Annotated in this window: 93 protein-coding genes, 4 tRNA genes, 2 other RNA genes and 1 pseudogene; 23 read left to right on the top strand and 77 right to left on the bottom strand. The window is 64.7% G+C overall.

All coding sequences use genetic code 11. The features are described from left to right. Positions 1-294: 294 nt before the first annotated feature. Complete coding sequence (locus J7396_RS02000; RefSeq protein ID WP_209260881.1) at positions 295-2,823, bottom strand: excinuclease ABC subunit UvrA; 2,529 nt, start codon at positions 2,821-2,823, stop codon at positions 295-297. 234 nt (positions 2,824-3,057) lie between these two features. Then, a complete protein-coding gene (locus tag J7396_RS01995) occupies positions 3,058-3,696 on the bottom strand; it encodes an HD domain-containing protein (RefSeq protein ID WP_008574119.1) in 639 nt (212 codons plus the stop codon). Between the two features lie 148 nt (positions 3,697-3,844). Here J7396_RS01995 and J7396_RS01990 point away from each other — a divergent pair, with 148 nt between their 5' ends. After that, positions 3,845-4,591: an EAL domain-containing protein gene (locus tag J7396_RS01990; RefSeq protein ID WP_209260880.1), complete on the top strand. Its 747-nt coding sequence runs from the start codon at positions 3,845-3,847 to the stop codon at positions 4,589-4,591. A 203-nt stretch (positions 4,592-4,794) separates the two neighbouring features. Here J7396_RS01990 and J7396_RS01985 read toward each other — a convergent pair whose 3' ends face one another. The 3 genes from J7396_RS01985 to J7396_RS01975 all read right to left on the bottom strand — a co-directional run bounded on the left by J7396_RS01985 (position 4,795) and on the right by J7396_RS01975 (position 7,785). Then, entirely contained in the window at positions 4,795-5,100 is a 306-nt protein-coding gene (locus J7396_RS01985; RefSeq protein WP_008574123.1) for a UBP-type zinc finger domain-containing protein, read from the bottom strand. After that, the gene (locus tag J7396_RS01980; RefSeq protein WP_109292026.1) at positions 5,097-6,806 is read right to left on the bottom strand and encodes an FAD-dependent oxidoreductase; all 1,710 of its coding nucleotides are present in this window, start codon (positions 6,804-6,806) and stop codon (positions 5,097-5,099) included. Before J7396_RS01980 ends, J7396_RS01985 begins: the two co-directional genes overlap by 4 nt. 349 nt (positions 6,807-7,155) lie before the next feature. Further along, entirely contained in the window at positions 7,156-7,785 is a 630-nt protein-coding gene (locus J7396_RS01975; RefSeq protein WP_209260879.1) for an alpha-ketoglutarate-dependent dioxygenase AlkB, read from the bottom strand. Between the two features lie 161 nt (positions 7,786-7,946). On the opposite strand from J7396_RS01975, the gene J7396_RS01970 reads away from it, so the two are divergent. Further along, positions 7,947-8,927, top strand: a complete 981-nt coding sequence (locus J7396_RS01970; RefSeq protein WP_209260878.1) for an SDR family oxidoreductase — start codon at positions 7,947-7,949, stop codon at positions 8,925-8,927. Between the two features lie 213 nt (positions 8,928-9,140). Here the strand turns inward: J7396_RS01970 and J7396_RS01965 are convergent. Then, positions 9,141-9,217: non-coding RNA, sX9 sRNA (locus J7396_RS01965), on the bottom strand. A gap of 127 nt (positions 9,218-9,344) precedes the next feature. Here J7396_RS01965 and J7396_RS01960 point away from each other — a divergent pair. The 3 genes from J7396_RS01960 to J7396_RS01950 all read left to right on the top strand — a co-directional run bounded on the left by J7396_RS01960 (position 9,345) and on the right by J7396_RS01950 (position 14,831). Beyond that, positions 9,345-11,699, top strand: a complete 2,355-nt coding sequence (locus J7396_RS01960; RefSeq protein ID WP_008574133.1) for a GH92 family glycosyl hydrolase — start codon at positions 9,345-9,347, stop codon at positions 11,697-11,699. 427 nt (positions 11,700-12,126) lie between these two features. Beyond that, positions 12,127-13,029 carry an SDR family oxidoreductase gene (locus J7396_RS01955; RefSeq protein ID WP_029818864.1) on the top strand — a complete coding sequence of 301 codons (903 nt, stop codon included), beginning with the start codon at positions 12,127-12,129 and terminating at the stop codon, positions 13,027-13,029. Then, positions 13,026-14,831: a glycoside hydrolase family 15 protein gene (locus tag J7396_RS01950; RefSeq protein WP_209260877.1), complete on the top strand. Its 1,806-nt coding sequence runs from the start codon at positions 13,026-13,028 to the stop codon at positions 14,829-14,831. The genes J7396_RS01955 and J7396_RS01950 overlap by 4 nt, the downstream gene beginning before the upstream one ends. Before the next feature lie 129 nt (positions 14,832-14,960). Here J7396_RS01950 and J7396_RS01945 read toward each other — a convergent pair whose 3' ends face one another. From J7396_RS01945 to J7396_RS01935, 3 genes are all read right to left on the bottom strand, one after another. Beyond that, positions 14,961-16,439: a glycoside hydrolase family 30 protein gene (locus J7396_RS01945; protein ID WP_031421508.1), complete on the bottom strand. Its 1,479-nt coding sequence runs from the start codon at positions 16,437-16,439 to the stop codon at positions 14,961-14,963. Between the two features lie 322 nt (positions 16,440-16,761). Beyond that, positions 16,762-17,631 (bottom strand): NAD(P)H-hydrate dehydratase, encoded by an 870-nt coding sequence (locus J7396_RS01940; RefSeq protein ID WP_122272187.1) that lies wholly within the window; start codon positions 17,629-17,631, stop codon positions 16,762-16,764. Next, on the bottom strand, positions 17,631-18,419 hold the full coding sequence (locus J7396_RS01935; protein WP_209260876.1) for a histidine phosphatase family protein: 789 nt from the start codon (positions 18,417-18,419) through the stop codon (positions 17,631-17,633). The genes J7396_RS01940 and J7396_RS01935 overlap by 1 nt, the downstream gene beginning before the upstream one ends. 207 nt (positions 18,420-18,626) lie before the next feature. Between J7396_RS01935 and J7396_RS01930 the strand changes: the two genes are divergently transcribed. After that, the gene (locus tag J7396_RS01930) at positions 18,627-19,256 is read left to right on the top strand and encodes a TetR/AcrR family transcriptional regulator (protein ID WP_008574141.1); all 630 of its coding nucleotides are present in this window, start codon (positions 18,627-18,629) and stop codon (positions 19,254-19,256) included. Positions 19,257-19,319: 63 nt separating this feature from the next. Here J7396_RS01930 and xopAV read toward each other — a convergent pair whose 3' ends face one another. Continuing rightward, positions 19,320-20,096, bottom strand: coding sequence for a type III secretion system effector XopAV (xopAV, locus tag J7396_RS01925; protein ID WP_209260875.1), 777 nt, complete (start codon positions 20,094-20,096; stop codon positions 19,320-19,322). Positions 20,097-20,496: 400 nt separating this feature from the next. Here xopAV and J7396_RS01920 point away from each other — a divergent pair, with 400 nt between their 5' ends. Next, a complete protein-coding gene (locus tag J7396_RS01920; RefSeq protein WP_209260874.1) occupies positions 20,497-22,071 on the top strand; it encodes a serine/threonine-protein kinase in 1,575 nt (524 codons plus the stop codon). A 247-nt stretch (positions 22,072-22,318) separates the two neighbouring features. Here the strand turns inward: J7396_RS01920 and J7396_RS01915 are convergent, their stop codons facing one another. From J7396_RS01915 to J7396_RS01850, 14 genes are all read right to left on the bottom strand, one after another. Then, on the bottom strand, positions 22,319-22,585 hold the full coding sequence (locus J7396_RS01915; RefSeq protein ID WP_209260873.1) for a hypothetical protein: 267 nt from the start codon (positions 22,583-22,585) through the stop codon (positions 22,319-22,321). Positions 22,586-22,708: 123 nt separating this feature from the next. Next, positions 22,709-25,888 carry a type I restriction endonuclease subunit R gene (locus tag J7396_RS01910; protein ID WP_209260872.1) on the bottom strand — a complete coding sequence of 1,060 codons (3,180 nt, stop codon included), beginning with the start codon at positions 25,886-25,888 and terminating at the stop codon, positions 22,709-22,711. Beyond that, on the bottom strand, positions 25,888-27,384 hold the full coding sequence (locus J7396_RS01905; protein WP_209260871.1) for a restriction endonuclease subunit S: 1,497 nt from the start codon (positions 27,382-27,384) through the stop codon (positions 25,888-25,890). Before J7396_RS01905 ends, J7396_RS01910 begins: the two co-directional genes overlap by 1 nt. Beyond that, positions 27,377-27,811, bottom strand: coding sequence for a nucleotidyltransferase substrate binding protein (locus J7396_RS01900; RefSeq protein WP_209260870.1), 435 nt, complete (start codon positions 27,809-27,811; stop codon positions 27,377-27,379). The genes J7396_RS01905 and J7396_RS01900 overlap by 8 nt, the downstream gene beginning before the upstream one ends. A 10-nt stretch (positions 27,812-27,821) precedes the next feature. Next, positions 27,822-29,636 (bottom strand): class I SAM-dependent DNA methyltransferase, encoded by a 1,815-nt coding sequence (locus tag J7396_RS01895; RefSeq protein WP_343237459.1) that lies wholly within the window; start codon positions 29,634-29,636, stop codon positions 27,822-27,824. 17 nt (positions 29,637-29,653) lie between these two features. Continuing rightward, positions 29,654-30,646, bottom strand: coding sequence for a restriction endonuclease (locus J7396_RS01890; RefSeq protein WP_040964891.1), 993 nt, complete (start codon positions 30,644-30,646; stop codon positions 29,654-29,656). Positions 30,647-30,699: 53 nt separating this feature from the next. Next, positions 30,700-31,008 carry a type II toxin-antitoxin system RelE/ParE family toxin gene (locus tag J7396_RS01885; protein WP_007963395.1) on the bottom strand — a complete coding sequence of 103 codons (309 nt, stop codon included), beginning with the start codon at positions 31,006-31,008 and terminating at the stop codon, positions 30,700-30,702. A gap of 6 nt (positions 31,009-31,014) precedes the next feature. After that, positions 31,015-31,278, bottom strand: coding sequence for a YlcI/YnfO family protein (locus J7396_RS01880; RefSeq protein WP_127165496.1), 264 nt, complete (start codon positions 31,276-31,278; stop codon positions 31,015-31,017). 95 nt (positions 31,279-31,373) lie between these two features. Further along, the gene (locus J7396_RS01875; protein ID WP_244669466.1) at positions 31,374-32,060 is read right to left on the bottom strand and encodes a hypothetical protein; all 687 of its coding nucleotides are present in this window, start codon (positions 32,058-32,060) and stop codon (positions 31,374-31,376) included. Then, positions 32,050-32,580, bottom strand: coding sequence for a hypothetical protein (locus J7396_RS01870; protein WP_078517286.1), 531 nt, complete (start codon positions 32,578-32,580; stop codon positions 32,050-32,052). The genes J7396_RS01875 and J7396_RS01870 overlap by 11 nt, the downstream gene beginning before the upstream one ends. Before the next feature lie 129 nt (positions 32,581-32,709). Then, the gene (locus J7396_RS01865) at positions 32,710-34,374 is read right to left on the bottom strand and encodes an XVIPCD domain-containing protein (RefSeq protein WP_327464020.1); all 1,665 of its coding nucleotides are present in this window, start codon (positions 34,372-34,374) and stop codon (positions 32,710-32,712) included. Positions 34,375-34,394: 20 nt separating this feature from the next. Then, positions 34,395-35,309 (bottom strand): hypothetical protein, encoded by a 915-nt coding sequence (locus J7396_RS01860; protein ID WP_223293159.1) that lies wholly within the window; start codon positions 35,307-35,309, stop codon positions 34,395-34,397. 167 nt (positions 35,310-35,476) lie between these two features. Continuing rightward, positions 35,477-36,394 (bottom strand): hypothetical protein, encoded by a 918-nt coding sequence (locus tag J7396_RS01855; RefSeq protein WP_343237458.1) that lies wholly within the window; start codon positions 36,392-36,394, stop codon positions 35,477-35,479. Between the two features lie 508 nt (positions 36,395-36,902). After that, positions 36,903-37,493, bottom strand: coding sequence for a TetR/AcrR family transcriptional regulator (locus J7396_RS01850; RefSeq protein ID WP_209260868.1), 591 nt, complete (start codon positions 37,491-37,493; stop codon positions 36,903-36,905). A gap of 71 nt (positions 37,494-37,564) precedes the next feature. Between J7396_RS01850 and bdcA the strand changes: the two genes are divergently transcribed. Together bdcA and J7396_RS01840 are read left to right on the top strand one after the other, a co-directional pair. After that, positions 37,565-38,278 carry an SDR family oxidoreductase gene (gene bdcA, locus J7396_RS01845; protein WP_209260867.1) on the top strand — a complete coding sequence of 238 codons (714 nt, stop codon included), beginning with the start codon at positions 37,565-37,567 and terminating at the stop codon, positions 38,276-38,278. A gap of 142 nt (positions 38,279-38,420) precedes the next feature. Then, the gene (locus tag J7396_RS01840; protein WP_209261016.1) at positions 38,421-38,744 is read left to right on the top strand and encodes a hypothetical protein; all 324 of its coding nucleotides are present in this window, start codon (positions 38,421-38,423) and stop codon (positions 38,742-38,744) included. A gap of 256 nt (positions 38,745-39,000) precedes the next feature. Here J7396_RS01840 and J7396_RS01835 read toward each other — a convergent pair whose 3' ends face one another. From J7396_RS01835 to J7396_RS01805, 7 genes are all read right to left on the bottom strand, one after another. Beyond that, positions 39,001-41,673 carry a M1 family metallopeptidase gene (locus J7396_RS01835; RefSeq protein ID WP_209260866.1) on the bottom strand — a complete coding sequence of 891 codons (2,673 nt, stop codon included), beginning with the start codon at positions 41,671-41,673 and terminating at the stop codon, positions 39,001-39,003. 375 nt (positions 41,674-42,048) lie between these two features. Then, positions 42,049-43,341, bottom strand: a complete 1,293-nt coding sequence (locus J7396_RS01830; RefSeq protein WP_005913957.1) for an adenylosuccinate synthase — start codon at positions 43,339-43,341, stop codon at positions 42,049-42,051. A 523-nt stretch (positions 43,342-43,864) separates the two neighbouring features. Continuing rightward, the gene (locus J7396_RS01825) at positions 43,865-44,728 is read right to left on the bottom strand and encodes a protease modulator HflC (RefSeq protein ID WP_008578171.1); all 864 of its coding nucleotides are present in this window, start codon (positions 44,726-44,728) and stop codon (positions 43,865-43,867) included. After that, positions 44,728-45,855, bottom strand: a complete 1,128-nt coding sequence (gene hflK / locus J7396_RS01820) for an FtsH protease activity modulator HflK (protein WP_011346658.1) — start codon at positions 45,853-45,855, stop codon at positions 44,728-44,730. The genes J7396_RS01825 and hflK overlap by 1 nt, the downstream gene beginning before the upstream one ends. A 679-nt stretch (positions 45,856-46,534) precedes the next feature. Then, positions 46,535-46,921 (bottom strand): twitching motility response regulator PilH, encoded by a 387-nt coding sequence (pilH, locus tag J7396_RS01815; protein ID WP_008578169.1) that lies wholly within the window; start codon positions 46,919-46,921, stop codon positions 46,535-46,537. Positions 46,922-47,414: 493 nt separating this feature from the next. Further along, on the bottom strand, positions 47,415-48,320 hold the full coding sequence (locus J7396_RS01810; protein WP_127165237.1) for a DnaJ C-terminal domain-containing protein: 906 nt from the start codon (positions 48,318-48,320) through the stop codon (positions 47,415-47,417). 412 nt (positions 48,321-48,732) lie between these two features. Then, a complete protein-coding gene (locus J7396_RS01805; protein WP_008571577.1) occupies positions 48,733-49,209 on the bottom strand; it encodes an Hsp20/alpha crystallin family protein in 477 nt (158 codons plus the stop codon). 162 nt (positions 49,210-49,371) lie between these two features. On the opposite strand from J7396_RS01805, the gene J7396_RS01800 reads away from it, so the two are divergent. Both J7396_RS01800 and J7396_RS01795 read left to right on the top strand, forming a co-directional pair. Beyond that, positions 49,372-49,854, top strand: coding sequence for a peroxiredoxin (locus J7396_RS01800; protein ID WP_008571578.1), 483 nt, complete (start codon positions 49,372-49,374; stop codon positions 49,852-49,854). Between the two features lie 41 nt (positions 49,855-49,895). Continuing rightward, positions 49,896-50,456 carry a ferritin-like domain-containing protein gene (locus J7396_RS01795; protein ID WP_008571580.1) on the top strand — a complete coding sequence of 187 codons (561 nt, stop codon included), beginning with the start codon at positions 49,896-49,898 and terminating at the stop codon, positions 50,454-50,456. A gap of 348 nt (positions 50,457-50,804) precedes the next feature. Here the strand turns inward: J7396_RS01795 and pbpC are convergent, their stop codons facing one another. The 11 genes from pbpC to prpB all read right to left on the bottom strand — a co-directional run bounded on the left by pbpC (position 50,805) and on the right by prpB (position 74,061). Next, the gene (gene pbpC, locus J7396_RS01790; RefSeq protein ID WP_209261000.1) at positions 50,805-53,195 is read right to left on the bottom strand and encodes a penicillin-binding protein 1C; all 2,391 of its coding nucleotides are present in this window, start codon (positions 53,193-53,195) and stop codon (positions 50,805-50,807) included. A gap of 422 nt (positions 53,196-53,617) precedes the next feature. Then, entirely contained in the window at positions 53,618-54,565 is a 948-nt protein-coding gene (locus J7396_RS01785) for a glycerophosphodiester phosphodiesterase family protein (RefSeq protein ID WP_184422143.1), read from the bottom strand. 142 nt (positions 54,566-54,707) lie between these two features. Continuing rightward, entirely contained in the window at positions 54,708-57,710 is a 3,003-nt protein-coding gene (locus J7396_RS01780; protein ID WP_209260865.1) for a TonB-dependent receptor, read from the bottom strand. 326 nt (positions 57,711-58,036) lie between these two features. Then, positions 58,037-62,938: an alpha-2-macroglobulin gene (locus J7396_RS01775; RefSeq protein ID WP_209260864.1), complete on the bottom strand. Its 4,902-nt coding sequence runs from the start codon at positions 62,936-62,938 to the stop codon at positions 58,037-58,039. 555 nt (positions 62,939-63,493) lie between these two features. After that, a complete protein-coding gene (locus tag J7396_RS01770) occupies positions 63,494-64,492 on the bottom strand; it encodes a nucleoside hydrolase (RefSeq protein WP_033478517.1) in 999 nt (332 codons plus the stop codon). Positions 64,493-64,568: 76 nt separating this feature from the next. Further along, complete coding sequence (locus tag J7396_RS01765) at positions 64,569-66,785, bottom strand: TonB-dependent receptor (protein WP_039432333.1); 2,217 nt, start codon at positions 66,783-66,785, stop codon at positions 64,569-64,571. Positions 66,786-67,300: 515 nt separating this feature from the next. After that, positions 67,301-68,500, bottom strand: coding sequence for a 2-methylaconitate cis-trans isomerase PrpF (prpF, locus tag J7396_RS01760; RefSeq protein ID WP_209260863.1), 1,200 nt, complete (start codon positions 68,498-68,500; stop codon positions 67,301-67,303). Positions 68,501-68,613: 113 nt separating this feature from the next. Further along, the gene (locus tag J7396_RS01755) at positions 68,614-69,171 is read right to left on the bottom strand and encodes a hypothetical protein (protein WP_209260862.1); all 558 of its coding nucleotides are present in this window, start codon (positions 69,169-69,171) and stop codon (positions 68,614-68,616) included. 9 nt (positions 69,172-69,180) lie between these two features. Further along, positions 69,181-71,775 (bottom strand): Fe/S-dependent 2-methylisocitrate dehydratase AcnD, encoded by a 2,595-nt coding sequence (acnD, locus tag J7396_RS01750; protein ID WP_209260861.1) that lies wholly within the window; start codon positions 71,773-71,775, stop codon positions 69,181-69,183. Between the two features lie 160 nt (positions 71,776-71,935). After that, positions 71,936-73,090, bottom strand: a complete 1,155-nt coding sequence (gene prpC, locus J7396_RS01745) for a 2-methylcitrate synthase (RefSeq protein WP_014089551.1) — start codon at positions 73,088-73,090, stop codon at positions 71,936-71,938. Positions 73,091-73,164: 74 nt separating this feature from the next. Continuing rightward, the gene (gene prpB / locus J7396_RS01740) at positions 73,165-74,061 is read right to left on the bottom strand and encodes a methylisocitrate lyase (protein WP_209260860.1); all 897 of its coding nucleotides are present in this window, start codon (positions 74,059-74,061) and stop codon (positions 73,165-73,167) included. A 127-nt stretch (positions 74,062-74,188) separates the two neighbouring features. On the opposite strand from prpB, the gene prpR reads away from it, so the two are divergent. After that, the gene (prpR, locus tag J7396_RS01735; RefSeq protein WP_136733064.1) at positions 74,189-75,808 is read left to right on the top strand and encodes a propionate catabolism operon regulatory protein PrpR; all 1,620 of its coding nucleotides are present in this window, start codon (positions 74,189-74,191) and stop codon (positions 75,806-75,808) included. Between the two features lie 227 nt (positions 75,809-76,035). Here the strand turns inward: prpR and J7396_RS01730 are convergent, their stop codons facing one another. From J7396_RS01730 to J7396_RS01660, 15 genes and pseudogenes are all read right to left on the bottom strand, one after another. Then, on the bottom strand, positions 76,036-76,362 hold the full coding sequence (locus J7396_RS01730; RefSeq protein ID WP_209260859.1) for a hypothetical protein: 327 nt from the start codon (positions 76,360-76,362) through the stop codon (positions 76,036-76,038). 203 nt (positions 76,363-76,565) lie between these two features. After that, positions 76,566-77,127: pseudogene (locus tag J7396_RS01725) on the bottom strand (hypothetical protein). A 72-nt stretch (positions 77,128-77,199) separates the two neighbouring features. Continuing rightward, a tRNA-Val gene (locus J7396_RS01720) sits at positions 77,200-77,274 on the bottom strand. A gap of 164 nt (positions 77,275-77,438) precedes the next feature. After that, entirely contained in the window at positions 77,439-77,792 is a 354-nt protein-coding gene (locus tag J7396_RS01715) for a PilZ domain-containing protein (RefSeq protein WP_003483889.1), read from the bottom strand. Continuing rightward, a complete protein-coding gene (locus tag J7396_RS01710; protein ID WP_209260858.1) occupies positions 77,789-78,748 on the bottom strand; it encodes a DNA polymerase III subunit delta' in 960 nt (319 codons plus the stop codon). Before J7396_RS01710 ends, J7396_RS01715 begins: the two co-directional genes overlap by 4 nt. Next, the gene (mltG, locus tag J7396_RS01705) at positions 78,745-79,818 is read right to left on the bottom strand and encodes an endolytic transglycosylase MltG (protein ID WP_039416293.1); all 1,074 of its coding nucleotides are present in this window, start codon (positions 79,816-79,818) and stop codon (positions 78,745-78,747) included. Before mltG ends, J7396_RS01710 begins: the two co-directional genes overlap by 4 nt. A gap of 60 nt (positions 79,819-79,878) precedes the next feature. Next, on the bottom strand, positions 79,879-81,234 hold the full coding sequence (locus J7396_RS01700; protein WP_209260857.1) for an aminodeoxychorismate synthase component I: 1,356 nt from the start codon (positions 81,232-81,234) through the stop codon (positions 79,879-79,881). A gap of 165 nt (positions 81,235-81,399) precedes the next feature. Next, positions 81,400-82,635: a beta-ketoacyl-ACP synthase II gene (fabF, locus tag J7396_RS01695; protein WP_011346636.1), complete on the bottom strand. Its 1,236-nt coding sequence runs from the start codon at positions 82,633-82,635 to the stop codon at positions 81,400-81,402. A 141-nt stretch (positions 82,636-82,776) separates the two neighbouring features. Then, the gene (acpP, locus tag J7396_RS01690; RefSeq protein ID WP_002814322.1) at positions 82,777-83,016 is read right to left on the bottom strand and encodes an acyl carrier protein; all 240 of its coding nucleotides are present in this window, start codon (positions 83,014-83,016) and stop codon (positions 82,777-82,779) included. A gap of 204 nt (positions 83,017-83,220) precedes the next feature. Then, positions 83,221-83,964, bottom strand: coding sequence for a 3-oxoacyl-ACP reductase FabG (gene fabG, locus J7396_RS01685; protein WP_008571604.1), 744 nt, complete (start codon positions 83,962-83,964; stop codon positions 83,221-83,223). A gap of 82 nt (positions 83,965-84,046) precedes the next feature. Then, positions 84,047-84,991, bottom strand: a complete 945-nt coding sequence (gene fabD / locus J7396_RS01680; RefSeq protein WP_209260856.1) for an ACP S-malonyltransferase — start codon at positions 84,989-84,991, stop codon at positions 84,047-84,049. 287 nt (positions 84,992-85,278) lie between these two features. Then, positions 85,279-85,719, bottom strand: coding sequence for an MEKHLA domain-containing protein (locus J7396_RS01675; RefSeq protein ID WP_029818826.1), 441 nt, complete (start codon positions 85,717-85,719; stop codon positions 85,279-85,281). 247 nt (positions 85,720-85,966) lie between these two features. After that, entirely contained in the window at positions 85,967-86,944 is a 978-nt protein-coding gene (locus J7396_RS01670; protein ID WP_031421440.1) for a beta-ketoacyl-ACP synthase III, read from the bottom strand. 90 nt (positions 86,945-87,034) lie between these two features. Next, the gene (gene rpmF, locus J7396_RS01665; RefSeq protein WP_003483870.1) at positions 87,035-87,229 is read right to left on the bottom strand and encodes a 50S ribosomal protein L32; all 195 of its coding nucleotides are present in this window, start codon (positions 87,227-87,229) and stop codon (positions 87,035-87,037) included. Between the two features lie 97 nt (positions 87,230-87,326). After that, complete coding sequence (locus J7396_RS01660; RefSeq protein WP_014089545.1) at positions 87,327-87,836, bottom strand: YceD family protein; 510 nt, start codon at positions 87,834-87,836, stop codon at positions 87,327-87,329. Between the two features lie 111 nt (positions 87,837-87,947). On the opposite strand from J7396_RS01660, the gene J7396_RS01655 reads away from it, so the two are divergent. Then, positions 87,948-88,523, top strand: coding sequence for a Maf family nucleotide pyrophosphatase (locus J7396_RS01655; RefSeq protein WP_029818824.1), 576 nt, complete (start codon positions 87,948-87,950; stop codon positions 88,521-88,523). A gap of 104 nt (positions 88,524-88,627) precedes the next feature. Here J7396_RS01655 and J7396_RS01650 read toward each other — a convergent pair whose 3' ends face one another. Together J7396_RS01650 and J7396_RS01645 are read right to left on the bottom strand one after the other, a co-directional pair. Beyond that, on the bottom strand, positions 88,628-90,445 hold the full coding sequence (locus tag J7396_RS01650) for a hypothetical protein (RefSeq protein WP_209260855.1): 1,818 nt from the start codon (positions 90,443-90,445) through the stop codon (positions 88,628-88,630). A gap of 124 nt (positions 90,446-90,569) precedes the next feature. Continuing rightward, positions 90,570-92,441, bottom strand: coding sequence for a glycosyltransferase family 39 protein (locus J7396_RS01645; RefSeq protein WP_209260854.1), 1,872 nt, complete (start codon positions 92,439-92,441; stop codon positions 90,570-90,572). 37 nt (positions 92,442-92,478) lie between these two features. Here J7396_RS01645 and J7396_RS01640 point away from each other — a divergent pair, with 37 nt between their 5' ends. The 4 genes from J7396_RS01640 to J7396_RS01625 are packed head-to-tail and all read left to right on the top strand — an operon-like array spanning position 92,479 to position 96,868. Then, entirely contained in the window at positions 92,479-93,432 is a 954-nt protein-coding gene (locus J7396_RS01640; protein ID WP_031421433.1) for a MoxR family ATPase, read from the top strand. Between the two features lie 4 nt (positions 93,433-93,436). Further along, positions 93,437-94,393, top strand: a complete 957-nt coding sequence (locus tag J7396_RS01635) for a DUF58 domain-containing protein (RefSeq protein WP_014089540.1) — start codon at positions 93,437-93,439, stop codon at positions 94,391-94,393. Continuing rightward, positions 94,386-96,338 carry a DUF3488 and transglutaminase-like domain-containing protein gene (locus tag J7396_RS01630; protein ID WP_014089539.1) on the top strand — a complete coding sequence of 651 codons (1,953 nt, stop codon included), beginning with the start codon at positions 94,386-94,388 and terminating at the stop codon, positions 96,336-96,338. Before J7396_RS01635 ends, J7396_RS01630 begins: the two co-directional genes overlap by 8 nt. Continuing rightward, entirely contained in the window at positions 96,335-96,868 is a 534-nt protein-coding gene (locus tag J7396_RS01625; RefSeq protein ID WP_007968994.1) for a Slp family lipoprotein, read from the top strand. The genes J7396_RS01630 and J7396_RS01625 overlap by 4 nt, the downstream gene beginning before the upstream one ends. 117 nt (positions 96,869-96,985) lie before the next feature. Here J7396_RS01625 and J7396_RS01620 read toward each other — a convergent pair whose 3' ends face one another. The 4 genes from J7396_RS01620 to dnaX all read right to left on the bottom strand — a co-directional run bounded on the left by J7396_RS01620 (position 96,986) and on the right by dnaX (position 100,515). After that, entirely contained in the window at positions 96,986-97,336 is a 351-nt protein-coding gene (locus J7396_RS01620) for a histidine triad nucleotide-binding protein (protein ID WP_008571618.1), read from the bottom strand. Between the two features lie 105 nt (positions 97,337-97,441). Beyond that, on the bottom strand, positions 97,442-98,035 hold the full coding sequence (gene recR, locus J7396_RS01615; protein ID WP_008571619.1) for a recombination mediator RecR: 594 nt from the start codon (positions 98,033-98,035) through the stop codon (positions 97,442-97,444). Positions 98,036-98,136: 101 nt separating this feature from the next. Further along, positions 98,137-98,457 carry a YbaB/EbfC family nucleoid-associated protein gene (locus tag J7396_RS01610; RefSeq protein WP_011346622.1) on the bottom strand — a complete coding sequence of 107 codons (321 nt, stop codon included), beginning with the start codon at positions 98,455-98,457 and terminating at the stop codon, positions 98,137-98,139. Between the two features lie 6 nt (positions 98,458-98,463). Further along, positions 98,464-100,515, bottom strand: a complete 2,052-nt coding sequence (dnaX, locus tag J7396_RS01605) for a DNA polymerase III subunit gamma/tau (protein WP_014089536.1) — start codon at positions 100,513-100,515, stop codon at positions 98,464-98,466. A 135-nt stretch (positions 100,516-100,650) separates the two neighbouring features. Between dnaX and J7396_RS01600 the strand changes: the two genes are divergently transcribed. Together J7396_RS01600 and ffs are read left to right on the top strand one after the other, a co-directional pair. Then, positions 100,651-100,743: transfer RNA gene (locus J7396_RS01600), tRNA-Ser, on the top strand. A gap of 75 nt (positions 100,744-100,818) precedes the next feature. Beyond that, an RNA gene (gene ffs, locus J7396_RS01595) (signal recognition particle sRNA small type) lies at positions 100,819-100,915 on the top strand. 385 nt (positions 100,916-101,300) lie between these two features. Here the strand turns inward: ffs and J7396_RS01590 are convergent. From J7396_RS01590 to J7396_RS01560, 7 genes are read right to left on the bottom strand one after another with little or no spacing between them, the layout of a single operon-like run. Next, on the bottom strand, positions 101,301-101,747 hold the full coding sequence (locus J7396_RS01590) for a molybdenum cofactor biosynthesis protein MoaE (RefSeq protein WP_209260853.1): 447 nt from the start codon (positions 101,745-101,747) through the stop codon (positions 101,301-101,303). After that, the gene (gene moaD, locus J7396_RS01585) at positions 101,744-101,989 is read right to left on the bottom strand and encodes a molybdopterin converting factor subunit 1 (RefSeq protein WP_008571288.1); all 246 of its coding nucleotides are present in this window, start codon (positions 101,987-101,989) and stop codon (positions 101,744-101,746) included. The genes J7396_RS01590 and moaD overlap by 4 nt, the downstream gene beginning before the upstream one ends. Further along, entirely contained in the window at positions 101,986-102,483 is a 498-nt protein-coding gene (gene moaC, locus J7396_RS01580) for a cyclic pyranopterin monophosphate synthase MoaC (protein ID WP_209260852.1), read from the bottom strand. Before moaC ends, moaD begins: the two co-directional genes overlap by 4 nt. 24 nt (positions 102,484-102,507) lie before the next feature. Continuing rightward, positions 102,508-102,888, bottom strand: coding sequence for a nuclear transport factor 2 family protein (locus J7396_RS01575; protein ID WP_209260851.1), 381 nt, complete (start codon positions 102,886-102,888; stop codon positions 102,508-102,510). After that, positions 102,885-103,916 carry a GTP 3',8-cyclase MoaA gene (gene moaA, locus J7396_RS01570; protein WP_029818809.1) on the bottom strand — a complete coding sequence of 344 codons (1,032 nt, stop codon included), beginning with the start codon at positions 103,914-103,916 and terminating at the stop codon, positions 102,885-102,887. Before moaA ends, J7396_RS01575 begins: the two co-directional genes overlap by 4 nt. Continuing rightward, positions 103,916-104,665 (bottom strand): MBL fold metallo-hydrolase, encoded by a 750-nt coding sequence (locus J7396_RS01565; RefSeq protein ID WP_029818808.1) that lies wholly within the window; start codon positions 104,663-104,665, stop codon positions 103,916-103,918. Before J7396_RS01565 ends, moaA begins: the two co-directional genes overlap by 1 nt. After that, positions 104,665-105,414 carry a 3-deoxy-D-manno-octulosonic acid kinase gene (locus J7396_RS01560; protein WP_011346602.1) on the bottom strand — a complete coding sequence of 250 codons (750 nt, stop codon included), beginning with the start codon at positions 105,412-105,414 and terminating at the stop codon, positions 104,665-104,667. Before J7396_RS01560 ends, J7396_RS01565 begins: the two co-directional genes overlap by 1 nt. 20 nt (positions 105,415-105,434) lie before the next feature. Here J7396_RS01560 and J7396_RS01555 point away from each other — a divergent pair, with 20 nt between their 5' ends. After that, complete coding sequence (locus J7396_RS01555; protein WP_031421417.1) at positions 105,435-106,484, top strand: glycosyltransferase family 9 protein; 1,050 nt, start codon at positions 105,435-105,437, stop codon at positions 106,482-106,484. A 211-nt stretch (positions 106,485-106,695) separates the two neighbouring features. Here J7396_RS01555 and J7396_RS01550 read toward each other — a convergent pair whose 3' ends face one another. Together J7396_RS01550 and J7396_RS01545 are read right to left on the bottom strand one after the other, a co-directional pair. Next, entirely contained in the window at positions 106,696-107,100 is a 405-nt protein-coding gene (locus J7396_RS01550; RefSeq protein WP_014089517.1) for a DUF6165 family protein, read from the bottom strand. Between the two features lie 256 nt (positions 107,101-107,356). After that, positions 107,357-107,447, bottom strand: a tRNA-Ser gene (locus J7396_RS01545). A gap of 196 nt (positions 107,448-107,643) precedes the next feature. Between J7396_RS01545 and J7396_RS01540 the strand changes: the two genes are divergently transcribed. Then, a complete protein-coding gene (locus J7396_RS01540; protein WP_003483822.1) occupies positions 107,644-108,348 on the top strand; it encodes a PP2C family serine/threonine-protein phosphatase in 705 nt (234 codons plus the stop codon). A 41-nt stretch (positions 108,349-108,389) separates the two neighbouring features. Here J7396_RS01540 and dnaQ read toward each other — a convergent pair whose 3' ends face one another. Genes dnaQ through J7396_RS01525 form a run of 3 tightly spaced genes read right to left on the bottom strand, consistent with a single transcriptional unit; the run spans position 108,390 to position 110,269 of the window. Then, complete coding sequence (gene dnaQ / locus J7396_RS01535; RefSeq protein WP_209260850.1) at positions 108,390-109,124, bottom strand: DNA polymerase III subunit epsilon; 735 nt, start codon at positions 109,122-109,124, stop codon at positions 108,390-108,392. A gap of 8 nt (positions 109,125-109,132) precedes the next feature. Next, positions 109,133-109,585 (bottom strand): ribonuclease HI, encoded by a 453-nt coding sequence (rnhA, locus tag J7396_RS01530; protein WP_008571574.1) that lies wholly within the window; start codon positions 109,583-109,585, stop codon positions 109,133-109,135. Between the two features lie 27 nt (positions 109,586-109,612). Further along, entirely contained in the window at positions 109,613-110,269 is a 657-nt protein-coding gene (locus J7396_RS01525) for a hypothetical protein (RefSeq protein ID WP_003483816.1), read from the bottom strand. 12 nt (positions 110,270-110,281) lie between these two features. On the opposite strand from J7396_RS01525, the gene gloB reads away from it, so the two are divergent. Then, on the top strand, positions 110,282-111,049 hold the full coding sequence (gene gloB, locus J7396_RS01520; protein WP_029818805.1) for a hydroxyacylglutathione hydrolase: 768 nt from the start codon (positions 110,282-110,284) through the stop codon (positions 111,047-111,049). Beyond that, positions 111,046-112,224, top strand: a complete 1,179-nt coding sequence (locus tag J7396_RS01515; RefSeq protein ID WP_209260849.1) for a lytic transglycosylase domain-containing protein — start codon at positions 111,046-111,048, stop codon at positions 112,222-112,224. The genes gloB and J7396_RS01515 overlap by 4 nt, the downstream gene beginning before the upstream one ends. A gap of 682 nt (positions 112,225-112,906) precedes the next feature. On the opposite strand, the gene J7396_RS01510 is transcribed toward J7396_RS01515, so the two are convergent. Then, positions 112,907-114,877, bottom strand: coding sequence for a peptidyl-prolyl cis-trans isomerase (locus J7396_RS01510; protein ID WP_209260848.1), 1,971 nt, complete (start codon positions 114,875-114,877; stop codon positions 112,907-112,909). A 277-nt stretch (positions 114,878-115,154) separates the two neighbouring features. Beyond that, positions 115,155-115,231: transfer RNA gene (locus J7396_RS01505), tRNA-Asp, on the bottom strand. Positions 115,232-115,343 lie beyond the last annotated feature (112 nt).

The following is a 115,343-nucleotide window of genomic DNA, read 5'->3' as shown; positions in this document are numbered from 1 at the left end:
GGCCGTGCGATAGCGCGGCAAATGCGACGCATGCCACTTGCAACCCTGTCATGCGCAGCGTCCTCTGCCTTATGTGTCGATACCGCTCGTACGCACCTGCACAAGCGGTCGTGATCGACAGGCAGGTATGCGGGTGATCAGCCTGGGCAGGCAGCGGCAAGTTGACCGCGATGCCAGATACATCCCGCAACGCATCACAGCTTTCCGGCATCATCCGTTAGCGTCGTCCGTAGGCTCACGGGGGATCGCAGGCATGGCATTTCGTACGATGCGGCGCGGGCTGACCTGTTGGTTCTATTGTCCGCGCAACACCTGCGCCAGAAACGGTGCGGTGCGGCTGCCACGATGGCGCGCCACGACATCCGGCGCTCCGGTCACCACGACGTTGCCGCCCGCACCGCCCGCGCCCGGCCCCATATCCAGCACCCAGTCGCTGCTGGCGGCCACGCGCATATCGTGTTCGACCACGATCACGGTGTTGCCTGCATCGACCAGCCCTTGCAACTGGGCCATCAAGGTATCCACGTCGGACGGATGCAGGCCGGTGGTGGGCTCGTCCAGCACGTAGACGGTGTCGCGCCTTTGGGCGCGTTGCAGTTCGGTCGCCAGCTTGATGCGCTGCGCTTCGCCACCGGACAGTTCGGTGGCCGGCTGGCCAAGACGCAGATAGCCCAGCCCCACTTCGCGCAACACCTGCAACGGGCGCAACACGCTGGCATCGTCGGCAAAGAAGATGGCTGCCTGATCCACCGTCATTTCCAGCACCTGCGCGATGTTGCGGCCGCGTAGCGCGATCTCCAACGTCTTGGCGTTATAGCGCGCGCCGTGGCAGGTGGGACACGGTGCGTAGACGCTGGGCATGAACAGCAATTCCACATACACCGAGCCTTCGCCCTCGCAGGTGGCACAGCGGCCCTTGGCGACGTTGAAGGAGAACTGCCCCGGGTCGTAGCGGCGCCGGCGCGCGGCGGGCGTGGCCGCAAACAGCTTGCGCACCGGGTCGAACAGGCCGGTGTAGGTAGCCAGATTGGAGCGCGGAGTACGGCCGATGGGTTTTTGATCCACGCGCACCAGGCGGCGCACCTGATCGAGCCCTGCAACAATCGCACCCTCCGACGGCACCTGCGTGCCGCGCTCCAGTGGATCCAGTGCTTCTTCGTCCTCTGCCTGCGCCTGCCCCAGATGGGCGGCCAGCAGTTCCACCAGCGCCTGACTCACCAACGACGATTTGCCCGAGCCGGACACACCGGTCACGGTAGTGAACACACCTAACGGCAGGTCCACATCCAGCGCGCGGACGTTGTTGCGGGTGATGCCGCGCAGCTGCAACCAACCGCGTGCCGCGCGCGCCTGGCGATGCACCTGCGGCGGCGTGCCGAACAGATAGCGCCGTGTGGAAGAGGCCTGCACCTGCTCCAATCCCGCGGGCGGCCCGCTGTAGAGCACCTGCCCGCCCTGCACGCCGGCTGCCGGGCCGACATCCACGATCCAGTCTGCATGGCGGATCACGTCCACTTCGTGTTCGACCACGAAGACCGAATTTCCGGCCGCCTTGAGTTGATCCAACGCACCCAGCAGTGCCTGCGCATCGGCGGGATGCAAGCCGGCCGATGGTTCGTCCATCACGTACACCACGCCGAACAACTGCGAGCGGATCTGCGTAGCCAGCCGCAGCCGTTGCAACTCGCCCGGCGACAAGGTGGGCGTGCTGCGCTCCAGGCTGAGGTAGCCCAGACCCAGCGCCTGTACGACGGCGATACGCGCGCGCAGATCCGCGGCGATGCGTTGCGCGGCGATCGCTTGTTCCGGATGTTGGCGCGCATCTTTACGCGTACCTTTGGATGGGGCGGCTTCGGCGGCGGGGCGCAGCAGCTCGGCCACCTCGTCCAGCGGGCGCCGCGACAGCTCCCCGATATCCAGCCCGGCAAAGGTGACCGACAAGGCCTCGCGGCGCAGGCGTTTGCCATCGCACTGTGGGCATTGCGTGCTGAGCAAATACTGCGCCACGCGCTTTTTCATCTGCGCGCTCTGGGTGGTGGCAAAGGTGTGCAGCACATAACGCCGCGCACTGGTAAAGGTGCCCATGTAGCTGGGCTCTTCCTTGCGCTTGAGCGCGCGTTTGACCTCGGCCAGGTCGTAACCGGCGTATACCGGCACCACCGGCTGTTCGTCGGTGAACAAAATCCAGTCGCGGGTCTTCTTCGGCAGCGTGTGCCATGGCACATCCACATCGATGCCCAGCGTGGTGAGGATGTCGCGCTGGTTCTGCCCATGCCATGCGCCCGGCCAGGCGGCGACCGCACGCTCGCGAATGCTCAGGCTGCGGTCCAGCACCATGGTCGCTTCGGTGGCGTCATAGATGCGCCCCAGGCCGTGACAGGTCGGGCATGCCCCCGCAGGCGTGTTCGGCGAAAAACCGTCGGCGTAGATGATCTCCTGCCCCGGCGGGTACTGGCCGGCACGCGAATACAGCATGCGCAATGAGTTGGAGATGGTGGTGACGCTGCCCACCGACGAGCGTGCACTCGGCGCGCCGCGCGCCTGCTGCAAGGCCACTGCCGGTGGCAGGCCATCGATGGAATCCACCTCCGGCACGCCTACCTGGTCGATCAGCCGCCGCGCATACGGCGAGATCGAATCCAGATAGCGCCGCTGCGCCTCGGCAAAGATGGTGCCGAACGCCAACGACGACTTGCCCGAGCCGGAAACGCCGGTGAACACCACCAGCGCATCGCGGGGGATATCCACATCCACGTTCTTGAGATTGTGCTCGCGCGCGCCGCGCACGCGCACCAGGCCAGTGGAAGACGTCGCGTTTGACATGACTACCGAAACCAGAGATCGACAAGACGCCAGCCTAGCGTGCGCGCCATGCAGCCGGTGTCAGCGATGGTGATCGAGCGCAGGCAACACCTGAGGTGCCAGGCGCTGCAGGGCGCACGCGGTGGCTGACGAGGCACGGGACGCATTCGTCAGATGGAGGGCAGACAGGGCGCAGCAACACATCTGCGCGTCGTACCTGCCGCTGCCGGACGTACCGCCGTCTCCCAGCGGCGCTCAGCCCAGCGCATGTGCCGGCGTCACCTGCTCACCGGTGTCGGCCAGGGCATGCATGCGCGTCACCACGCCACTGAACAACCGCGCGGTGGCGGCATTGCGTGTACGGAAGACCTCTTCCAGCGCGGCGTAATACCACAGCGTGCCTTCGCGCCCGGCAGTGAACACATCGAAGATGCCCTGACCGACGGCAGGATTTTCCAGGTCCTGCACGATGCTGCGCGCGTTATAGAGTTTGTCGCAGCCGGACACCAGCAGCGCGCGCTCGGGCGTCTTGCGCAGGTGCGCAAGATAGGCCTGCTTGCGCTCGCGCCAATCGCGTTTGCGTGCGCGCTCGCTGTTGTCCACCTCGGCCTTGTCTTCGGCAGTGGCATCGGTGCAAGCCATCACGATATCGGCCACCGCATCGCCGAACTGCGCACGGATCGAGGCCTCGTGCCCGCCACCGCAATCTTCCACCACATCGTGCAACAGGCCGGCGATGGCTTGTTCCTCATCGCCGCCGCATTCCAGCACCAGCGTCGAGACGCCCAGCAAATGACTCAGGTAGGGCACCTGCGTGCCCTTGCGCACCTGCCCGGCGTGAGCGATGCGCGCGTAGTCCACGGCCAGGGCGTAGCGTTCGGTGAGAGCGGTCATGGGGCATCCGATGCGAGCGATGCGCCTAGTATCGCCGAGCCCGACTGCCGACAGGTGAGGATGCTGCCATGAGCGATTCAGGCTCAATCCCACGCGATTGCGGCCGATAGGTCTAGGCTGCACCTACGCCGTTCGATGACCTGACGCCATGACCACGCTTCCTGTCTGCAATGCCTGCCGCGACGGCCAGGACTTCCCCACCGCGATCACCATGGCCTTCCAGCCCATCGTGGACGTGTCCACCCGCAGCATCTACGCAGGCGAGGCGCTGGTGCGCGGCATCAACGGCGAGTCGGCCGGCAGCATCCTGGCCGCAGTGGATGAGCGCAATCGCTACGCATTCGACCAGGCCTGCCGCATCAAGGCCATCGAATGCGCTGCGCAGATTGGCTTGCCGGCGCTGCTGTCGATCAACTTCATGCCCAACGCGGTCTATAACCCCGAGCATTGCCTGCGCGCCACGCTGTCGGCCACCTCGCAATATGGTTGGCCGCTCAACGCCATCATCTTCGAGGTCAGCGAACAGGAACATCTCGCCGACCCGGCGCATCTGCTCGGCATCCTGCGCACCTATCAAGCGCGCGGCATGAAAACGGCCATCGACGACTTCGGCGCCGGCTACGCCGGGCTCGGCCTGCTGGCCGAGTTCCAGCCGGATCTGCTCAAGCTGGACATCGCCCTGGTCCGCGGGATCGACACCGACCGCAGCCGCCAGGCCATCGTGCGCCACGTGACGCGCATGTGCGAAGAACTCGGCATCGCCGTCATTGCCGAAGGCATCGAACAACCCGATCAATACCGCGCCCTGCGCGACCTGGGCATCCACCTGCAGCAAGGCTATCTGTTCGCCAGACCGCAGATCGGCGAGCTGCCGAAGGTGCATTGGCCGCAGTAAGCTCACGCTTGTGCGTATGAACTAAGCAACTCAGCGCACCTAGCAGCAGGCGCCACTCGCCGTAACAGACCCACAACATCCGAACACAGCGGCAATGAAACGTGCGGAAGCCGCTCTTACGATTCCCTAATCCCGACTCCCGATTCCCGATTCCCGGCCGCCTCGCAAGCCAGCAGCGACCGCCGAACACCACGCGGCGCCGCTCACACATACCGCGGAATCGGCCCCAGCTGCGGCGTCTGATCCGGCAGCTCCACTTCCACTTCGTCCACATAGCACCAGCCCCAGCCTTCAGGCGGGTCGTAGCCTTCGATGATGGGGTGGCCGGTGGCGTGGTGATGCGCGGTGGCGTGGCGGTGGGGCGAATCGTCGCAACACCCGACATGGCCGCAGCTGCGGCACAGGCGCAGATGCACCCAGACGCCGTCGATGGCCAGGCACTCCTCGCAGCCACGCGCACTGGGGGTGACTGCATGGATTTGATCAGTATGGCGGCAGTGCTGGCTCATGCGCTGGTCGACTCCTGGGTGGCGCTGGCAAGTTCGGAGACCGGCACCGGGTTGGCCTGATGGGCGAGGTACTGATGGATCTGCGCGACCACGGCGGCGCCCTCGCCCACTGCGGCCGCCACGCGCTTGACCGAACCCGCACGCACGTCGCCGATGGCGAACACGCCAGGGCGATTGGTTTCCAGCGGCAGGCACGCCGGTACGCCGTCGCCACGCGCGGTGCCGGTCATGACAAAGCCGCGTTTGTCGGTGTCCACGCAGTCCTGCAGCCAACCGGTGTTGGGATCTGCCCCGACGAACAGGAACAGGTGCCGCAACGCCACGCGCGCGGTTGCACCGTCCTTGCGGGTGCGCAACACCGCGGCCTGCAGGCCGCGCTCGGGGTCGCCTTCCAGCGCGGCCACTTCGGTGCCGGTGTGCAGCTGCACGTTCGGCAACGCGGCGATGCGCTCGATGAGGTATTGCGACATCGAGCTCTCCAGCCCATCGCCCCGAATGATCAGGTGCAGTTCCTTGACCCGCGGCGCCAGGAACGCCACCGCCTGCCCTGCAGAATTGCCGCCGCCCACCAGCGCCACCACGCCGCCTTCGCACAGGCGCGCCTCCACCGGCGAGGCCCAGTACGAGACACCGTGGCCTTCGAAGCGATCCAGGCCATCGATCTCCGGGCGCCGGTAACGCGCGCCCGAGGCGATTACCACCGTGCTGGCCAGCAGCTGTTTGCCATCGGCAAGATCCAGCTTCAGCGCGCCATCGTCGCGGCCGCATTCCAGCGTGGCCGCTTCGATCGGAATCGCCAGTTCCGCGCCGAATTTCAGCGCCTGGTTGTAGGCGCGCCCGGCCAGCGCCTGCCCGGAAATGCCGGTGGGAAAGCCAAGATAATTTTCGATACGCGCCGAGGCACCGGCCTGCCCGCCGATGGCGCGTTGGTCCAGTACCAGCACCGACAAGCCTTCGGATGCGGCATACACCGCCGTCGCCAGGCCGGCAGGGCCGGCGCCGACAATCGCCACGTCGTAGCGTTTGTCCGGGTCGATGTCCGGCGTCATGCCCAGGCAATGCGCAGCTTCGGCATCGCTGGGCTGGCGCAGCACGCGCCCGCTCGGGCACACCATCACCGGTAGGTCGTGCTCCTGGATACCCAGGCGCTCCACCAACGCGCGGCCTTCGTCGTCGGAGACATCCATCACCGTGTTGGGGTAGCCGTTGCGGGTCAAAAAGCCCTGCAAACGGGTCAGATGCGGATCGTCAGGCTCGCCGATCAGCACCGAACCCGACGCATCGCCCTCGATCAGCCCAACGCGGCGCAGGATCAAGGCACGCATCACCACTTCGCCCACTTCGGCCGAACTGATCATCAGCGCGCGCAGATGCGCAGTATCGAATGGCAGCGCCAGGCAGCCGTCCGGCCCGGCACGTCCAGCCGCCAGCGACGCGCGCCCGGCCAGCTGACTCACCTCGCCGGTGAACTGGCCGGGCGTGTGCCGGGTGATCGGCTTTTCGTTGCCCAGTCCGTCGCGGCGCACCACTTCGATGGCGCCCTCCAGCACCACCCACACCGGCGCATGGGCATCGCCGACCTCGAACACGGGGTCGCCCGCGTCGAACCGTTGCGCCGGCCCGCTGGCAAAGCGCCGGGTGATCGACAACTGGCCCGCGTCCAGCTCGGGAAACATCTGATGGTGGCGGGTCTGGTCCAAAGACATGCAGGGGCGACGCGGCTGGGGGATCACATGCAAGCATGGGCAGTGGTGATGGCAATGGCAATCACCCGAAATGGTCACTGATGGCCACGACAGCGCGCAGACGCCAGGCACGCGTAGGCGAGCGAGCGCTGCTGCCGGTCAGGCGCACGCAGCTGCTGTAAAGACCGCATACGCCCAGCATGCGGGACATCCAGCACGAAAATAACCTAGCGAGCAGTCCTCAGGCCGGGGGCGAACCGCACATGGCAAACGCAATGCGGTGCATCCGGCACGAAGCAACGGCCGTGCGTCCCTGGCAGCAGTACAGGCGGTTTGCAAGCTGCCAATCAATCGAGCCCAAGCCTGTGCCTTACGATCGCACAGGCTCCCAGTGTGGCCCATGTTGCCCGGCCGCCATGCGCTGGGCCGGGCGCACGCGAAACACCACACTGATGCGCTCGCCCACCGCGCGCGCGGTCTTGGCAATGCCGTGCGCGTGCGTGTGTTGCGAGGCGTGACTCATCGCCAGCAGGCTCCCCGGCGCCAGCTCCAGCGCAACCGCCCGCGTGCTGCCGTCCTTGGCGCGCAGTTGCATCCGGCGCGGTGCACCCAGCGACAGCAGCGCGATCGGGTGCGGTGCCACCAGCGTGTGCAATGCGTCGTGATGCATTGCCACGCTGTCGCGCCCATCGCGGTACAGATTCAAACCTACCGCGTTGTATGGCGCCGGGAGCACCGCCTGCACCGCATCGAGCAAGCACTGCAGCGGCAATCCCGCAGGCCATGCATCATCCAACCGATACGAGGCCAGCAGGCGCGGTACGTCCACGACCCGCTCGTACATTTCGCGGCGCTGGCTGCGCCAATCGGCGCCATCGCGCAATGCGTCGAACGCCTCCTGCGCAAGTGCGGGCGGCAACAGCTGCGGCCAATAGCGCACGCCGCCTTGCTGGTCGTGCAGCACCTGCAGCGGTGCGATGGGAGCGTTGAACAGATCCATCAGCGCGATATGCGGGCGCCTGCCGCCGATTTCAGCGCCACGCTGTCATCACGCGTGGCGCCAGCCCGACCAGTTCAGCTTCACGCTACGGTACGCAAAGCGGCGCACCGTGTTCACGCACGACGATCAAGCATGCCTGCTCGTTTTCGTGGAGACATCGCATGCATCGCACCCCTCCTGCCCACGTGGTGATTTCCGGCGCGTCCAGCGGCATCGGCCAAGCCACTGCAGAAGCATTCGCCGAACAAGGCGCCCGCCTGGTGTTGGCTGCACGCGGCCAAGAAGCCCTCAATGCGGTTGCCGAACGCTGCCGTGCGCGCGGTGCCGAAGTCTTGGTGGTGCCCACCGACGTCAAACAGGCCGAACAGGTCAAGGCACTGGCCACCAGCGCGCAGAGTTTTCTGGGCCGCATCGACCTGTGGTTCGGCAATGTCGGGGTGGGCACGGTCGGCAAATTCCACGAGGCACCGATGGAAGCAAGCGCGGCCGTCATCCACGCCAATCTGCTCGGTCGCATGCACGACGCCCATGCCGCCATCCCCATCTTCGTCGAACAAGGCCACGGCATCTTCGTCAACATGATCTCTTCGGGCGGCTTTGCATCCACGCCGTTTGCAGCGGCGTACGGCGCCAGCAAATTCGGCCAGCGCGGCTTTTCCGAAGCGTTACGCGCCGAGCTGAGCGACTACCCGCATATCCACGTGTGCGATGTGTACCCGTACTTCGTCGACACGCCAGGCCTGACCCATGGCGCCAATTACGTGGGCCGCCGCATCAGCGGGCCGCCGTTGATGCTGGACACCCGCACCGTCGCGGCAGCTGTCGTGCGCCTGCTGGACCGGCCACGCAACACGGTGGTGTTGGGCACCGCCGTCCATGCGATGCGCCTAGGTCATGCGCTGGCACCGCAGACCCTGGCGCGCGCCATGTACCGTATTTTCAAGCGGTATTTTGCGCAAGCACCACAGGTGGCGCGATCCAGCGGCAATGTGTTCGCAGCGCCCGGCATTGCCGGCGGCATCGACGGTGGCTACCGGCGGCGCCCCACGTTGCGGGCACGCTCTGCGCGCGACAAGATGTTGATCGGTGCGGCCGCTGCAGCAGTCACGGGTTTGGCAGTGCTGGCTTTACGACGCAAGTGAGTCGCTGAAGTCTGCAATGCCGTGCCGACAATTGCGCGTTTGCCGGCGATTTCCAGACGCTGCGGCAACGCGGGAAAGTAGACCAGCCTCAATGCGACACCACGGCAGCAAGCGTGTGAGCCGCCGTGCATGCCGATCGGCCACACATCGTGACGCCGTGAGTGCTCAGCGAACCCAACCATGGTCGCGAGGGCCATCGCACCCTCCAAGAGCGGCTAACAAAACGTAGCGCGCAGCCGTCGGGTGGGCGCGGACGGTGCGCTCATCACCGCAGTGTGCGCGTGGTACATGCCGATTCCGGGCACCGGCCGCGCCCGCCTGGCGGCTACGCAATGGCTTTTGTTAGCGGCTCCAGGGTGTAGCGCGCCCACGCAGCTGTGCTACGGTCCGGCGCTGCATCCGCCTGGAGCAATCTGCATGTCGCCTCGCTTGATCGCCCCGCGTCGGGCCCGTTGGCTGGCAGTGCTTGCCGCTGTCGTCGCAGTTTTCGGCAACGCTGCGCCGCGCACGCCTGCAGCTGCCTTCGACGCGGTAGACCCGTTCATCGGCACCGGCGGCGAAGGCCATACCTATCCTGGCGCCACGGTGCCATTCGGTATGGTGCAGCTGAGCCCGGATACGCAAATCAAGCCGCGCAAGGACGCCTACGGCTGGGCGGCCGGCTACCGGCACAGCGACACCACCATCGTCGGGTTCTCGCACACGCATTTTTCCGGTTCCGGGCATTCGGATCTGGGCGACATCCTGCTGATGCCGCAAGCTGGCGCCATCAAGTTGGAACGCGGCGATGCCAGCAAGCCGGGCAGCGGCTATACCGCGCAGTTCGACCACACCAGCGAACAGGCGCAGCCCGGCTATTACGCAGTGACCCTGAAGGACCGCAACATCCGCGCCGAACTCACTGCCAGCGCGCGTGTGGGCGTGCACCGCTACCAGTTTCCGAAAGGCACGCCGGCGCATGTGCTGGTCGACCTGCGCACCAGCCTGTACGACTACCCCGGCAAGGTGCAGTGGTCGCGGCTGCGGGTGCGCAGCGATGGCACGGTGACCGGCTTTCGCGAAACGCGCGGTTGGGCGCCCGGCCGGCAGCTGTATTTCGCCATGCGCTTCTCGCGCCCGCTCACTGCCACGCAACTCCACGACACCGAACAGGACATCCCCTACAAGGGGTTCCCACCGCCGGGCGAAAAGAATCCTGCACAGCGCGCGCAGATTGAAGGCCGGCAACTGGTCGGCGTATTCGATGTCACCAACGACGGCACGCCGCTGGTGGTGAAGGTGGCGCTCTCGCCAGTCAGCGAGGCCGGTGCCATCGCCAACCTCGATGCCGAAATGCCCGGCTTCGATTTCGATCGCGTACGCGCCGATGCACGCGCGCAATGGACGCAGGCGCTGTCGGCGATCGATGCACAAGGCACCACGCAACAGCGCACCCAGCTCTACACCGCGCTGTATCACACCCTGCTGGGGCCAACGCTGTTCATGGACAGCGACGGCCGCTACCGCGGGCCAGACAATGCGGTGCATCAAGCAACTGGCTGGACCAACTATTCCACCTTCTCGCTGTGGGACACCTACCGCGCCCTGCATCCGCTGCTCACCCTGGTGCAGCCGGCACAACGCAGCAGCGACGTGGTCAATTCGCTGCTCGCCTCGCGTCGCCAAAGCGCCTACGGCATCCTGCCGGTATGGGCATTCCACGGCCTGGAAACCTGGTGCATGATCGGCTACCACGCCGTCGCGGTGATTGCCGACGCGTATATGAAAGGCATCGGCGGCTTCGACGCAGAGGAAGCCTTGCAGGCCATGGTCGCCAGCGCCAACTACGGCCCGTACGATGGCATTGCGCAATACCGTGAGCTGGGCTACGTGCCCATCGACGAAGAAGGCGAAGCCGCATCCAAGACGCTGGAATACGCCTTCGACGACTGGACCATCGCGCGCATGGCCGACAAGCTCGGCAAACCCGCCATCGCCGCAGAATTCAGCCAGCGCGCCGGCAACTGGAAGCATGCCTTCGACCCGGCCACCGGCTACATGCGCGCACGCACCCGCGCCGGCACCTTCCGCGAGCCGTTCGACCCGTCTGCCAGTGGCTACGGCAGCGACTACACCGAAGGCAACGCGTGGCAATACTCCTGGTACGTGCCGCAGGACGTGGCCGGGCTGGCTGCCGCGCATGGCGGCGACGACACATTGCTTGCCCGGCTGGATGCGGTGTTCGATGCCAAGGTGGACCCGAAGATCTTTGAGCACATGGAAGACATCACCGGCCTGATCGGCTGGTACGCGCACGGCAACGAACCCAGCCACCACGTTGCCTATCTGTATGCGTACGCAGGCCAACCGTGGCGCACGCAGGCGCGCCTGACCCAGATCATGCGCAGCCAGTATCACGCAGGGCCCGAGGGCCTGGCCGGCAACGACGACCTCGGCCAGATGTCGGCCTGGTACGTGTTCACCACGCTGGGTTTCTACCCGGTGGCGCCCGGCAGCAATCAATACATCATCGGCCGCCCGTTCCTGCCGCGCGCTACGCTCAACCTGCCCAATGGGAAGCGTTTCGCGATCATCGCCGAGGGCTTGAGCGATGCACGCAGCTACGTCGGCAGCGTCACGCTCAACGGCACACCGTTGACCCACGCTTACGTGACACACGAACAAATCCAGGCTGGCGGTGAATTGCGTTTCCGCATGCAGGCGAAACCGAATCAGCAGTGGGCCACCGACCCAGCGCAGCGGCCGTATTCGATGTCGGCGCAGCTGCAATGATCCAACGCAATTGCAAGGTAGCGGCCGGATGATCCTGTAGCGATGCAACCGCAGCAGATGCGGTGTCTGCGCGGCCACGAGCTGATGTTCGCTAGGTCGGTAGCGGCATTCGCAGTGGCACTCGGTTTCTGACTCGGTAACAGATCCGCATGCGCAAGCCGCACGCAGCGCGTTCCACCACCGCTGCCATGTCGCCAGCAGTGCCAGCGCCGTCGATTCCTGCATGACGCACGCGCTTGTCTGCCGCCGGTTTCTGAATGCGACGTTTTCAATGCCGAGGTGATCGCACGGCGTGCACCGCCGTCACGCATTCACATGATGCACAACTTTCGTTCACTGATACGCATCGCCTCGCTTTCCACACTGCCGGTCATCGGTACGCACGACGACTGCGTGCCTGCCCTTCCCCCAATGCAGGAGAGTGTGCATGTCCGGCACCAAGAATCAGTACGAAATGCAGAACCCGTTGACCCAGTTCCCGCAGCCGCAATTTCCGCACCAAACCCAGCAGGCACCGGGCACCATCCACGAACTGCAGCCCAAGGCAGACCATGGCGAGCACAGCTACAAGGGCTTCGGTCGTCTGCAGGGCCGCAAGGCCCTGATCACCGGCGCAGACTCCGGCATCGGGCGCGCCACCGCCATTGCCTTTGCACGCGAAGGTGCGGATATCGTGCTCAATTACCTGCCTGAAGAAGAACAGGACGCAGCCGAAGTGGTGCAGCTGATCCAGGCAGAAGGGCGCAAAGCCATCAGCGTTCCGGGTGACCTCAAGAACGAGGCGTTTTGCACCGAACTGGTGGACCGTGCAGTGAAAGAGCTCGGCGGGCTGGATGTCCTGGTCAATATCGCGGGCAAACAGACCGCCGTGAAAGACATCGCAGACATCACGACCGAGCAGTTCGACGCCACCTACAAGACCAACGTCTATGCGATGTTCTGGCTATGCAAGGCCGCCATCCCGCATTTGCCGCCGGGCGCATCCATCATCAACACCGGCTCGATCCAGTCGTACCAGCCCTCGCCGACGCTGCTCGACTACGCCTCCACCAAGGCGGCCATCGTCAACTTCACCAAGGGCCTGGCGCAGCAAGTTGCCGAGAAGGGGATCCGCGTCAACGCAGTCGCGCCCGGACCGGTGTGGACGCCGCTGCAGCCCAGCGGTGGTCAGCCGCCGGAAAAGATTCCCGATTTCGGCTCGGAGACGCCGCTCAAGCGCGCCGGCCAGCCGGTAGAAATGGCGCCGCTGTATGTGATTCTGGCATCGCAGGAATCGAGCTACGTCACCGGCGAAGTGTTCGGTGCCACCGGCGGCCTGCTGTTGTCTTGAGCCGTCCCGGCGCCGAGTTTCAGCGTGATGCCACCGGCACCTTGCCAATCGCCGCTTATGCGGCGATTGGCGACGGGCGCTCGGTGGCGTTATGCGGTGCCGATGGCAGCATCGATTGGTGGTGCGTGCCGAAGATGGACTCGCCGCCGTTGTTCGATCGCCTGTTGGATGCAGGCGAAGGCGGCTATTTTGCCCTCACGCCGCAACAGCTGCAGCAGGTACAGCGCCGATACCGTGATGGCAGCAATATTCTCGAAACGACCTTCAGCACCGCAACCGGCAGCGCACGTCTGACCGAGTCGCTCAACAGCGGCGAAGCCGGCCGGCTGCCGTGGTCGGAACTTGCGCGACGCATCGAAGGTCTCGAAGGCCGCGTTGTCTTCGACCTGATCTACCGCCCCGGTACACGTGCCGGAGAAGCCACTCCCTGGCAAAGCGAGACGCCGAACGGCCGTGTGCATCACGTCGGCCCGCTCATGACCATGCTGCGCTACGACACGGAGGCAGCGCAGATGGTGCACTGCGACGACCGCGGCGTGCACGCCACGCTGGCGATCCGCGCAGGCGACACACAGGTCGTTGCGTTGCTGGCCGCCGAAGAAGATGCGCTCCCGGTGCCCGCGCTGGAAGACATCGGTGGGCGCATCGAGCGCAGCGACCAGGAGTGGCGCGAGTGGAGCGGCAACCTGTCTTACGCCAATAGTTACCACGATGCGGTCGTGCGCTCTGCGCTGGCGCTCAAGTTCCTGTGGTTTTCGCCTACCGGCGCCATCGCCGCTGCGGTCACCACGTCATTGCCGGAGCAGATTGGCGCAAATGGCAATTGGGATTATCGCTATGCCTGGGTCCGCGATGCCGCCTACACCACCAAGGCCTTCCTGCGCGTGGGCGCATTGGCCGATGCCAAGGCCGCGTTTAGCTGGTTGATGCGCACCATCCGCCAGCATCGGCCTGGCGTGCGCCCCTGCTACACCCTGGATGGCGCGTTGGTGCCGGACGAACGCGAGATCGACATTCCCGGTTATTGCAATACGCGCCCGGTGCGGGTTGGCAACACCGCCAACAACCAGCTGCAGCTGTGCCTGTACGGCGATATCTTCGAAATGGCCGCGCGCTTTCTTGATGCCGGGCACATCCTGGACCAGGAAACCGCACGCCAGTTGTTCGAGCTCGGCAACGAATGCGCCAACACCTGGATGCGCAAGGACGCCGGCTTCTGGGAACTGGAAACCGCCGAGCATTACACCATGTCCAAAGTGGAATGCTGGCTGGCGCTACGCCGCGCCAGCGAGCTGGCCAAGGCCGGCCATCTCTCCACCGCGATGCTGCCACGCTGGGAACGCGAACAGGCGCGGATTCTCGAGTGGATCGACATGCACTGCTGGTCCGACGCCAAGCAGGCTTACACCTTCTACGCGGGCACCGACGACCTGGACGCAAGCCTGCTGTTGGCCTCGCGCTTTGGGCTGGGCGGGCCGCGCCGCCAGCGCATGATCGCCACCCGCGATGCCATTGCCTCAGAACTTGGCAGCGACGCATTGCTGCACCGCTACAGCGGCATGCAACAACGCGAAGGCGCATTTATTGCCTGCTCGTTCTGGCTGGTGGAAGCCTATGGCCTGCTCGGCGAGCGTGCTGAAGCCAGGCGCTTGTTCGAACAGTTGCTGGAACAGCTGGGCAACGATGTCGCGCTGATGCCGCAGATGCTGGACACGAGCACGGGCGCCGCGCTGGGCAACGTCCCGCAAGGCTTGAGCCACCTTGCGCTGATCCACGCGGCGCTGGCCGTGGATGGCGAATAAGCGAAGCGCAGCATCTGTCGCCTTCACCAGGCTGTTATCGCCGCAAACTCCTTCTCCCATCGGCAGAAGGAGCACGCTCGGTGGATGCAGCTGCGCCAGAACGCAGCTCAACCAAGTGCGTCGATTCGTTTACTGCGCCAGTACCACGGTCTGGATCGCATGCGCCGGAATCTCCAACGTGCTGGATGCCTCGCCCACATACAGGTTGTAAGCAATCGCAGCGTCGCTGGCATTCATGACCACCATGGCCAGGCTGCCATCGGTGTTGAGAAACGCGGTGGTTGCCAGATTGCTACGGCTGCTGGCTGCGCTGACCCGTCGTGCACCCGGCCGGATGAATTTGGAAAAGTGGCCGATGTACCAATAGCTCGGCGTGTAGATCACCTCGCCCGTGCGCGTATCGGCATGCACCGGCGCAAAGCAATAGTTGCCCACGTGGTTCGGCCCACCGTGTTGGTCGAGCAGAATGTTCCAGTCCGTCCAGCCCACTGCGCCATGATTGAGGTCGTTGATGATGGCCGTGCCGTAGCGCTCGCCATTGGGCCAGTACTGCAACTTGGCCGGGTCGAACTTTTCCACCGCCGCTTCGGTCAACAGCAAGTGCTTGTCCGGGTACGCCTGCGCCACTGCCGCCACGTTCTCCACCATCGGCTCGAATCCGGCCCAGGTTTCATACCAATGAAAGCCCATGCCCCACGCATATTTTGCCGCCTCCGGATCGTCGAAGATCACATGCGCGCGGTGCACCATCATGTCGCGGTTGTGGTCCCACACGATGATCTTGCGATCGCCGTAGCCGGCGCTGGCCATGGTGGGCCCGAGATGATGCTTCAAGAAGTCGCGTTCTTCCTCGGCCGAAAACAGCATCGACTCCCAGGTCTGCACCGCCATCGGCTCGTTCTGCAGGCTGATGCCCCAGATCGGGATGCCCGCTTTTTCGTATGCCGCGATAAAGCGCGTGTAGTAGCTTGCCCAGGCCTGCGCGTACTCGGGCAATAGCTTGCCGCCCTTGAGCATGGTCTTGCTGTCTTTCATGAAGGCCGGCGCACTCCATGGGCTGGCAAATGTGGTGAGCTTGCCGCCGGCCGCCGCAATCGCCTGGCGCAACATCGGGATGCGGTACTTGGCATCGTGCTTGACCGAAAAACTCTTCAGCGCCGCATCGCCCTCCTTGATGTAGGTGTAGCTGCCTCTACTGAAATCCGAGCTATGGATGGTGGTGCGCGCCAGCGTGTAGCCGATGCCCTGTTGCGGATCGTAGTAGGCCGTGAGCAACGCACGTTGCGTACGCTTGGGCAGCTTGGCAAAGGTCTCTGCGCTGGAATCGGTGATCGCGCCACCGATACCCAGCACCTGCTGAAATTGCCGCTGCGGATTGACGAAGATGGAGTTTTCTTTTTCGGTCAATGCATGGCCGGCGACAGGAGCGGCCGCCGTGCTGGCGCGCATCTGTTGCGTGGCGCCCTGAGAGCTGGTGTAGATACGCAACGCGCCATCGTTGTTCGTCGCTGGTGGGCTGGCATCCGATGCTGCCAGAGCTGCCGCGTGTGCCATGGCCGCCGTTGCGGCGCTCGCGCTGCTCGCCGTGCCCAGCCCCATCCCCAGCATTCCCACCACCGACCACGTCATCGCTCGCTTCACCGCGCACCCTCCCAGGTAGATCGCGCAAGCCTAACCGACCAACGCACCGCAACATCGCCTTCCAAACGAGCGCAAGCGCGAATCGAGCTTCCCTTCTCCCTCCGGGACATCGTTCCCCTTGATGGGGGAGAAGGTGGCGCGCAGGGCCGGATGAGGGGACGTGCACACGTGGCGATGCCGGCAGTTTGTGATGCATCACAAATTGCAGGAAATACAAAACTTCAATCTGCACCAATCCCAGCAACAGCACCCTCACCCCAGCCCCTCTCCCGCGGGGAGAGGGGCGTGATCACCTACGCGACAAACGATCCAGGATGCCTGGCACTTCCGGCGGGATCTCGCGCGCCAAGAAGCCCACCGTGCCGATGCGCTTTGCCAGTTGCTTGCCCGCCGCCGCATGCACGAACACGCCCCATAGCGCAGCGGTCAATGCATCGCTGCCCCGTGCAGCGAACCCTGCGATCAATCCGGCCAAGGTGTCGCCAGATCCCGACGTGCCCAACCCAGGCACGCCACCGCGATGCACCCACAACGCCCCGTCCGGCCCGGCGATAAAGCTGTCCGCGCCCTTGACGATCACCACGCTGCGCATTTTCTGCGCGAAGGTCAGCGCATACTCGCCGGGCGCCGCTTCCACTGCAGCCTTGTCGTCGCCGGCGAGCGTTGCCATTTCGCCGGCATGCGGCGTCAGGACAAATGGGCGCCCGGGCGGCGCACGCAGGCTGCGCGATAACGCACCGGCGTCCAACACCAAGGTACAGACCGCCTTTGCAGCGGCCAGCCTGACCAGCGCCGTTGTCGTTGTGGTGGACGCCATGCCCGGCCCGATCACGGCGGCGTCGCAGGCTGCCAGCGCCGCATCCAACGCACGGTGCCCGCGCGTGATCTCGCCCTGCCCGTTCTGCCCCAGCCCCAGCACCAATGCCTCGGGCACCGCCAGGGCCATGGCCGGCGCCACGCTGGCAGCGGTGGCGATCTGCAATTTGCCGGCGCCCGCGCGCAATGCAGCTTCTCCGGCCAGCAGTGCCGCACCGGGCACGCGCATCGAGCCACCCACCACCAACACGCGCCCCCGCTGCTCCTTGTCGCCGCCGGGCGATGGCAGCGGCATCGCACGCAATGCAGCAGCGCTCAGCGTGCGAAGGCGTGCGGCAGCCATCAGCGCGCTCCGGCCGGGCGGTCGGATTCGGTGGTTACCGGCTCATCGGCCAGCTCTGGCGGTACGAACTTGGTGCGCACCAACCGCAGCGATTGGCCATCGGCCGCGGCCGCATATTCGGTGACGCCACAATTGGGCACATCGCCTTCGCGGTCGATGGCCAGGATGGTGGCCTCGTCCATCCGCTCGATCAGGTAACGGAAGCAATTGACGATCACTTGGTGCCCCACGATCAGCACGCGCGCCCCCACATGGTTGCGCTGCAGGTCGCCCACGATGCTGCGCAACCGAAAGATCACATCGCACCAGCTCTCGCCACCAGGCGGGCGAAAATAGAACTTGCCCACCAGCTTGCGCTGCTCGGCCAGCTCCGGAAACGTCGCCAGGATGCCGGACGTGGTGTAGCGGTCGAGCACGCCGAATTCTTTCTCGCGCAGCCGCTCGTCCACGCTGACCGCATCGGCCGGCCGGCCGAGCGCACGCGCAACCGCAGCGGCGGTCTGCCGCGCGCGCACATAGGTCGAACTCAGGATCAAGGTCGGCCGCTCGTGTTCGGGGAGCCCAGCCATCCACGCGCCCAAGGCTTCGGCCTGGCGCTCGCCCAGCGCCGAGAGCGGCACGTCCGCATCGCGGTGCTCCAGGTCGATCAGCGTCGCGCCATTGGACTCGGCCACATCGCGCGCCACGTTGCCTGCGCTTTGCCCATGCCGCACCACCCACAGGCGCGCCGGCCACTGCGCCGACACCCCTGCAACCGCACTGTCCTCACTCACATCCGTCTCCTGCATCACGTCGGCACCACGTGTCGCACAGCCGCCGTGAACGGGTGGTCGACCATGCGTGCGGCCATGCGCCGCCGCGCTACCGGTGTCATGCATGAGCCCGCACACGGTGCATGCCGCAAGGAACATGCGCCATGGCACGGACCAACGCCGCTCCAACGGATGCATAACCCTGGCTCGGTATACTGCAGGCCCCCGCCACGCCGCTCGCCCATGTCCAACGTCCTTCAGCTGCGCACCGCAAAACAGCGCGAAGAGCTCCTGCTAGACGACGTACTGGATGCCGCCGAACGCTGCATCGACGAGATCGGCCTTTCGGCCACCAGCTTCGAACTCATCGCCGAACGCACCCGTCTGTCATGCGGCAGCCTGCTGCAGCGCTTCGAAGACAAGGACGCGCTGGTGCGCGCATTGCTCGAACGCAACTACATGCGCGCCATCCGTCAGATGTGGCTGGTGGAACGCCCGGCCAACGTGCACGTGGTGGACTTCATCGCCGGCCTGCTCGAAGACTGGCTGCTGCAGGAAATCAACATCAAGCGCACCCGCATCGACCTGGAGCTGCACCTGGCCACCCTGCGCGACCCGGTGCTGGCCGCCTTCATGCGCCGGCAGAGCGCATCGCTGATCGAACACCTCAGCGCATTGCTCAAGCGCCTGCTCCGCGGCCATACCGACACCGCCAGCAGCGAACACGAATTCCAGGCCCGCGTCTTCGCCGTCGCTGCCATGTGCGGCGGCCTGCACAGCGTGATGACCAGCGGCATGGAACTCAACCGCATGCATCTGCAGTTGATCCTGCGGGAGAGTTTGTCGGGCATCCTCAAGTCGGCGCCGGTGTAATCCTCGAGCAGCACCGGCTCGGCGATTGCGGGCCGCGCCCCGGCACCTGGCCGGCAGGCGCGCTCAACCTGCCGACGACGTGGATGCCTCTTCCGCTGCACGCGCTCTGGCGGCCTGCAGTAGCCGGGCGACCAGGCCGTACGCATCGTTGCCGGCCCCGCGCGCTGCTCGCCATAGGTCTGGTGGCAGACGGGAACGTTCTACCGTCATGAGGTGCATCAGATCCCTGGCCAAGGCCAGCCGCTCGCCTTCGTCCATGCCAGGCCCAGGAGGGTCGGCGTCCAATCTGGTCACCATGTCGACCGCCTGATCCAGGCAGGCCTCGGTGGCTCCCAACTCGCTTGCGCGCTGCGCCTTGGTCGGCACTTCGTACCACCGGCTTTGCGCCTCCACGTAGCGCGCGGCCAACACGTCGGCCAGCCCCATTCCCAGGAATGCGGCCAGCGCTCCCACTGCCTGGTAGCCACTGACTACAGCAAGATTCTTGTAATACAGGTCATCGTTGAAATAGCCGTAGGCCGCCGCTGCAGGCGCCTGGATTGCCGCAAAACCGCCCCATACTGCGGCCCCGACGGCGCCCAAATGGGCCATCGTTCGCCCTAGATTGACGAGGGGGACGCCACGCGGCGTGCCAGGCGCCCTCAGCCGCGCCTCGCGCACGGGGCGCCGCGGCAGGCTCTGGGCCAACTGCGTATTGGCATGCGGGTCGTTGGCCGGTGCAGGCGGGCCGGCATCTGCCACGGTCGCACCCTCTTGCTGCTCGCGCCTGGCGCCTCGGCGCGTGACGGACGTCAATGCTAAAGGCCGCATCGTCACTTCTCCGCTATCGATGCGCGCCATTGTTCCCCAGCGTGATCGGGCATGACGCATCCGGCCGAAAAACCATTGCCGAACACGAAACAAGCGGCACGGAGCTTGCCAAAGTGCGCAGGCGGTGCACGCACGCGCCACGTATCGCCGCAGGCAAACCAGCAGGGTGGCTGGCGATCGTGTTGAACGCGCACGTTGGCCACCACAGCCGGCGCCGATCCCGCCGCGCCAGCGGCCAAGACATGCAGCAGCCGCGCAACTTCGCCCACGCCTGCACTGCTTCGTGCATTGCTCCCTCCGCATGCACCACTGCCTCAATGATGATCAAAGTGACGCAGCCGGCATCGCCGCTGAGTGGCCCCTGGTGCCAGCGGCTCACTCCAGCTGCCGCGTGTTGCAAGCGAACCGCCAGAGCCACCTCCCCTGATCGTTGACCACACTGTCCTCGACCATGAAACAGATCTCCGGCAACTTCACTCTCCCTTCCACGGCGCTGCGCGCAGACGCAGAGCGCGATGCGCCCGAAACTGCACAGGCGCCCGAACCACACACCCCGCCCCATCCTGTCGCAGACCATCCGCTCAACCTGCTGGAAAAAAGAAGAAGCATCACCGGCGTACTTGCCGACGAACGTAAGCGCCTGGAGGTCGTGGTGCCCCGCCTGCAGGCAGCGTTGGCACCGCACACCTGGTCCTCATCCAGTAGCGACTCGCCAACGACGCCTCTCACCGGCCGCAGCCCCCGTCTGGGCCCGCAACCCGGCTCACCGACCTGGGCCTGTCTGCTGGAGACGCCGGCGCGCCTGTCGGCCCTTGCGGGCGCCGACAGCAGTGACGCATTCCAGAACTTGCGCAACGCACGGCGGCTGGTCAGCGATACGCGTCATGCCCGGCAGCACGTCGTGCTGAGCCCGCGCCTGGTGAAATCGCTGACCAGCCGATCCGAACGCCCGGACTTGATCCAGAAGCTCTCGGCATTGAAGCCCGGCGCCCTGGATGTAGACAATGGGTTTGTCCACGTGACGCTGGAAACCGGGCACGCAGGCACTGCAGGAACGCTGGACGCCATGCCCACCGTCGGCACCGGCGCATCCGCCTCGACCTACGCGGTGCGGCTGGCCGAAGATCTTTGGCAGGGCGGGCAAAATTGCGGACGCGACTTCATCTTCAAGGCCTTGTTGCGCACCGACCCGCAACGGCCGATCCCGCCGACACTGTGCGACCCTGCCACCGCTGCAGACGCACCGGCGCTGCAGCAAAGGATCGCTGCGCGCAAAGCCATGATCTTCCAGGAATATCAAATGATCAGGTCGGTCGATGCGGTGCCGTATATCGTCCGCGCCCACGGCGTAGTGCAGATCGAACACACCTTCGGAATCTTGCTGGAAAAAATCGACGGCATCAGCGTGCGCAGCATGATTGGCCGCGCACGCATCGCGCTGCAGCAAGGCGCCATCACTGCAATGGAGTATCTCGGCCTGGCCCGGCAGCTGATGGCCGACGTACTGGTGGGCATCGCCTGCTGCGAAGACGCCGGCATCGTGCATCAGGATATCTCGCACAACAACGTCATGTACGACCAACCCATGAAGATCTTCCGGCTGATCGACATGGGGCTCGGCGCAGAAGAAGGCGACCCTAACCGCGGCGGTACACCGGGCTTTTACGACTTGAGCACCCCTGCCAGGCATGCGCGCGACGTCTACAGCGTGGCGCAACTGCTGGTGCATGTGCTCAAGCGCCCCGACTACAACATGGGCATGATCGGGATCAATCGCGCCAAGACCGCAGACACCTTCCCCTTCATGGATGCGTTGCAGGCTCTCCCGGCCGACCACAAGCGCATTGTGGTCCGCTTCTTCAACAGCATGCTGGACGACGGAACCGGCGAGCGCACCAAGGCAGAGAGACTGCTGCGCGACCCCTTTTTCACCGAACCGCCGCTCCCGCCCCGTGATCGGATGCACCGCACCTACGAAAAACTGAAGCGCTTGCCTTCTTTTTAGCAGCAATTATTTTCAGCAGCGCCCCCGGTTATAGGTGAGCGCGAGCCGATGGACCAAGTAGGGTGTAGTGGCCGAGCCTCGAAGCGCGGGATTGAAAGACAAGTGAGGCAAGTGTGCCCGCACGCGCGCAGCCTGAGCGCTGATTCGGGCATTCAATCGGCACCGCTGCGTGCTGCCATACCCGTGCCGGTGATGCGCCCATTCGGCGGTGATCCAGACGGCAACAAAATCCAGAGGGCACAACACGTCATGGCTGCGGATGCGTGCCTTCGACGACAGCGCACTCCACATCGTCCAGCACCCGTCCCACCTGCTCAGCCAGCAGCTCCAGACAAAACGCCAACTCGTCCATGCAGATGGCCGGCTGCCTAGCCTGCTCTTCGGCCTGCGTGCGCGGCTGCGCAAGGCGCGCCAAAAAGCGCATGTGGTCGCGTAGTTGCTGCAGGCGGTGTTGCGCGTGTTCTGGCAGGTAGTAGCCAGTGTTCACACTCAGGTGTTGATCAGCCCCGGTCATTCGATCTCTCGCATTTGTCTAAGCGAACCACCGATGTCGGAGGTGGCGAACCGCTGTACGAGGAGTTCCGAGGCTCCGTGACCAAATCCTGCTACCGCAGGCGGCCGGCGTCAATAGCCCAAGTCATGCAGACCATGCAGCGGAGAGCGCCTCCGCCTGCTGCAGCACCGTCCTCACGGCGGCATCTTGTAGATCAGGCGGGTAGCCATACTTACGCAGGATGCGCTTGACCAACACACGCATGCGCGCACGCGCCGAGTCGCGGCGTGCCCAATCCACCGAAGCGCTGCCCTTGAGGCTCACCAGCAGCTCGTGTGCGATGACCTTGAGTGCATCGTCGCCCATCACCTGCACCGCAGATTCGTTTTCTGCCAACGCATCGTAGAAGGCGATCTCATCCTCGCTCAGCCCCTGCTCTTCGCCACGTGCACGTGCCGCGCGGATGTCTTTGGCGATGCGGATCAGTTCCTGCAAGACTTCGGCAGTGGTGATGGCATTGGCGTGGTAGCGCGCAATTGCATCTTCCAGCCGTTCCGAGAACGCCTTTGTCTCCACAATGTTGCGCTTGCTGCGCGAACGAATACCGTCGTTGATGAGTTTGCGCAGCGCTTCCAATGCCAGGTTCTTCTTGTCCATCCGCTGCACTTCGGCAAGAAATTCGTCGGACAGGATGGAAATGTCCGGCGACTGGATACCGGCAGCCTTAAGGATATCCACGATCTCGGTGGAGACCACCGCACGGCTCACGATCTGGCGGATGGCGAAGTCGCGCTCCTGCGAGCTGATGCCTGAACCCGTCGCGCTTTTGACCAAGGCTTCGCGAATCGCCTGGAAGAAGCCCACCTCCTCACGCACCGCAAGCGCCTCATCCGAGGCGGAGGCCAACGCATAGGCCGTTGACAAGGCCAGCACCGCGTCCTGGTAGCGGCGTTGCGCTGCCTTCTTGCCATCGTCGCTGCTTGCCGCGGCCATCCATTGCTGCTGCTGATCGAGGATCCACTCGATTGCACCGGCCATCATCGCCAGGCGCTGCTGCGGCGTGCCATTTAGTGCCGTGAGGTAGTCAAAGCCGTGGTACATATCCCGCACGACTTCGTACTTCTCCCGCAGCACGGCGATCGCCTGCGCTTCGTCGATGCCGGTGTTCTGTTTGTCCTGGGGCGAATACTGCGCTAGGGCGGATTTCAGGTTCTGGGCAATACCGATGTAGTCGACGATCAAGCCGGCCGGCTTGTCCCGAAACACGCGGTTGACCCGCGCGATAGCCTGCATCAGGCCATGCCCCTTCATCGGCTTGTCCACATACATGGTGTGCATGGAGGGCGCATCGAAGCCGGTCAGCCACATATCGCGCACGATCACCAGCTTCAACGGGTCGGCCGGGTCCTTGGCGCGGCGCGCCAAGGCATCGCGCCGGGCCTTGTTGCCGATATGTTGCTGCCAGTGCGGCGGGTCGCTGGCCGCGCCGGTCATCACGATCTTGACCGCGCCCAGCGTGTCGTCGTCGCTGTGCCAGTGCGGGCGCAGCTTGATGATTTCGGTGTAGAGGTCAACGCAGATCTCGCGGCTCATGCACACCGCCATCGCCTTGCCATCCAACGCAGCCACGCGCTCTTCGAAGTGCGTCACCAGGTCCTGTGCCACCAGGGCCAGCCGCTTCTGGCTGCCGACCAGCCGCTCCACTGCCGCTGCCCGCCCTTTCAGCTTTTCCTTCTCATCCGTGCCTTCCCCCTCGAACAGGGCCTCGACCTCTGCATCCAAATGGGGCTTTTCGTCTTCATCCAATTCAATGCGCGCCAGCCGCGATTCGTAATAGATCGGGACAGTTGCACCATCTTCCACCGCGCGGCTGATGTCGTAGACATCGATGTAATGTCCGAACAGCGCGGGGGTATTGACGTCGGTCGCTTCGATGGGTGTGCCGGTGAAGCCGATGAACGAGGCATTGGGCAGCGCATCGCGCATGTATTTGGCAAAGCCATACGAGACCACGCCGGTCTCCGCGTCCAGTTTGGCTTTCAGGCCGTACTGGCTGCGGTGCGCTTCATCGGCAATGACCACCACATTGCGGCGTGTGGTCAATGGCGCTTCCAATTCACCAAATTTCTGCAAGGTGGTGAAGATGACGCCGCCGCTTGCGCGATCGAGCAGGTGCGCCAGATCTTCGCGGCTGTCGGCCTGCACCGGTGTCTGCCGGAGCAGCGCCTTGCACATCGAAAACGTGCCGAACAACTGGTCGTCCAGGTCGTTGCGGTCGGTCAGCACCACCAGCGTCGGGTTGCGCATCGCCGGGTGTTGCACCAGCCGCCCGGCGTAGAAGGCCATCAGGAGGCTCTTGCCGCTGCCCTGCGTATGCCAGATCACCCCCGCCCTGCGGTCGCCTGCCGGCTGCGCTTTAACGCTGGCCAAGCCGTACTTGGCTGGATCTTCGGCAACGGCGCTGCGTGAGGCGCGAATCGTCGATTCCACCGCGTGGTTCACCGCGTGGAATTGGTGGTAACCGGCAATGATCTTGACCAGTCCACCACCGGTCTCGCCAAAAGCGGTGAACCAGCGCAGCAACTCCAGAAACCATTGCGGCGCGAACACGCCTTCGATCAGAGTGGGCAGCTCCGGCTGTCCCTTGGGCAGCACCTGCCTGCCGTCGGTGGTGCGCCACGGCATGAAGCGCTCCAGATCGGCGGACAGCGAGCCGACCCGCGCGGCAATGCCGTCGGAGGTGACCAGCACCGCATTGGTGTGGAACAACGCGGGGATCTGCTGTTTGTAGGTCTGCAACTGGTTGAATGCGCCCACCAGGTTTGCACCTGCGCTGCCGGGCGATTTCAACTCGATCACCGCCAGCGGCAGGCCGTTGACGAACAGCACCACGTCCGGCCGGCGTCTGGTCTGGCCGCTGATGACCACAAACTGTTGAACGGCCAGCCAGTCGTTGTTCTTCGGGCGGTCAAAGTCGAGTAGCCGAACCTTGCCCGCTGTCAGCACACCATCATCTGCGTAGTATTCGACATCCACACCGTCGATCAGCAGGCTATGCAGGCGGCGGTTCTCCTCCAGCAGGTTGGGCAACTCCTGCTGGGTCAGCTTGCGGATGGCCTCCTGGCGTGGCTCCTGCGGCAGATGCGGATTGAGCCGCGCCACGGCGCTGGCCAGGCGTTGCTGGAGAATGACGAGGTCATGGCTGTCACGCTCCGGCGTCTTGCCGTCGGGGCCGATCAGCTCATCGCCAGTGGCCGACCAGCCCAGCGCTTCGAGCTGCTGAATCAGGCCCTGTTCGATTGCCGCTTCGGATAGAAAGGCCATCAGGCGGTCTCCGCAAGGCGTTCGGCATCCTTGATACGCACCTCACCGGAAATCAGTTTGGGGAGTAGGGTATCGCGCAGCTGGGCGAGTTGCTGGGATTGCAGGCGGTGATGGAGTAGCTTCTCCATCAATGGCTTAGACTGTGCGGAAAATTTTGAAATTGCTTCATCATTCACTGCGATGACGCGAATATTCGCAAGCTGCTCAGGCTTGACACGCTGGTGGCTGTTAGAAGTTCCAGTAACGAGCTGACGCAGAGCACTGTTGAACTCGGATGACGAGGCCAGTGCATATACGAACGCGCTGTTTGCCGGTTTCTTAGGCATCCAAACTATGAACTCTGTCGAGCAGACTGCGTTATGCCCCGCACCACCAATCAGCCATATACGCGGAATGTGCGGGTTGAGTTTGGATACAAGCACGCATTCATTCGGCACAGGGGTCTTATTGCTTTTAATGGCTTCGCCTAACTCTCGTACAGGCAGTTGAGAAACGTCAAACGCGGGCAAACTGTAATGAGTGAACGTTTCCTCGGGCGAGGTCATGGGGTTGACTGTGCCTTTTACTTGTTGCGCCACGTCGCCAAACGCGATGACTTGCCAACCTTTCGGAATAAAACCTAGCTCCGATTCCTGCATGTCCTCTGGTGCCACGCCGTCGAAGTCCACGAACCAGGACTTGAACAGGGCGTGGACCATCGCCTCCAGCGTTTGATTCATACGCCGGTTGAGTTCAATCTTGTCATCAAGCACGCCGAGCACATAAGAGATTTCGCCTTGCTCCTTGAGTGAAGGAACTGTCAGCTCTCGAACATAAACAGCCGCGCGCGTCGTTGATGGAATTGGTGAACCATCGTCGATCTCTCCGAGCTTATGATGCTTAATTGCGTAATACAGCCAACGCATGTCAAGTTTTTTTTTCGGCACAACGTAATACGCTGTATCAATAACCCAGAAAGGCTCACGCCAGAAGCGCACCCCCCGATACGCACCCTTCCTGCCAAGAATAACGCCGGGACCTTCGGCCAGCGCGTTTTCTGTCCAACCGATTGCACCGTTGGAGCCGAAGACACGATATTTGCCGCGGACTTCGTCGTAGCCGCGTATGGCCTTCCCATACTCCAGCGAAATTTCTTCGCCCCAAGTGGTATCGCGCCACTCACTTACCATACTGGGACCAGACCTTGATTTCTGCACCACCACCCTATCCCTTTCAATAATCTGCCGAAACGCCTCACTAGTAGCCGCCCAATCAACGATATCCACTTTCCACGGCAAATCCGATTCGGAAAAATCGTCAGCCAGCGCCGCGCTGACCGCCAGCGACAAGGGCTGGTCGGTGATGACGGCGAGGTCCAGATCGGAATATTGCTTGGCCAGCCATTTGGCCCGCGAGCCGAAGGCCCATACTGCATATTGCGGCACATGCTTGCGCAGAATGTCGCGCACGATCTGCCAATGATCGGGCCGGATGTCGATATTGGGCGTGTCAGACATTGCGTGTTTCCAGCTTTTGCAGCAGGTCGCGCGCATCGACGATGAAGTCCAGGGTGCCCTGGTACACCTTCTTCGCCTTTTCGTGATCGTAGGTGTGCGCGGTGATGTTGCGCATCTGCCGATACTTGAACCAGGCTTCCACGTCGGCGATCAAGCCCTTTTCGGCAGCCACACGCAGCACTTCGCGAAAGTTGGTTTCATCCACCTCCTCCGGGCTGGCGGATTCGGCCTCGATCTGGCGCTTGAGCATCTTGATGCCGATTTCATAGACGAACTCGAAATTCTGGATGACGCCTGCCACCAGCGTGTTTTTCACCTGCTTCGATTGCTGGTTGAACCAGGCGCTGTCGCTGACCACGCCCAGGCTGTCTTCCAGCGAAGACACCGCATTGCGCAATGCTGTGAGGTCGAGTTTCTCGTTCGTCATGTCTCTCCTGTCAGAACCCCAGGTTCTTCAGATTCATCTCGATCGCTGCGTCAAGCTTCACCGCTTCCTGCTGCTGCTCCCGCCACAGCGTTGCCAGGCGCTGCATCTTCTTCGCAAACGGCTCGCCGTCATCCTCTTGCGCCGCTGCGCCGACATAGCGGCCTGGCGTGAGTACATGGCCGTGCTTGCGCACCTCGTCGAGCGAGGCTGCCTTGCAGAACCCGGCGATATCAACATAGTCGCCTGCGTCCTGTTCTCCACGCCATGCGTGATAGGTCGCTGCGATCCTGGCCACCTCGGCATCGCTCAATTCGCGCCGGGTGCGGTCGACCAGTGCGCCCATGTTGCGAGCGTCGATGAACAGGATTTCCCCACGGCGGTCGCGCAACTTGCTCTTTAGCACCAGGCCATTGCTGCGGTCCTTGGCCAGAATCCACAGGCAGGCCGGAATCTGCGTGGAATAGAACAGCTGCCCAGGCAGGGCGACCATGCAATCGACCACGCCGGCTTCGATCATCGCTTTACGGATGTCGCCTTCACCGCTTTGCTGGCTGCTCATTGAGCCATTCGCCAGGACAACGCCGGCAACGCCGTGCGGGCTGAGGTGATGGACGATGTGCTGCAACCAGGCGTAGTTGGCATTGCCAAGCGGTGGTGGCCCGAACGCCCAACGCACGTCATCACGCAGCCGTTCGCCGCCCCAGTCGGAAATGTTGAACGGTGGGTTGGCCAGGATGAAGTCGGCTTTCAGGTCGCGCAGTTCGTCCTTGTGAAAGCTGCCCTCGTTGTTCCAGCGGATGTCGCTGTCGATGCCGCGCACGGCGAGGTTCATCTTGCACAGGCGCCAGGTCGTGTAATTGCTTTCCTGCCCATAGATGGCGATGTCGCCAATGCGCCCGCCGTGCTCGTTGACGAACTTCTCGCTCTGCACGAACATGCCGCCGCTACCGCAGCAGGGGTCGTAGATACGGCCCTTGTAAGGCTCGATCATCTCCACCAGGGTGTGCACCACGCTGCGCGGTGTGTAGAACTCGCCGCCGCGCTTGCCTTCGGCGCCGGCGAACTGGCCGAGAAAATATTCATACACGCGGCCAAGCACGTCTTTGGACTTCGCGCCCTTGTCGTTGAGCGCAATACCAGAAATCAGGTCGATCAGTTCGCCCAGCATCACCTTGTTGAGCGCGGGGCGCGCGTAGTCCTTGGGCAGCACGCCTTTCAGCGATTCGTTGTCCTTCTCGATAGCGCGCAAGGCGTCATCGATCAGCGTGCCGATGCTCGATTGCTTGGCGTTTGCCTGCAGGTGCGACCAACGCGCCTGCTTGGGAACCCAGAAAATATTCTCGGCGAGGTACTCGTCCTTGTCCTCTGCAGCCTGTGGATCTTCGGCCAGCAATGCCGCGTGCCGGGCTTCGAAGGCATCCGAGATGTACTTGAGAAAAATCAGGCCGAGCACAACGTGCTTGTAGTCGCTGGGCTCCATGTTGCCGCGTAGCTTGTCGGCGGTTTTCCAGAGCTTGTCGGCGTAGTCGAGTTCGGACACAGATTCCTTCTTGAGCGGTGCAGGCGCGGGTTTGGCCCGTGCCGGCTTGGGCTCGGGTGCAACATTGGGCGCAGCTGGCATTTGTATCGCCGCCGTCAAGGCAACCGATCCACCTCGCCCCCGACCAGCGCGGATGCGGCCGTCGTCGATCAGTTGCTGCTTGATGCGTTGGTAGGTGCTGTCCTGCCAGCCCAGTTCCTCACGCAGGCGTTGATTGCCCGCGCTGCCGCCAAGCGAAGCCAAGGCGGCGATGAAGCGCTCGATCTTTTGTTCGGTAGATGTCACTTTTTCTTCCTCTGGCTTCAGGCGGGCCAGTAAAGCCGCTTCAGCGGCACAATGCGTTTTGTCTCGGCGTCGGTAGCCGCATAGTGCTCGATCAGCGCGCGCACCACATGGTCCAGCGTCCACAGCGCCAGTGGAATGGACGCGCGATCTGCTTCGTACTGCGCATCCTTGCTGAAGCCGCCGGTGCTGACATACAAACCGCGATCATCCTTGTGGCGCCCACCAAGAAAGCTGCGAATGTCCTGACTGCCCATCTGCCCCTTACGATGCTTGACCTCCACGACAATACGTGGATGTTCGAAGCCAAACCCGTCTGGCGAGGCGACAATGTCTTTTCCACGGTCCGAGCCGGGTGGCGAGACCTGGGTCTTGTAGCCCATCGCTCGCAGAATGCCGGCCACAAGTTGCTGCATGTCACTCCAGCCAAGCTCGCTGACCAGATCCTTGATGCGCTCAAGCGCCTGGGATTCGATACCTGCGAGAGGGTCGGCAACGGCTTCGTCCAGCGCTTCTTCGATCTCCTGTACCGGCTTACCTTTGAGCACTGCCAATATCTCGTCGGCGGCACTGGGCGGCACCTCAAACAATGTCAGTGTGGAGCCAAGGCTATTCTTGGTTGAGATACCCAGGTGATCGCGGGGAAGCTCCTGCTGCAGCCATTGCACCTTCCGCGCAAGTGCTATGCCTGATTCAGCCGACTCGGGGAGGTACTCCGCCTGCCCCGCCACAGTGCCAACTGCGTAAAGGCGATTCGCTGGCGAGTAAGTAATGACCCAATCGTCTTGCTGAATTTCATTTACGAAACGCCATACCTGAGAGGCTCCGGAAATGACGGTACCAGGTCTGGCCAATGGCTCAGCAGCCTGATAAATGGCTATCAATTGCTTGCGATCAACACCTGGCTTGGCCTCAGCCGCGAGCTGAGTCCAACCTACTGCAACCACGCCTTGCTCGCGAAATGCTTCGTACAAGCTCCCGCCCTCACCGCGCACCATCCACATCCGTGCCATCACGACCTTCTTCTTAAATTCAGAATTTTCTATACATTCTTCGTCGCAAGACCTTAGCACCAGTCGTCTTCACGCTGATGCCTCACTGCGAGCGCGAGCACCGTCTGCTTGTCTTGGACTTCGAACAACAGCGCATAGCCACTTGGGCCGAAGCCAATCACCAACTCACGCTGGAAAGGGTCGCCTTGGCGAACTTTACGACAGCTCAGCGGTGCCACTTCAAGTGCAGCGATGCTCTCACGAATGGCCTGTAATGCACGCTCAGCGATGGCGAAATCGCCATCGACACGCTGCAGCAGCCAGTCGTAAAGCCGCGCAAGATCGTCGCGCGCTTCTTCGGTGAAGCGGATCGTGAAGCGCACTCTGGTTCAGCCCTTGCGTGCCTTGTCCAGTTGGGACTGCAGCCCGGCCAGCACATCCTTGGCGTCGATGTAGTGACCCGACGCCTTGGCGCTGTCACGCGAGGCCAGCCCGCGCGCAATGAAGGCTTCCTGCTGCTGACGCTGCTGCACCTGGGCGCGCACGGAGTGCTCGACAAAGCTGGAAAGCGTCTCTCCCTCCTGCAGCACGGCCTCGGCCGCTTCGCGCAGCGCCGGGTCTACCCGGAGCGATGGAAGAGATGCGGATTTCATGGCAGGTCCAGTGCGTTGCAATTGCGATGCATCATCGCAAGCGAGCGGCGGTGCTTCAAGGTTTTCTTTGCAGACCTAAGCCCGCGATGTCGCAGCTACGCTGATGCAATGGTGCGTAGGCGCTGAAGCACGACGCCTGCGCGCTCCGGTTCGGCGACCAATCCCGGCAACGCGTTCACAAACGCCGGGTTATCCACTAGCCCCACAAACACGCCGGCCACCCACTGTCGAAGGTCTGCATGCTCCACGGCAAACTCTTCCACCAGCTCGGCCCGGCCATCGACGACATTGAGGACGTCCTCCAGGTCGTGACTGGAAAGAAAGTCGCTGTTGCCTCGGGTAACGAAGGCTTCGAGCTTGGTCGCCACGAATGCTGTCGCTGTCACCAAGCGGATGGACAGGCGATCGCTCAACGCAACCACTTGGGCCGTCTCTACAGCATGGGCGTACCAGTGGTTGGAGAAGCCAAGCACGCCGGCATCCACCGGCATCAGGTCGAAGAGGACGCCCGACGCTTGGTGTACCCAGCGGCAGACGACACCGCTGCGCATCTCGCGCGCAAAGCCCTGCGATTCCACGCGCGCCTCGATACCCCGGAATCGAGCCCAATCAAGATTGACCACCGCATCGACGTCATAGGTGGCGCGGACGCTTTCCGCCAATGGATCCGACACCAGCAGGCCAACGACGGCCCCGCCGAGGAAGACCACCTGGTCGCAAAGTTCGCCCAGTGCATCCGCAATCACCAGCAGGTGCGGCAAATTAGGATCGTCAGAGCGCATCGCCAAGCCTCAGCAATTGTTTGAGATAGCTCGCTGCCAGCGTGCGCTCGCGGGCACGCCCGCTGCGTAGAGCGTCCTGCAGCGCCAGCAGTTGGTGCAAGGCAGGGTCGGCCAGCGCAGCGTTGGGCACACCGGTCGACAACGGCGACAAGCTGGGGCCTTTGGCCGTGCCCTGCGCGCTTGGCCACACCGGTGCATCCCCTGGGGCGCTGGCAATCGCAGTGGACAGTGGGGGTACACCAAAGGCCGTAGGAATGCCACGCTTTGGCGGCCCGATGACTGCGGGAAAGGCGTAACGCACGCCGTGGACCGCAAATTCATGCAGCGCCGTGCGTACCGTCTCCCACTCGCCGCGGCTTTTTTCCAGCGCCAAGCCGGATGCCACCGCGCGCTTGACGCTGCGATGCACCTGAGAGGCGCTCATGCCCAGTGCTTCTCCAAGGGATGCATACGTCCAGGCCTGGCCCGCCTGGGCGACCTGCTTGTACAGCACCACCAGATCCTGAGGTTTCAGTTCCACAGCCAGGCAAGCCTTGTTCCATATTCCGGAATATGGAATATCTGTCGAGCGACCGATTTTTGCAAGCGGGCATTTTCGAAAGCGAACCCCGAGCCCTGATCTACAGTCAGACAGTGGAAACGGACGACCTCATCCAATACTTCGCGGCCTGATCGCCTCCTCCTGCGCCATCGTTCTTTCCTGCGCCTGACTCTGCGCTTGCGCCAACGTAAGCGCATCAAGTTCCTGCACCTTTGCCAGCGACTGCTCCACCGGCGTACTGACGGCCACGTCAGTGGGCATGCTGGCACGCAGATGAGCCGGATTGCTGGGTTCGCCCTGCACTACGAAGACGGTGGCACCCGCCGCTGCACGCGGTGTCTGGCTGCTCAGCAATACATGGTCAATCCGCTCAAGCCCATGCTCCTTAGCCAAGTGGGCCAGGCTGGCGCTCATCCGCTCGCTGTGCGCATCGCTGGCGCGGCCCATGCTGGCGTCCAACTGGCCAACCAAGGTGCTGGCCTGTACATGCAACGGATGAGGCGCGGGCTGGGCATCCTCCGCGTCTGCCTGTCGTGGCCTCCCATGCGCCGGCGCTGCGGGCCCGCCGTTCTGCCGCTGCGGCTGGGCCGGCGGATGACCACGCTCTTCCTCCCCTGGCTGCGCCCCTTCATTCCCCCTCCCTTGGTCCCGTTGCTGCTCCCGCACCGGCCCGGGTGTGGTGCTGGTCAGCACGTATTGCCAGCGCGTCTGTGCGGGGTTGCCTTGAACCGCATTCACGAATGCGTCGTAGTCGTCCGCGTGGATCGTCTGGCAACCGGCTGAATCGGTACTGCCACGTGATCCGCGATGGATCTTGAACGTGTCGTTGAGATCCTGCGTGCCATTGACATCGGTCTGGTCGAACCAGCCGTCGGCGTTGCTGTCCCGCTGCACCATGCCGCGCCCTGCGGCGACTGCGGCCTGGGTCGGCCTCAGTGCGCTGTCCATAGTCCCGGCCAGCAAGGGATTGGGATGCTGCGCACCCTGCATTTCGATCGTGCCTTCGCGCAGACGTCCAAGGTCACGCACACCGTCCGCGTTGACATCGTCGCCTTCGATCTTGCGGGGCCGCGTAATACTTTCAAATCCTGGAGATGGATCGAATCTACGGTTCTCGCGGCCGCCTTCGCCCAGCGGCCTGGCTCCCGTATTGCCGGCATGGTGGTCGTATTGCGCAGTAGGCTCCGTATTGGCGCGATTGGACTCAACCACATGTGCGGTGCCGTCCACATCCTTCCAAAGAACGATCAGACGATCGTTGTAGACGCCGCTGCCGCCGCGCGACTCATCGCGCGCAGTCGCCGGGTTATCTGCCCGCCGTCGGGTTGGATGGGCCGAATCCTCCATCGCGTCGAGTGTGGAGTTCTCTTGACGTAGCCCAAGGATCACCCGTTGCCCTGGCGTTGCCAGCGCTTGATCCGCTGCCGCGTTGCCACGAGCCTGCGCGATGCTTGCGTAGACGTCGTACTTCTGGCTGTCGGCGAGTGCGGCCATCTCATCTTCGGATGGAAACCGCGGCGCCGTAGTCTGGATGCCTTGCAACCGCTGTAGCGCTGCAGCAACGCCTGGTGCCTGCGAGCGCTCTGCACCGGCGGCAATACCGCGCTGCGCCTGGGTGCCGACATAGCGATCCAAGCTTTCTTGCACGACCTCTGGCTGCCCCTGCCGATGTCGTTCCAGCAATGCCACGGCATCTGCTGGACGGTTGGCGTTGAACAGCGCCACAACGTCGTCTGCGCTTCCTTTGATATTGAACTCTATGACCCTTGCCATCTGTGGTCCCCCTGCATGGATTAAGGAGTTACAAAGCGATCGCCCCTGCTGTCCAGCGCGTCGGAACAGGCAGGCTTTCCTTCGGCCACCGGCCTGCACGGCCATCGCGAGCGATCAACCTTGTCCTTCAATTCGAAGCGCTGCCCGGTCCAGACCAGAAACCCGAAATGCAGATACGCCCAGTCGTTGTAATAGCGCGGGTCATCGGAAAGCGGTGCATCGGGATCCGACTCGATAACCCAGCGCAACACGGGAACTTGCCACAGGCGCGAAACATCCAGAATGGGAACCGGCTCGGCATAGGCTTGATAGCGCCGAACCTCTTCTTCGGACAATGTGGGCGCAGCTGGCAACACCTCTCCACTGACATCTACCAGCCGGCCTTGCCCTTCGAACCGGAACGCGCGGACGCCCCCCGACTCCTTGCAGTCCATTGTCTGATCGGTGCACGTCACCCCTCCAACCAGGTAAACGGTGTTACTCGGTTCGCGCGACTCAAACGAGCGCGCCCAGAAAGTATTGGTCGCCAACGTGAAATCTGCGCGTGCGCCCAAGCCGGGCGAAGCAACGTACGCGGCATGCTTCAAGGCTTCCATACGTGTCTCGGGGGCAACCCCCAGATCAGACGATGGAAGCGACAGAATGACCTTAGCCAGCGGACGCGGCGCAGGGCCGATGCATTCGTCGGCAGGCAACAGCGCGCTCCGACCGGAAGAGCTTCGCTGCGACCGGGTTGAACAGGTTGCCCCCATACCTTGCTCCAGCGCGAAGCGCTTCCAAGGTTTTGGAGAAGACGAAGGCACTGCTGGGTAGGCATTCTCGGCGGCAGCCATCGCATGGGGCCGGGGTGCCGAGCGGACGCTGTCTTGGACGCATCCAGCTGCGACGATGAACACGGCCCCCACAACCAGTCCGTTCAAGTGGCGATGCTGCATGCTCTGCTCCGTCTGGATGGCCTAGGTCAGGATCGACTGACTTTTGCCAGGCCACGTCTTTTTTGCTCTGTTGCACCGGTTACTGCTCCGGCTTGGCGCGACCTGCGCGTTAAGAACTCACCTTATGCCGCACGCCATGGATTGGCAATCTGCGTTGCCACACCGCGTTACCGGGCAACGAAGCGGTCCTCACCATCTGGATAATCCGCACATGCCGGTTCGCCTGTGCGCTGCTGGCGACACGGCCACTGCGCTCTAGCGACTCGTTCTACCAGCTCGAAGCGTTTGCCTGTCCACCGAAGAAAACCAAAATGGGCGTAAGACCCGACGCGCTTCGGGTCATCGGTGGCCAGCGGCTGGTCAGGATCGAATTCCATCAACCATCGCATTGTCGGCGCCAAGGGCAGCTTGTCATCGAACAGAAAGAGCTCCGAGCCGCCGTGGTCGTTTTGCCGGGCAACATCTTCTGCAGTCAGGCTAGGCGCTGGTGGAAACACCGCTGCACTGACATCGCGTGCGGTGCCGTCCTTGGTGACGCGATACGCCTTTCGCCCTTTGCCTGACTGGCACGCAAGGCCAGCTTCGCCCGCGCCACATTTCACCGGCCAGACCAGGTACACCATTTTGTCGGGATCCGCACTTTCAAACGAACGGATCGTCAGATCACCCGCAACCACGGTGAAGTCCGCGCGCCGTCCCAGGCCGGGTGCGGCCACGTATACGGCATCGCGCAGGCCCGCTTCGCGCGCTTGCGGCGAGGCATCGACCGCATCTGCAGGCAGGGCAAGCAATGCAGCCGCCATATGCGCAGGTGCCGGGCCTTTGCAAAACCCGTCCCTTAGCAAAGGCGCAGGTGAGGAGCCCTGTGATTGCGTACGGTCCACACAGATGGCGCCCATCTGCCGTTCCAGTTTGAAGGCCACCCAAGGTGAAGGCGTGGCAGCAGGCGCCTGAGGAAAAGACGATGCTTCGTGTGCACCACTTGAGGGTTTTGCGGCAGGCTGTTCCATCGAAAGCCGTGCACACCCTAGCGTCATGATGGGCATCAGCGCGGTCGCCACGATGCAATGCGTCAGCTTCTTCACGGGCATCCTTGAACGAAGAGGGCAAACGTCCCGGACTGTGGCCGTATGAGCAGGCTCGGTCAAGTGATTGATCGCAGACGAAAACGGTTCAGCGACACTCTCATTTCGGGACCGAAATAGACGCTGCATCCCGCAAAGACGCCATCTGGCATGGACTCAGCGCGACTGTCCGGGGGTGAGCAGCAATTCGGATGGTTCGGAACGTTCAACCAACACGCTGCGTGCGGCTCCATGTGATCGCCAGCATTGCACAAGGAGGTTGAAGTGGCCTGTGTTAAAGCCAGCCTAGAGCATGGATGACCCATAGGCGCTGCCCCGTCCATTCTTGATTTACCGCACCGATCATCCGACAACGACTTCGCCTGAGCGACGGCCGGTCACGACCATCTCGTACCACCTGCCCATTGACCGTACTGGGTAGCGGCAAGCGCACCTCGATTAGCGAGCAGGTGCGCGCACGCCATCGAAAGCCCTCTGCCCGCTCGCACCTTGCCTACCCGCGCCCTGCCTAGCCGCGCAGCGCCACCCGAAGCGCCTCCCCCGCCAAGCGCGCACTCGCCAACAGACGCTCCAGGCTCTGCCCATGCCGGGCGCTGGCGGACAGGCCGGCCATGGTGGTGCTGACGAAATCCGCCAGCCGGTCTGCGTCGTGCGGGCACTGCTTGGCGATGTGGGAGCGGATCAACTCCTGGGCGGCGACATGAAAGCTGCAGGCCGCCTCGCGTGCCTGCGCGTCGTTGCTGCGCGTGCCTTCCAGCACCAGGCAGCCGGTGGCGGCGGGATCTGCGGCGTAGCAGCGGGCGGCCTGCTCCAGTACGTCGGCCAGCGCGTCGGCCAGCGGTCGGTCGGTGTCCAGGAGTTGCGGCAGCGGGATGGCACCGGTCTGCGCGTAGCGGTCGAGGATGCGCGCATACAGGCCGGCCTTGCTGCCGAAGGCGGCGTAGAAACTGGGCGGGTTGATGCCCAGCGCCTGGGTGAGGTCGGCCACGCTCAGTGCGTCGTAGCCACGCGCATGGAACAGCTGCTGCGCGATGGCCACCGCTTGATCCGGGTCGAACGCCCGCGGCCGGCCGCGGGACCGAGAGATTTCTGTAGTCATTGTTACAAAAACCTTGACGGCAGACGAGATCTATTATGTATTACCCGCTACATTAATAGCGAGGTGGGTGCATGTCAGCGTTCAAGGACAAGTCCGTGTTGGTGCTCGGCGGCAGCCGGGGAATTGGGGCCGCCATCGTGCGGCGCTTCGTGGCCGATGGCGCGCGAGTGACGTTTACCTACGCCGGCTCCGCCGAGGCGGCGCAGCGCCTGGCCGGCGAAACCGGCAGCACCGCGGTGCTGGCCGACAGCGCCGATCGCGATGCGGTCATCGACACGGTGCGACGCAGCGGGCCGCTGGATGTGCTGGTGGTCAACTCCGGCATCGCCTTGTTCGGCGATGCGCTGGACCAGGATCCGGACGCGGTGGACCGGCTGTTCCGCATCAACGTGCACGCGCCCTACCACGCCGCCGTGGAGGCGGCGCGGCAGATGCCACCCGGCGGGCGGATCATCGTGATCGGCTCGGTCAACGGCGACCGCATGCCGCTGCCCGGCATGGCCTCCTACGCGCTGAGCAAATCCGCGCTGCAAGGGCTGGCGCGCGGGCTGGCGCGCGACTTCGGGCCGCGCGGCATCACCATCAACGTGGTGCAACCGGGCCCGATCGATACCGACGCCAATCCGGAAAACGGGCCGATGAAAGACCTGATGCACAGCTTCATGGCGATCAAGCGCCACGGTCGCGCCGAGGAAGTGGCCGGCATGGTGGCCTGGCTGGCGGGCCCGGAAGCGAGCTTTGTGACCGGCGCGATGCATACGATCGATGGTGCGTTTGGGGCATGAGGCGGCGACGCCTGCATTGATGGCGCTGCAGCTCGCCACGTATCGCGACGGATGGCGGCAAACGCCCTCCGTCGACATGCATGGCGAGCTGCTGTTGCATCGCAAGCGTCGTGATCCACGCGCATGATGCCGTTGGCCGTGATTGATCGTCTTCCCATGTCTTGCGCCGTATTGCACATGCAATCGCTGGCTTGAGCTTGCATACCCTGTTGACCCTGCGTTGCCTATCGTTCGCGACGAACCCAGCAATGGATTGACCAATGCGCATGATGTCATCCGGTCGGTGCTTAACCCTGCCCACTTGCGTGCTGCCATGCCCACCGATGTGGCGGTGCGCACACCGGTTGAGCAGTCGCTGCAACAACTGGAAACCGCCAGCGTGGAGCGGCAGCAGGCGCTGGCGCAGAGCCAGCAGCAAGACATGGACAATCGGGTTCGCGAGAATATGTCGATGCGCATGGCGTGATGCACGCAGCCAACCGCAGCCGGTCGGCCAGCGCGCCGGAGCCAGAAACAGCTCACAAAGATGCAGCACGCCGCACCGCGCGGAATCGCTAGACACCGAGATCGGTAGTCACCACGCGCGCGTGCATTTTTCAGGCACCCAGCCGCCGGATCCCTTCGCTACTGTTGCTGGCCAATGCGCTTCACCTGCACTGGCGGCCCCTGCACCAAACAAAAAGCCCGGAAAAACCGGGCTTTTTGTTGCTCCATGCAACGCGTCAGGCTTTGCGCTTTTTCAACCAGGCCGCAATCTGCGGCACGCGCCGCTCGCGCAACGTCACCCGCGTCTGGATGGTGCTGATGGCGGTTTCGGCATCGCGGCGTGAGGTGGGGGCCAGGTAGGTGTCGGCATACGCCTTGATCTTGTCGATGGTCTCCAGCTTGTTCGAGCCTGCAGCCAGGTGCGGGTAGTAGCGGGCGCGCGAGGTGGAGTCGATCAATGTGTCTACCTGGGTGCGATGGGCCAGTGCGAAGTCGAATGCCAGCTCCGGGTGCTCGCTGGCGACATCGCCGATCATGCTGGCGCCAGTGGTGGCGCCAGGCTCGTCGGTGAGTGCAAGTTCAAGGGCGCGCTGCGCCAGCCCCGGGTCCTCGGCGTAGGCGAGCAACGCATACGACTGGTCGCGCAGCATCGAGGAAGTTTCCTTCTTCGCCATGGCATGCAATGCGTCCCAGGTGGCGGAGTCGGCGTGGCGGGCGACGATACGCAGCACCGTGCTACGCAGCTCCGGCGACAGCGTGCCCGGGTCGGCCTGGAACGCAGCGAAACGACGCTGCGCTTCGGCAATCACCTGTGCATCGTCCAGCGCGCTCAGGCTGTTGAGCAGGCTGGCACGCAGCTGCTTGGTCTGTGCACTGTCGTCCTTGCGCTCGTCCCAGCCGAGCGTGGCGAACTCGGGAGCAAGCCGCGCACGCGCGAAGCGCCGCCAGCTGGCCTGCGCCTTGAGGTCGCCCGCGAACAGGCGATCGATGTTGGAATACGTTTCGGACACCACTTTCCACAGATCCGGCGAGCCACCGACCGGCACCTTGGCGGTGAGCTCAAGCAGGTCCGCTTCGGGCTGCAGCCCCACCGGTGCCAGCGCAGCGGTATCCATCAGCACACCCAACTGATCGACCACCGGCAAGGCGTCGAACCCCTTGGTGAGCGCGGTGAATTGCGCCGGTGCATACAGCGTGCGGAAGTAGCCCTTCTGCCCGGCATTGACCACGACAGGCGTATCGCAGCCGGGTAACTGCACCTGCGCGCTGCCATCCACCAATACGCGCACCGGCGTGCCTCTGGCGCCGCGCACCGTGACGGGCACATGCCAGCGCAATGGCTGTTTGTCGGGGCGGTCGACAGTGTATTCGCCTTGTTTCAGCTGCACGGTCGAGGTGCCGGCCGTGCAGCTGGCGCTGACCTGGATCAACGGCACGCCCGGCTGCAGCGTGAAGTCGTGCGCCACCTGGGTGAACTGCTTGCCCGGTGCCACTGCATCGATCTGCTGCCACAGCGCATCGGTGACGGCGTTGCCGTACTGGTGCTGCTTGAGATAGCTGCGCACGCCGCTGCGCCAGTTGTCCGCGCCCACATAGTCTTCGAGCATGGCGATCACCGCTTCGCCCTTGTCGTAGGTGATCTGGTCGAATGCCTGGCTGGCCTGCTCCACCGTGGCGACGTGCTGCACCACCGGGTGGGTGGTGACATAGGCATCGCGCTGCATCGCCGCGCGGCTTTTGAAGGCTGCGCCGGTGTTGTCGATATCCCACTCCGGGTGCAGCTTGTGCGTGGTGCGCGCCTCCATCCAGTTGGCGAACCCTTCGTTGAGCCACAGGTCGTCCCACCACGCCATGGTCACCAGGTTGCCGAACCACTGGTGCGCGATCTCGTGCGCGGCTACGGTGAAAACGTCCTGCTTGTCGTTGATGTTGGACGTGGCCGGGTCCAGCAGCAGCGAGTACTCGAAGGTGAAGATCGCCCCCCAGTTTTCCATCGCGCTGAAGAACTGGCTTTGCCCGGGTGCGGCGATGTTGTCCAGCTTCGGCAACGGATACGGAATGCCGAAATAGGCGTTGTATTCATGCAGCACGTCGCGCCCGGAATCCAGTGCGAACTGCGCCTGGTCCACCTTGCCCTTCTGCGCGATCACGCCGATCTCGGTGCCGTTGTCGGCCTTGCGCGTCGCCCGCTCGAAGTCGCCGACGCTCAGGAACAACAGGTACGTGGACATCTTGGGCGTGGTCTGGAACGCCACGCGCTTCATGCCGCCAGCAGCATTGCTGGACGAGGCAACCGGCATGTTGCTCACCGCCATCTGCGCGGCCGGCGCATTGACTGCCAGGTCGAAGGTGGCCTTGAAATCAGGCTCGTCCCACGAGGGGATGAAGCGGCGTGCATCGGAGTTTTCGAACTGGGTGAACAACGCGCGGCGCTGGCCTTGCGGGGTGGCGTAATCCAGTGCGAACAGGCCGTTGGCCTGGGTATTGATCACACCGCTGTAGTCGATGGACAACACGTAGTTGCCCGGTGCCAGCGGTTTGTCGAAGGCGAAGGTGGCGGTCTGCGCCTGCTCATCGGTGCTGACCTTGGCCATCTGCGGCTTGCCCCCCTTGCGCTGCGCCAACGTACTGCGCGCGAAGCTGAGGTTGGCCGCCTGCAACACGATGCGGTCGGTGGCTTGTAGCACCACGATGTCGATGGCCACCTTGCCGTCGAAGGTCATCTTGTCGGCATGCGGGGTGATCTCCACCGCGTAGTGGGTGGGCTTGGCCGTGCGCGGCAACTGGCTGGTGACCTGCGCGGCCGATGCGCTGACCACCTCCGGTGCAGCCACAGCAGCGTGAGCCGGCGCAACGGCGCAGGTGCTGGCCAGCGCCAGCGCAATAGCAGTCACCAGGATCTGGCGCATGACATTCCTAAAAAGAGTAATGAAGTAAACGAAGTCGTACAGCGGCCAGCATCATGGCGCCGGCCCGCAAGACCACACACGGCCGAAAGTCATGCGCCTGCCTGACAGACGCGAAGCCACACACGTCAAAGAGAAGCCACGGCAACGACAAGGCACGCATGCATCAAACCAGGGCAAGGCAATCCCGGCTGGCGCGAGCATGCTACACGGCCATGCTGAACCCGCCCCGCATCGATCAGGCGGGGGCGGCCAGCAACACCTCACCAGCGGCCGTCAGACAGGTGCCGGGCGCGTGGCCAGGCAACGCAATGGTATTGCGCAAACAAAAGCCCTGCTTTCGCAGGGCTTTCGTCGGTTCGATCACGCATCAGCCGATCAGGCGAACGGGTCCTGCAGCACCATGGTGTGGTCGCGGTCCGGGCCGGTGGAAACGATCGAGATGGGGCAGCCGGCCAGTTCCTCCAGCGCGCGCAGGTAGGCGCGGGCGGCCGGCGGCAGGTCATCCCACACGGTGATGCCGTGGGTGTTCTCGCTCCAGCCCGGGAACTCCAGATACACGGGGGTGCACTCTTCCCAGCCCTGCGCGTCCAGCGGCGCGTACTCGGTGCGCTTGCCGTGATATTCGTAGGCGATGCAGATCTTCAGCTTTTCCATGCCGTCGAGCACGTCGAGCTTGGTGATGCACAGGCCGGAAATGCCGTTGATGGCCACGGCACGCTTGAGCGCCACGATATCCATCCAGCCGCAGCGACGCGGGCGACCGGTGGAGGCGCCGTATTCGGCACCGCGGTCGCGGATGCCCTGGCCCACTTCGTCGTCCAGTTCGGTCGGGAACGGGCCGCCGCCGACGCGCGTGGCATACGCCTTGGCAATGCCAAGTACGTAGTCGATCGCATCGGCGCCAACGCCGGTACCGGCCAGTGCGCCGCCCACGGTGGTGTTGGAGCTGGTGACGTACGGATAGGTGCCGTGGTCGATGTCCAGCAACGCACCCTGCGCGCCCTCGAACAGCACGCGCTTACCCTGCTTGCGCAGGTCGTGCAGGATGCCGGCCACGTCCGACTTCATCGGCTGCACGTACTCGCCGAAGGCCAGCGCCTCGTCGTAGGTCTTCTGGAAATCGACCGCTTCCACGCCCAGGTACTTGGTCAGCACGAAGTTGTGGTAATCCAGCGCGGTGCGCAGCAGCTCTTCCAGCTGCGGCGGGTAATGCAGGTCGGCGATGCGGATGCCGCGACGCGCCACCTTGTCTTCGTACGCCGGGCCGATGCCGCGGCCGGTGGTCCCGATGGCCTTGCCGCCGGCCGCCTTCTCGCGCGCCTGATCCAGGGCGATGTGGTACGGCATGATCAACGGCGCAGCCGGAGAGATCTTCAGGCGCGAACGCACTTCCACGCCGGCGTCTTCCAGCTCGCTGATTTCCTTGATCAAGGCAGCCGGGGAGATCACCACGCCATTGCCGATCAGGCACAGCGCGTCGTCGCGCAGGATGCCGGACGGAATCAGATGCAAGACGGTCTTCTTGCCGTTGATGACAAGCGTGTGGCCGGCGTTGTGGCCGCCCTGGAAGCGGACCACCGCACCGATTTCCTCGGTGAGCAGATCGACGATCTTGCCTTTGCCTTCATCGCCCCACTGGGCACCGAGCACGACAACTGACTGACCCATGACGGGTGAACTCCTAAGTTTTGCTGCGGCCATCGGGGCCGCGGGATGGGACCGCTGCAGGGCTGGCCGCGACACCCTGCGCGCGGCTCCATCGGGGAGCGTTGCAGTGGCGCGATAGCCCTGACACGGAAAAAGCCGAACCGAGTGCTCTGGTTGGAGCGTGCCCGGCCGGCTTTTGTGCATTATCCGGGTTTCCGCTGGCCTGCACTACCCCTGGCGGACGGCGGATCGGGGGCGGGTCAGATTGCGGCTGGCAGTCGGTTGCGTGGTGCTCCGAGCGCTGCCGGCCACCAGGGTCCCTAGGGCCCCTAGCCTGCCGGATCACCGTAGCGACAATCCCAATTGGGTCGTAGGAGCGCACCTGGGCGCGACTGCCTGACCGGGCACGCCCGTCGCGCCCAGGTGCGCTCCTACGATGGGGCGCGCGCGTCTGTCTGCCCTACGGTGACAGGCACAAACAAGAACGCCCGCATGACGCGGGCGTTCTTGTTTCAAGGCAGAGCGATGTTTCAAGACAGAGCGATCAACGGTCGCTCTTGAGGTACTGCAGGAACGGGTCGTTCTTGTCCAGCACCACCACGCCGTTGCCGTCTGCCATGGAGCTGCGGTAAGCCTCCAGGCTGCGGTAGAACGCATAGAACGACGGGTCCTTGGAACCGGCCTGGCCGTAGATGCGGGCCGCTTCGGCATCGCCTTCACCACGCAGCTTCTGCGCGTCGCGCTCGGCGTCGGCCACGATCACGGTGGACTCGCGATCGGCTTGCGCGCGGATGGTCAGGGCCTGCTCTTCGCCTTCGGCGCGCAGCTTGCTGGCTTCCTGCTTGCGCTGGGCGCGCATGCGCTCGTAGACGTCGGTGATCACCTGGCTGTCGGTCGGCAGGTCGATCTGCTTGATGCGCAGGTCGGTGATCTGCATGCCTAAGCCCTTGATGGCGCCATTGATGCCCTTGAGCTGGTTGGCGATCAGTTCGCTGCGGTCGCCGGAAACCAGCTGTTGCAGGGTGCGCGAGTTGATCTGGTTGCGCAGCGAATCGGTGATGATCGGGGCCAGGCGCGAGTTGGCCACCGATTCCTCGCCACCGGTCGCACGATAAAACGCCCGCACATCGGAGATGTAGCCGATGGCGAAGAAGTCCACGCTCACGTCTTTCTGCTCGGCAGTGAAGTAACGCGCCGGCGCGGTGTCCAGCACCTGGAAGCGGCGGTCGAACACGCGCACCGATTCCACCACCGGAATCTTGAAGTGCAGGCCGGGCTTGAGGTCGGCACGCACGACGCGGCCCAGGTTGAGCACCATGGCGGTCTGGTCTTCGCGCACGACGAATACCGAGCCCATCAGGGTCAGCAAGACGGCGATGATCAGGCCGATGACTAGCGAATTCTTCATTATTCGGTTCCCTCACGGCCGGTCGGGCGCGGGCCGCGCTCCGGGTTGCGGATGGCCTCGCTACTGGCGCTTTGCGGCGGATTCAACAGCACGTCCTGGGGCACCATCGACGGCATGCCGGCATTGCCACCGGTCGTGGCCGGCTTGCTGGCGTCGGCCGGTAGCGGCACGTAGATGACCTGGCGGCCATCGCTACCGATGACCTTGCGGTTCTCCGACAGCACCTTCTGCACGGTTTCCAGCCACAGACGCTTGCGGGTGACTTCCGGCGCGCCGGCGTACTGCGCCTGCAACAGCGTGAAACGATCGGCGTCGCCCTCGGCCTTGGAAATGGTGGCCTGCTTGTAGCCCTCGGCGCCGGTACGGGTGCGCGCACCCTGGCCGCGCGCTTCCGGCACCACCTTGGCGGCATACGCCTGGGCTTCGTTGATCAGGCGCTCGCGCACCTGTTGGGCACCGTTGACCTCATCGAAGGCCGGCTTCACTTCTTCCGGCGGACGGGCGTCGGGCAGGGTCACGCCGGTGACGGCCAGGCCGGTGTTATAGGCATCCAGCGCCGCCTGCAGACGGTCCTTGGACGCGATCGCCAGCGGGCCGCGATTGTTGAGCACGGTATTGAGGTCCGAACGCCCCACCTGCTCGCGCACGGCACTTTGCGCGGCCTGCTCCAGCACCAGATCGGCGTTGCGCGAACCGAACAGGTATTTGCGCGGGTCGCTGATCTGGTACTGCACGTTGAGCGAGACGTTGACGATGTTCTCGTCGCGCGTCAGCACCGGCACCTGGTTGCTGAAGGTCTTGATCTCGGTGGCATTGACCTTGCGCACCGACTCGATCGGCCAGGGCAGCTTGAAGTTCGGGCCGGGCTGCAGGATGCGCGAGAACTGGCCGAAGCGCAGCACCACGCCACGCTGCTGCTCGCCGATGAGCTGGAAGCTGGAGAACAGCACCATCAGCACCACCGCGACCAGGATCCAGCGCCCCACGCCGCCATCGAACAGCTCCTTCAACGGAGCGGGCAGATTGCCCCAACCGCCACCGTTGCCACCACCGCGCGGGCCCCAGGACCTGCGACGGTTGGGATCCGGGCCGTCTCCGCCCTTGTTGCCGGGTGTGTTCCAGGCCATGCACGCTCCATGATCGAGGGGCTGTGCGGGCCAGTCCCGCAGTGCCGCCATGTTGTTTGATTCGCCGATTCTACTAGATGGGGCAGACCCACCGTTTTGAAAGGCCCGGTGCGATGCATTGTTGGTTTAGCCGGCGGGGCGGATCGGGCCGACTGGGGACACACGCAGCGGCTGGCCGGGAGGGGCCTTTGCGCTGAAGACCTGGAGACTAAGGATGCACGTGGCGGCGCCGGGCACCCGGTGCGCCTGCCGAGCGCTGCGTGCGCGTCCATTGGATGCAGCCGGGTACCTGATTGGTCTTGGGCGGCTGAAGACCATTTACCGGGCGCATGCCTGCTGGCAGGGCTTGGGGCACGGATGGTGATGGGAGGGACGTCGCACACGTGCGGGCCAAGCGGCGATTGCGTCCCTGGCACCCAGCACACCTTGTTCCCAGGCAATGACGGCTGCACCGCCTCACCCCAACTGATCTCCCCTGGCCCGTTGGCAGAAGATGGCGCTCGGCGCAGGCTGAGGGGTCCAGTTGCCAAGCGATGGTGCACGACGAGGTCGAGTTGCGCATCGCCGGGCTGCCGACTCACACCGGCTCCCCAGTGCGCAGGAGAGGGTTGGCCCGTCTCCCGCTAATCCCACCTTTGCGTTGCCGAAATCCGACTGCGATCACGGCTGGCCGGTGCACTTACGCTTTCGGCGGCTCGTCTTTCTGGTTGAACACGCGCTCCATCACTTCCAGCAGTTCGTCTTCGGAGAACGGCTTGGTGATGTAGGCGCGGGCCCCCTGGCGCATGCCCCACATGCGGTCGGTGTCCTGATCCTTGGTGGTGACCAGGATGACCGGAATATGCTGGGTGGTGGGCTCGCGCTTGAGCGTGCGCGTGGCCTGGAACCCGTTGAGGTTGGGCATCACCACGTCCATCAGCACCAGATCCGGCAGCGATTCCTTGGCCGCTTCCACGCCGGCGGCCCCATCGGTGGCGGTGATGGTTTCGTGGCCCAGCTTCTCGACGATGCGCTGAATCCCCAGCAGCTGCGACGGCGAGTCGTCGACGATCAAAATACGTGCCATGTGTTTCCCCTAGTGTGCGCGGCGAGTGTAGTGCGCCGGCCGCGCTTTCGATAGCTGGGCCAGGTGAGTTGTGTGCTGGTTCGAGGTTTGCGAGCGAGGCCAGAGGTGATGGAGCGAGGCGCTGTTTTTGCGAGTCGCTGGAGCCATTACGTCCAATAGCCCAGGCTGGATTCAATACAGGGCTTACCGAGCCACCGCGTCGATTCGCTGCCCCCCTACTCCCCTTTCGGGGCAGGGAAAGGGGCGCGGGGCGCTGGATGGGGCGGGATCCCGATGCGCCGGGGGCAAATCGAGTTGATGATCACGTTGCGGAGCAACCGAATCCCCGCCCCCCCTCGCCCAAGGGAGAGGGCTGGCTCCCCTCTCCGGGGCCGGCTGAGGGTGCGGCCAAGACTCGACGCTGTCGGGCGACATCAACGGCCGCATCGCTGGGCGACCCTAGCCTTCCTCATCCCTCGTGCGCGCACAGCTGATCCAGCCTGCGCCGACCGGCTCAGCTCACGGTCTCGCCGAATGCCTTGGCCAGATTGCGGTATGCCTTCTTCTGCGCGTCGTCGGTCGGGGCCGGGGCGAGGATTTCCAGTTCCACGATCTGGTCGCCCGGGGTGGTGCCCGGCAGGCCGCGGCCGCGCAGGCGCAGCTTGCGCCCGGCGTCGGAGTCGGCCGGCACCTTCAATTCGACCGAGCCGCCCAAGGTGGGCACGCTGATGGTGGTGCCCAGCGCTGCCTGCCAGGGCATGACCTGCAAGGTGTACAGGATGTTGCGCCCGTCCACTTCGAAATGCGGATGCGCCGCGTATTCGATCTCCAGCAACAGGTTGCCGCCGCCGTTGCCCTGCCCGCTCAGGCGGATTACCTGGCCGGGCTGCACGCCCTTGGGCACCCGCACGTCCAGTTGCTTGCCATTGATGGTGATGCGCACGCTGTCGCCCGAATGCACCGCTTCCAACGGCACCGCAAGCTTGGCGCGGGTGTCGCCGCGCGCCTGCGGGCCGGCACCTGCACCTGCACCGGGCCCGGCGCCCGGGCCGCGCGGACGGCCACCGCGCTGGCCGGCGAACAGGCTTTCGAAGAAATCGCTGAAGCCGCCACCGGCACCGCCGTTGCCGAACACCTCTTCGAAATCGAAGCCCTGCCCGCCACCGTAATTGGGCGGGGCCTGGAACTCGTCGCCCGGCCGGAATCCCTGCGCCTTCAACTGGTCGTAGGCCTTGCGCTTGGCCGGGTCGCGCAGCGCTTCGTAGGCTTCGTTGATCGCCTTGAACTTGTCTTCGGCGCCGGCTTCCTTGCTGACGTCGGGGTGATATTTGCGTGCGAGCCGGCGGTAGGCGGTCTTGATCTCCGCATCGCCTGCACTGGGCTCCACGCCGAGCGTTGCGTAGTAATCCTTGAATTCCATCTAATCACCTCTGGAAAAAAAACGGCCCGCAGCCGAGGCCACGAGCCAGTCCGAACGGCCAGCGCTGCGGCGGACAGCGCGAGTGCGGCGCGGCAGGCACGCAACCCTGCACCGTACGGACGTACGTGCCGGGTTCGCATACCAGCCGCGCCCACAAGCGGTCACGCCATGGAGCTGTTGGCCAATCTATTCGCAGCCGGGCGGGCAACCGCGCCCATTCTACGGCGCGACTGTCGCCGGAGAGCGAAGCTGCTGCCTCGCTCCAGGTCCAGCGCCGCGCGACGGCCAGTTCCGGCTGGCATGAGGTGCCAGGCGAAACTGCCGGGCGCCTGGCCAGCCTGCACGCACAGTACAGGCCGGCCCAGCGAACACCGCGCGCCTGCACAGCGCGCCGCCGCGACGTTCCTTACGCTTACTGCACCGTGCTGCCGCTGGTGCTCTGACCGTTGCCCACCTGGATACGGCGCGGCGTGGCGGCCGGGCGCTTGGGAATGCGGATTTCCAGCACGCCGTTATGGCCCGCAGCCGTGATGCCATCGGCATCGGCGCTGTCGGGCAGCGCGAAGCGGCGATGGAAGCTGCCGTGACGGCGCTCAATGCGCGAAAAGCGCTCGGTTTCGGTGCTGGATTCGCTCTTGCGCTCGCCCTTGATCGACAGGATGCCCTTGTCCATCTGCACCTCGATCTGGCTCGGGTCGATGCCCGGCAAATCGGCGTACAGCACGAAGTGATTGGGCTCTTCCTTGATGTCAACGCGCGGCACCCACTGCGCGGTCACCACGGCCGATTCGTCGGTGTCACCGTTCTGCTCGAAGAAGCGATCGAACACATGCTTGATCTCGTTCTGCAGCGCGTGGGTGGGAAATTGGGGATAACGAACGATGTTCATTGAAAGCCTCCAAACAGGTTGATGACGGGGCCGGCAACTGCGCGGTGCGCGGTTGCGCCGGCCATGTGCGTCAGATAGGCGTGGCCGTACGGATTTCAAGCGCGTTGACGCGCTTTTCCCCTACCCCTTTCTAGAATCCGTTCAGCCACAGGAGCTAGCCGCATGACCATCCACGTTGGTGACCGCATTCCCGAAGTCGTGCTCAAGCGCCTGCGCGATGGCATCGAGGCTATCGACACCCACAGCCTGTTCGCAGGCCGCAAGGTGCTGCTGTTTGCGGTACCGGGGGCCTTTACCCCCACCTGTTCGGCCAAGCACCTGCCGGGCTACGTGGAACACTTCGAGCAATTCCGCAAGCGCGGTATCGAGGTGTTGTGCACCGCGGTCAACGACCCGTTCGTGATGCAGGCCTGGGGACGCAGCCAGCTGATTCCCGACGGCCTGCACCTGTTACCCGACGGCAACGCCGAACTGGCGCGCGCCCTGGGCCTTGAAATCGACGCCAGCGGCTCGGGCATGGGCCTGCGCTCACGCCGCTACGCGCTGTATGCAGACGACGCCGTGGTCAAGGCGTTGTTTGTTGAAGAACCCGGCGAATTCAAAGTCTCTGCAGCCGATTACGTGCTGCAGCATCTGCCGGATTGAGACCCCCTTTCTCCCATCACTCAGAAGGAAAACGGCCAGCCATGTCTGATCAGCCAGCCACCAAAACTCCCGCCGGTATCACCGACACTGCCACCTTGCGCGCCCGCGCGCGCCAGAGCATCGAAGACGGCGCCATCACCGAGAGCTACCACGCCGATCGCGAGAAGGTGATCGAATTGCTCAATACCGCGCTTGCCACCGAATACGTGTGCACCTTGCGCTACTACCGCCACTATTTCATGGCCAAGGGCATGCTTGCCGACGCAGTGAAGGGCGAGTTCCTGGAGCATGCGCAACAGGAGCAAGAGCACGCGCACAAGCTGGCCGAGCGCATCGTGCAGCTGGGCGGCGAACCGGATCTCAATCCGGACACCCTGACCAAGCGCTCGCATGCCGAATACAAGGAAGGCACCGACCTGCGCGACATGGTCAAGGAAAATCTCATCGCCGAACGCATCGCCATCGATAGCTACCGGGAGATGATCGACTTCATCGGCGACAAGGACACCACCACCAAGCGCATTCTCGAAAGCATCCTGGCCCAGGAAGAAGAGCATGCCGATGAATTTGCCGACATGCTGGAAGGCTGGATTGGCGAGTGAGTTGAGTTCTGCGATGTAGCGATGCGTTGCGATGGAGATCGCAGCGAGTTGAAATTGAAATCGATTCAATGATGAGACAGACAGGGCAGCGCCTCGAGCGCCCTGTCTGTCTTTTTTTGTGCCGCCAGATTGCGCGTAAACGGTCGCGCCTTGAATGAGCAACGATCGCATGAGGCGGCCAGATCCGACACGCCGCCGCCTTCGTCAACGCCTCTGTAGGAGCGCACCTGGGCGCGATGACGCATTCCCGGTAAGACCTCTTCGCGCCCAGGTGCGCTCCTACACGTTTGTCGCGCGCAGCCGGTCTGCCGCCACGCACGGGGCGGTCGCACTTGGTTGGCAACCCGGTCAGCGCAACACGCGAAAGCGCACCTGCGTCCATGCGCCATCGCTGGCCATTGCGGTGAGCGTGTGCAACCCCACTTCTTCGAAATCGCGCTGAAACCCTTGTCTTCCGGTGGTTTGCGCAATCCAGCGGCCATCCAGCAGCCAATCGATTCGCGCCTCGCTGCCCAGCGCTCGTAACTGCAACCGCACCGGGCGCGCGGCGTCGTTGGCCCGCGCAAGCGTGGCGCGGTCGCTCAAGCCGTCGATGCGTAGCACCCCGCCACCGGTCATGCGCCCGTCCGGCACGCAGTCGTCAGCCAAGGGCGGCAGTTGCGCGGCGGCGCGTTCGGATGTACTGAGCCAGGGCGAGACCAACGCTGGCCAACGCGCCACCGCGCGCGGCACACGCGCATGCGGTTGGCTGCATTCCTGCGACAACCGCTGACCGCTGCGCGCATCGGCCTCGAAGCGCACCTGCCCGCTTTGCCAAAGGCGCGCATCGCGCTCGGCAAAGGTGGGTGGCACCGCACCGTCGAGTGCATATGCATCGGCACGACGTGCGCACAGAGGCGGTGGCGTTTGATCGGCAGCGCCGCCCAGCGGCCAGCAGATGTCGATTGCCTGCACCGAGGACGGCATCGGCAATGGCGCACTGTCGCCAGCACTGCGGGGCAAGGCATCGATGACTTCGAACATCAACGGCAATGCGGTGACCGCACCGTATTGGCCCGGCAACGGGGTGCCGTCCGGCCGTCCTACCCAGACGCCGACGGTGTAACGCCGCGTTCCGCCAATGGCCCATGCATCGCGGTAGCCGTAACTGGTGCCGGTCTTCCACGCCACGCCGGGGCGTGCAGTGGTGTCGAAAGTACCGCTGCCGTATCCGGGCCGCGGATTGCTTTGCAAGATTTCGCGCACGATCCACGCCGCACCCGGCGACATCAGGCGCCGATCGATGCGCGCGTCATCCGGCGTATAGCGCACGCGTCCGGCAATGCCGCCGCGATTGAGCGCGGCGAACGCGCCCACCAACTCCTGCAACTGTGCGCCGGTGCCGCCCAGTATCAAGGCCAGCGACGGCGTGCTGCCGGAGGGAAAATGCAGCGCAATCCCGGCATTGGACAGTCGCGCAGCAAAGCGCGCCGGGCCGATGCGATCAAGCAGATCCACCGCCGGTACGTTCAACGACAGCCGCAACGCCGTGGCCGCGCTCACCGGGCCGTTGAACGCTGCATCGAAGTTGCCGGGCCGGTAGTCGCCAAAGCTCTGCGGCGCATCCACCAGCAGGCTTTCGGAATGGATCAGGCCATCGTCCAGCGCCATGCCATACAGGAAGGGCTTGAGCGTGGAGCCGGGCGAGCGCCATGCCTGCACCATGTCGACATGACCCAGGCGCTTGCGGTCGCCGAAACTGGCCGAGCCCACATAGGCGCGCGCCTCCATCGTGGCGTTGTCCACCACCAACAATGCCGCGGAAGTGCGCTCCGGCAGCTGCGAAAAATACGTGGACACGCGCTCTTCCAGCGTGCGCTGTAATTCCACATCCAGCGTGGTGACGATACGCGCCGCACGCGGCTGCGCACTGTGCAGGCGCTGCGCCAGCAAGGCGGCATGCAACGGTGGTTTGAGCGAGCGGGTGACCACCGGTTCGATGCGCGCATCGTCCACCTGCGCGCGCGACCACACGCCCAGCTCGACCATGCGATCGAGCACCTTGTCGCGTGCGCGCTGCGCGGCTTCGGGATGACGGTCCGGGCGCAACCGGCTGGGCGACTGCGGCAATACCGCCAGCAACGCGGCCTCGGCGTGCGACAAGGCCCTGGCCGGCTTGCCCAGATACGCCCAACTGGCCGCCTCCACCCCTTCGATGGTGCCGCCATAGGGCGCACGCTCCAGATACAGCATCAGAATCTCGTGCTTGCTCAGGTGCGCTTCCAGCTGCAACGCGCGCAACAATTGCTTGGCCTTGCCCCACGGTGTGCGCGTATGCGGGTCCAGGATGCGCGCCACCTGCATGGTCAGCGTGGAGCCGCCGGACACGATGTGGCCCTGCCCGATCCACTGCCCACCGGCACGCAGCAGACCCCAGGGATTGACGCCCGGGTGACGCCAGAACCAGCGGTCTTCGTAGTTCAGCAGCGCCTGCAAATACAGCGGCGAGACGCTCTGCGGCGTGGCGGGATAGCGCCATACGCCATGACGGTCGGCGAATGCACGCAACGGCGTGCCGTCGCGCGCAACCACCAAGGTGGAGGTATCGCGGGACTTGGGCAACGGCAATGGAAAAGCCAGATCGAGCAGCAGCATGACGCTCAGCAAGGCCGCCGCACTCAAGCGCAGCCACCGCAGCCAGCGGCGTCGGTTGCGGGCCTGATGGTTCGGCGCTTGCGGGCGCGGCTGCGTGCGGTCCATCCCTGTTGGTGCCTGCGGCTGTTCATCCATTGCGCAAAGCATGCAGGGCAAAACGCGTTTCGGCCACTCCTACGCGGCTCGGGCCTGGCGTATCGGCAGCGCGATCAGCCGCACAGCCAGCCGGACAAGCGACGGGCGCAAGGCCAGGCACAGCCCGTGAGCGGCATGCGGACCTCCCTGCGCGCAACCGTCTGATCCTACCTGTGGCCACCGCATGCAGGTGACTGCGATGATCAGCCGCTCACGCCGAAGGCGCGGCCGGCGCACTTCGGCAGCAGCACGCATTGGCGGCAGCTGGTGGCGATGCCCTGCGAATACAGTTCGGTTAGACGTGACCTCTCGTCCGTCGAGTTGTCTGGTGCACGGCGCGCCGTGCCAGACCTGGTTGCCGCCGCCTGGGACGGCGGCCTAGTCGCTTCCGCTCAGCGCTTTTCCAACGTGGCGCGGTAGCGCAACAAGGCTTCCGGTGCATCGGTCTGGATGATCGACACACCGTCGCGGTACATCCGGCCCCAGACCTTGTCAGGGTCGCGCTCGGCGTCCGCATCGCCGCCATAGCCGGCAATGAAGCCTTCCCATAACGAATTGACCATCAGCCGCACGTTGTGCGCCTTGCTCACCGCTGCCAGGGCCGGCAATTGCGCGGCAGTCATCTTGGGTAACTCGAATGCCATCGGACGCGCATTGCGCGTCTGTGCCGTTGCAATGGCCGCAAGATCGGCATTGCCATGCGCGTTGATCAGGATCGGGAAGAAGTACACGGTGTTGAAGGGCGGCATCGCAGCCAGTGGCGCGGTAGAAATACCGGCTTCGGCCTTGACGATCACCTGATGCTGCATGCCGGCGCGTGCGACCGCCTCGATCACCTGCACGTAGATCGCGTCTTTGACATCCAGGTTGAGCAGGATGTGCCCCTTGGCCTTGGCCAGCATCTGCTCGAGCGTGACCACGCGCTGGTCGGTCAGCGGTGCCTGTGCACCGCCTTCGTCGCTGCGCAGGCGTAGCTTCTGCAGATCGGCCAGGGTCAACTCGGAGAGCTTGCCGGTGCCATCGGTGGTGCGGTCCACGGTGGCGTCATGCAGCATCACCAGGCTGCCGTCGGCGGCACGCCGCACATCGGTTTCCATCACATCGGCGCCGATGGCGATGCAGCGCTCCAACGCCGCCAGCGAATTTTCCGGCGCGGTCTCGGTGAAGCCATGCTGTGGCGCGGCGGCATGACATCCGCGGTGCGCCACCACGACGAGGCCGCCCTGCGGGTTGGTCAGGCGCGCCTGGATCGCGGCCACGCCTGTCGGTGCGGCACTTGCTGCAGTGGTCACGACTGTGCACAGCACGGCGGCGAGGACGGCAATGGGGCGTGATGTCATCGAACAACTCCAAGCAGATGTTTGCAAACGGTAGCGCGGCGGACCGGCGTTGCCGCGTCGCACACGCGGCTGAAATTAAGCGGGTGGACGGCAGGCATCGATTTCAGGATGGCAGGCTCCGCCACCTCTTGCCCGGCTGACCTCACAACGTGGGCGTGAACCGCAGACCCACCCAATAGGTGGTGGGCACCGAGTAACTGTCCTTGAGCAGATTCTGCCCGGGGCCGGTCACGCTGGTGATGCGACTGTGGGTGATATTGCTGACCTGGCCGATCAGGCTCAACTGCTTGCTCACCGCATAGGTGGCGGTGAAATCCAGTTGCGAACGCGGCGACCAATACAGGTCCTGCCAGGCGATATTGCTGACGACCGCGCGCAGCGCCTTGCCTTGTCGGTTGTAGGCCGCACGCAGTTCCAGCCCACCGGTGTTGTAGAACAGCGTCGCGTTGGCGGTGTAATCGGGCTGACCGACCAGATTGTCGAGCGTGCGCTCGCGCTGGGTCAGGCTGCTGCCGCTGCCGACGCTGTAAGGCACGTCCAGGCTGCCATCGAGCAATGCGAGGTTTGCGCTGAAACCGACGCCGCTCAACCACGGCGCGACCGGCCCTAACGTGTTGACGATGCCGTTGAACTCCACACCACGGATGCGCGCCTTGGCGGCATTGGCCGGTGTGCTGATCAACGCATTCGCATACGTGGTGCCGTCGAAGGTGAAGCTATCGGTGCGCGAGAGCGTGAAGATCTCGTCCTGGATATGTTTGTCGAAGACGGCAGCGGACGCGAACGCATCGAAATCGCCGGGAAGGCGCCATTCCAGCGACAGGTCCAGGTTGTTGGACACGCGCGGCTTGATGTCGGGGTTGCCGATGGTGACGGTGACGCCCTGCGCATTCGGGTTGCCGGCGTCTGTCGTATTGACAAAGCCGATGGAGGTGCGCGCCGCATAGGCGTCGTACGGCGGGCGGCCCAACGTGCGGCTTGCACCGGCACGCAGATCCAGCGCATCGGTCAGGTGATAGGTCATCACCGCCGAAGGCAGCAGATAGTCGTAATCCGCACTGGTCGGGTTATCGACGTACACGTAGTGATTGGTTGCCGCATCCAGCTGCCGCTGGCGGCCCACCGTGTCGAGCTTGGTGCTGTCGAAATGCACACCGGCCTGCGCGTTCAAGCGATCGCTGCGATAGCTGACCAAGCCATAGCTGCCGAAGATTTTTTCGGTGTGCGTGAAATTATCCTGGTTGCTGAAGGCCTGCTGGTCGGTGCTGTTGAACGCGCTCAACGGCGTGGCCGCCAGCACGCGATTGGCCTTGTTCGGGTCGATGCTCAGCAGGTTCAAACCGGCATAGCGCATCGGCGCCCTGCCGGTGCCCACCACGTCGGCCAGGCCGAACGCCGGCGCCGTCGTATTGGGCTGATACTCGACCCGATAGATCTCATAGGACGGCTTGTCGGTGGTATACGACACGCCTGCCGCAAAACCGATGCCTTGATCGCTTTCGCCTTGGTTGAAGCCGTAATCGAGCCGACCGGTGAGGATGCGGTCGGACGCGGTGCGTTTATAGTCCGGGCGCCAGTACGACAGGCTGTAATTGTCCAGGTCGTCATACGCCTGCGGCGACACGCCGAAGCGTTGATCCAGGCCCGAAGTGTCGTAATTGAACGCATAATTGGGCGTGGCATTGATGGTCACGCCACTGCCGGTCTGGCCCACCGGCACCGGTGCCGGACGCGTGATGCCGGTGGCGTACTTGATCATGCGAATCGGCTCGTCATAGGTCGCATCCGACCACGCGCCACGCGCGGAAAGCTGTTGGCGATCGGTGGGCCGCCAGATCGTTCCCAGCTGCGCCACCTTGGTACGCGTGGTGACGATCTGGTTCGAATAGCCCACCTCGATGTCGCCACCGGGATAACTGCCGGAGGTTGCGGTTTGATTGAAGATCTGGCCACGGTTGCGCGGGTCGATGATGACCTCGTTGCGCTCCATGTCGTCCTTGAAATAGTAGTAGCCGGCCATGGCGTAGGCTTCGAGCGCCGCACTGGGCCGCATCTCGAACTTGCCGGTGAGGCCATAACGGTCGCGCTGATCTTGCACGTACCAGTATTTATCCTGCTGCGGCACCGCCCAGCCATTGCCGAGATTGTCGCCGGTCTGCAACACACCGCTGTTGTCGTAGAACCCGTAGTGCACCGTGTCGGTGGTCATATGGGTTTCGGTGTAGCTGCTCAGCGTTTGATAGTTGGCAGACACGGTGAGACCGTACTGCTGCTCGCTACCGAAGGTGCGGCTGCCGGTGGCGTTGACGCGATAGCCCGGATCGTCCTGATCGCGCGGCTTGCCCACATCGTTGGCGTGGCCTAGCGCCGCCTCGGCGCTGAAGAACGGCTTGCCGCCGTTTTCGAACGCGCTGCGGGTTTTCAGGTTGATCGCACCGCCGGTGGCGTTGGGGTCCAGGTCGGGCGTGAAGGTCTTGACCACCTGCAATTCGCTGACCATCGAGGCCGGCAACAGATCCAGGCGCACACCGCGGGTGATCGAACCGAGCGTGCCGTTCGGTGTACCGGGCGAGGCGATGGTGAGCCCGTCGATGGTGACGTTGTTGTATGACGGCCCCAGGCCACGCAATACCGGCGTGGCCGCTTCATCGCGCGGATGCTCGTTGTCGGTGGCAGGCAAGACGGACAAGCCCGGCACGCGCCGCAATGCCTCAACGATGGTGCTGTCGGGCAAGGCACGCACGTCGGTGGCGCTGATCACATCGGTGATATTGGTGGCCGCACGCTTGCTTTCCACCGCAGCCGCGTTGGCGCGGCGCACGCCGGTGACCTGCATGGCATCGAGGGTTTGTACGCCGGTTTTGGCGATGTCTGCGGCAGTTGCATCTCTGCTAGGTGCATCGCTGTTGGATGCGTCGCTCGGCGAGGCTGCGGTCGCAAGGCCAGAGAGTTTTTCTACGGCTGACGCTGTCTCGACAGGTCGCTGGCTTTCGTTGGATGAAGCACCGGCTGGGCGCATCGATGACGCCAGGCGCGCGGAGTCGGATGAGGTAGCGACACTTTGAGCCTGCACGCCAGGCGAGCATGCTGCGATGGCCACAGCGAGAACGGACAGGTGCATACGGTACGGATCGAAGCGCTGCATGGAATCCCGTAGGTCGCGCAGCAATCATGCTGCGCTGATGAGAAAGCACGCCACCGTAGAGCGTAAAAATGACCTTTGCGTGTCGCTACCATCGCACCGAAAAGACAAGGCGCAGCGATATCGCTGCATGCGAAGCAAGCACTCAGCGGCTACCGGGAAACATCGCAAGCGCCCTGCAAAAGCCCCTCTACTTGCGGGAGAGGGGTTGGGGTGAGGGTACGGGCGAAGCCACTCATGCCATGCCAACGACACCAGGCTTCGCTCGTCCCCTCATCCGCCCCTGGCAGGGCCCCTTCTCCCGACGGGAGAAGGGCGAGCGCGTCACCTTACGGCTGCACCACCGTCATCGTGGCTGGCGTGCTGCGCCCCACGCCACGCAGCTCCGGCCGGTACATGTCTTCCACCAGCGAGGGCGGCACCGTGTAGGTCCCCGGGGTGACGGCACGCACCAGGTAGTACACCTGCGCCTTGCTGCCCGAAGACAGCGCCAGCGCGGCCACATAGCGGTCGTCGCGGAACTCTTCGTGCTTGACGTCGGCGGCGCTGGACCGCTCGCTGATGCCGATGCCGTCCACCACCACGTCGGCCCACTGCTTGGCATCGCCGAGATTGAAATTCTCGATTTCCAAACCGGCCGGCAACAGGTCGGTGAGCAAGGCGTCGGGCATGCTGCTGTTGGCAGTGATGCTGACGCGCACGATCAACGCTTCGCCTTCCTTGAGTGGACGCGGGGTCCACGGCTTGCCGTCGGTGGTGTACCAGCTGCGCTCCACGCTGAGATTGCGCGTGTCCGGTTCCGGTGCGCTGCGCGGAATGCCGGCCACTTCCAGGCTGGCGTACATCGGCGCCTCGCCTTGTGGCGCGAACTGCACGCCGCGCGCCAGGGCGGCACTGTCGAAACTGCGCCCGAACACGCGTGCCGGTGCGATCTGCTGTACCTGGTCGCCCACCGTCAAGCTGCCGGACACCTGTTTGCCCTGCCCGGCCATCAACGCCTTGCCCAACCGCGCAAGCGCCACTTGCTCCTGCGTGCTCAGCCACAACCAACCGGTCGCGCGACGTGCATCCAGCGCGCGGCCCAGGGCCACCGCGCGGGTGTCGTACTCGGGCTTGGACAAACCGCGTTCGTGCAGCAACGCCATCATCAACGCGTCGTCGCGGATCGCGCTGCCGTAATCGCCGAAGTACGGCGGACGCTCGCTGCTGTCCTTGGCAAACCCGGCCTTGATCGCCGCATCGCCACGCTTGGTATCGCCCTGCAGCGACAAGGCGATGCCCAGATGCACCAGCGACAGGCCCGTCAGCGCCTTGTCGCGCTGGTTGTCGTACAGCGCGCGCAGCGTGCCCAGCGGCGCGCGGTTGACGCGTGCCAGTACGTAGCCGGACCAGGCCTGATTGGCGAACTTCAAGTTGTCGCGACGGTCCTGCCCATAGAACTCGTTGCCACCGGACAACAGATCTTCGCTCAGGCGATTGAGCGCCTTCTGCAGCACCGTGTCGGGCACCGCAAAACCGGCCTCCTTGGCGTCGAGCAGGAATTCGGCAATGTATGGGGTCAGGCCCGGATTGACGTGGCCATCGTCGCCCCACATCGAAAAATGCCCGCTGGCGATCTGCATCGACGCCAGACGCCCGAACGCGCCTTCCATGCGCTCGCGGCGCTTGGCCGCCTCCAGCCCCTTGGTGCCGAGCGTTCTGGCGGTGGCATCGTCGAGCAGCAGCGCCGCATAGCCCTTGCTGGTGGTCTGCTCGGCGCAGCCGTACGGATACTCCAACGCGCCCTGCAATGCGCTGGCGAACGGAATCGGCGGCAACGCGCTGACCACCATGCGCGCGGTCACCGAGCCGGCCATCAGGCCATCGGCAAAGCCGCTGTCCAGGGTGATCGGCGCCAGCGGGTCGAGCACGCGGGTCTGTGCCCGCAACACCTGTGGCCAGCCGGCGCGCACCGGCAGCTCGTAGCTGCGGTCGGCCTTGAAGCCATTGCCATCCACGCGCACGCGCACCTTGGCAACGCTATAGCCTTCGGTGGCGCTCAGCGGGAAGCTCAGCGTCTGCTTGGCGTCCACGCCGAGCTTGACGCTGCGCGACGCCTCGCCGATGGCGAGCGGGCCAATGCCCTCCACACGCACGTTGAATTCGCCCGGCTTGCCGGTGAAGTTCTGCACGTCCAGCGTCACCGTGCTGCGGTCGCCCGGTGCCATCACCCGCGGCATGCTGGCTTCGGCCAGGATCGGCGCACGCACGATGGTTTCCATATCGCGGTTGCCGTAACGGGTATCCGAGTACACCAACGCCGACACGCGCAAGGTGCCGTTGAAATCCGGCACCGGCAGTTGCACGCGCGCATTGCCCTTTGCGTCGAGTTTTACCGAGCCGGAAAACAGGTCAACCGTCTGCACGCGCGCGGTCGGGCGCTTGGCCTGCGGCAAGGCTTCCAGCGCCATGTCGCCGCCGAACTTCAGCTTGCCGCTGGCGCCTTCGAAACTTTCGATCACACGCCCATAGATGTCGTACGCATCGGTCCCCAGACGACGCTGCGCGAAGAACTGTGCGTTGGCATCGGGCACCGGGAAACGGGTGATGTTGAGGATGCCCACGTCCACTGCCGAAATGGTCACGTGCGCGGCCTTGCCCGCCAGTTCGGGCACGCTCACCGTCACCGGCAACGGCTGCTCGGGCCGCATCTGCTTGGGCGCGGACAAGCCCACCGCCACCCGCCGCGCCTTGCGGTCCATCGGCACATAGGCCACGCCCACCGCGCGTGCCGGGGTGATCTTGCTGGGCGCACTGCCGCCGCGGAAGACCAGTGCGGTGACATACACATCGTGGCGCTCCCACGCCTCGGTCACCGGAATCTCGAAGCTGCTGCCGGGCTTGACGTCGATGTCCTGCACGTACAACAGCTTGTCGCTTTCCACCAGCAGCACGCCCTTGCCGGCATGGGGCGGGGTCAGCGTGACCTTGAGCGTGTCGCCGGCGCGGTAGCCGGTCTTGTCCAGCGCCAGCTTGACCTTGTCCGGGCGCGCATCCAGGCCACGGTTTTCATCGTTCCAGCTCCAGCCGGCGCGGAACGGGTAACGCGTGGTCAGCCCGCTCGCCGGGTCGAATACGTCCAGGCGGTACTCGCCCCATTCCACCGGGAAATCGATCTTGGCATTGACGCTACCCACATCCAGCGTGCGCGTGTCCTTGTTTTCGAAGCGACGGGTGAAGTCGTAATCCCAGTGGTTGTCGGTGTAGTTCCAGTGGTAATCGCGCAGCTCGCGCACCAGCGTGACCTTCAGGCCCTTGGCCGGCTGCGGTTTGCCGTCGGCATCCACGCGGGTCACTTCGAAGCGCGCCGTCCCATTGGCATCGGCGCCGTCGGCGTCGTCGAACAACGGGCGCACGCCGACCAGCGCCTTGGCCGGCCACAGCACGCGCTTGAGGGTGCGGGTGACCGTGCGCCCGCCGGTTTCGTACACGCTACCGGAGACGACCGCGGCAATCGTGCTGACCGGCTTGGCCTCGTCCGGCAATGCGATGTCTTCGCGCAGGATGCCGTCGCCGCCGAATTCGGTGTCGATCACATCCCTGGCTTCGCGCGGCAGCTCCAGCGTGGGGTCGCCGAAGAACCAGCCGGGCAACGCTTCGAGCGGATGCTGCTCCACACTGACTGCCAGCTTGGCGGTGAAACGGTTGCCAGCGGCCGGTGCGCCGTACAGATACGCGGCATTGGCCACCAGCTTGAACGGCTGGCCGGCGCTCAAGGTCTTTTGCGTGCTGTCCAGGTCCAGCTTCATGCGCTCGGGCAGGAACTCTTCCACGCGCACGGTCATGCCCTGCACGGCGTCCTTGCTGGCCGGATCTGTGCGAAATTCCACCTGCCAACGGCCGGTCGGTGCATCGGCCGGAATCTGCTGGGCGAATTCGAAGTAGCCCTGCTCGCCCGGCAGCAGTTTGGTCTCGCGGAAGGTCTTGCCGTCCGGCTGCTTCAGGCGCAGGAACACCGGTTGCGGCTTGGTCGGTTTGCCGTCGTTGTCGCGCAGGATCGCCGAGACGCGCATGGTCTCGCCGGGGCGATACAGATCGCGACCGGCCCAGGCGAACACATCGAACCACGCGCCCTGGCGCCCGGCCACGGCGAACTCGCTCAGATCCAGTGCGGGCTGGTTGAACGGCAGCAGCGTAATGTCGGTCTTGCTGCGTGCGGTCAGCACATGGCCGGCGTCGAGCGTGTAGTTGAGCAGCGCATTGCCGTTACCGTCGGTCGCCCCTTTCAGGAACAACTCGCCCTTGGCATCGAGGATGCGCAGCTCCACGTTCTTGACCGGCTCGCCGCTCTGCAACGAGGCGGTGTGCACGAACAACTTGTCCTTGTAGGCGCGCGTATGCAGGCCGATGTCGCTGACGGTAAAGAACGCGGTGTCGAATTCGTTTTCGAAACTGCCGGCGCGCTTCATCACCGCGAAATACAAACCCGGTTCCTGCAGTTCCTTGATGTCCTGCGTCGGCAGGTAGGTCAGCACACGCTCGTTCTGCTTGCCACCAAGGATGAAGCGATTGACGTAGACCGGGTCGGCCAGCTTGGACAACGGCTGATTGCCGCTGTATTCGCTCTCCAGATCCCAGCTGCCACGGCGCCCGCCACGCTGGAACTGCTGGAAGAACGCCGGCAGCGACTTCTCGCGCACGCGCAGGAACTCGACGTCCACTTCCGGCACGTTCACCGACACCACCGGCAGGCCACGGCTCTCGCGCGCCGGCAGTACGCTGCCCTGCGAAGCGAACCCGGCCACAGGCTTGAGTTCGCCGGTGTAGACCTTTTGCTTGAGTGGCTTGCCCAGGCGGCTGCCGTCGGCGGCCAGCAGGTTGGCGTCGACCAGCACGGTGTAGTCCTTGGCCGCTTCGACGTACGGGTAGCGCAGCGTCTTGCCGTCCTCGGACAGCGTCCAGCTACTGTCGCCCGTGCCGACCTTTTCTTCGAAGCGCACCAGCGCATCGAAATCCTGCGTGCCGACCAGTGGCCGCGAGAATTCCAGTGCCAGCGACAGGCCGTCGCTGGTCTGGTCGGGATAGGCACGCGCCAGCGCGAAACCGGTGATCGCCTGCTTTTCGGCCTTGATCGCCTCGCCACTGGCGGCGGGTAGCTGACCGCTTTCGTTGCGCTTGCACGCCACCGCGCCGATCGCCACGGCCAACAACACCGCCCACAGCACAACCCGCCGCGTGCCCGACCGCATCATCCGTGATCCCTGGCTGTCCATTCGTGCTACTCGCAATGTGAGAACGCAAGTATAACGACGCTGCGCATCTGGCTGATGGCGCCGATGCGACGACGTGGCTGCTTGCCGATGGGCGGCAAGCGTGCGCTGCTGGCGAGCGATGCGATGGCAGACTGGCGGTGAGCGCAGTGGTCTGGTACCCGCGCTTGGAGCAACCGCCGAACCACGTCATGCCGCCTGGCGCAGGCAGCTGGACTGCGACTTGCCTGCGGGGCCTCGCTCGTTCTGTCATCGCGTCCATCGAATACCAAACAATCGATCCACGGCAGCACGCGAGCGAAGTGACCCGCTTTCAGTTGGCCACCAGCCAACTGTCTAGCGCGGTGCCCTCACCGATTGTGGAACCGTTGGCGGCATGGATGACGCCATCGATCCCCCATGGACGGGTTCACGGCGTGTCCCGTGATCGGTGAGGGCACCGCGCTGTCGACCAACCCGACTTTTGGCTAGATCACAAAGAGCTGCAAAGAAGCACTCGCCGCGGGACTCAGGCATGACTCTTTGTGTTCCTCACTCTCAGTGCAACTCCAACAACGCACGCATGTACATCTCGATCAGCGCCGGCTTGTCCACGTGCAAACAGGCCTGCACATTGGGCGCACCAGCCCCTTCGCGGGTATAGCCTTGCGCATCCACGTCCAGATGCAAGGGCGTGGTCGGGCACAGCGCCGGACGTAGCAACCAGGCCACCGGCACCACATCGAACAACGTGGGCGTGGCGCTGGCCCAGGGCTGGTCGGTGTTGCGCCACTGGTAGTACAGCTGCGTGAGCGCATCGGTCAGCCCGTCGCCATGCGCAAACAGTGCGATGCGCTCGGGTTCTTCCAGGCTGATCTGCGTGGCATCCAGTGGCAACAGCACGATTGGCACACCAGATGAGAACACGCGCTGCGCTGCAGGCACATCGGCAAGGATGTTGTACTCCGGCGCCGGCGCACTGGCCGGACGATACGCAGACTTGCCATAACCCACCCGCACCGATCCGCCCATCGCCACCACACGCTTGAGCTTGGCAAAGCCGACCGGGTCACGTTGCTGCGCCAGCGCCGCATCGGTCATCGGCCCCAGCACCAGCAAGGTGACCTCGCCCGGATGCTGGCGCGCCTGCTGCAGGATCATCGCGGCCGCATCCGGCAGTGCCGCCGGCAACTGCCCCTTGGCCGCCCAGCGCGCCTGGCTGAAGGCGATGGTGCTGGTGGTACGCGCGCCCGCTGCCAGCGGAATCTCGCTGCGCCCGGCCTGCTGCAACAACCGCTGCAGCAACTGCGCACGCAACGCGGTGTCGCCCCATGTCGATGCGATGCCCAGCACCTGCAACTGCGGGCGACGCAGCAATAGCCCCAACGCGAAGGCATCGTCGATATCGTCGCCAACGTCGGTAGAGACCACCACTTTCTCGGCCTGCACCGATGCCAGCGTGGATTGCACGGCCGCGGCCGACTGCTGCGCCCCCGCGGTTGTCGCCACGCACCACATCGCCATCGCTACCCACGCGCGTTGCCAGGTCCGCTGCATCTGCCCACTCCTGCTGCCATAAAAAAACCGCCGGCATGATCGCCGGCGGTTCGATAGTGCTCCACCAAAACGCCGATCAGAAGTTGGCGCGGAACTGCGCACCCACGATGCGCGGGTCGTTGATGAAGCCGGTGAGGTTGTTGAAGTCGATCGCACCGGTCACGCGGATTTGATTGGTGCAGTTGCGGCAGAACACCGACAACTCGTACGCACCCGCGCCCCAGTTGTAGCCGATCTTGGCGCCACCTTCGACCAGCGGCTGGCCGGTGAATTCCTTGGAGTCGTACAGGAAGAAGTTCACTTCACTGCGGTACGACCAATCCGTGTAGAAGAACAGCTCGCCGTCGTTGCCCATCGGAATGCCGTAACGCAGGGTGGCGTTGGCCATCCACTTCGCTGCCTGCGGCAGGTCGTTGCCGTCGATCACCGCACGGCCGGCCGCGTTGATCGGGTCGGTGACCGTGCAGGTACGGCAGATGCCCACCGACAGGTTCGGGTCGTCGATGCGAGTCCAGTTGTAGGCGCCGCCGGCGGTGACGCGCAGGTTCTGGGTGAGCAAGGCTTCGAAATCGAACTCCGCGCCGCGGGCCTTGGTCTTGTCGGCATTGAGCAGGCGGATGTCGTTGGACGCGCCACCCACCGCCGTGAGCTGCTGGTTCTTCACGCGGAAATCGTAGATGTCAAAGCTCAGGCGCGCGCGGTTGTCGAACAGGTCCGACTTGATGCCGACCTCGAACGAATCCACCGTCTCCGGCTCGGCCACGGTCAGCGGCGCGGTGCCCGACGGCACGCCGAAGCTGGCACCGCGGAAACCGCGTGCGGCACGTGCGTACACATTGACGGCGTCGTTGATGGAGAAGGTGGCCGCCAGATCGCCGGTGACCTTGGAGTTGTCGGTCTCGCCGCTGGACGGTTCGACCAGGGTGACGCGGTCCAGCGCCAGCACGTCGAAGGTCTTCTTGTCGTAGGTGTAGCGGATGCCGGCGCGCAGGTTCAAACGATCGGTGGCCGCGTAGTTCAACGAGCCGAACGCCGCCCAGGAGGTATTGCGCTGGCGGGTCAGCTGATAGCTGGCCAGATCACCGCCGCTGAGGGTGTTGTAGGTGTAGTTTTCGCCTTCCACATCGTCGTGGAAGTAGTACAGGCCGGCCTGCCAGTTGAGCGGGCCGTCGTACTGCGATTCGGCGCGCACTTCCTGGCTGTACTGGTCCAGGCTCTTGATGCCGCCGGCGGTTTCCACCGGGAACGGAATCACGCCCGGGCCCGACGGCGGCGCGAACACCGCGCCGAAGCCACCGTCGATATCGCCGCGGCTGTAGTACTTGCCGATCCCTTCGTAGGCGGTGATCGAGTGCAGCGCGATGTCGCCCAGGTCCCAGGTCAGGTTGGCGCTGCCGCCGTAGGTCTGCAGTTCCTGGCGGTTGGCACCGTCGATGAAGGATTTTTCCGCATCGAAGCCATCCACCAGCTGATTGGTACCGGGCTGGATGATGTTGGCGCGGAACAGGCGCGCGGTGCCGTCCAGATGGCGCGCATGCGCATTGAACAATGCGCTGAAGTCGTCGCTAGCCTGGTACAGCAGCTGCAGGCGCACGGCCGAATCGGTATAGCCTTCCAGGTCGCGGCCGTCGCGGTTTTCCACCCAATCGTCGCGGCGCTGGCCCAGGGTCGACAGACGCGCTGCCCAATGGTCGCCCATCGCGATGCTCAGGCCGCTTTCCAGGGTCATGGTGCCGTAGGTGCCGTACGACAGGCTGGCGTAGCCGTCATTGGCGCCGATGGTCGGCTTGACCGAATTGAACTTGACCACGCCTGCCGGCGTGTTGCGGCCGAACAGCGTGCCTTGCGGGCCGCGCAGCACTTCCAGGCCTTCCAGATCGAAGATCGGGAAGCCCTTCAGGAAGGCGTTTTCCTGCACCACGTCGTCATAGATCAACGACACCGGCTGCGAGGCGTAGGTGTTGAAGTCCGTATTGCCGTAGCCGCGGATGTACACGCGCGGAAACACACGGCCGTTGGACGATTCGATGTTCAGGCTGGGCGCCTTGCCGGCCAGCACGCGGATGTCCGAACCGCTGGTGGAGATGGCGTCCAGGAACTCCGGGCGCAATACCGAGGCGGAGACCGGCACGTCCTTGGAGTCTTCCGAACGCCGCTCGACCGTGACCTTGACCGCATCCAGACGCACGACGCCGTCGTCGCCGGGCGTCTGCTGGGCAGCGGCATGGAGCGGAAGAAGGGAAACGACGGCAACGGCAAGCGCGCTGATCTTGAGCGACCGGCTGGCGGACATGGGAAGAACTCCGGATTCTGGTGGCGGGGCGGCCCGGCCTGCGTGCCGCGGTGCAACAGAATTAACACGATTTACACAATTATGGCAGGGCGCGTGCGAAAAAGTTTCCAGAATTCGAAATAGTGTTCGAATTAATGCAACACGGCAGTGCGTTTTACACGATGGCGAAAACGGAGGCTCGTTAGCGACGCTGGCCACGCTGCCATTTACTGCGCTGTGGTGGCCAGCGCCAATCACTTGGGGGCGCAACAACATCGATCAATGGCATCGGGAATGACCATCCAGCGTGGACACACGCCGGACTGAAACGCAGATGTTCCGGGTTCTACGCGCATGCCTGGAAGAGCTGATGCGGAGCAGATCCGGCTAATGCGGGCAGCGCGACGCCGGCTCCGCATCGCCACCAGGGGTGCCCGACCGACGCAATGCCGCTATCGCACACCAGCACCAGTGAAGTGCCTCGCACGCCAGGCATGTGTCGCGTGCATCCACGCGCGCCAACACCCTGCGCAGGCCTATCCAACCTCGGCAACCGGCGCCGGCACCCTGACCCACCCCTCCATCAACACCCGCGCACTGCGGCTCATCAGCGCCTTGGTCACCTGCCACTGGCCCTCGACCAGCTGCGCCTGCGCGCCGACCCGCAAGCTGCCGGATGGATGCCCGAAGCGCACCGCCGAGCGCGCCGCACCGCCGGCAGCCAGATTGACCAGCGTGCCCGGCACGGCTGCAGCGGTGCCGATCGCCACTGCTGCAGTGCCCATCATCGCGTGATGCAATTTGCCCATCGACATCGCACGCACCAACAGATCGATTTCGGCCGCGTGCACCGGCTTGCCGCTGGACGCGGTGTAGTCGGCCGGCGGTGCCACGAAGGCGACCTTGGGCGTGTGTTGCCGTGTCGCGGCGTCTTCCACCTTCGCAATCAAACCCATCCGCACCGCACCGTGCGCGCGCAATGTCTCGAACATGGTTAAGGCGCGCGGGTCGCCATTGATGGCGTCCTGCAGCTCGGTCCCGGTGTAGCCCAGGTCGCGCGCGTTGACGAAGATGGTGGGAATGCCCGCATTGATCAGCGTGGCATCGAGCGTGCCCAGCCCGGGAATTTCCAGTTGATCGATGACCTTGCCGGTGGGAAACATCGCCCCGCCCTCGCCTTCGGCATCGTCGGCCGGGTCGAGAAATTCCAGCTGCACTTCGGCTGCAGGAAAGGTCACGCCGTCCAGTTCGAAGTCGCCGGTTTCCTGCACCAGCCCATCGGCCATCGGCACATGCGCCACAATCGTCTTGCCGATATTGGCCTGCCAGATGCGCACCGTGGCCACGCCATCGCGTGGCACGCGTGCGGGATCGATCAAGCCGCCGGCGATGGCGAATGGTCCCACCGCCGCCGACAGATTGCCGCAGTTGCCGCTCCAATCAACGAACGCGCTATCGATGGACACCTGCCCGAACAGGTAGTCCACATCATGCCCATCGCGCGTGCTGGCCGACACGATCACGCTCTTGCTGGTGCTGGAAGTAGCACCGCCCATGCCATCGATCTGCTTGGCATATGGATCCGGGCTGCCGATCACCCGCAACAACAGCGCATCGCGTGCAGCGCCCGGTTGCTGCGCGGCCGCGGGCAGATCCTGCAGACGGAAAAACACGCCTTTGCTGGTACCGCCGCGCATGTAGGTGGCGGGGATGCGGAGTTGGGGAGCGAATGCCATGCATGTTCCTTGGAAACGACGTGCGGACGTGATGTCAATGATTTTGCCTAATGCATCTGTACGGCCTGGTCAAGCGTCACCATGACAGTCGCAGGCACGCCTTGCTGCTCAGGTCATAGCGGCAGTTGCGTCTGCTCCGGCATGAGCCCCTCAGGTCGCAATGGCCAAGATCCGATGGGTACATAGCGATACGGTCGCCCACCGCCTTCAACCAACAGCACCTCGGTGGCGTGCCAGATGATGGGCACGATTGGCTGGTTGAGCTTACCGGGCGCTGCATAGCTGATCGTTACGTGCGGCGTGTGTCCGCCCCCAACATGCAGGCCTTCCGCACGCAGCGCTGCTGCGATGGCAGCCTGCAATGCAACGAAGGCAAATGGCGTGCCCTCTGCCCGGAATGCCCAATGCACCGGGTCGGTTCCGCCACTGGTGATCCTGTTCAAGCAGAACGTCACTGCCTGAGCATCGAGACGATCGCCCGCGCGCAGCATTGCGGCACGCGCAGCCGACCCTTCAAACCGATCCGAAACCGACTGATGCCAGTTGCCTGGATCGAAGTACGCGTCCGCAAGCATTGCATCCAGGCGGTGTGCAGCCACGACACCGGCCATCGCTTCAAGCACCTGCGGTGGCGGCTTGAGCATGAAGATCAATCGCGAACAATCGGCCACGGTGCTGCCCTATGCGACCTTGTTTGCCTCAAGAAAATCCTGCGCAAACCGCTGCAAGACGCCACCGGCTTCGTAAATCGACACTTCCTCTGCAGTATCCAGGCGGCAAGTCACCGGCACCTGCAGTTGCTCGCCATTGCGCCGGTGGATCGACAACGTCAGCGTGGCGCCGGGCGTGCGCTCACCCACCACGTCGAAGGTTTCGCTGCCATCGATGCCCAGGGTCTTGCGATCGGTGCCCGGCTTGAACTCCAGCGGCAGCACGCCCATGCCGATCAGGTTGGTGCGGTGAATCCGCTCGAAGCCTTCGGCGACGATCACTTCCACACCGGCCAGCCGCACGCCCTTGGCCGCCCAGTCGCGCGAAGACCCCTGCCCGTAATCGGCGCCAGCGATGACGATCAGCGGCTGCTTGCGCGTCATGTAGGTTTCGATCGCCTCCCACATGCGCAGCACCTGGCCTTCCGGCTCCAGCCGCGCCAGCGAGCCGGCCTTGACCTGCCCATCGACCACCGCCATTTCGTTGATCAATTTGGGGTTGGCGAACGTGGCGCGCTGCGCGGTGAGATGGTCGCCGCGATGGGTGGCGTAGGAATTGAAGTCCTCCTCCGGCACGCCCATCTGCGCCAGGTATTGCCCAGCCGCGCTGCCGGCCATGATCGCGTTCGACGGCGACAAGTGGTCGGTGGTGATGTTGTCGCCCAGCACGGCCAACGGGCGCATGCCGCGTAGCGTGCGCGCACCGGCCAACGCGCCTTCCCAATACGGCGGACGCCGAATATACGTACTGGTCGGGCGCCAGTCGTAAAGCGGGTTCACGCTGATCCCCTGCCCCACGCTGCGCTTGAACATCGGGTCGTACACGCTGCGGAAGTGTTCCGGCTTGACGCTGCGCGCCACCACCGCGTCGATCTCGGCATCGCTCGGCCACAGGTCCTTGAGCGTGACCGGCACGCCGGCGGCGTCGATGCCCAACACATCCTTCTCGATATCGAAGCGCACCGTGCCGGCAATGGCGTAGGCAATCACCAGCGGCGGCGAGGCGAGAAACGCCTGCTTGGCATACGGATGGATGCGCCCATCGAAATTGCGGTTGCCCGAAAGCACCGCCGTGGCATACAGATCGCGATCGATGATTTCCTGCTGGATCGCAGGATCCAGCGCCCCGCTCATGCCATTGCAGGTGGTGCAGGCAAACGCCACGATGCCGAAGCCCAACTGCTCCAGCTCGCTCAGTAAACCGGCCTCTTCCAGGTACAGCTGCACGGCCTTGGATCCGGGCGCCAGCGAGCTCTTCACCCACGGTTTGCGGGTCAATCCGCGTGCATTGGCGTTGCGCGCCAGCAAGCCGGCAGCGATGACATTGCGAGGGTTGGAGGTATTGGTGCACGAGGTGATCGCTGCGATGATCACTGCGCCATCGGGCATCTGCCCCGGCACCTGCTCCCACGCACCGGCAATCCCACGATCCGCCAGCTCGGTAGTGGCCACGCGTTTGTGCGGATTGGATGGCCCGGCCATGTTGCGTACCACGCTGGCCAGATCGAACTGCAGCACGCGCTCGTACTGCGCGGTGGCCAGATCGTCTGCCCATAGGCCGGTATGCCGCGCATAGGTCTCCACCAACGCGACTTGCGCATCGTCGCGACCGGTCAAGCGCAGGTAATCGATGGTTTGCTGGTCGATGTAGAACATCGCCGCCGTCGCACCGAATTCCGGTGTCATGTTGGAAATGGTCGCGCGGTCGCCGATGGTCAGTGCGCGTGCACCATCGCCATAAAACTCGAGATACGCGCCGACCACGCGCTGCGCGCGCAGGAATTCGGTCAATGCCAGCACGATGTCGGTGGCGGTGATGCCCGGCGCCGGCCGGCCGGTCAATTCCACGCCGACGATGTCCGGCAGGCGCATCCACGAGGCGCGCCCCAGCATGACGTTCTCCGCTTCCAACCCGCCAACGCCAACCGCGATCACGCCCAGCGCATCCACGTGCGGCGTATGGCTGTCGGTGCCCACGCACGTATCCGGAAACGCCACCCCGTCCAGCGTGTAGATCACCGGCGACATCTTCTCCAGATTGATCTGGTGCATGATCCCGTTCCCCGGCGGAATCACTTCCATGTTCTCGAACGCACGCTTGGTCCATTCGATGAAGTGGAAGCGATCGGCATTACGACGATCTTCCACGCTGCGATTCTTGGCGAACGCCTGCTTGTCGAAGCCGGCGTATTCCACTGCCAGCGAGTGATCCACGATCAACTGCACCGGCACCACCGGATTGACCTGCGCCGGGTCGCCGCCCTGCTCGGCAATGGCATCGCGCAAGCCCGCAAGATCCACCAGCGCGGTCTGACCCAGGATGTCGTGACACACCACCCGCGCCGGAAACCACGGGAAATCCAGATCGCGCTTGCGCTCGATCAATTGCCGCAGGTACGCCTCCAGCAGTTGTGGCTCTGCCCGCCGCACCAGGTTCTCGGCATGCACGCGTGCGGTGTATGGCAAGGTTGCATACGCACCGGGCTGCAGCGCATCGACGGCGGCGCGTGCATCGAAGTAATCCAACGAGGTGCCCGGCAAGGGCTTGCGGTACTGGCTATTCATGGCTGGCGATATCGAAGCAGGCGGGGGGAAATCGGGGATCGGGAATCGAACTTGGCGTTGCAGAGGTTTGCAAGTCTTGCTGCTGACCTGGCTTGCGAGGTCCGATCGCCTTCATCGAAGGCGACCGAAACCCAGAAATCAGCGGCTGCGCAAAGCGTCCTCAGCTGCGCTGATCCAGCGGCACGAACACCTGATCTTCCGGCCCGGTGTAATTGGCCGAGGGGCGAATGATCTTGCCGTCCATGCGCTGCTCGATGATGTGCGCGCTCCAGCCGGCTGTGCGCGCCAGCACGAACAAGGGGGTGAACATCGCCGTCGGCACGCCCATCATGTGGTAGCTCACCGCACTGAACCAATCCAGGTTCGGGAACATCTTCTTGATGTCCCACATCACGCTCTCCAAACGCTCGGCGATGTCGTACATCTTGCGGCTGCCCTGCTCATCGGACAGCTCGCGCGCCACCTCCTTGATCACCTTGTTGCGCGGGTCCGACACCGTGTACACCGGATGTCCAAAGCCAATCACCACTTCCTTGCGTTCCACCCGCGCCTTGATATCGGCTTCTGCTTCGTCCGGGGTGTCGTAGCGCTTCTGCACTTCGAACGCCACTTCGTTGGCGCCGCCATGCTTGGGGCCACGCAGCGCACCGATGCCGCCGGCGATGGCGCTGTACATATCGCTGCCGGTCCCGGCAATCACGCGGCTCGCAAAGGTGGATGCATTGAATTCGTGCTCGGCATACAGGATCAGGCTGGTATGCATCGCGCGCACCCACGAATCCTTGGGTGCAAAGCCGTGCAGCAGGTGCAGGAAATGGCCGCCGATGGAATCGTCGTCGGTCTCCACCTCGATGCGCTTGCCGTTGTGGCTGTAGTGATACCAGTACAGCAGCATCGAACCGAGTGAGGCCATCAGTTTGTCGGCGATGTCGCGCGCACCCGGGTGATTATGGTCGTCTTTTTCCGGCTGCAGGCAGCCCAGCACCGACACGCCGGTGCGCATCACATCCATCGGATGCGCCGACGGCGGCAACTGTTCCAGCGCAGTTTTCACCGCTGCCGGCACACCGCGCAGCGAGCGCAGCTTGGCCTTGTAACCGCGCAGCTCGCCGCTGTTGGGCAGCTTGCCGTGCACCAGCAGGTACGCGATTTCTTCGAACTCGCTGGTGGTGGCCAGATCGAGAATGTCGTAACCGCGGTAATGCAGATCGTTACCACTGCGCCCCACCGTGCACAGGGCCGTGTTACCGGCGGCAGTGCCGGACAGGGCAACGGACTTTTTCGGCTTGAAACCAGCAGTAGCAGTGTCGTTCATGCGATGAGCTCCCAAACTGTGTGGTGTCGCGGTGTGGCGTGCGAGGTGGCAATGAGATGATCAGCAGCGCGCAATCATGCGCCTTTGCGCGCAAACAACGCATCCAGGCGCTGCTCGTAATCGTGATAGCCGATGCGTTCGTACAGCTCTTCGCGCGTCTGCATGCTGTCCAGCACGCCCTGCTGATGACCGTCGTGCCGAATCGCGGTATAGACCGCCTCGGCCGCCTTGTTGGCTGCGCGAAATGCCGACAGCGGAAACAGCTGGATCGCCACGCCAGCCTGCGCCAGCTGGTCGCGCGTAAACAACGGGGTCTTGCCGAACTCGGTAATGTTGGCCAGCACCGGCACGCCTACCGCATCGACGAAGCGCTTATAGGTGTCCAGGTCGTAGGCAGCTTCGGCGAAGATGCCGTCCGCACCCGCTTCCACGCAGGCGATGGCACGTTCGATCGCCGCATCCACGCCTTCCATCTGGATTGCATCGGTGCGCGCAATCAGGAAGAACGCCGCATCGGTCTTGGCATCGGCCGCGGCCTTGACCCGATCCACCATCTCGCCCTGGCTCACGATCTCCTTGCCCGGCCGGTGACCGCAGCGTTTGGCGCCCACCTGGTCTTCGATATGGCAACCGCCCGCGCCGGCCTTGATCAGCGACTTGATGGTGCGCTCGATATTGAACGCGCTCGGCCCGAAGCCGGTGTCCACGTCCACCAGCAGCGGCAGCTCGCACACGTCGGTGATGCGGCGCACGTCGATCAATACGTCTTCCAGCGTGTTGATGCCCAGGTCCGGCAACCCCAGCGACCCGGCCGCCACGCCGCCGCCGGACAGGTAGAGGGCCCGATAGCCGGCGCGCTGGGCCAGCAGCGCATGGTTGGCATTGATCGCGCCGATCACCTGCAGCGGCGATTCGGCAGCCAGTGCAGCGCGAAACCGCGCGCCAGCAGAGGGAGTGGACGAAGACATCATGGCGGTTCCTTGGATGGGATCACCGTGCAGGCGCAAGCACCATGCCAAGTACAAGTCGTTGATTTGATGGCAACCCCAGGCGCCAATGGTTGCAAAAATGCAACAACTGATTCACGATGAAACGCCACTGAAACGCGGGATTGTCATGCGCACCCCTGCCCCTCCGGAAACCGCAGACGCCTCCTTGCCCATCATCTGGACCGTCAGCGTCTCGCGCCTGACCGGCCTGCTGGCCGATGTCATCCCCGAGTTCGACCAGCGCGCGCGCATCGAGCAGATCAACCTCGGCTTTGCCGAAGCGGTCGAGGTCATCGGCCAGCGCCTGCGCCGCGAGCGCTGCGACGCGCTGGTGGCCGGCGGATCCAATGCGGCGTACCTGCGCAGCCGGCTCGCGCTGCCCTTGGCGCCCATCCAGGCCACCGGGTTCGATCTGATGGAAGCGCTGGCGCGTGCGCGCCGCATTGCGCCACGCATCGGCGTGGTCACCCACGCCACCGATGTGCCGTCGTTCCGCGCGTTTCAGCACAGCTTCGATCTGGAGATCGAACACCGCCGTTTCGTCACCGCCGAAGACGCACGCGACTGCATTGCCGATCTGCGCGCCAGCGGCATCCAGGTCATTGTCGGCACCGGCATGGCGATCGATTTCGCCGAGCAGGCCGGGCTGCCTGGCGTGCTGCTGTATTCGGCCGATTCGGTGCGTCATGCGCTGGAACAGGCCATCGCGCTGGGCACCGCTCCAGGCATCGATCGCGTCGCCGGCCGTGCCGCCCCGCACCGCGCACGACGCGCCGACGCCCTGCTGGGCGAAGACGGCGCAATGCGGCGCGCGCGCGAGCTGGTGCAGCTCTACGCACCGCATACCGGCACCGTGTTGATCAGCGGGGACACCGGCACCGGCAAGGAACTGGTCGCACGACAACTGCATGCCGGCAGTCGTCGCCGCGGCCGTTTCGTGGCGATCAACTGTGGCGCCATCAGCGAATCGTTGCTGGAGGCGGAACTGTTCGGCTACAGCGACGGCGCCTTCACCGGCGCACGTCGCGGCGGCCACACCGGCCTGATCGAAGCTGCGCAGGACGGCACGCTGTTCCTCGACGAAATCGGCGAATTGCCCGTGCCGTTGCAGACTCGGCTACTGCGCGTCCTGGAAGAACGTGAAGTAGTGCGTGTCGGCGCAACGGTGCCCGTTGCGATCGACGTGCGCGTGGTCGCCGCCAGCCTGCTGGACCTGCAGCAGTTGGTCGAACAAGGCCGCTTCCGCCGCGACCTGTTCTATCGCCTTGCCGCGCTGCGCATCGCACTGCCTCCGTTGCGCAATCGCCGCAACGACATTGCGTTGTTGCTTGCGCATTATTTCCAGCAACTCGGCAGCATCGCATCGCCGTTATCGCCAGCGGCATTGCAACGCCTGCAACAGCACACCTGGCCCGGCAACGTACGCGAACTGCGCAACCTGGTCGAACGCCTGTGCATTCACTGGAAATCCCAACCGCACGACAGCCTCAGCCTAGAACAACTCGAACGCTGGGCGCCGGAATTATTCGATACGCATTTCGGCAACCACGAAGCACCGCGTGAGCTTGCCGATTTGGCAACCTCTCGCCTGCAGCTCACTGCCACCGCAGTCCGCGCAGCGCTCGACCGCGCCAACGGCAACCGCGCCCTTGCCGCGCAAGCGCTCGGCGTCTCGCGCACCACGCTGTGGCGCTGGATGCAGGCGCAGGCGGTGGCATCGCGTGCATAAGGCAAGCGCGAACTCGCGCGGCTGACCGGGCCACACATAGAGGCGCGGCCTTCCACCCTCAGGCGGCAATGAATGGCATGCACGCTCGGCGCATGAATGCCCGAGCCACGCTGATCGCGATATGGACGCACTCAGAACGACACGAGGCAGCGATCTGGTGAAACGATCAACTCGCCTGCAGCAACGCCGCGCGCCTTCATCGCATGTCTTTGAAAAGCGTCTCGCCGTCACTTGACCCGCGTGTACTCGGTATCGCCCGTGCTCAACTTGCCGCTCGCCTCATCGATCGCGTAGTTGACCGTGCCGACCCCGTTGGACACCTGCAGCACGCCCTTGGTCAGCAGCGCCGGATGGTTGCGGGTCTTGACGCCATTGCCGAACAGCTCCGGCTGGGTGTCGCGAATGATGAAACTCTCGCCATTGTGCTCGATGCTCAGCACATTCTTTTCCGACTTCACGTTGACCCACTTGCCCACGTACTGCTCACCAACGTCGCGCGCACACCCGGCCAACAGCAATGTCGCAACCAGCGCACTTCCAAGCAGCGTCTTCATCGCCACTCCATCTCGATCCGGGGCCTTGCAGGATGGCAAGTCCCTGTCGAGCTCGCAAGGCACCGGCCCTAGCGAAAAGTGCTTAAATGCAGCGTCTGTCGCCAATAGTGCCGAACGCCGTTCTCAATTAAGCATGGTGATACCAGCACCGGAGCCAGTTGCTCTGGCAGTCGATAGGCCAAGCAAACTGTGCAGCGCCCAGTTCAACGATGAATCTGTGTCGTCAAAGCGTTGTCGGGATCGAGCAGATGGATCGCGTCGTTGATGAGTAACCGTTGTTCATTGAGAAAAATCATCTCGCTGACTGTCAGACCCTGCATTCCAGCAACAAGATCCAGCTACCGCCACCGAAGCGGCAACTTTGCATTCCCGAAATTCCAGTCGTCCCTACGATGGGCATATGCGTTGCGCAAGGCGCGCAGCAAGACAACGGCGGGCTCACTTTGATAGCTCCGCTTGGGGCCTGATGCGCATACCTTCACATGGCATCAGAGATGTCGACGATTGCTTGACGCGCGGTATATCGAACCACTTCCTGCGCACGCTCGCGCCACTGCTCCGGGTAGACCTTAAAGGTCCAGTTCACGCCAGGACTGGGAATGGCTCGGTGGCAATGTCGTCGCCGTCGAGAATGAGCTCAAAGGGGACCCCTGCATCCCCCGCCTCCCGCATGTAGCGGAAGCCAGCGATCGCATGCCATACCGCCGAGTTGGCGGCGGTGACTGGCTGTATCGCTGCATCGAAAGGTGACTGCCGCGTAGTCACCAAGCCTGTGGTTGGTGCCCTGCAACTACGAAAAAACCGGCTTTCGCCGGTTTTCGTTTGACTCTGAATTCATGGTGGGCGGTACAGGGTTCGAACCTGTGACCCTTGCCGTGTGAAGGCAATGCTCTACCGCTGAGCTAACCGCCCGGTGACGCGAGCCGCACATTATAGGGCAGCGGCGGCGGTCGTCAACAACTGTTTACCTGCCCTCTTTCACGCCAGCCAGATCGCACCTTCATCGCACAGGTCTGCCGCGATGACCTAGCAGCTTCACCGCGAGCCTCACTGGCGTCTTGCCGTGCCCCTGGCGCTTACATCGTATGCGTCGGCTTGTCCGAGGTGGTCAATCCGGCCAGCAGCGTCTCGATCTTGTTGCGTACCGCCTCGCCTTCCGGGCCGTCGGGGAACTGCACGCCGATGCCGGCGGCGCGGTTGCCCTGCGCGCCGGCAGGCGTCGTCCAGATGACCTTGCCGGCGACCGGCAAGCGCTCGCTGGAGTCCGGCAGGGTCAGCAGCAGGAAGACTTCGTCGCCCAGCATGTAGCGCTTGGGCGTGGGCACGAAGATGCCGCCGCCTTTCACGAACGGCATGTAGGCGCTGTAAAGCGCTGGCTTGTCTTTCAACGCCAGCGACAAAATGCCTTGGCGTGCATTCATTGCACTCATCGAGTTCCCCTAGAACGTGGCTGGCGCTCTCCCTCGCGCCAGGACAGCAATAATTCCGTCACTGCCAGGTCGGCGCGGACGGTGGTGCGCAGCAGATCGCGGGTGCGGTTGGCAGCGTCGAACCAGGTCGCCAGCTTGTGCAACCGCGATGGATCGGTCAAGCCGGCCGATGCCTGTGCCAATGCCAGATCGGCGGCATGGCGCAGGCGCTGGTCGGCCTGGCCATCGTTGGTCCAGCGCTGCGCGACATCGACTGCGCCGGCGCGTCCACTGGCGATCTGTTCCAGATCCTGCGCGACCGCACGCCGCACGGCCAGGCCGTCTTCGCGCAACCACTGCGCGGCCAGGCCGGGGTGGCCGCGCGCGGCGTCCAGCGCTTCCTGCGCGGCGCGCTCGCTCATGCCTTGCGACAGCAGCCAGGCCAGTGCCTCGTGCGCAGGCGGCAGCTTGAATTCCAGGCGCTGGCAACGGCTGCGGATGGTCGCCGGCAGACGCGCCGGTTGCGCGCTGATCAACCACAGGTAGCGACCCGGCGACGGTTCTTCCAGGGTCTTGAGCAAGGCATTGCAGGCCGAGCGATTGATCGCATCGGCCGGGTCGACGATCACCACCTGGGCGATGCCGTACTGCGGGGTCAGCGCGAGCTTCTGCGAAATCTCGCGCACCTGCTCGATGATGATCTCGGTACGCAGTTTGTCGCCGGTGCGATTGGGAATGAACGAGACCAGTTGCAGGTCCGGATGGGTACCGGCGGCAATCAGCTGGCGCGTGCGCTGCGCCAGCGTCGGGTCGGGCGAGGCGGCCAGGACGTGCTCGGCCAGGGCCAGGGCGACGGCACGCTTGCCCAATCCTTCCGGGCCGCAGATCAGCAGCCCATGTCCAAGCCGCCCCGCATCCAGCGCAGCCACGGTCTGGTCGAAGGCGCGCTGCTGCCAGGGCGAAAATGCGGCGGTCATGGCGTGGTCTCCGTCTGCGGCGTACTCGGCAGGCGGCGGCGCTGCAGATAGCGCGCCACCGCTGCGTTATGTTCGGCCAACGTGGCCGAAAACGCGTGCGCGCCGGTGCCATCGCCCACCGCCACGAAATACAGCGCCTCGCCGGGCGCCGGCCGCACCGCCGCCAGCAGCGCCTCGCGCCCCGGCATGGCGATCGGCGTCGGCGTCAGGCCGGTGCGGGTATAGGTGTTGTACGGCGTATCGGTGGTCAGGTCGCGGCGACGGATATTGCCGTCGTAGCTGCTGCCGATGCCGTAGATCACGGTGGGGTCGGTCTGCAGCTTCATACCCAGCTGCAAGCGGCGCAGGAACACCCCGGCAATGAGCGGGCGCTCGGAGGCCAGCGCCGTTTCCTTTTCGATGATCGAGGCCAGGGTCAATGCCTGCTCCGGCGAGGCAAGCGGCAGGTTCGGGGCGCGCTGCTCCCAGGCCTGTGCCAATGCCTTGTCCATGGCCGCATGCGCGCGCTTGAGTACATCGATGTCGCTGTCGCCACGCTGGTAGACATAGGTTTCCGGCAGGAAGCGCCCTTCCGGATGCTGCTTGGCAAATCCCAGGCGGGCCATCAGTGCCGCATCGTCCAGCGCATTGATGGAATGTTGCAGCGGCGTGGCGGTCGCCAGTGCGGCGCGCAGCTGACGGAAGTTCCAGCCTTCCACGATCGTGAAGCGGTACTGGATCACCCGTCCCTGGCGCATGCGCGTCAGCAGTTCCCGCGGCGACAGCGCTGGCGATAGCGCGTATTCGCCCACCTTGAGCTTGCCGGCCGCATCGACCTGGCGCGCCAGCAGCTGCCACTCCAGCTCGGCGCCCTGCACCAGGCCGGCAGCGCGCAGTTTGCGCAATGTGGCCTTGAGCGAATCGCCGGGCGCAATCACCACGCTGGGCGCGCTCGCAGGCACGGGGGTATCGGCGAAGTGCAGGTAATGCCGCCACGCCACCACGGCGGCAATCGCCAGCAGCGCTGCAAGCAGCAATGCCGTGCCCAGCACGGCCAGACATCCGCGTTTGCCAGTCACCGCCACACCCACCTCGTCATTGCCCCTGCGCCGCGCAGGATACCGCGCGCCGGTGATGTCCCGTTGAAGCGCTCATGTCTGCTCGATCGCGCGCAATACGCCCCGTGCCTTGGCGCGGGTTTCGTCCAGCTCGCGCTGCGGATCCGAATCCACCACGATCCCGGCCCCGGTGCGGAACCGCACCTGGTGACCGGCCACCTCGGCCGTGCGGATCAGGATATTCAGATCCATGTCGCCGTCGCGATTGAGCCAGCCGAATGCGCCGGTATAGGCCCCACGCGCGGTCTGTTCGAGCTCGGCGATGACCTGCATGCAGCGCACCTTCGGGCAACCGGTAATGGTGCCGCCGGGGAACACCGCGGCAATCACCTCACCGGGCGTCACTCCGGCACGCAGGCGCCCACGCACGTTGCTGACGATGTGATGCACATGGGCATAGCTCTCCACGCACATCAACTCGTCCACCTCCACGGTGCCCGGCGCGCAGAGGCGGCCCAGGTCGTTGCGTTCCAGATCGATCAGCATCACGTGCTCGGCGCGCTCCTTCGGATGCCCGACCAGCTCACGGATACGTGCGGCATCGTCGTCGCCGGCAAACCGCGCGCGGGTGCCGGCGATCGGGCGCGTCTGCACCACATCGCCCTGTACCGACACCAGCCGCTCGGGCGAGGAACTGGCCACTGCACGCCCGGCCGCCACGAACAGGCCGGCGAACGGCGCAGGATTGGCCGCACGCAGGCGCGCATGCAACGCGGCCGGATCGACCACCGCAGCGAATGCCGCGTGCCACGCGCGCGAGATATTGGCCTGGAACACATCGCCGGCGCGCAGGTAATCGAGCACGCGCTCCACCGCCGCGGTGAAACGCTCGGGAGCATCTTCGTCCACGGCAAGCGGCCCGGCCCAGTCAGGCAGCGGCGGCAGTGCGGCGCAGGCAGCAATGTCCTCGCCGATCTGCTGCAACAACTCCTCGCGGCCCGGCTCTGCCAGCGCCACGCAGTGCCCGTGCAGGCGATCGCGCAGCACCGCTGCCGGCGCGCGCAAGGCCAGCGCAGTGGGCAAGCCATCGGTGCGCGTCGGCAGTTGCAGAATCGGTTCGATCTGCGCGGCCAGTTCGTAATCCAGCAGCACCGCCCAACCGCCGCGAAACGGCCAGGGGCTTGCAGGCGCGTGCGGCACCCGCTCGGCCTGCCAGGCGGCATCCAGCGCCGCCAGAAAGCCGCCCTCCAGCACTTGCCCAGCGCCATCGCGCGTGCATCCGTCCGGATCCAGCCGCAGGCATGGCCCCTCTGCCAGCAACAGCACATCCCAGCGACCGTGCTCGGTGCCGGAAGCGCTGGATTCCAGCAGGGCCGGATAGCGTTGCGGTGACAGCCGATGCAGCGCCAGCAGGTCGATGTCCGCGTGCAGTGATCGGGTAAGCGTCATCGGTCCGGCATGGCGTGGGATACAGACGCGCCGCTGCCTTACGCAGCGCGCGAGGAGTGAATCAAAGGGTGATCGCAGGAGTGAACATCAACCCGCAAGCCGGCAGTGCATGCGGCAGCCAGGCAGGTCGCGCGCCGATGACGGCCACGCGACCGATATGCAGGGTCAAACGCGCTTGAACACCAGCGTGCCGTTGGTGCCGCCAAAGCCGAAGCCGTTGGACATCACCGCATCCACCTGTACCTCGCGCGCCACGTTCGGCACGTAATCCAGGTCGCAGCCCTCGCTTGGCTCTTCCAGGTTGATGGTCGGCGGGATGATGCCGGTGTGCAGCGCCATCACCGAGAAAATCGCTTCCACACCGCCGGCCGCGCCGAGCAGATGCCCGGTCATCGACTTGGTCGAGCTCACCATGGTCTTGTAGGCGTGATCGCCCAGGGCGCGCTTCATCGCCATCGTTTCGGCCAGGTCGCCCAGCGGCGTGGAGGTGCCGTGCGCGTTGAGGTAGCCGATCTGCTCGGGGTTGAGCTTGGCATCGCGCATCGCTGCCGCCATGCTGCGCGCCGCGCCCTCGCCGTCTTCGCTGGGAGCGGTCATGTGGAACGCATCGGAACTGGCGCCAAAGCCCACCAGCTCGGCATAGATGCGTGCGCCACGCGCCTTGGCGTGTTCGTACTCTTCCAGCACCAGCACGCCGGCACCGTCGCCCAGCACGAAGCCATCGCGCTGCTTGTCCCACGGCCGCGAAGCGCCGGTCGGGTCGTCGTTGCGGGTGGACATCGCCTTCATGGCGCAAAAGCCGCCCACCGAACTGGGCGACGAACCGCGCTCGGCACCGCCAGCCAGCATCACATCGGCATCGCCGTGCTGGATCATGCGCATCGCGGTACCGATCGAGTGGTTGGACGTGGCACAGGCCGATACTGCCGAGAACGTCGGGCCTTTCAGGCCTTTGATCAGGCTCACCTGGCCGGGCAGCATGTTGATGATGGTGCTGGGCACATAGAACGGCGAAATCTTGCGCGCGCCGCCCTCATGGAATTTGATGGTCTGCTCTTCGATGCCGAGCAGCCCGCCGATGCCGGAGCCGAGAATGGCGCCCACGCGTTCGGCATTGCTTTCGTCGATTTCCAGGCCGGAATCGTCCAGCGCCATGAACGAGGCGCCGACACCGTAGTGGATGAACGAATCCATCTTCTTGACGTCCTTGGCGGACACAAAAAGCGTGGGGTCGAAATTCTTGATTTCACCGGCGATCTTGGTGGTGAACTGCGAGGCATCGATCTGCGTGATCGGGCCAATGCCCGAGCGGCCGTGGACGATTCCATCCCAGCTGGTGGCCAGATCATTGCCCAGCGGCGACACCATGCCCATGCCGGTAACGACAACACGACGACTCATTGCAGATCTCCTCACCACGGAACGGACGGTGCTTGGGGTTTGCGGGTGACACTTGAAAAACACAGGGCCGCATCAGCGGCCCCATGGAATGTCTGATGCGGCAGCGGCTTGATGCACGCCGCCACGATCAGGAACAACGCATCAGCTCTTGACGTGAGCCTTGACGTAGTCGATCGCCTGCTGCACCGAGGTGATCTTCTCGGCCTCTTCGTCCGGGATCTCGCACTCGAACTCTTCTTCCAGCGCCATCACCAGCTCGACGGTGTCCAGCGAGTCGGCACCCAGATCATCGACGAACGATGCGCTGGTGGTGACTTCCTCTTCCTTGACGCCGAGTTGTTCGACGACGATTTTCTTGACGCGTTCTTCGATGGTGCTCATTGGGGATATCGCTCCAGCTGGAGTAGTGGTGGTTCGAGTTTTAGGATCCCCGCACACGGATGTGCGGTGCTCCTGTGAGGGACTCACAAAACGCCATCGCCGCTGCGATGGCCGCGTTGGATAGTGTAGTGGAAGCGACCGGGCCTTGCATTGCATCACAACTCCCGGCCGATCAGCCACTTAGCGCCTCCCGGCGCCGCACGCTTACGGCATGTACATGCCACCGTTGACGTGCAGGGTCTCACCGGTGATGTAGCGGGCCGTCGGGCCGGCCAGAAACGCCACCGCATTGGCGATGTCTTCCGGCTCGCCAAGATGGCCCAGCGCAATCTGCTGCAGCAAGGCGGTCCTGGCCTCGTCCGGCAGCGCCTTGGTCATGTCGGTATCGATGAAACCGGGCGCCACCACATTCACGGTCACCCCGCGCGAGCCGATTTCCTTGGCCAGCGATTTGGAGAACGCGATGATGCCGGCCTTGGCGGCGGCATAGTTGGTCTGGCCAGGATTACCGGTCACGCCCACCACCGAGGCGATATTGATGATGCGGCCCTTGCGCGCCTTCATCATGCCGCGCATGACCGCCTTGGAGGTGCGGAACACGCTGGTCAGGTTGGTGTCGATGATCGCCTGCCAGTCGTCGTCCTTCATCCGCATCAACAGATTGTCGCGGGTGATGCCGGCGTTGTTGACCAGGATCGAGATGGCGCCGAACTCCTTGCCGATGGCATCGATCAGGCCATCGACTGCAGTCGCGTCGGTGACGTTCAACTCACGGCCGTGTCCGCCGTGGGCGGCCAGACGCTCGCCGATCGCCGCGGCGCCGGAGGCCGAGGTGGCGGTGCCGATGACCGTGGCGCCCTGGGCGGCCAGGGTGTCGGCAATAGCCGCACCGATGCCGCGACTGGCGCCGGTGACGAGGGCGATTTCGCCCTGCAGGGGCTTGCTCATGATTGCTGTTCCTCGATGGGGGACGCCGCAACCGTGGCCGCGAACGTCGAGGGATGCCGGCACGACCGGCAGCGGCGTTGGATCAGTGCGCCCACGCGTCGAGCGCGCCGGCATAGTCGGCAGGCGTTGCCAGCGGCCGCGCGTCCAGGCTCTTGTCGATACGCTTGATCAGCCCGCTCAACACCTTGCCCGGGCCGCATTCGGCAATGCGGGTGATGCCCTGGCTGGCGAGCGCCTGCACGCAGCCGGTCCATTGCACCGGCAGGTAGAGCTGCTCCACCAAGGCCTGGCGGATGGCCGTGTTGCCCTCATGCACGCGCGCGTCCACGTTCTGCACCACCGGAATCTGCGGGGCGTGCCAGGTCAGCCCGGCCATCGCCTCGCCAAGCTGATTGGCGGCATCGCGCATCAGCGAGGTATGCGAGGGCACGCTCACTGCCAGCTTGACCGCCTTGCGCACGCCGCGCTCGGCCAGCAGCGCCAACGCGCGATCCACCGCCGCAGCGTGGCCGCCGATCACGATCTGACCGGGCGAATTGAAGTTGGCCGGCACCACCACGTCGCTACCGGACGCCTGGTCACAGACCTCCTGCACCACGGCGTCTTCGGCGCCCAGCACCGCAGCCATCGCGCCAACGCCCGCCGGTGCCGCAGCCTGCATGAACTGGCCGCGCAACCGCACCAGATGCGCACCATCGTGCAACGACAAGGCGCCAGCCGCGACCAGCGCGGTGTATTCGCCCAGGCTGTGTCCCGCCAGCAGCACCGGGCGCTGCCCGCGCTGGGCAGTCCACAGACGCCACACCGCCACGCCCGCAGCCAACAGGGCGGGCTGGGTGTATTCGGTGCGATTGAGCATTTCTTCGGGGCCGCCCTGGGACAATGCCCACAAGTCGACGCCGGCGCCCTCGGAGGCTTCGGCGAACGTTTCACGAATCTGCGGGTGCAGTTCGGACAGTTCGGCCAGCATGCCTAAGGACTGCGAGCCCTGGCCGGGAAACACGAAGGCGAGAGTGGATTCGGTCACGCGTTGCTGCCTACAAAAATCGAGCCGGGATCATACGTGCGAAATCGCCCCGGCGTCTGTACTGCCGCGTATGCAGAAGGCTCCGCGACCGTGTCGCGACGTCGCGAAACCGCACACCGGGCCTGGTCGGGCCGGGCGCGCGCAACGGCAACCGTCGCGCTGACGCGCCGCTATTCGGGTTCGATGGTGAAAGCGTTGCCGGCAAAGGCGGCGCGGCCAGCGCCCGCAAGGCCGGCGGGCGAGGAGTGAAGGGCCAGGCGCACCCGGTGCTGCCACCTGCGCATCGTCTACCCTGGCAATGGGAATGTTGCCGCTTGTCCACGCAGCATCCCGTCCTCATCGACGAGTTGCCAGACCACACCGTCGGCGATCCGGAAGCGGGAACCATCCTTCGCGATCCGCACACCCGCGTAGTTCCTGACGACGCCATCGCGGGTGACCGCATCGAGCAAACGCTGACGTTCCGCGCGTTCCGGCAATTCTGCCGATAGCCGCGATGGCATGCCGACGAACTCGCCCCAGCTGTAGCCGAAAACGCGCTGCGCAGCCTGGTTCGCATAGACAAACCGCGGATCTGCCGCGGTATCGTGCGCAAGCAGGGCGAACGGCGCATCGCGATACAGCCAATCGGGCTCGATCTGTCGATCTGCGACCAGCGGGCGGCCTGCAAACCGCTGGTAACTGCCAGTGAGCAAGGCGACGAAAACGGGGTCGTGGGCGGGGTGCATGCGCTGACTTTACTTGCCGGCCGGCCTGTCCGACGCCCCGGCCCGCAGACGGGTCGCATCCAGCGAATCAAGCCACTCACGTGACCTAAAACCGGGCGCTACCCTTCACGGAATTCAAGCGCTCCGGAAACCTACACAGGCCCCAGGCGGCAAGATTGCCACCATCGCAAGGAAAGACGAGTGTCCCGCCATGCACGCATCCGCGTGAGTGGACGTGCGCACCTGCTCAGCGCAGGACGCAGAAACGTCAGTAGCGCAGCAGCGCCGAGCCCCAGGTAAACCCGCCGCCGAAGGCTTCCAGCAACAGCAACTGGCCGCGCTGCACGCGACCGGAGCGCACCGCCTCGTCCAGCGCCAGCGGCACCGACGCAGACGACGTATTGCCATGGCGATCCACGGTGACGACCACCTGCTCCATCGGCAGCTCCAGCCGCTTGGCGGTGGCTTCGATGATGCGCAGGTTGGCCTGATGCGGAATCAGCCAATCCAGGTCGTGCTTGTCGTAGCCATTGGCCGCCAGGGTCTCATCGACCACCGAGTCCAGCGCCTTGACCGCATACTTGAAGACGTCGTTGCCCTTCATCAGCAACGCGCCGCCGCCATTCTTGCCTTCGCCGAAGCCCACCGAGACCCCAACCGGGTCCCACAGCAGTTCTTTCTTGCTGCCATCGGCGTGCAAATGGGTGCTGAGGATGCCGGTTTCTTCGTCGGCCTTGAGGATCACCGCGCCGGCACCATCGCCGAACAGAACGCAGGTGGTGCGATCGGTCCAGTCGACGATGCGGGTCAGGGTTTCTGCGCCCACCACCAGCACGGTCTTGGCGTCGCCACTGCGCACGAACTTGTCGGCCACGCTGAGCGCGTAGACAAAGCCCGAGCAGGCAGCGTTGACGTCCATCGCACCGCAACCGACGTTACCCAGCCGGGCCTGCAACAAGCAGGCGGTCGACGGAAAGATCAGGTCCGGGGTGGTGGTGCCGATGACGATCAGATCGATCTCGTCGGCGGTCACACCGGCCGCTTCCATCGCCTTCAGCGAGGCGAAATACGCCAGATCGCTGGTGGTCTGGTCGTCGGCAACGATGTGACGTTCACGGATGCCAGTGCGCGAGAAGATCCATTCATCGCTGGTGTCGACGATCTTCGACATGTCGTCGTTGGTCAACACCTTTTCGGGCAAATAACTACCCGTGCCCGCGATTCTGGAATAGATCCGCTTGCTCATACTGTTCCCTGTTGCAAGAGCCGCGGTGACCGGCGGCTCCTGAAGAAGCGAGAGTCACCCGGCCGCGTCGAACGCGGCGGGCGCCACGGATCAATCTTCTTGGACGGCCGACGACTTGGTCGCGATCACCTTCTTGCCACGGTAATAACCGTCGGCGGTGATGTGGTGGCGCAGATGGATCTCGCCGCTGGTCGGGTCGGTCGACAGTTGCTTGGCGGTCAGGGCATCGTGCGAACGACGCTGGCCGCGACGGGACGGGGTGACACGGGATTTCTGCACAGCCATGGGATTGCTCCAACTTTAGTTCGATAACTTGTCTGTTGAGTCGAACAGCACGCTCTACGCCCGCGTCGACCTGTCTTACCGCCCTTAACAGCGGCGGTTACTGTTTCTTCAACGCTGCCAGCGCCGCGAACGGACTGGCCTTGTCCTGCTCTTCCTGGGTCGGAACCCATTCGGCGTCGATCGCTTCGCTGCCCGGCGCCACCGGCACCACCGGCACCGACAGCACCAGTTCGTCCTCGACCATGTCGACGGCCCGCAGCATGCCATCTTCCGGTACCAGCAACGCTTCGTACTCGGCCGGCAATGCAGCTTCGTCGGCCTCGTCACGGATCAAACCAAGACGCTGTCTGATTTGCACCGGATACAGGAAGCGTTGCAGGCTGCGCTGGCAGGCCAGCGGAAGCTCCACATCGATACTGAGTTCGACATAAGCGACCTTGAGCAGATGGTCTTGATCGAATTGAAGCGAATAGACACATTCGCCATCGGTATCGACAAGGCTTCCCTGCAGGCGGGTCATCGCAGATAGCGGGATGCGGCCATCGAAGCGCCTGCGCGCTGCGACCATCCGCCAAGCATCCAGCATTTCGGGCACGTTCGCGGACATAAGCCGCAGAATGTTAAAGACCCGCGGTAGCCCTGTCAAATGACCCCATTCATGCGATTGCCGCATGGGCCGCAGGACGGCAGACTCCCGTGACCACCCCGGTAGCGCGCCATGATGCCACGCCTGATCCTTGCGTCCACCTCTGTCTATCGGCGCGAGCTGCTTACCCGCCTGCAGCTCGACTTCGACACCGTCCGGCCGGAGGTCGACGAGCAGGCGCAGCCGGGCGAATCCCCGAGCGCACTGGCCAGCCGCCTGGCCGTGGAAAAAGCCGCCGCGGTGGCAGCCCGCTTCCCCGCCGCCTGGGTGATCGGCTCGGATCAGGTCGCCGACCTGGACGGCCAGCCGCTGGGCAAACCCGGCACGCGCGAGCGGGCCCGAATGCAGCTGACTGCCATGTCTGGCCACACCGTGCGCTTCCATACCGCCGTCAGCCTGGTCGGCCCGGAGCGCCAGCTGCACGCGCTGGACCTGACCGAGGTGCAGCTCCGCGCGCTGACGTCCGCCGAGATCGAACGCTACCTGGACGCCGAACCGGCCCTTGATTGCGCCGGCAGCTTCAAATGCGAAGGCCTCGGCATCAGCCTGTTCGACGCGATCCGCTCGCAGGACCCCACCGCCCTGGTGGGCCTGCCGTTGATCGCGCTGGCGCGGCTGCTACGGGAGGCGGAATTCGACCTGCCTTGAGTGATCGACAGCGATGACTCAGAAGGGCGCACGACCTCACCTGCCAGGCAAGCAGGGCGCCAGAACCGATTCAACCGCTTGAACCACCAGACGCGAAGGCAAGCCTAAAACCAGGCGCTCCTTCTTACCTTGAAAGCACGAAGACACGAGGGAGCAACGCTGCGTGCCGACCAACCAACCCACTGCGCCCCTCCCACACGCGTTGCCATGCCTAGCGGAGCTTCATCGCATACCAGTACCAGCCGCGATGCCGATGTCTCTGCCTTGAAATCAAATCGAACCGCCGAGGCATCTTTCAAGAGGTTACGGACAGGTGTCGCAGCAACATCGTCGATGGCAACTGGATCGGTGGGGACCTGCGTGCCCTCCAGATAGCGCGTTTCTGGCCAAGCGAAGATGGACGTATCTGCTGCCTTCAGTACCGGCAGCGCGTCGGCAACTTCCGCAAGAACCGTCTCTCCGTGGATGGCATCGACATCAATCACGCCGGCCGCTGCTGCGGTTGCCGTCATGTTGGCGGCAGTCTGCATGCGCTGCGCAAGGAGCGCCATCCATAGCGTGCTCGGCACCAGGCAACAGGCCAGCGCCAGGCCCGCCAACGCGACACGGCGCGGGTGCAAATTTCCATACCGAACGAACGACCACAACAATAGACCGCTCCAGAACAGGACCGACCAAGGCAAGTAGCGCGCCGCGAGCAATTGCTCGGGAAACGACTGAAAATACACGGCTCGCGCCAACGCGATTGCCGCTCCGACGGCAAGCGCAAACCAGGCCATCGAGATCGCCGTCAGCTCTGCAGCCGATTCGGCCCGCTGACGCCAGCGCGAGTAGGTAATGCCCATCAACCCACTTACGCCCAACAGCCCGACCACTCTGTGCGGCCAGGCCGAGATCATGACCGGGCCGAATACCGATGTGTACCCATGTGAGATTGCAACGGCCATTGCCCTCAATGATTCCACCGGCAATTTTTCTGCAACGCTCACGTCAACCAGTGGCAGCAAGGCATAGATAAACGGCGCCGACAGCCAACCCAGCACAATATCCAACTGAGAAAGTGGCGCGATGACGCGCGCATTTTGCATGTGCGCATCACCAAAGCCCACGACCAGCAGCAGGGATACAGAAAAGCCCGTTAGCACAATGCACCACTGGAGCCATGACGCCCTCCGCAGCAACAACATCACCAGCAAGGCAACGAACGTGGCAATCCCCGCACCAAAACAGAAGGTCGCTGCGAGCCCGCACAGTGCCGCAAGCACGGCACGCCACCAACCGCCACCGCGACCGAGCAAGCAACAACCGCCGACCAGAAACGTGGTAATCAGATAGACATGCACCGACTCATTTGCATGCGCCAGTGCCCGCTCGTTTCCCAGCCAGAAAACACTTAGCGTACAAACCAGCCCGGCGGCAGCGTACGCCATAGCACCCAGACGCTCAGTCCGAACCAGACGTAGCAGCATCCACACTGTCAGCAAAGCCAGCGCAACACCCGTCCAGATCTGCAGCCATTGATTTCCATCAAACAATCTGAGCTCGGCAAGACGCAGCAGATTGGGCAGGACCTCACGATGTCCGTTATCCACCGCAAGTACATTGCGCGGCCAAGGCTGGCTCAGCAGGTTGTTTGCGAATCGCCATGGATCGGCATAGAGCACCTTGGGCGACAGCGCGACCATTGCCAGCACGCCGACCGCGAGATAGAACCACTTTGCACCAAACAGCAACTGGCGCGAGAACCTGTTCCAAGCCCGGCCTGCTCCCAGCCGGTGGCCGGAGTCGCTGGATAAATCCCTATATTTGCGCTGCAATTGCTTTTCCTTTATTGCCTTGTCGGCCAGCGCCGGCCCTGTCACGACGGAGGAGCCAAGCACAAGGCCTGATGGGTGCATCTTGGCGACCGCCAGCGCGGCCAAACGTTTTCGCTCAGTATCTCTGATCGAGTTGCAACACTCCTCACCCACAGCCTACGTCTTCGGCCCGAGAAACAGGACAACGTAGAAGTTTGCTTGAACAGCGTGGCGACTCTTGCCGACCGCTCTAACGGGCGCTCGATCGGTGCAACTGGGCATCATTTCTGACAGTAATAAGTGGTTGCTCCCACCAATCTTCCACGCTGCCGTCGCGGCCGTGCAGGCGTAGCCCCAACCAATGCGTGCCGGACGGCAAGGCGTGGGTGTCGAGCGTGGCGGTGAAGCCGACGTTGGGGTGCTGTGGATCGTTGGAGATTTTCCAGTATGGGCGCACATCGAGCGGCGTGCCGTACCTAGCCTGCGCGACCGGGCGACCGTCGAGCAGCAGCTCGACATTCGCCAGCCCGACGCCATCCTTGAAGGCCCAGCCGCGCACCTCAAACTTGCCGGACACCGAGACCTTCGGCAGCGGCGCATCGATCCAGGCCATCGCCGGGGCCACGCACGGGCCCGGCTGGCGTTGCGCAGGCAGTGCGAACAGCAGAAAGCGCTGATAGCCGTGATCGGTGGACACCACGGTGGGCGGCGGCAGCGGGCCGACCATGTCGCAGATGGCGTGGTAGCGCTTCAACAGCTCGCGATAGCGCTGATCGCTGGGTGAGAGCACCAGCAGCCGTGGTCCGGTGCGCGTGCCATCGCTGAGCAGGCCCCACTGCTGCAGCTGCGCGCTGCGCCCGTGCTTGTCGTTCAACGCGGCATGCAGCACCTCGATCTTGGCGTCGTGCAATTGGAAGCCGAGCTCGGCGCCAACCTTGAAATTTTCTGCCAACACGCGCGTGCCTGGCGGCATCTGCGCCAATCGGGATTTGACCGCATGGGCCAGATCGTTCCAGCCGGCGAAGTTGCGCGGGTAGTACTTTTCGCCAGCGGCATGCGCGCGGATCGACGGCACCGACACCGCCAGGTAGTAGCCGTATGCGCCAAGCATGCCCAGCAGTGCGATGAGCCACGCCGCGCGGCGCAGCGGATGCGGCCAGCGCATCAGGATCACCGGCACCGCCACCAGCAACGCCAGGTAGCCGGGCAATGGCCAGTGGAAGCTGATCCGCTCGGCATCGCTGAAGAAGCCCAGCACGAAGATCGCCACGGTCGAAATGCCGCCGAGCAAACCGAAATAGCGCCACTGCGCGCGCGAGCCGCCGCCGCTGCGGGTGCCGGCCAGACCGACCTTGACCATCGCCCAGGCCAGTAGCGGCGTCACCGCCACCGTCTGGATCAGCACAAACCACAGCCCGCCGATCTGGAACCGCCACGGGTGCCGGTCGACCAATTGAAAACGCAACCCGGCATCGTCGTGGTCGGTATTCCAGAACAGCAGCGGCAGCCAGCTCACCGCGCCGACGGTCAGTGCCATCCAGATGCGTGGGTCGCGCAACACCGCACGCCCCTGCGGGATGCACAGCAATGCGATGCAGCCCACCCCGATCACCCCGACAAAGCGGTAGTGGCTGAGCGCGCCGATGACCAGGCCGATGGCGAGCTCCAGCGCGCTGGTGGCATCGACCTCGCGCAACAAGCGCGCCCCGGCATCCATGCACAGCACCGCCGCCAATGCCATCGGCACATCCGGCACGGCCAGAATGCCCAGCGTTGCAGACAGCGGCATCAGCAAGGTCAGGCTGCCAGCTTGCCACCCCATCGTGGAGCCGAACCAGCGTGTGGCGATATGCGCGATCAACCAGGGAATCAGCGCGGAAATGGCCAGAAACGGCAGCCGCAGCGCCAGCAGATGATGTCCGCCCAGCTCCACGCCCAGCCGCGCCAGCCAGGCGGTCATGCCCGGCAGATCCGAATACGCCGCCGCCAGATGCTGGCCTTCCTGCCAGTAGAAGGCCTCGTCAACGAAGAGCGGCAAGCGTGCGGCGATCAACAGCTTGACGGCTGTCGCCAGTGTCCACAGGATCACGAAGGTGCGATGTGCGCGTTGGTCCCCCTGCATTGCCCTGTGCACTCTTCTTTTCACCTACGGAATTGTGATGTCGACACCGCTGCGTTCCACGGAAATGCTAACCGATGCGCTGCGCCAATCGCTGCGGCGCGCGCAAGACCAGGTCAATTCGCTGCTGCTGGGCAAGGCGCAGGAAGTGCGGCTGGCATTCGTGGCCTTGCTGTCCGGAGGACATTTATTGATCGAGGACCTGCCCGGCCTGGGCAAGACCACGCTCGCCCACGCGATGGCCTCCAGCCTGGGGCTGGGCTTCCAGCGCGTGCAGTTCACCTCCGACCTGCTGCCGGCCGATGTGCTGGGCGTGTCCGTTTACGACGCCGCCTCGCGGCAGTTCCAGTTCCATCCCGGACCGGTGTTCACCAACGTGCTGCTGGCCGACGAAATCAACCGGGCCCCGCCGCGTACGCAGAGCGCGCTGCTGGAAGCAATGGCCGAGCAGCAGGTGACCCTGGATGGCGTGACGCATGCATTGCCGGAGCCGTTTTTCGTGATTGCCACGCAGAACCCGGTCGATCTGTCCGGCACCTTTCCGCTGCCCGATTCGCAGCTGGACCGTTTTCTGCTGCGGCTGAGCCTGGGCTACCCCAGCGCCGATGCCGAGCGTGCGCTGCTGTCGGGTACGGATCGGCGCGAACTGATTGCCCAGGCCGCCCCGCAACTGAGCGACGCCGACGTGGTCGCGCTGCGCGGTGTGGTCAACCAGATCCATGCCAGCGATGCGCTGATCGGCTATGTGCAGGCCCTGTTGCTGCGTAGCCGCCAGCATGCCGGGGTGCGCGTGGGCCTGTCGCCACGCGCCGGGATCGCCTTGCTGCGCGCGGCCAAGGCCTACGCACTGCTGCTTGGGCGCGAGCACGTGCTGCCCGAAGACGTGCAGGCGCTGTTTGTGGCCGTGGCTGGGCACCGGCTGGTGCCGGAAGCCGAATCGTCGTCCGGGCCGGCACTGGCCAAGGCGCTGCTGCACAGCGTGCCGGTGGACTGACCTGGTGCGCGCGCACCTGCGCGGCATCGTCCGCCGACTCAGCCTGCTGGCGCGGCCGCGGGGCGCGGAGGGCTTGCCGATCGTGCTGGATCGGCGGCGCATCTATGTGTTGCCGACCCGCTTCGGGCTGTTCGTCACGGCGTTACTGCTGGCGATGCTGCTCGGCGCACTGAACTACAACAACAATCCGGCGCTGCTGCTCGCGCTGTTGCTGGCCACGGCCGGGATCGCCAGCAGCATCATGGCGCACCTGCAGCTATCGGCACTGCGTATCGAAGCGGTCTCGGCAGAACCGGTGGTCGCCGGCGAACCGCTGCGCATGCGGGTGTCGCTGGCGCGTCGCGATACCCGCGCGCGACGCGGGCTGCGGCTGGATCATCTGGACAGCAGCGGCTTCTGTGCGTTGATCGAGCACGACATGGCCGAGATCGACCTGCTGGTGCCGACCGAGCGCCGCGGCTGGCAGGATATCGAGCGCATCCGCCTGTCCAGCACCCAGCCGCTGGGCCTGGTGCGCGCCTGGTCGTGGGTATGGCCGGAAACGCCGTTGCTGGCCTACCCCCGGCCCGAAGAACAGGGTCCGGCGCTGCCCGAGGGGACGGGCTCGCCCAACAAGACGCGTCTGCATGCGCAAGGCGAAGAGCTGCACCAGCTGCGCCCGTATCGCGCTGGCGACGCTCCGCGCACCATTTCCTGGAAACACTCGGCACGGCGCGACACCCTCTTGGTGCGCGAATACGAACAACCGCTGGGAATCGACGTCACACTGGACTGGCGGGCGCTCAGCGCGCTGCCGTACGAGCGCCGCATTGCGCGCCTTGCCCGCTGGGTCAACCTGGCCGAGCGCGACGGGCGCCGGTATCGCCTGCTGTTGCCTGGCCAGCCACCGTTAGGTCCCGCGCAAGGACCTTCGCACCACCACCTGTGCCAACGCGCCCTGGCCCTGCTTCCGCATGACTGAGCCCTCGCCCCCGATCAGCCAGGCCAGCCGCGCCTGGGTACTGGCCACCAGTTGGCTGGCCTTGACCCCGCTGCTGTTGCAGTTGCCCGGCCTGCTTGCGGCCACTGTCGCGGTGGCGGCGGTGCTGGTCGGCGTGCTGAGCTGGCGCGGCACCTTGATGGCGCCGGTGCGGCTGTTGTTGGTGATCGCAATGCTGGCAGCGGTGTATTGGCAGATCGGCATGCGCTTTGGCCGCGATACCGGCTGCGCGGTGCTGGCATCGATGCTGGCGATCAAGGCCTCCGAACTGCGCACCTTGCGCGATGCCCGCAGCCTGTTGGGTTTTGCGTTGTTCGCACCGTTTGCCGCCTTTCTGCTCGACCAGGGCCCGGCAACGATGGGCCTGGCATTGTTGGCGGTGGTCAGCGCCTTGCTGAGCATGCAGCGGCTGGCCGACGAAGAACACCACGCCGCCACGCCGGCCCTGCGCCTGCAATTGCGCAGTATGGGCAAGCTGGTTGCCATCGGCGTGCCGCTGGCGCTGGCCACGTTCTGGTTGCTGCCGCGGCTGAGTGCGCCGCTGTGGGGCGTGCCCGAGCGCGCGCTATCCCGGCCTGGCCTGTCGGACAACATGTCGCCGGGCGAATGGATCGACCTGATGGCCGACGACAGCCCGGCCTTGCGCGTGCAATTCGCCGGCAAGGCGCCGCCGCCGCAACAGCGCTACTGGCGCGGCCCGGTGATGTGGGACTTCGACGGCCGCACCTGGCAGCGCGCGCGCTGGACCGGCCGCGGTCAGCCCGCTTCGGTCACCGCAGGTCCGCAAACCTACCGTTATCGCCTGGATTACGAGCCCACCGATCGCCGCCAGCTGGTGTCGCTGGATCTGCCTACCCAGGGCGTGCCCAACGCCGAGTTATCGCCGGACTACGAACTGTTGGCGCAACGGCCGTTGAGCGCACTGACGCGCTGGGACCTGCAATCGGCACCGCCAACGCGCTTCGATACCGACCTGCCCGACCAGTTGCGCAAGCGTGCACTTGCCCTGCCGCCCGGTTTCAATCCGCGTACGCTGACGCTGGCACGGCAATGGCGTGGCGAGGCCGGCAACAACGACGATGCGGTGGTGCAGCGCGCACTGCAGTGGATCACCCGAGAATTCGCCTACACGCTGGACACGCCGCTGCTCGGCCGCAACAGCGTCGACGAGTTCCTGTTTCAGCAAAAGGCCGGTTTCTGCGAACACTTCAGCTCCTCGTTCGTGGTGCTGATGCGCGCGGCCGGCATCCCGGCGCGCGTGGTGACCGGGTATGCCGGCGGCACATACAACCGGTTGGGCAATTATTGGGTGGTACGCCGCATGGACGCGCACGCCTGGACCGAAGTCTGGCTGGCCGGGCGTGGCTGGGTTCGCGTGGACCCCACCGCCGCAGTGGCGCCGGAACGCATCTACGACACCCTCGAAGATCGCCTGCAAGCCGGCGGCGGCAACGACTTCGCCGACCTCGGCACATGGGCCAGCCTGGGCCAGGTCAGCGACTGGCTGCGGCGCGGCTGGAACGAGCTAGTGCTGTCCTTCGATGCCGACCGTCAGCAACGGCTGCTGCAACCCTTGGGCATCGATCGCCTGGACACCTCGCAGCTGGCCGCCATCTTCGGCGTGTTCGCGGTAAGCGCGCTGGCGTGGATGGGCTGGCTGCTGGCACGTGGCGAACGTGAGCGCGACCCGTTGCTGCGCGCCTGGCACCGGCTGAGCCGCCGCTACCGCAAGCTCGGCCTTGCCCGTGAACCGCACGAACCGGCCGGTGTGTGGGCGCAACGTGTCGCCCGCTCACACCCGAATACGGCACTGTTGGCACTCAGCCAACGTTTCGCTGCCGCGCGATACGCTGGCGCTGATTCGGACAGCGCCACTCTCTTGAAAGACTTGCTGCAGCATCGCCCGCGAACCGGAGCTTCCTCATGAGTACCCGTTTTCTTGTTCCTCTTATCGCTGTGCTCGGGCTCGCAGCCTGCGCCACCGCACCCAAGCCGCTGCAGGGCCAGTTCCCCGCGGTCAGTCCGAGTGATTCAACTGCCAGCGCCCAGGTCGGCACGTCCGTGCGCTGGGGTGGCAAGATCATCAAGACCACGCCTGGCCAGGGTCAGACCTGCTTCGAGCTGATCTCGCGCCCGCTCAATGCCAGCGGTCGCCCCGACCGTAATGCCGTGGATGCCAGCGATGGCCGCTTCCTGGCCTGCCGCTCGGGCTTCTACGATCCGGCGGTGTTCGAGCCGGGGCGCGAAGTGACCTTCATCGGCAAGATCGAAGGCTACGAAACCACCAAGATCGGCGAATACGACTACAAGCTGCCCAAGGTCAATGCCGACGTGGTCTACCTGTGGCCGGTCGTGCGCGACGTGGAAGTCGTGCCGGCTTACCCGTATGGCCCGTGGGGCGACCCGTGGGGCCCGCGCTGGGGCGGCGGTTGGGGCTGGGGCCGCGGCTGGTGGTAATGCGCCGCTGAGCTGGGTTACTCGCAAAAACGCCGCTCGCAGGGAGCGGCGTTTTTGTTTGTGCACGACGATCGCTGCATGACGCGGCTTGCGCGCAACGCGCGATCCGACGACGCGTCAAGGCGTGCCGAAGCGGCCCAGCGGCGCACCGGCCAGCAAATGCAGATGGAGATGGAACACCGTCTGGCCGGCATGCTCGCGGCAATTCATCACGATGCGGTAGCCGTCTTGCGCCAGCCCTTGTGCGCGCGCATAGGTCGCCGCTGCGATGGCCAGCTTGCCAACCAGCAGCGCCTGCTCCGGCGGCACATCGTCCAGGGTCGGAAAGGCGTGCTGCTTGGGAATGAAGAGCACATGCACCGGCGCCTGCGGCGCGATGTCTTCGAAGCCCAGCACCTCATCGTCCTCGTAAACGATGGTGGCCGGAATTTCGCGACGAATGATTTTGCCGAAGATGGTGTCGGTCATAGGATGGGAATAGGGAATCGGGATTGGGGAATCGCAAGAGCTTACCGCGCGCGCTTCTGACTTTGCTTCTCCGATTCCCGATTCCCCATTCCCGATTCCCCGCCCTCAAAGCACCTCACTGCGGGTGCCGAAGGCGTGCGACAGGGTGCCGCGGTCCACATACTCCAGCTCGCCACCCAGCGGCATGCCCTGGGCGAGCCGGCTTGGGCGTACTGCGTGCTGGCGCGCCAGTTGCGCCAGGTAATGGGCCGTGGCCTCGCCTTCGACCGTCGCATTGGTGGCGATGATCATTTCGGTCACTTCGCCGGCAGCCAGACGCTCGCCGAGCCGATCCAGCCCCAGTTCGCGCGGGCCGATGCCATCCAGCGGCGACAGGCGCCCCTGCAGAATGAAATACAGCCCGCGGTAGCCGGTGGCATGTTCGATCGCCAGGCGATCGGCCGGCGACTCCACCACGCATAGTTGCTGCCGGTCGCGGCTGCTGCTGGCGCAAATGCTGCAGATTTCCGATTCGGTGAAGTCGCGGCATTGCACGCAATGCCCCACCTTTTCCACCGCGTTGCCCAACGCAGCGGCCAGCCGCCGCCCGCCCTCGCGCTCGCGCTCGAGCACGTGATAGGCCATGCGCTGGGCCGACTTCTGGCCCACGCCGGGCAATACCCGGAAGGCCTCGATCAGTTGTTCGAGCAAAGTGGACATTGGGTCGGGAATCGGGAATCGGGAATCGAGATTGGGGAATCGCAACAGCAAAGCCAGCTCGCTCTACGATTCCCGATTCCCCACCCCCGATTCCCTGCCTTTCAGAACGGCAACTTCATGCCCGGCGGCAACTGCATGCCGGCGGTCGCAGAGCCCATGCGGTCCTTGGATTCGGCGTCGATCTTGTTGGAGGCGTCGTTGAAGGCGGCGGCGATCAGATCCTCGGCCATCTCCTGGTCGGAGAGGATGCTCGGGTCGATGCGCACCTTGCGGCACTCCTTGGCGCCGGTCAGCGTCACGCTGACCATGCCACCACCGGCGCTGCCGGTGACTTCCAGCTTGGCCAGTTCTTCCTGGGCGCGCTGCAGGTTTTCCTGCATCTTCTGCGCCTGCTGCATCAGTTGGGCAATATTTCCACGCATGGGTCGTTACTCGTCGTAAGGGCGGATGGAATCGGGCACGATCCGCGCGCCTTGCTGCTGGATCAGCAACTGCACCGTCGGGTCGTTCATGAAGGCTGTTTCGGCCGCGCTCTGGCGCTCGCCTTTCTGGCGGTTGGCACGCTCGTGCAAGGTTTCGACATCGGCGCTGCCGGTTTCGATGACGATGCGCGGCGGGTTTCCCAACACCGGTGCCAGCGCCTGCGCGAGGTTGGCGATGGAGCGCTCGGAGTTCAGATATTCGAAGCCAGGCGCCAGCGCCAGCCGCAGCACGCCATCGCGATGGCCGATAAATGCGGCGTTGGCGGCCAGCTGCCGCGACGGGCCATTCAAGCCGCTGCGCGTGACCAGCTCCAGCCATTGCTCGGCATCGGCGATGCGGCCGTCATCGAGCAGGGCCGTCGCGTCGGTCGCCGAGCCTGATGCAGCCCCTGCCGTTGCCGATGGCGCGACCACCGCTGGCTCCTCAAGCGACGAGGGCTCGACAAGCGACGACACTGCGACCGAAGCCGGAGCCTCCACCACAGCGTCGGACGCAATCGCATCGGGGTGCGCGAGCTCGACGGTGGCAGCTGGCGGAGCCATCGCCGCTTCAGGCGCAAGCACGGCCATCGTGTCGGGTGCCGGCGCGACCTGCGCACGCACCGGCGCATCGTCCACTGCCCACGGCGGGGTGTCGTCATTACGCGCACTGGCTGCAGACGCACGGCTGTCCGGAGAAGACTCTTGGGGGGCAAGCACGACAACGGGAGGCGCAGCCGAAATCGGCGTTGCCCGGGTTGCTGATGCCGGCAAGGACGCTTCCGCAGCCGGCATCGTATCCGTCACCGCAGCAGGCGAGGCCACTACGGCGGGCGCTGCCGCTGCCGGCGCAGCAGCCTGACCGCCGGCAGCGCCAGAACGCGCACCACCGCCCGCCGTGGCACCGCGACCGTCGTCCGAGCCGCCAGCCGGCACCGCCGCTGCGGGGCGGAAGGCAAGCATGCGCAGCACTGCCATTTCGAAACCGGCGCGCGGGCTGGGCGCCAGATACAGGTCGCGTCGCCCGTTGAGCGCCATCTGGTACCACAGCTGCACCACTTCCGGCCGCAGCTGCGCCGCAAACGGCGTCGGGTCGATCCCGTCGCCGACAAAGGCCACCGATGGCACCAACTGCTGCACCTGCACCCGGTGCAGGGCCTCGGCCAGGGCCTCCAGCACACCGCTCCAATCGGGCGAAAATTCGGCCAGCGCGGCCACCACCTGCAACAGGCGCGCGCCATCGCCATCGGCAAGCGACTGCAGCATCGCGCCGACCTGGGTGCGATCGACCGTACCCAGCATGGTGCGCACCACATCCTCGCGCAGCGCGCCGCCGGCATAGGCGATGGCCTGGTCCAGCAGCGACAGACCATCGCGCAGCGAGCCGTCGGCCGCCTTGGACAGCTGCACGATCGCCGACGGATCCGACTCGATCTGTTCAGCGGCCAGGATGCGCGTCATCTGCCCCTGAATCTGGTCTTCGTCCAATCGCTTGAGGTTGAACTGCAGGCAGCGCGACAGCACCGTCACCGGCAATTTTTGCGGGTCGGTGGTGGCCAGCAGGAACTTCACGTGCTCCGGTGGCTCTTCCAGCGTCTTCAGCAGCGCGTTGAACGCCGCCTTGGACAGCATGTGCACTTCGTCGATCAGATAGACCTTGAACTTGCCGCGCGAGGGCATGTACTGCGCGTTTTCGATCACCTCGCGCACATCGTCCACGCCGGTGTTGGATGCGGCATCGATCTCCAACAGGTCGATGTAGCGCCCGGCGTCGATGTCCAGGCAGGCCGGGCACGTCCCGCAGGGATCGGCACTGGTGCCGGTCTCGCAATTGAGCGATTTGGCGAAGATGCGCGCGATGGTGGTCTTGCCCACGCCACGGGTGCCGGTGAACAGGAACGCGTGATGCACGCGCCCACTGTCGAGCGCGTTACTGAGCGCGCGGACCACGTGTTCCTGGCCTACGAGTTCGGCAAAACGCTTCGGGCGCCACTTGCGGGCGAGAACGAGGTAAGACATCGGGCAACCGGCTCTGTTTGAGCGGATATTGTGCCACGCCCGGTCTCAGCGACTGCGGCTGGAAGATTCAGCTTGTGGTACGGGCCGGCGACCGCTAGAATTTGCGGCCCTGTTCGACCACGGTCGGGCAGGCACGGAGAGGTGTCCGAGTGGTTGAAGGAGCACGCCTGGAAAGTGTGTAAGCGTCTAAACCGCGCTTCGGGGGTTCGAATCCCCCTCTCTCCGCCAGTTTCATGATTTGCGCAAAGACACCCATGTCGCAAATCGCAGGGCCATGCCAATGGCCCACGTCTTATGGTGGCCCCGTCGGTCCCTCGCGACGCTAGATCGAAAATCCCGCCAGGGCCGGAAGGCAGCAACGGTATCGATTGATGCGGGCGCCGAGGTCAACCGGCGGGGACACCACCCCAACTTTCGGCAATGCCAGGCGAACTAGCTGGAACCTCTGCCTTGGGCGCGATTGATCGAACAACTGCGATCATCACGTGCAGCGCTGCGCGCATGCGCAAAGCCGAGGCGAAAAGCCGACCAGTCATTCGTATCCGCCGTGGCGACGGCGCCCCCATCCCCGCAACGTGAGCGCTTCCCACGGCGCGATGCGGGCGCCGAGGTCAACCGGCGGGGACACCACCCCAACTTCGCAAGACTCCAGGCGAGCTACCCGGAGGATCGACTTGCGCACGATTGATCCAGCGAAAAGCAGCAGTCAGCTCGTGCTGCGCCGCGCGGCTATGCAAGGCCGGCGCCGGCTCGCGCGCGGGTGCGTGCCGGACCGCATCCGCCTGCTACGGTTGCGATTGGGGATGCAACCAACCCGCATCGCCTTCCAGGTAATGCTCGTTCTTCCAGATCGGCACGCGCGCCTTGACCTCATCGATGATGTAGCGGCACGCATCGAATGCGGCGCCACGGTGCGCCGCACTGACGCCGACCCACACCGCCATGTCGCCGATACGCAGCTCGCCCACGCGGTGCACGCAATGCGCGTGCACGATGGCGTATCGCTGCATTGCTTCGTCCAGCACACGCTGCCCTTCGGCCTGTGCGAGCGCGGCATAGGCTTCGTAGCGCAAGCCGGCCACGCCGCGGCCTTCGTTGTGATTGCGCACCCAGCCTTCGAAGCTGGCGAACGCGCCGGCATGCGGATGTTCCACCCCCGCACGCAGCCGATCGATCGGCAACGGCACCTCGGAAAGCGCAAAGATCGCTGCAACCTGTTCGCTCACGCTCAACCTCCCGACACTGGCGGAATGAACACCACTTCGCTGCCATCGCGCAGCGCATCCTCCCAGCGCGCGAATGCGCCATCCACGGCCACACGCAACTGCGCAGGCGTCCAGCGCAGGCCATGCCGCGCATCGAGTTCCGCGTACAGGCTGCGCAGATCCTGCGCGCCGCTCTGCACGCGCTCGTCGGCAATTCCTGCGGCCTCGCGCAGGCTGGCGAAATACAGCACCGTCACCGTGGCGGTCATTGTGCCGCTCCGATGTCGCGCTTGCCGCCGCGCTTGGATACCAATTTGGTCGGACCAATGCTCATGCTGTGCGACAACGCCTTGCACATGTCATACACCGTCAGCGCCGCCACGCTGGCACCGGTAAGCGCCTCCATTTCCACGCCGGTACGATGCACGCAGCGCACCGTGCAACGGATATCCAGCAGCTGCTCGCCCGCCCAGTCGATCTCGAAACGGCAGGCATCGATCGGCAATGGATGGCAGAACGGAATCAATTCGTGCGTGCGCTTGACCGCCATGGTGCCGGCAATCACCGCCGTCTCCACGATGCCGCCCTTGGCACTACGCAAGCCGTTGGCGCGCAACTGTGCGGCCACGGCCGCCGGAAAGCGCACGCGGCTTTCCGCAGTGGCGCTACGGGCGGTAACCGCCTTGTCCGAGACATCCACCATGGTGGGGAGCCCGTCATCATCCAGATGGGTCAGGCGGGCGGAGCGGGAATTTGCAGGCATGGGAAGCGACGCGAAGACAGGCACTCAGGATGCGGCATTCTCGGTGAACAAGGTGCCTTGATGGAACAGCAGCTGCCATCCAGCAGCATTGCTGCGCCACAACGAGCTGCGCAAGGCCTGCCGCTCAACACCCTGACGGCGTTCCACCGACCGATAGCGCACCTGCGCAAGATCCGGTGCCAGCCGAGCGCATTCGAAGTCTTCTGCGCAGTACTCGGCAGCGACACCGGGGGCGCGCAGGGCCGCGATCACCTCGCTCCGCGTGTACCGGCGGCCCGACGTACCGAACTCGACAAAGGCCGGATCGAGCAGCGCTTCCAACACCTGCACATCGGCACGCTGCTGCGGATCGAGCAGACGCAGCTCCAGCGTGCGCAGCTGCACCAGCAGCGCGTCCTCGCTCATCCGCCGATCAAGAACATCTCGACCGGCTTGCCGCGCCGCGGCACCGAGGCGCGCACTTCGCTGTAGCGGTCGCCACGCACGCTCCAGCGCTGGCGCAGATGCGTCGCCAGCGCAGGCTCGCCGTTGGCCAGGGCCGGCTTGAGGTCGTGGCCCTGACTGGCGAACAGGCAGGTATACAGATGCCCGTCGGCCGAGACGCGCGCACGCTGGCAATCGCCGCAGAACGGCACGCTGACCGAACTGACGAAGCCCACTTCGCCAGCGCCATCCGCAAACGCGTGGCGCTGCGCCACTTCACCGGTGTAATTGGCGTCCAGCGCCACCAACGGCCAGCGCGCATGGATGCGTTCGTGCAATTGCGCCGAGGTCACCACCGCATCCGCCGTCCAGCCATTGCAACTGCCGACGTCCATGAATTCGATGAAGCGCAGCACGTGCCCGGTGCCGCGGAAGTGCTCCACCAACGGCAGCACCTGATCTTCGTTGACGCCACGCTGCACCACGCAGTTGATCTTCAGCCGCTGGAAACCGGCCTGCTCGGCGGCGGCAATGCCAGCCAGCACCTGCGCAATTTCGCCGCGATCGCCGCTCATGCGCCTGAACAACGCCGGTTCCAGCGCATCCATGCTGACGGTGATGCGGCGCAGCCCAGCCTGTCGCAGCGCGACGGCCTGGCGTCCAAGCAAGGTGCCGTTGGTGGTCAGCGCCAGATCTTCGATGCCCTCGATCGCGGTCAGCCGTGCGATCAGGCTCGGTAAGTCGCGCCGTAGCAGCGGCTCGCCGCCGGTCAGGCGCACCTTGGTCACCCCGACCGAAACGAAGGCACGCACCAGGGTTTCCAGCTGATCGAAACTCAACCGCTGCTGCGAGTCGAAGCCGTAATCGTCTGGCACGCGATCGGCCGGCATGCAGTACCCGCAGCGGAAATTGCAGGCCTCGATCACCGACAGGCGCAGATCGCGCAGCGGACGGCCGTAGCGGTCCTGCATCGGCGCCGTGGCAAGATCCGGCAGCAGCAAGGCGCCCATCAGGGCACCGTCGCTGCGGTCGGGTTCGCCAGCGCAAGGTATTGGCCGGGCACGGCGACGCGGTGGCCACGTGCACGCAGCACATCGCCGTCGGCGTCGCTGGCGTAGTGGTACAGCAGCATGCGGCTCAGCAGGTCCTGCGGGTATTCCCGCTCCAAATCGTCCACGCCAGTATGCGACGGGTTGCCGTGAACGCCGCAGTCATGCGCGATGAGTTCGCTGTCGTCCGCATAACGCTTCAGCATTTCGGGGATCGGCCGGGTATCGCCAGTCCAGACCAGCGCCCCCTTCAAACGCAACCCGTAAGCCGTCTCGGGCCAGTGGTGGCGGACCGGGAACACTTCCAGCCGCACGCCGTCGTGCCAGAACGCATCGCCGACCGGCACCAGCTGGAATGCGTCCCAGAAGTTCGCCCCGCCCTCGGCCAGCACATTCGGGTAATCGGCGATGCGCCGCTGCAGCAGCGGCACGACCGGCGCCGGCACGTACAGGCGCGTGCGCCCGCGGCGCTCGGAAAAATAACTGTCGACGAACACCCGTTCCAGGCCACCGACATGGTCCAGATGCACGTGGGTGATGAAGATTGCCTGTGGCAGCTGGCCATAGTGAGCCTGATAGGCGGTCAGCCCCTCGCTGCCGCAATCGATGGTCAGCCAGGGCGCACCGGCGCGCTCGAGCGTGGCCATCGGCGAGCCAAGGGCCACCGCCGACGCATTGCCGACTCCCTGCACCCGCAATCCCCAGTCCATCAGTAGCCCCGGCCCCAGGCCAGTTCGTAGGCGCGATGCAGGCGCGCATAGTCCTTGTCGACATCCTCGCGGCTGCGGTTGCCGCGCAGCTTCAACAGCGAGCGATGCAGCCGCTTGAGGTTGCGCTCGCGCCAGCGCGTGGCCGGAATGCGCAGCACGCCGCGGTCGAAATCGATCAGCCAGCCATGCCCGCCGGCATCGAACAGGATGTTGTGCGCGTTGAGATCGGCGTGATCCAGGCCAGCGCGATGGAAGCGTGCAATCAGCTGGCCGGTCGCCTCCCACGGCGCACCGCGACCGGCCACCTGGGCGTGGTCGGCCAATGAGCGCACGTTCTCCAGCCGCTCCATCAACAGCGCAGCGCGATAGCCCACGCCTTCGCGCAGATAGCAGGCGGCCAACGGACGCGGCACCGGCAACTTGCGTTTGATCAGTTCGCGCATCAGCCGGAACTCGGCAAAACTGCGCGTGCGCCCTGCCCCTTTCCACAGGTAGCGATCGCGGCTCACGCGTGCGGCCATGCCGCCGCGCAGGTACTGCCGCAACACGCTATGCCCGAATGGCGCATCCACGAACCACGCGCCGCCACGCCCGCCTGCGTCCACCGGCCGCGCCCTGTCGCCCCACGATTGCGGCGAAAACAGGCTGGCATCGGCTTGCCGCAGCCGTTCGCGGTCGAACAGAATGGCGCCATACCCGCGACCTTCGCGGTACGGCGCCAGCGCTTCGGTGGCATCGAAAGAAACCATCTATCGAGTCTAACAACACCATGGCTGTAACGCCCGCATCGCTGTGTTTGCTGCGCTTGTCCGCCCTGGGCGATGTCACGCACGTGGTGCCGCTGGTACGGACGTTGCAGGCCGGGTTTCCTGAAACCCAACTGCATTGGGTCATCGACAAGGCCGGGCTGAAATTGCTCGAGGGTCTGCCCGGCGTGCAATTCCACGCCTACGACAAACGCAGCGGGGTGGCCGGCATGCGCGCACTACGCCGGTCGCTGGCACCGCTGGGCCGCTTCGATGCCTTGCTGCAGATGCAGGTGGCCTTTCGGGCCAATGTGCTGTCGGCCTTCGTGCCGGCGCGGCGACGCATCGGCTACGACCGCAGCCGCTCCAAGGACCTGCACGGCCTGTTCGTCAACGAGCGCATCGCCGATCGCCCCGGCATCCACGTGCTCGACGCCATCGGCAGCTTTGCCGAGCCGCTGGGCCTGCGCCAGACCCAGGTGCGCTGGGACCTGCCGGTGCCCGACCAGGCGCATGCCTGGGCACGCGCGCAATGGGACGACGATGGCCGCCCTGTACTGATGATCTCGCCCTGCTCCAGCCACCCGCGTCGCAACTGGTATCCCGATCGCCTCGCCGCGCTGGCCGATCATGCCGCCGCGCAGGGCTGGCGGATCGTGCTGTGCGGCGGCCGCAGCGACCTGGAACGCAGCACTGCCGATGCCACCGTTGCGGCCGCACGCACGCCGGTGCTGGATCTGGTTGGCAAGGACACCCTTAAGCAACTGCCTGCCCTGCTCGCGCGCGCGGACCTGGTGGTCACGCCGGATTCCGGGCCGATGCATATCGCCAACGCCATGGGCACCAAGGTGCTCGGCCTGCATGCGGCCAGCAACCCGCGACGAAGCGGCCCGTACTCGGACGTGCGCTATTGCGTGGACCGCTACGACGCCGCCGCGCGCAAATTCCTGCACAAGCCAGCCGACCAGCTACGCTGGGGAACGAAGATCGAATTCGACGAGGTGATGTCGCTGATCACCGTGGACGATGCGATCGCCGCCTTCGAGCGTTATCGCGCCGACCACCCGCGCTGACGATCGGCGATCAATCGCCGCCGGACCGCCACACGGTTGGCGCAAAAGGCGACGCAGCCAGCACTTCAGCACCGGCTCTGAAGCTGCTCGGCGATCAGGCGCCGGGCAAGTTGCAGAGGCGCCCGCACCAATGGGCGTGAGATCGAGCGAAGACGCTTCCTGCAACAACTCGCGCTGTCAGACCACCTGCGCGATCAAACCGTCAACACGCTCAGGCGCCGGTAGCGCGATAGTCCTGATAGGACTTTTCTTCCACATACGAAGAACCCAGCGCCAGGTTGATCTCCTTCTTGATGCGCGCGCGCTCGTCGTTTTCGATATACACGCTGCGCGCCAGCTGCACGAAGGCGTCATCGAAGCTCTGCGCCTGCTCCTTGAGGCGGATGTCGTCCTCGATCACCCACAGTCGCTCATTGACGGCCTTGAGCTCGGCGCGCAGGCGCACGATGTCGTGGCCGGCGGCCGGATGCGCCATCCAGCTGGTTTCCAGCGCAGACAGCTCGTTGCGCACATTGGTCAACTTGGCTGCATCGCGCATGCGCTCGGACTTGATCTGCAGGATCGCGATCTTGTCGAGCAGTTCACCAAAAGACACGGGCACCAGGATCTCGGACATGACAGGCCTCCAACGGGGATCGGGCGGATTGTAGTCATCGCCGCGGCCGGCGACTGCCACACATAAACAAAAGCCCCCTTGCGGGGGCTGATGCGAATCTGGCGGAGAGTGGGGATTCACTCGGCACTTCGTGCCTTCGCCCTGCGGGCGGCTTCGCCGTGCAGACAGCTGCGCTGCCTGTCGAACCCGGGGATTCTCACCCCCCAATGCCGCCGGCGAAACTCACGCGGCACTGGCGCACCTACTCGCCTCAATCTGGCGGAGAGGGGGGGATTCGAACCCCCGAGGCGCTATAAACGCCTGCCTGATTTCGAGTCAGGTACATTCAACCGCTCTGCCACCTCTCCAGATGGTCCCCAGTGTCCTGGGGCCGTGCATCATACGGGCACATGGCCCGCGCCACAAGCGGCCCGAGCCGGCGCAGGCAGGGTCAGCGCGCGTCCAGGCGTGAACCGGTGCTGCGGCGCCCTTGCGTGGCGTGTTGCCGCTAACCGGCCGGGCCGCGATGATGGTGGCGCATCTTCTCCTTGGCGACCCGGCCCCATGCTCGAATTCGGACACCTCACCCATGTCGGCCTGCGCCGTGACCTCAACGAGGACACCTACTACGGCGACAGCGAGCTGGGATTGTGGCTGGTCGCCGATGGCATGGGGGGGCATGCCTGCGGGGAAGTGGCCAGCGCACTGGCCCGCGAGACCATCGTGCGCGAAGTCCGCGCCGGTACCCCGCTGGCGCAGGCGGTACGCATCGCCGACGAAGAGATCATCAAGACCTCGCGCCGCTGCAACGACACCTTGCCGATGGGCACCACCGTGGTCGCCGCGCGCGTACTCGGCCAGCGTTTCGAAGTGGCCTGGGTTGGCGACAGCCGCGCCTACCTGTGGCGCGATGGCCGGCTGGCGCAGCTGAGCCAGGACCACAGCTATGTGCAGGAGCTCATCGCCCAGGGCACGCTGACCAGCGAGCAGGCACGCGCGCACCCGCATCGCAACGTGGTGACCCAGGCACTCGGCGTGACCGACCCGGCACATCTGAATGTCGCCATCATGCAAGGCGAACTCAAATCCGGCATGCAGCTGTTGCTGTGCAGCGACGGCCTGACCGAAGAGGTGGACGATGCCGCCATCGCGGCCACGTTGTCGCAGGCCGATTGCAGCGCGCAGGAATGCGTGGAATGCCTGGTCGCCGCCGCACTGGATGGCGGCGGTTCGGACAACATCACCGCGATCCTGGTGCGCAGTTACTGACGTAGCCCGGCGCGCGAGCAAAGTACCTCAGGCCAGGCGCCTCACCCGGCGACCGCAATCTTCTCGACCGGCGGATCCCACAACGCACGCCCTGCCTTCTTGCGCAGCTGCGCCAAGCGCGCCTCGTGGGCCTGCAATTCGGAAGCGGTCACCGCAACGCGCGGACGCGGCAACAGCAGCGCCGGGTCGAACGCAATCACGCCGCTCGCCGCATCGGTCTGCTGACCGGCGTCGGCACTGGCAAACCCGATCTCCTCCTGGCCGGAGGTCAGCGCGATATACACATCGGCCAGGATCTGGGCATCGAGCAACGCGCCGTGCAGCTGGCGATGCGAGTTGTCCACGCCCAGACGCTTGCACAGGGCATCCAGGGAATTGCGCTGCCCCGGATAGCGCTCGCGCGCCATCATCAAGGTATCGACCACCGTGGCGCGCTCGACGATACGCCCGTAGTGATCGCCCAGCAGCGCCAGTTCGTTGTCCAGAAACCCCAGGTCGAACGCAGCGTTGTGGATGATCAGTTCCGCGCCGTCGATATAGGCGAGAAACTCATCCACCACCTCGCCGAACAGCGGTTTATCGGCAAGAAATTCCAGGGTCAGCCCGGTCACCTCCTGCGCGCCCGGCTCGAAGTCGCAGTCCGGCTTCAGGTAACGATGGAAATTGTTGCCGCTCGGGCGCCGCTCCAGCAGCTCCACCGCGCCGATTTCGACGACGCGGTTGCCCTTGCGCCATTCCAGGCCGGTGGTTTCGGTATCGAGAATGATCTGACGCATGTGTCCTCTTACGATGTCGCAAGACCATCGCGCTGGGCGATGGCCTGATTGCGGGCGAGCACGTCGACGCGCTCGTTGTCCGGGTCGCCATTGTGGCCTTTCACCCAACGCCAATCGATGCGATGGCGCTGCGTGGCCGCGTGCAACCGCTCCCACAACTCGCGATTTTTGACCGGATCGCCACCGGCGGTCTTCCAGTTGCGTCGCACCCACCCCGGCATCCATTCGGTGATGCCCTGGCGCACGTACTGCGAATCGGTATGCAACACGATCTGGCACGGCTCGGTCAGCGTTTCCAGCGCCATGATCGCCGCCATCAATTCCATGCGGTTGTTCGTCGATACCGCCTCGCCGCCGGCCAGCTCCTTTTCGCGGCCGTTGTAACGCAGCAAGGCCGCCCAGCCGCCCGGGCCGGGGTTGCCGAGGCAGGAGCCATCGGTATGCACTTCAATGGATTTCATCAGGTTCCAGAGTTGAACGTAAACAGGTCAGATCGTGGCCACCGGCTGTGGCCAGCGGGCAGGCAGGGCGATCGGCGTCGGCCCGATCGCCGCGGCAGCACGCTTTTCCACTTCCAGCAGATACACCGCGCGCCAGGGTGCCCGGCCGGGGTCGGTGGACTCGCCGCTGGGGCGCCAGATCGGCCCCAGGTAGCGCTCGGCCTGCACGCTGTGCAGACCGGCACGCTGGGCCAGGAGGCGCCAGCGATCCGGGCGCAACGCGACCGGCCCGCGCCGCGCCCAGCGGAAGCGGTAGGGGCTCATCGGATTGAGCGTGAACAGCCACAGACGGCCGCCGGGCATCAGCAGACGCTCGCATTCGGCCAGAAAGTCCGCTGCCCCGCCAACCACCGCATGTTGCGCCACGATCGCCTGCAGGCTCTCGGTCGGCAGCGGAAACGGTAGCGCGCAGCGTGCGTCGCCGGCAAAGCGGCCGGCACTGCGATGCAGGCGCAAACCGCGCCCTTGCAGCAACTCGCGCGCAGGCATGTCGGCGGTCGGCGTCAGCCACAACCACGGCTGCGACGGCCGTGTCTGTAGCGCTTCCAACGCCAGACGACGCTCCAGCTGAAGCAGGCCGCGCCCCGCGCCGGTTTCAAACCAGGATGAGACGCCAGCTTGACGTGAGAATGGCGGGGCAGGCATGGTCCCAATTCTATGCGACTGATCGCCCTGCCCGCATTCGACGACAACTACATCTGGGCGCTGATCGCTGCAGATGGCCGCGCCATCATTGTCGACCCCGGTCAGGCCGAGCCGGTCCTGGCTGCCGCGCAGCACCAGGGCCTGGTGCCGAGCGCCGTCCTGCTCACCCACCACCACGGCGATCACATCGGCGGCGTTGCCGAGCTCCAGCAGCGCTGGCCGAACCTGGCGTTGTTCGGCCCGGCCGACGAACGCATCCCGGCGGACGCGCGTCAGGTGGGCCAGGGCGAGCGCTTGCGCCTGCTCGATGTCGAGTTCCAAGTGCTCCAGGTGCCCGGCCACACCCGCAGCCACATCGCCTTCGTCGCTGACGGCTACCTGTTCAGCGGTGATACCCTGTTCAGCCTAGGCTGTGGGCGGATGTTCGAAGGTACCGCTCCCCAGATGTTCGACTCGTTGCAGCGCCTGGCCTCCCTGCCTGGCGAAACGCTTGTGTGTTGCGGCCACGAATACACCTTGGCCAACGCGGCCTTCGCGCTGCACGTCGATCCCACCAACGCTGCCTTGCAGCGCCGTCAACAGGAAGCCCAGGCCATGCGTCATGCAGCCCGTCCTACCCTGCCGATTTCGCTCAAGAGTGAACTGGCCACCAATCCGTTCTTACGCACCGGCCGCCCCGAGATCCGCGCTGCAGTAGCACCGCGCGCAGCCAGCGAGCTTTCCTCTGAAGTCGATGTTTTCGCCGAACTTCGGCGCTGGAAAGACGAATTTCGCGCATGAGGCGCCTGGTTTTGACAGTGCTGGCCGCCTGTTCGGCCATCGCACCGGCAGCCGCATCGTCCAACGACGCAAGCTCCGCCCCCGCCAGTAGCCAGGTCGCGCAAGCCAGCGCGCCAAGCCTCCGCAACGGGCGCGAGATTTTTTCGGCCTTCCTCGACGGTCGTGCCGACCCGGGCTGCGACAGCGCCCATAGCGATGCCCGCTGGGAACAGCATTTTTCGCGCGCCCCGGCACGTCTGGCAGACGATGCGCAGGATGTCCTGCCGTTATTCGGTTATGTCGTCGACGAGTTGCGCAAGGCCGACATGCCGACCGAATTTGCGCTGATCCCGTTCGTTGAAAGCGGCTATCGCCCCGGGGCCCGCAACGGCAGCGGCCCTGCCGGCCTGTGGCAGTTCATCGCGACCACCGCGCGCAACCACCAGGTGCCGGTCGGTGCGCAATATGACGGACGCCTGTCGGCAGTGGACTCCACCACTGCGGCGGTGCGCTATCTCAAAACCCTTTACGGCATGTTCGGCGGAGACTGGCGCCTGGCCCTGATGGCCTACAACGCCGGCGAGTACCGCGTGCTGCAGGCAATGCGCAGCGCCGGGATGAACGCGCAAAACGCACGCCCCTCCGAATTGCCGGGCATGTCCAAGGTCACCTACGACTATGTGGAGAAACTGCACGCACTTGCCTGCGTGCTGGATCACGCGCAACAGCAGGGCAACCTGCTGACGTCGCTGGATCGCCAGGTGCCCGTCCTCACCGAACATGCGTTGCCGGCAGGCACCAGCCTCAACGCCTGGGCCGGACAGCGCGCGATCGAGCCGCAACTGCTCGCGCGCCTGAATCCCGCCCTCGCTGGCGCACGCGCTGCGCCGCGCGGCGTGCACGTGCTTGCGCCGCTTGCGCCGCCGCAGCCCGGTGCAAATAGCGCCATGGTCGCCTCCGCCGAGGTGGGAACTGGCGCCGCCAGCAGCACCCCCGCACCGACCGCCGTTGCCTCTGCAGCCAGCAAAGCGTCGACCTCGCCAGCACGTACCCACACCGTGCGCAATGGCGAATCGGCCTGGGCGATCGCACGCCGCTATGGCATTACCGTGACGACGCTGCTCGCCACCAACGGCCTGGACAAAAGCGCCATTCTGAAGCCTGGCATGGTGCTGTCGTTCGACGACTCGCCCTAAAGTGACGCCAAGGTGCGACGCACCTTGGACGTTGTCGTTGGCACGGGCAGGCGGTAGGCGGTAGGCAGTAGGCAGTAGGCAGTAGGCAGTAGGCAGTAGGCAGTAGGCGGCATGATCACGCCGATCCTGAATTTCGCTCACCAACCCAGCCTTCTCGTCAGGCCGCTTCGGTCGCGAAAGATGGATCTTGAGCGTTGCCGGGGTGCAAAGGCACAGTTAGCGTCTGCTGCGCGTCGCGCCGGGGAATCGACTTGGCGCTGTACGTGCGAGCCGAGCTCCGGCAAAACTCGAAGCTTGCAGGCCTCCCTGCAATGCGCGCCACGACATTAGCGGTGCTCCCTGGTGAGTCAATCCCGCCTAGCCATTCAGCTGACCCGGCCACCGGAGATCATCAGCGGGACACCTGGCATGTCTGTCAGGAGCGATCCCCGCGCGCGCCGTCGCCCAATCGAGCGTCAGCGACGACTGCCAGATCGTCAGGCGACTAGCCGACAACCGGCGATTGGCGCCCAGGAATCGCAGCTCCCGGCAGCCATGCAGCGCGCAGACACCGCCGGCAAATCGACATGCGCCGCGGAAGATCGACGGCGACTGCGCGCCAGCCGGCCGGTGTTCTCCACGACAAACGCCCAAAGAAAAAGCCCGGTTGCCCGGGCTTTTCTCACCAATCGATTATCCAGCCTTACAGCTGGGCTTCTTCGATCTGGATCTTGTAGCGCTTGCGCATTTCCTTGACGTAAGCCTGCGCAGCGTTGTTTCCGTCGATCTGGCTCAACTGCTCGCGCAGCATCGTCTGCTGCTCGGCCGGCATCTGCTTCAGATCGCCCGGCGTCGCCTTGCTGATGACAAAGACAGCAAAGCGCCCGCCATCCAGCTCCACCTTGCCAACCGACGGCTTGCCTTCGGTCGGTCGCGGCGCGCTGAAGATCGCACGGTTCGCAGCCGGGGTCGGGATCGGCGCCGTCCGCGGTAGCCCCGGGATCGGCTGCACCTGCAGCTTCTCGCTGTCGGCCAGCGCCTGCAGCGTCTCACCCTTCTGCAAGCGTGCCAGCAAGGCATCGGCAGCAGCCGCGGCGGCCTTCTCGGCACGGTCCGCACGGATTGCCGCGGTCACCTTGTCGCGCACCTTGTCCAACGGCAAGGCCTGTTCGGCGGTGTGGTTGGTGACACGCAACACCACGCTATGGTTCGGCGCGATGGTGATGGGATCGCTCACCGTACCGTCCTGCACCAGCGTTTCTGAGAACGCCGCGCGCAGCACAGCCGGGTTGGCAGCAACACCGCTGGCATCACTGCGCGAGAACGGTCCCAAGGTCTGCACCGGCAAGCCGACCTGCTTGGCCGCCGGCTCCAGTGCGGTGGGGTTCTTGTAAACCTGGTCCACCAACTTGCCACTGACATCGGCAAAGGCCTTGTCTGCGTCAGCCTTGAGCTGCTCGGCAGCCAGTTGGTCGCGCACCTGCTCGAACGACTTGCCCTGGCCGCCCTTGACCTCACGCAGCTGGATCACGTGGTAGCCGAATTCGCTCTTGATCGGGCCGACCACCTCGCCAGCCTTCATCGAGAACAGCGCGTCCTCGAACGGCTTGACCATCGCGCCCTTCTCGACCCAGCCCAGGTCGCCGCCGGCATCCTTGGAGCCGGGGTCCTGCGAATTGGCTTTGGCCAGCGCAGCAAAGTCGGCACCCGGCTGCTTGGCCTCGGCAGCGAGCTTGGCGGCCTTTGCCTCGGCAGCCTTTTGCGCGGCTGCATCGGCGCCGGCGCTGATCAGGATGTGCGACGCAAGACGCTGCTCCGGCTCGACGAAACGTGCCTTCTCGTCTTCATAGCGCTTGCGCAGCGTGGCCTCGTCGGCCGCAGTGGCTGGCGGCATCGTGGCGGCGTTGAGCTCCACGTATTCGATCGTCACGGTTTCCGGCTGACGGAAATCCTGCGCGTGCCCGTCGTACCACTGCTTGATCTGCGTATCGCTCACCGGCGCGGTATCTGCGGCCGGTGGCGGCAGCATCGCCAGCTCCACATCGCGCGTTTCGCCCATCAGCTTGAGCAGGCGCTCGAACTCGGACTTGGTGGCAAAGCCGGACTCCGCCACCGCCTGCGGGATGACCGACTGCTGCAGGCTATCGCGCACCAGCGCATCGAACTGCGCTGGCGTGCGCGGCGGCGTGCCCTGCGCGAGTGCGGCGCGGTACTGGTCGGGACTGAACTTGCCATCGACCTGGAATGCGGGAATGTTGGCGATGTAATCGCGCACGGTCGCATCGCCGATGACGATTCCAGCGTCTTCCGCCCCCAGTCGCACCACCTGTTCGTCGACCAGTTGGTCGAGCACCTGCAGCTTGTTTTCGCGGGACTCGAAGGTGCGCGGATCGAATTTCTCGCCCTGACGCTGACGCTCCTGCATGCGCGCCTGCTCAAAGCGCGCGCGGAAATCCTGCGTGCTGATTTCATGGTGCTGCCACAGCAAAGAGACCGGCCACCACGACGGCGCCGATTTCCACCAGGTCGGCGGCGCCTGCACCTTGGCCACGTTATTGGCGCCAATGCCGCCGAGGTAGCTGTTGTCGATGACGAACAGGAACGGAATCATCAGCAACCCCAGGATGGCGGTAGCGATCCAGCCTGACGTCTTGTCGCGAAGTTTCTGCAGCATTGGCAAATCACGGCCTGTGGGCGAGCCGCGCAGTGTAACGCGCTTGACGCCAGGCACCCAGCCCAATGCCCGTGACGATGGCGTCGTGGCGCGTTCATCGGTCCAGGGTGGACGGCGCCAGCCGGGCCAGATACCCGAGCACCTTCAGACGCAGCAGAACGCGCCGCTGGCGGATGCGCTGCAGTACGCCGCACCGGCATGCCTGCATGGACCCACACCCATCGACCGACATCCAAAAAAAAAAGCCCCCGGCACAGGGCCGAGGGCTTCGTATAACTGGCGGAGCGGACGGGACTCGAACCCGCGACCTCCGGCGTGACAGGCCAGCATTCTAACCAGCTGAACTACCGCTCCGCTTTAAACTTGGACATCTGCACCCACTCCATTCGCATGACGAATTTCGTGGAGAAAACGAAGCCCCCAATTGCTCAGGGGCTTCGCGTGTAACTGGCGGAGCGGACGGGAC

This window comes from Xanthomonas sp. A1809 (assembly GCF_017746015.1).
Taxonomy (GTDB): Bacteria; Pseudomonadota; Gammaproteobacteria; order Xanthomonadales; family Xanthomonadaceae; genus Xanthomonas; species Xanthomonas euvesicatoria.
Note: the sequence above shows the minus strand (reverse complement) of the source record. Positions and strands in the feature narration are given on the sequence as shown.

Bases quoted from the DNA above. Each gene is read 5' to 3' on its own strand.
- J7396_RS01575 (WP_209260851.1), bottom strand. From the start codon at position 102,888: ATGAGCGAGGACGCGCTGCTGGTGCAGCTGCGCACGCTGGAGCTGCGT.
- J7396_RS02000 (WP_209260881.1), bottom strand. From the start codon at position 2,823: ATGTCAAACGCGACGTCTTCCACTGGCCTGGTGCGCGTGCGCGGCGCG.
- J7396_RS01770 (WP_033478517.1), bottom strand. From the start codon at position 64,492: ATGCAGCGGACCTGGCAACGCGCGTGGGTAGCGATGGCGATGTGGTGC.
- prpB (WP_209260860.1), bottom strand. From the start codon at position 74,061: ATGATGTCTTCGTCCACTCCCTCTGCTGGCGCGCGGTTTCGCGCTGCA.
- J7396_RS01785 (WP_184422143.1), bottom strand. From the start codon at position 54,565: ATGACATCACGCCCCATTGCCGTCCTCGCCGCCGTGCTGTGCACAGTC.
- J7396_RS01675 (WP_029818826.1), bottom strand. From the start codon at position 85,719: ATGCACCCCGCCCACGACCCCGTTTTCGTCGCCTTGCTCACTGGCAGT.
- J7396_RS01640 (WP_031421433.1), top strand. From the start codon at position 92,479: ATGTCGACACCGCTGCGTTCCACGGAAATGCTAACCGATGCGCTGCGC.
- J7396_RS01830 (WP_005913957.1), bottom strand. From the start codon at position 43,341: ATGGGTCAGTCAGTTGTCGTGCTCGGTGCCCAGTGGGGCGATGAAGGC.
- prpF (WP_209260863.1), bottom strand. From the start codon at position 68,500: ATGGCATTCGCTCCCCAACTCCGCATCCCCGCCACCTACATGCGCGGC.
- hflK (WP_011346658.1), bottom strand. From the start codon at position 45,855: ATGGCCTGGAACACACCCGGCAACAAGGGCGGAGACGGCCCGGATCCC.
- prpC (WP_014089551.1), bottom strand. From the start codon at position 73,090: ATGAACGACACTGCTACTGCTGGTTTCAAGCCGAAAAAGTCCGTTGCC.
- J7396_RS01930 (WP_008574141.1), top strand. From the start codon at position 18,627: ATGTCCAACGTCCTTCAGCTGCGCACCGCAAAACAGCGCGAAGAGCTC.
- J7396_RS01800 (WP_008571578.1), top strand. From the start codon at position 49,372: ATGACCATCCACGTTGGTGACCGCATTCCCGAAGTCGTGCTCAAGCGC.
- J7396_RS01835 (WP_209260866.1), bottom strand. From the start codon at position 41,673: ATGCGCCAGATCCTGGTGACTGCTATTGCGCTGGCGCTGGCCAGCACC.
- J7396_RS01795 (WP_008571580.1), top strand. From the start codon at position 49,896: ATGTCTGATCAGCCAGCCACCAAAACTCCCGCCGGTATCACCGACACT.
- fabG (WP_008571604.1), bottom strand. From the start codon at position 83,964: ATGAGCAAGCCCCTGCAGGGCGAAATCGCCCTCGTCACCGGCGCCAGT.
- J7396_RS01980 (WP_109292026.1), bottom strand. From the start codon at position 6,806: ATGTCTTTGGACCAGACCCGCCACCATCAGATGTTTCCCGAGCTGGAC.
- J7396_RS01865 (WP_327464020.1), bottom strand. From the start codon at position 34,374: ATGGCAAGGGTCATAGAGTTCAATATCAAAGGAAGCGCAGACGACGTT.
- moaC (WP_209260852.1), bottom strand. From the start codon at position 102,483: ATGCCTGCAAATTCCCGCTCCGCCCGCCTGACCCATCTGGATGATGAC.
- J7396_RS01775 (WP_209260864.1), bottom strand. From the start codon at position 62,938: ATGATGCGGTCGGGCACGCGGCGGGTTGTGCTGTGGGCGGTGTTGTTG.
- moaA (WP_029818809.1), bottom strand. From the start codon at position 103,916: ATGGGCGCCTTGCTGCTGCCGGATCTTGCCACGGCGCCGATGCAGGAC.
- J7396_RS01780 (WP_209260865.1), bottom strand. From the start codon at position 57,710: ATGCAGCGCTTCGATCCGTACCGTATGCACCTGTCCGTTCTCGCTGTG.
- J7396_RS01765 (WP_039432333.1), bottom strand. From the start codon at position 66,785: ATGTCCGCCAGCCGGTCGCTCAAGATCAGCGCGCTTGCCGTTGCCGTC.
- J7396_RS01860 (WP_223293159.1), bottom strand. From the start codon at position 35,309: ATGCAGCATCGCCACTTGAACGGACTGGTTGTGGGGGCCGTGTTCATC.
- J7396_RS01655 (WP_029818824.1), top strand. From the start codon at position 87,948: ATGATGCCACGCCTGATCCTTGCGTCCACCTCTGTCTATCGGCGCGAG.
- J7396_RS01935 (WP_209260876.1), bottom strand. From the start codon at position 18,419: ATGCAGGAGACGGATGTGAGTGAGGACAGTGCGGTTGCAGGGGTGTCG.
- gloB (WP_029818805.1), top strand. From the start codon at position 110,282: ATGCGACTGATCGCCCTGCCCGCATTCGACGACAACTACATCTGGGCG.
- J7396_RS01875 (WP_244669466.1), bottom strand. From the start codon at position 32,060: ATGCGCTCTGACGATCCTAATTTGCCGCACCTGCTGGTGATTGCGGAT.
- J7396_RS01805 (WP_008571577.1), bottom strand. From the start codon at position 49,209: ATGAACATCGTTCGTTATCCCCAATTTCCCACCCACGCGCTGCAGAAC.
- J7396_RS01620 (WP_008571618.1), bottom strand. From the start codon at position 97,336: ATGACCGACACCATCTTCGGCAAAATCATTCGTCGCGAAATTCCGGCC.
- J7396_RS01970 (WP_209260878.1), top strand. From the start codon at position 7,947: ATGCATCGCACCCCTCCTGCCCACGTGGTGATTTCCGGCGCGTCCAGC.
- J7396_RS01995 (WP_008574119.1), bottom strand. From the start codon at position 3,696: ATGACCGCTCTCACCGAACGCTACGCCCTGGCCGTGGACTACGCGCGC.
- J7396_RS01555 (WP_031421417.1), top strand. From the start codon at position 105,435: ATGGCTGTAACGCCCGCATCGCTGTGTTTGCTGCGCTTGTCCGCCCTG.
- J7396_RS01525 (WP_003483816.1), bottom strand. From the start codon at position 110,269: ATGCCTGCCCCGCCATTCTCACGTCAAGCTGGCGTCTCATCCTGGTTT.
- rnhA (WP_008571574.1), bottom strand. From the start codon at position 109,585: ATGAAATCCATTGAAGTGCATACCGATGGCTCCTGCCTCGGCAACCCC.
- J7396_RS01625 (WP_007968994.1), top strand. From the start codon at position 96,335: ATGAGTACCCGTTTTCTTGTTCCTCTTATCGCTGTGCTCGGGCTCGCA.
- J7396_RS01700 (WP_209260857.1), bottom strand. From the start codon at position 81,234: ATGACGCTTACCCGATCACTGCACGCGGACATCGACCTGCTGGCGCTG.
- J7396_RS01945 (WP_031421508.1), bottom strand. From the start codon at position 16,439: ATGCTGGGGATGGGGCTGGGCACGGCGAGCAGCGCGAGCGCCGCAACG.
- J7396_RS01955 (WP_029818864.1), top strand. From the start codon at position 12,127: ATGTCCGGCACCAAGAATCAGTACGAAATGCAGAACCCGTTGACCCAG.
- fabF (WP_011346636.1), bottom strand. From the start codon at position 82,635: ATGAGTCGTCGTGTTGTCGTTACCGGCATGGGCATGGTGTCGCCGCTG.
- J7396_RS01890 (WP_040964891.1), bottom strand. From the start codon at position 30,646: ATGGCACGGATGTGGATGGTGCGCGGTGAGGGCGGGAGCTTGTACGAA.
- J7396_RS01850 (WP_209260868.1), bottom strand. From the start codon at position 37,493: ATGACTACAGAAATCTCTCGGTCCCGCGGCCGGCCGCGGGCGTTCGAC.
- rpmF (WP_003483870.1), bottom strand. From the start codon at position 87,229: ATGGCTGTGCAGAAATCCCGTGTCACCCCGTCCCGTCGCGGCCAGCGT.
- J7396_RS01670 (WP_031421440.1), bottom strand. From the start codon at position 86,944: ATGAGCAAGCGGATCTATTCCAGAATCGCGGGCACGGGTAGTTATTTG.
- J7396_RS01990 (WP_209260880.1), top strand. From the start codon at position 3,845: ATGACCACGCTTCCTGTCTGCAATGCCTGCCGCGACGGCCAGGACTTC.
- acpP (WP_002814322.1), bottom strand. From the start codon at position 83,016: ATGAGCACCATCGAAGAACGCGTCAAGAAAATCGTCGTCGAACAACTC.
- J7396_RS01560 (WP_011346602.1), bottom strand. From the start codon at position 105,414: ATGGTTTCTTTCGATGCCACCGAAGCGCTGGCGCCGTACCGCGAAGGT.
- J7396_RS01910 (WP_209260872.1), bottom strand. From the start codon at position 25,888: ATGGCCTTTCTATCCGAAGCGGCAATCGAACAGGGCCTGATTCAGCAG.
- J7396_RS01985 (WP_008574123.1), bottom strand. From the start codon at position 5,100: ATGAGCCAGCACTGCCGCCATACTGATCAAATCCATGCAGTCACCCCC.
- J7396_RS01515 (WP_209260849.1), top strand. From the start codon at position 111,046: ATGAGGCGCCTGGTTTTGACAGTGCTGGCCGCCTGTTCGGCCATCGCA.
- J7396_RS01660 (WP_014089545.1), bottom strand. From the start codon at position 87,836: ATGTCCGCGAACGTGCCCGAAATGCTGGATGCTTGGCGGATGGTCGCA.
- J7396_RS01645 (WP_209260854.1), bottom strand. From the start codon at position 92,441: ATGCAGGGGGACCAACGCGCACATCGCACCTTCGTGATCCTGTGGACA.
- pilH (WP_008578169.1), bottom strand. From the start codon at position 46,921: ATGGCACGTATTTTGATCGTCGACGACTCGCCGTCGCAGCTGCTGGGG.
- J7396_RS01610 (WP_011346622.1), bottom strand. From the start codon at position 98,457: ATGCGTGGAAATATTGCCCAACTGATGCAGCAGGCGCAGAAGATGCAG.
- recR (WP_008571619.1), bottom strand. From the start codon at position 98,035: ATGTCCACTTTGCTCGAACAACTGATCGAGGCCTTCCGGGTATTGCCC.
- bdcA (WP_209260867.1), top strand. From the start codon at position 37,565: ATGTCAGCGTTCAAGGACAAGTCCGTGTTGGTGCTCGGCGGCAGCCGG.
- J7396_RS01565 (WP_029818808.1), bottom strand. From the start codon at position 104,665: ATGGACTGGGGATTGCGGGTGCAGGGAGTCGGCAATGCGTCGGCGGTG.
- J7396_RS01810 (WP_127165237.1), bottom strand. From the start codon at position 48,320: ATGGAATTCAAGGATTACTACGCAACGCTCGGCGTGGAGCCCAGTGCA.
- dnaQ (WP_209260850.1), bottom strand. From the start codon at position 109,124: ATGCGTCAGATCATTCTCGATACCGAAACCACCGGCCTGGAATGGCGC.
- J7396_RS01960 (WP_008574133.1), top strand. From the start codon at position 9,345: ATGTCGCCTCGCTTGATCGCCCCGCGTCGGGCCCGTTGGCTGGCAGTG.
- moaD (WP_008571288.1), bottom strand. From the start codon at position 101,989: ATGACCGCCACGGTGACGGTGCTGTATTTCGCCAGCCTGCGCGAGGCC.
- J7396_RS01880 (WP_127165496.1), bottom strand. From the start codon at position 31,278: ATGAAATCCGCATCTCTTCCATCGCTCCGGGTAGACCCGGCGCTGCGC.
- J7396_RS01915 (WP_209260873.1), bottom strand. From the start codon at position 22,585: ATGACCGGGGCTGATCAACACCTGAGTGTGAACACTGGCTACTACCTG.
- acnD (WP_209260861.1), bottom strand. From the start codon at position 71,775: ATGAATAGCCAGTACCGCAAGCCCTTGCCGGGCACCTCGTTGGATTAC.
- pbpC (WP_209261000.1), bottom strand. From the start codon at position 53,195: ATGGACCGCACGCAGCCGCGCCCGCAAGCGCCGAACCATCAGGCCCGC.
- J7396_RS01630 (WP_014089539.1), top strand. From the start codon at position 94,386: ATGACTGAGCCCTCGCCCCCGATCAGCCAGGCCAGCCGCGCCTGGGTA.
- J7396_RS01825 (WP_008578171.1), bottom strand. From the start codon at position 44,728: ATGAAGAATTCGCTAGTCATCGGCCTGATCATCGCCGTCTTGCTGACC.
- J7396_RS01540 (WP_003483822.1), top strand. From the start codon at position 107,644: ATGCTCGAATTCGGACACCTCACCCATGTCGGCCTGCGCCGTGACCTC.
- dnaX (WP_014089536.1), bottom strand. From the start codon at position 100,515: ATGTCTTACCTCGTTCTCGCCCGCAAGTGGCGCCCGAAGCGTTTTGCC.
- J7396_RS01975 (WP_209260879.1), bottom strand. From the start codon at position 7,785: ATGGATCTGTTCAACGCTCCCATCGCACCGCTGCAGGTGCTGCACGAC.
- J7396_RS01710 (WP_209260858.1), bottom strand. From the start codon at position 78,748: ATGACCGCCGCATTTTCGCCCTGGCAGCAGCGCGCCTTCGACCAGACC.
- J7396_RS01900 (WP_209260870.1), bottom strand. From the start codon at position 27,811: ATGACGAACGAGAAACTCGACCTCACAGCATTGCGCAATGCGGTGTCT.
- J7396_RS01905 (WP_209260871.1), bottom strand. From the start codon at position 27,384: ATGTCTGACACGCCCAATATCGACATCCGGCCCGATCATTGGCAGATC.
- J7396_RS01550 (WP_014089517.1), bottom strand. From the start codon at position 107,100: ATGTCCGAGATCCTGGTGCCCGTGTCTTTTGGTGAACTGCTCGACAAG.
- J7396_RS01715 (WP_003483889.1), bottom strand. From the start codon at position 77,792: ATGAGTGCAATGAATGCACGCCAAGGCATTTTGTCGCTGGCGTTGAAA.
- xopAV (WP_209260875.1), bottom strand. From the start codon at position 20,096: ATGGCGCGCATCGATAGCGGAGAAGTGACGATGCGGCCTTTAGCATTG.
- J7396_RS01510 (WP_209260848.1), bottom strand. From the start codon at position 114,877: ATGCTGCAGAAACTTCGCGACAAGACGTCAGGCTGGATCGCTACCGCC.
- J7396_RS01730 (WP_209260859.1), bottom strand. From the start codon at position 76,362: ATGAAGACGCTGCTTGGAAGTGCGCTGGTTGCGACATTGCTGTTGGCC.
- J7396_RS01940 (WP_122272187.1), bottom strand. From the start codon at position 17,631: ATGGCTGCCGCACGCCTTCGCACGCTGAGCGCTGCTGCATTGCGTGCG.